Here is a 115,343-nt window from a genome sequence, read left to right as displayed (position 1 = left end):
TCGAGCGGGCGCCGTTCGAGCGCAGGCTCATCGTAGCCGTCCCACGCGTATTCGTGGGCAATCGCGCGCAACACTTCTTGCATGAGACGCTGGCTGCCGACGCAATTGCTCATCAGCACCACCCCATAGCCTTTACCTTTGCGAACCGTGGATATCGCCTGGAATCCCTCGTTCGTGCCCCAGTTACCAAAGTACTGCGCATTCCCGTGCCGCGAAAGGAATGTACCCATCGCGACATCCTCGTCCTGACGGACGGGTGCGACGGACGTCGTCATCCAGGTTGCGATTTCCGCCGGCACGTGCGACGGACGACCGGCCAGGGCGCGCTGAATTTCGAGCCAGAATATCGCAAGATCGCCGGCGGTGGTCCAGAGACCACCGGAGGCCAATTCGGCAAACATGTGCCGCTTGCCAGGGATGACGCGGTCGCGCATATGGCCTGTCGCGTACAGCCCACGGTCCGTGGGGAGTGGCTGCACGTACGTGCTACGCGCCATGCCGAAGGGCTCGAACACGCGCTCCTTCGCGATGCTCGCGTACGAGCGGCCGCCTTCGGCGTCGAGGACCGCTTGCTGCGCAATCGAGACTCCGCCGCCCGAATATCGAAAGCGCGATCCCGGTGCGAGGTCCACGACGACGGGCGGCGAATTGGCGGGTGGACGGCCATCGAGAACTTGCAGCAATGTGGGGACGGCGTCATCGAATGCGTATCCGTTGAACCCGGGGACGGTGGTTCCTGCGGTATGACTCAACAACTGCCGCAAGGTAACCGGCGTGCGGCGCGTCAGTTCGTTGGGCGGGAGCTTCCAGCTTTTGAGCGACGCATTGATGTCCGTATCGAGCGCGAGCTTGCCTGCGCGAACTTCCCCGAGCGCGATGAACGCGGCAATCGACTTGCTGATGGATCCCGACTGCATCGGTGTCGTCTCGGTGAGACGCTCGCCCGAGTTCGCGTCGGCAACGCCGTACGCCTTGGTCCACGCGAGGCGGAAGTCGTCGATCACCGCCACGACGAGGCCAGGCACACGGTGTGCGCGCATCCGCTCCTCGAGGGACCATGGCGCGGTCTCCCGCGCAATCCGCACCGGTGGGAGCAAACCGTGCTCGACGCGCGCGATGCGCTCGGCCACCGTGGGCGCTTCGGGCGTCGCGCCGGTGGTCCTTGAAGCTGGCACGAGCTTCGGCGACGTCCCACACGCGCCTGCGGAAACGAGCGAGACGCATGCCAGGACACGGCGAGCCCACCGGCTTCGGTCGAACATGCCCAACGCTTCGCCGCAGCCTCGGGAAAAATTTCGTTCAGTTCATCTTAACTTCGCCGCCCGCGACGAGGTTCAGCAGCCCCATGGACCGAATGAGTGGCGCCGAAGTCTCCACGGCCTCGCCGCTGATTTTGATTCCGCTAGAGCCTACCGCGAGCACGATCTCCGTGGGCGCGGTCAACGAGGTCTTGCCGCCCTGCATCGAGAGATCGGCCCCCTCGCATTTGATCTGCACCGCCGGATCGGCCGTAATGGCAACCTTGCCATTGTTCTCGATGCGGGCCTTCGTTCCCCCGTGTTTGATCTCCGTCACGGCTTCGACGGCCAGCGTGACGTTGTTTTCTTTCAGGGTGAGGGTGGTGGCTCCCTGCGTCGCGAAGACTTCTTTGTCGCCCTTCAGCGAGATCTTCTCGGTCGCGTGCCCGGTCCAATTCTTCGACTCGAGGGTCGTGTCGCCGGGTTTTGCGTTCGTCGTATGATTTCCGGCGGAGACATCGACGATGCGATTGCCGGTGGTGACCGTCAGGTGCTCGTCGCCCGATTTCACGGCGTGTTCGCGACCGCCGGATACCGTCACATCTTCGCCTTTGTCGACAGTTTCCGACCGGTGCTTCTTGATCTTCGTCGTTTCGTTCGCGCCGACGCTCACCTCGCGCGCCCCGCCCACCGACACGGATTGATGTGCGCCCACCGAGTTACTCTGATTCGCCGCAACGGCGGTGTTGTGGTTGTGGCCCACGGTTTCGCGGAGATCGCGCTGCGCGTGAACGTAAATCTGTTCGCTCCCCGCCGTATTGTCCTGCGTAATCTCGTTGAAGCCGCCGTTTCCCGGGATGCTTTTGGTGCGCCACACGCTTTTGGCCACCTGCCCGGGCAACGCGTAAAGCTGCGCTTGCACCGTATTGTAGACGGCGCCCAAGATCACGGGCCGATCGATGTCATCATCGAGGAATCCCACGACGACCTCGGAGCCGACTTTGTGCGCCTGCCAGAAGCCTTCGCTGGCGTGGGCCGCGGGCGTCATCATGCGCACCCAGCACGAGCTCTTCTCGTCGAACTTCCCCTCGCGGTCCCAGAAGAATTGAACTTTGACGCGGCCATGCTCGTCCACGTACGGGTCACCGTCCTTCGGCCCCACGACCCGTGCAGACTGCAAGCGACTACGCGGTTTGCGCTTACGCTCTGGATGAATCGGAGTCTCCGCCGGCACCGCGGTGAACGCCGTCGGTTCGTGCGTCCCTCGGAAGCCGCCCCCCTGCGTGGCGCGTTCCACACCACCGGCCACGTTCACGCTGGTCAAAAGCCATTTGCGGTTGAATCCGTCCTCGCGGTGCCCCTCGAGCGAAAAGGTGTACCCCGCCGAAAAGCGCAGCGAATGTGCCGTCCCGGAAAGGGCGAAGGCGCTGGCGCGCAATTCCTCGAGGCGCATCTGCGCACGCGTCTTGCCGACGCCATCCTTGTCGACGAACCCTCCCGGATAGTCCCGCACCTCACGCTTGTGCGAATTGGCGGTCGTTTCCGTGCCCGGCGTCTCCATGCGCGCCATCAGCGCCCGATTCGGCTCCAAAAAATTGTAGTCGCGATGCTCGAAACTGCCCGCGCGAATCCTTTGCGTACGCCGGACGCTGCGGACATGCTCCCCATGCACGGCGCCGCCCGTTTCGTTGAAGGACAACTCGAGATCCGGCTCGATTTCCTCGTAACCTTTTGGCTCGTTGGAAAAGACCACCGTGGTCTTGCCGCCATCGTGCTCGAAGAAATAATGCATCCCTTCTTCGCTGGCGAGCCGCGCGATGAAGTCCAAATCGGACTCGTTGAATTGCGTGCAATAATCGCGCTTCGCGGGCACCCCGTGCACGTGCCAGCTGCACTCGATCCCTTCCGGCTCGCAGATCGCTTGGACGATCTCGTGCGCGGCCATATTCTGAAAAATGCGAAACCCACCGCTGTACCGCAGATTGGCCATCCGCGGCTCGACGACCAACATCACGCGCACCTGCGTCTTCCCGACGAACGCCCCGTCAGGGTACACCCCCGTCACGATCCCCCGCACCACGTGCGCCTCTTTGCCGTCATGCTCGATGGTGAACACGGCATCCCGCCCCAGCGCGGCTTCCAAGCGCGCAATGGTTTCCGGCTCGGCATCCGTCCCCACCGTGATGGCGTATCGAAAGAGCGTGGACAGCTCTTCTTTGCCTTGGTACGACGCCACGCGCAGCAGAGAGCTGTCCACGTCGGTGATTTCGAGCTTGAACGCGATGTCCTCGTGAAGGGCACCGAAGAGGGAAGTGGCGTCGGTAGAATCAGGCATTTGGATCGCCCCATTGAATCTTTTCGTCTCGTCCCGCTTCTCGCATTTCGCGAATCGCGATGGTCAAATATTCCCGATCCTCTCGCCGGGCGGCACGAACAATTTGATTCTCAACATCATCCAGTACGGCCTGTTGCACGTCACTATGATGTGAATACAGCGACGCGAGTCCGCTCATAATCCACTTCCATCGCGACCATCGCACCCAAGCGTGCCCGAAGAAACCTTCATGAAGTTCGTTCAGCGAGTCTCGCACGTCTCCCGCTAGGCGACCGATGTCGCGACGCAATGCAAAAACTCCAAATTCTACGATACTCTCACCGCCGCCACGCCGCCACTGATCGTACTGAGAAAGGAAACGCAATGTCGCTATTTCGTTCGAATTCAAATTCTCTGGCCCCAAAATCTCGCCTCTCATCCAATGTCGATCGAGATTACGTCGCATGAGCCAATACGCCGCCGATGCGGAAGGAGTCCAGTTGCAAAGGTCCAGATCATAGTCCTCGCCCCCCTCGGCCTCGAGCACCACAGCTTCGAGAAGGGCGTTGACGTCCGGCAGATGAGAACGGCCTAGTGCGGCCGCAAAAAGGAATGCCGGCGAGCCGTTCATCCAGATAAGTTCGTCGAGATCCGAAATGTCCCTAACTCCTCTTCGCAGCCATGCTGAAAGAGTTTTGCTAGCCGCGGCGTCCCACTTCCCCTGTACCAGTTGCAACAAGACTCGAGCCGGTGCGCTCAGCTGCGACGAGGCCTCAAGCAGTTGATCCCGCTCGCTCTCGTCCCTCCTCCGCCAGGCAACGGACGCAGCAACGGAGATATGAACCAATTCACTCCCCCATCGTGCGGCCCCCGACAACCATTCTGCGCCTCGATCCAGGTCCGCAAGCGCCGCAACACCGGCGGCTAAGACGTAGTCCTCGAATTTCGTCGCAAGCAGTTGAGCGAAAATATGGTCCGCGCGTGCGCGCACACGCTCTTCAACGCTCTGCTCGAGGACGACTTGCGTCGCGCGAGACTCCCACTTCCGATCCAGGTACCATAAGCCCGGAAAACCAACTGCACTGTTCGTGGGGGTCACACGCGCGTCCCCTCGACGATAGGCCGCAGGCTGGAGTAGTTCGAGCAGTCCGCGCAGAAACGGAGCGGCATGCACTACCCCCGTCGCGAGGACATCGATAAGCTCGTCGACCATCTCGGGTGCGCCGTCCTTGAGCGAAGCTCCATCGCTCACGTAGCGGACGGCGGACATGACACCGTGATACGCATCCTCCGGTGTTTCCGCGGTGCATGCCTGTCGCAGCAACTCCGGAACGGCTGCGGCCGAATCAACACTCGAACCGATGTCTTTCCAATCGCGTCGCTCTCCGCTCGTCATGCTCCTCCTCCTCCTCCTCCTCCACCGCCACAACCCTTGCCGCTCGCATGCTCGTCCTCAGGCTTTGGATACACGTGAGGTTTACCGATTGGCATCCCTTTCCCGTTGTGCTGCTCATAGCTGATCGTGATCCCGTACTGCTTTGCGAATTTTTGCAGCCCTTTGTCGCAAAAATCTTCACAAGGTGGAAGTGAACTGAATTTTCCCTGAGGTTTCGACGCCAACCAGAGCGTCCCACCACGCATTTGCTCGGCCTTCCCCGACTGTGCAAGGTGGTCCATGAGCAAATTTTCGCTATCGCCGAGGCGACCAAACCCGGATTTGGCCATGCCATTGTCGCCAGAATTCCTTAAGTTGGGCCAGCGATTCGTCCCTGTAGCGGGGTTGACGACATCTTGTCGCGCGAGACTCCCAGGCGGCGAGTACTGCGCCGTCATGAGGTGTAGACCCAGGGGGTCAATCCATATGAGTGGGTCGGAGGCATATCCGTATGGGCGTGGGCCTCCCGTCAAGGCAATTGGATCTTGTGATATATAGTCGCCGCGTTCAGGATCGTAATAACGAAACCGGTTATAATAGAGTCCCGTTTCTACGTCTTCGTATTGCCCGGGCCAGCGCCAAGGGCAATCGTCAACGACACCTTGCTCGATACGCGCAACACCGTAGATGTCCAACTGCGCCTTCCACGCAAGCTCACCGCCCTCGTCGAACATCTCGCTCGGTGTGCCGACGAAGTCCGTCACGATGCTGTATTTCTTCCCGTCTGGCGCCACCTTGCCAATTGGCTTGAACGTCTCCGGCTCAAAGAGCCAGGTAGTCCTTTCGATGGTTTCCCCGTGTCGTTTCACCTCATGGATCGGGACTTCGCGGTCCCACATCCAATGCATGCTCTGCCCATCGAGTATCTTCGCCACCCGGCGCTGGAGGGCGTCGTACTGAAACGTCACCTTCGTTCCATCGGGCTTCATTACATGGGCCAAGGTGCCGTTGCCGTTCCAGCCATATGTCCACTGCGCACCGTCCGGCTGCGTCTTTCTTTCCAGGTTTCCGTCGAGATCGTACTCGAACCTCGTCCCGTTCGCCTCCAACAGAACGCCGGATCGGCCGTAGTGACGATCTTTCCGTTCACGCGTCTTGAACAAGTTGCCCGTAACATCCGGTGCGCGCCATTGCAGCGAACCATCAGGGAGTGTTGCCGCGACGAGACGGTTTCGAGCGTCGTGATGAAACTTCGTTTCGGCATCACCCTTTCCAGCTGCAACGTGCCGACGAGCGACAAGACGCTCGCTACCGAGCCATGCATATTCCGTTCGCGAGACGAACTCCGATGCACCACCTCGTTGGCGGACGACCTCGTGCGAGAGCGGTAACCCAGAATCGTTTCGAGTCCAAGACGCGCCGGCACCTCCACTCATCCGTCGACCGAGTTCATTGCCAATTGGATCACGGTCAAAAGACACCGCCCACGTACTTCGTGGAGTCCCGTTGTCACCTTTCTCCCACAAAGATACATTCGCGACGCCGCCCATGCGATCTCGTGTCACCCGTTCAGCGAGCCCGAGTGACGTCGTCGTCTCCGTACGGCGACCGGCGCCGTCGCTTTTGCAAGCAACCCAATGTCCGCCGAACCACTCTGCGACAACGCGCCGTGCGGAATCACGCTGGAAGCGCACCGTTCCCGCGGCATTCGTTGCCGTTTCGACAAGCCCTTCTGCGTCGTAGGTGAACGATTCTTCGCTTCCATCCGGATACGTCACGTGCGTTACCTTCCCCTCCCAGTTGCACGTGTACTTCCGCTCCAGTTTACTGGGCATGATATGTGTCGTGACGTGACCGAGCGGGTTGCGGAGGTAGATGTGTGTCCGGCCATCGAATCGGATTTCTTGGGCGACGCGGCCGCATGCATCTCGCTCGAACGTATATAGTTCTCCGGCCTCATTGACGACCTGTACGAGAGTGTCCTCGGATGAATAGCGGTACTCGAGACGGGTCCCACCTTCTTCTCGCCATGCCAACTTGTGGTATCCGCAATAGCCGTAACGTATCGCGCTCGTCGCATCCTGGTAAGAGATGACGTCTCCTCCCGCCGAGTATTCGATGGCGCGAACGGCCCCATCGGGCTCCTGCAGACGAATGAGGCGAGACTCCCAGTCGAACGAGAGACGCCTTACGCGTCCCATCTCGTCGCGCACCTTCTCGAGACGACCCTGGCGATCGTACGAACGTTCTTCGTACGTCCCATCTGGGAAGGATATTTTAGTTATCTCGCCAAACGCATCGCGCTCGTAGGAGAAGACAAGATCGTCGACCGTCACGCGAGAAAGGAACTTGCCAACGTACTCACACAGAAACGTACTCGCGGGCGTTCGTCGCCAAAGCAACCTTCCCCATTGATCATAGGCCCAGGCCCAAACGGAACCAAAAAAGTCGACAGCCTCTACGAGCTGATCGTACCCGTCGTAGCGAAGCGTGAATGATGTTCCGTCGGGCAGCGTGCGTTTCGTCTCATTCCCGCGTCCGTCGTATTCGAATCGAATCGCATTTCCCAGCGCGTCGATTTCCGCCGTCTTCCAGAGGTGCTCGTTGTATTCGAACTTGGACGTGGCGCCGTGAGGGTCGATAACCTCTTCGACGGCGTTGAGCGCGTTCATCTTGTAGGCGGTCACATTCCCCAGCGAATCCTCGACCAGGGTGACCATGCTCTTCTTGTCGTACGTGATCTCGCGGAAAAATAGCCGATCTTGCCCTTTGCCGTCGCTGCCCCACGTGCGGATGCAGTTGGCCATGGCGTCGCGGGCGTCGTATTCGAACCAGAAGGTGACGCCGTCGCGGTCCGTTTCCTGGATGATCAGGTGGTTCTCGTAACGGTAAACCCGCGCGTGGCCCAAAGAGTCGATGGCGCGAACGAGGTCGCCTTCGGCGGAGTACTCGAAGGTGACCTGGTTGTACCAGCCGTCGTCCTGCTCGGCGATGGGGACGGCGATGCGGCGCAATAGGCCGTCGCGATGTTCGAAACGGATCCAGCGGCCTTCGCTGGTGGTGACGGATTCGAGCAGGTGGTCGCTGCCGTACGCGAGATCGACGGTGTGGCCGACGCGATCGCGGATGCGCGTGAGGAGCGATACGTTGTTATTTCCCGGAAGAAGCGAGAATTCGCGCGTTAGGCCGTCCACCGAGCGGACTTCGTAGCGCCCTTCCCCGTGGTAACGCAGGGTGAGTCGGTCGATGGGGTAAAAGACCTCGCCACCGATAGGCAAGTAGCGGCCGGGCAAGTGCCGGCATTGAAATTCGACCTCGCGGCCGTCGCCCATCTTGTAAACGACTTTGCCCCGCTCGAGCCAAATGGCCTCGTGCAAGGTGTGGCTCCACCCGTAACCGAGGGGCGAGGGGCGCTCGGCCCAGGTCGACGAGTAATTGCGCTCGAACGTGATGGGAATCGGCCCGCGCAGCGTGAAATCCACGGCGCTCGTGAGCAGCCGGCCGGTGGCCACGTCCACGGGGTGGCCCGTGAGCCAGCATGCCGCCTTCGATGCGAGATCGCGAAGGCGTTTCGTCGGGAGCAAACTCGCGAGCTGCTGAAACAAGCCTGCCGTCCACTTGTTGCGGAGAAAGAAGGCCTTGGCGGCCGACGCGAGGTCGAGCGCCGGTGGGCCCATGGTCAAAACCGGCAATCCTTTGGGCACGGCCAGCAACACGGAGCTTGGCAAACGCACCGGATCGCTGCAGCTCATGGCCAAATCCGGAAGACGGCTGGCGTTCGATCCCTCGAAGTAGACCGTTTTCGAGCCCGTAATCAAAATAGCATCGCCCGGCGGCATCGCGGGAGGATCCGGATTCGGGGGCGGCGGCTTGATCTTCAGCTTCAGCGGCTTCGGGAGCGGCGTCCACATGAAGCCGGGCGGAATGAGCATGTGCGGCATGGTCAGCTTGTTGGTCGCGTCGTCCCCGGTTTTGGCGCCCTGAAAGATGCCATTGACGACGACCGGGCCCTTGATGGGACCACCGAAGATCGCCGCCATGCCGAGCCCCATGCCCATGCCGAGCAGGAGCCCGCCGGGGCTGAATTCGATCATGCCCACGAAGGGCATGGGAAACGGAGTCGGCACGCCGGCCGGGGGAGGCGCGGGCGGCGCCGGGATCATCTCCATGTGGATGTCCAGCCCGACGACGAGATCCGTTTGCTTACCCGCGAACATCGCTCACCCCCGTCACGTCGCTGCGGGACGCGGGAGCCACGTGGGCGTCGGCCCGCTCGATGGGCACACCGCGCTCGTACGCGTCGGCCTGGTCGAGCAGCGATTGTGCGATGGGAAACGATCCGTGATCGCGGTACACCTTCGCCAAGGACCGAGCAACCAGCGGCGCACTCGAAGCGGCCGCCATCTCCGGCGGATGGATCGCGGCAATTCGCAGCGCGCGCTGCCAAGCCGCCACGGCCGCCGACTCACCGCCGCTCTGAAGTGCCAACTGGCCCGCCATCCGGTATCCCTCGATGGCCAAGGGCGGAATGTTCCCCCGCTCCGCCGCCTCTCCTGCTCGTGCGTAATGATGTGCCGCCTCGGTGAGACGCCCCTCGAGCATGTGCACATTCGCGAGCCCCATCAGCGCCTGGCTCTCCAGATCCGGCAATTGGGCAACGCGGGCGCGCTCAGCCGCGGACTCGAACGCGGTGATGGCACGCGCGCGGGCGCCAGCCTGAAAGATGTAGACCGCAAGCGACACCTCGAGAACGCACGCGATGTTCACCAGGCCGAGCTCGATGCACTGCGTGCACGCTTCGGTCTGAAGGCGAATCGCATCCGGATACCGTTGCTCTTGCATCGCAAAGGCCGCGCCCACGATGCGTTGTTTCAAGACTCGGCCCGCCGCGCCGGCGAGTCCCGCCATTGGCCCCGCCGCCTCGGCGAGAGCCTGCGCCACCTCGGGCGGCAGCTCCGCGTCGCGCGGAGGTTTGCCATGGCGCGGTGGGGCGCATACGTCTTTCGGTCCGGCAAATCCGGATTGCACCTCCGCGGACGCCGCCGCCGGAGCCTGGGCCATCGCGGCGAGTTGCGCCGCGTATTCGCGCCGGCGCGCATCCTTGTCCACGAGGCATGTGGCGGAGAGTCCTGCCTCACCGAGAGGGCGCATCAATGGGTCGGCGAGGGTATGGCCAAGTTCGATGACCACGATGCGAACTTGCGCAAAGGCTTGCACACGGAGCAATTCCAAAAGAGCGACCGCGAAGTCGTTCGGCGCTTCGAGCACGCCCGGGGCGAGCACCAAAACGAGCCCCCCGAGCTCGGGAACCATGGAATGCACGTACAGGCATTGCTGGATCTGCCGTCCGAAGGTGACGATTTCCTGCGCGTCGTAGGTGAGCGGCGGAAGTGGCCCCAACGCATAGCCCTCTTTGGCCATGGCCTCGCGGCGGGCCTCGTGAATCACGCGCATTCGTTCTGCGCGTACCGTCCACCCCGGATCGTCTCGCGTGTGCGCATCCTCAAGAGCGAAAAACGGACTTCGGTTGCGTGCATCGCCCTCGGCCAGCGCAACCTGATGCAGCACGACGGCGCGCTCCTCGCCGCCCGTCGCGATGTGCATCAGGCGAATTTCAGGACACTCCATGAACCACGAGAGGTCCTCCTGCAATGCCATGAACGGTTCGCTCGAGGCTCCCATCGTGTCCTCCTAATTCAACTTCACCAACAGCCCCGTGATCTCGTTCAACGTCATCCCGGTCGACTTGACGGTGGCTGCCAGGGTCGACACGCTCGATGGGCTAATGGTGATTCCGCTCCCGCCCACCGCCAGCTTGATCTCGGCGGGCGCGGTCAATGCCACTTTCCCACCGGCCATGAGGAGCTGCGCACCCGCGCAGGTGACCTCCAATTCGGGCGCCGCCGTGATGGTAACCTTGCCCGCGTTGTCGATGAGGATCGTGGTTCCCCCGTGCGTCACCTTCGTTTCCGCGGCCACCTCCAAGGTCACGTTTCCGCCTTTGAACGTGGCCTTCGTACCGCCCTGTTGGACGAAGATCTCCTGATCCCCGGTCAGGGAAATCTTCTCGGTGGCGTGCGCATTCCAGTTTTTCGTCTCCAAGGTGGTGAGACCGGCCTTCACGTTCGTCGTATGGTTGCCCGCGGTGATATCAACTGTGCGATTCCCCGTGGTGACGGTCAAATGGTCGTCGCCGTCTTTCACCGTATGATCACGATTGCCGGTCACCGTCACGTCTTCGCCGGTGTCGACGGTCTCCTTCCGATGGCCGATGATCTTCGTCGTCTCGTTGGCTCCCACCGTGACTTCGCGCGCGGCGCCCACGGACACGGATTGGTGCGCGCCCACGGAATTGCTCTGATTCGCGGCGACGGCGGTATTGTGATTGTGCCCTACGATTTCTTTGAGATCACGCTGGGCATGAACGAAGATTTGTTCCTTCCCTGCCGAGTTGTCGTGCGTAATCTCGTTGAATCCTTTGTTGCCCGGGATGCTATTGGTGCGCCACACGCTTTTGGCAACCTGGCCCGGCAACGGATACGTCTGCGGCTGCGCGGCGTTGTAGACGGCGCCCAGGATCATGGGCCGGTCGATGTCGTCGTCGATGAACCCGACGACCACCTCCGAGCCGACTTTGTGCGCCTGCCAAAAGCCTTCGTCCGCATGCGCAACGGGCGTCATCATCCGCACCCAGCAGGAGCTCTTTTCGTTGAACTGGCCATCTCGATCCCAAAAGAACTGCACTTTCACCCGGCCATGTTCATCGACGAACGGCTCTCCATCTTTGGGCCCGACGACGCGTGCACTCTGCAAGCGGCTCGGGGGCTTTTCCACGCGTTGCGGATGAATGGGCATCTCCGCAGGGACGGCGATGAAGGATGTGACCCCGATCGATCCGCGCGAGCTCACGGCTTCGCGCAAAGCACCTTGAACCGCGCCGTCGAACTCCACACGGGTCAGGAGCAAAGCCCGATTGAATCCGTCGTCGCGATGCCCCGATACGCTGAACGTGCCCCCCGCCACGAGCCGCGGTGAAAAGGCCGTACCGGTGACGATGGCCGCGTCGGAACGGGCCTCGTCGAGCCGCAGTTCCGCGAGCGATTTGCCCGGGCCGTCTTTGTCGGTGAACCGACCCGGGTAATCCCGCCACTCGCGCCGGTGCGAATTGGCCGTGGTCTCTTGGCCCTTCGTTTCGGCGCGCGCCACCAGGGCCTTGCCGGGCTCGAGAAAGTCGTAATCGCGATGCTCGAATGCTCCGACACGCACCCGCTGCCCGCGCTGGATGTTGCGCACATGCTCGTCGGCGACCGCGCCCTGCGTCTCGTTGAAGGTGATGGAGAGATCCGGTTCGATCTCCGGATATCCCTTTGGCTCGTTGACGAATACGACTTTGGTCTTCTGCTCGTCGTGCTGAAAGAAATAGTGCATCCCTTCTTCGCTGGCGATGCGGGTGATGAACTCGAGATCACTCTCGTCGAGCTGCGTGCAATAGTCGCGTTTTTGCGGCACCGGATGGACGTACCAGAGGCACTCGATCTGCTCCGCCTGACAGAGCTCGCCCACGATTTCGTGCACGGCTTTTTCCTGGAAGATGCGGAATCCGCCGCTGTAGCGCAGGTTTGCCAGCCGAGGCTCGAGGGTGAGGACCACGCGCGCCTGCGATTGGCCGATGAATGCGCCATCCGGGCTCACGTCGGTGACGATCCCGTGGACGCGGCGCACCGGCTTTCCTTCGCGCTCGACGACGAAGGTCGCATCGCGGCCCAGCGCCTCTTCGAGCTTCGACGTGGACTCGGGATCGGTCCCTACGACGACGGTGTATCGAAAGGGAGCCGAGAGCTCTTCGACGGCGCGAAACGAGGCGACGCGGAGCAAAGCTTCGTCGACATCGGTGACAGTGAGCTTGAAGGCAAAGTCCTCGTGGATGGTGCCAAAGATGCTCGCGACGTCACCAAAATTGGCCATGGCACAGCATCACCTGGAGGCCGTTTGGGTGCAAAACTTTAGTGGGCCTCTTGCCCACGCAACCGCCCGGGGAGCCCTGCACCTCATCCCGCAACCGCAGCCTCCTGCGCAACGTCGAGCCCAGAGCTCAGCCGCGCCCTCTACCCCTCGAATCGGGCCCCCTCCGTTACGAGCGCCTCTATCCGCGGCGAATCTCCTCGAGCCTCTTTTTGAAGAGAACCTCCGTCTCGTTGATCCCAACCGAGGCACCGTTGCCGAAGATCTGGCACGCGAAGATCACCTTGCTGAAGTCAAGCGGCCCCAGTCCAAACGCATTATTGAACGGCATCATCAGAATACCTCGATTGTACTTCGGTACGAAGTACCATTCGTGCACGAGGTCCACCAACTCGAGGAGCGTGGCCCCCTGACGTTCGCGCTCCCGTAGTGCTTGAACCAGCTTCTCGTCATCGTCCGCGCTCATCTGAAAATGACCTCCACCTTTTCATAGGCGCCCGGACTTCCGACGGGCGTCCCCACCACTTCGACATGCGTAAACCCGAGCCGGGCCGCCATCGTCCCGGTGAAGGTTTCCCGTGCCGCATTCTCTAGAGAATTCACTGGACCTATCACGCCCTGGGACACGGCGTCCCGACAGCTGCACCTACCTTCCACGGCAAATGAGGCTACAAATATTCATATTCAAAATAGATCTCGCGAATCGGCAAGCCCTCGTGCCGTAGCGCACTCCCTGGAAGATTTTTCCCGAGAAGGTCGGCCCATCGTCCCCTACGCGATCGTACGTGCTCGAAAGGTCGAGACACGATGAGACCGGCCGTCCACGAGGTGGTGAACTCCGTTTCGTGCACCTCGCGATGTATCGCGTTTCGCGTGGGGTCGCGGATGGAGTACGCGAGTGCGCCATGATGGCGCATACACGTGATTCAAATTGCGTCACGCATCGAATTTGACACTGGCGCGCCGAGAATCTCGGAGGGAAGAATGATTTCCCGCTGGACTCGACCGATCGACGTGATAAGCAAATCTGGCTTCCAATAACGTTCGTGACGGTAGATTCAGTACCATAACCTACATTGGTGTGGTGTTCATGATTCGGTAGTGCGGCGCCGGGGGACGACCAGTTCTTTTGCTTGGATCCTCGATATGCGCCGGCTCATGGCATGGCGATCGAGCGCTCTTGTCTTTCGAAACCGTTTCCCGATCAAACGAGGAATCGAATCATGCAAAGACGTCCGATTCACCTTCTCTTTGGATTCTGCTTGTTGTTCCTCACGGCGTGTGTCGTGGGAGGCTGCGCGGCGAGCGATGGTGGCAACGAGGATGACGACCTTGGGGTCACCAGCGACGGCGTTCAGATCGTGCAAAAGGGCGTCGATTACTCCTTTGCACGGCCGTCGCCCTCGCGGCTTCGCGCGGAGGGGTACACCTTTGCGGCTCGCTATTTGAGCTGGCTGCCCAATTCGAAAGTTCTCTCGGGGGGCGAAGCGTCACAACTCCGCAACGCCGGCGTCGATATCGTGCTCGTTTGGGAGTACAGCGCACACGATGCCCTCGACGGCTACAACGGCGGCGTCACCCAGGCGAACGAAGCCATCCGTCAGGCCAACGCGCTCGGCATGCCCGCAGGCCGGCCGATTTACTTCGGTGTCGACTTCGACGCGCGCGAAGATCAGCAAGGTACCATCAACGCCTACTTCGATGGTGTCGCCTCGGTCATCGGTCGACAACGAACCGGCGCGTATGCCGGCTACCACGTCATCCGACGCCTCTTCGACGCGGGCAAAATCGGCTACGGGTGGCAAACCTACGCGTGGTCCGGCGGCAATTGGGATGGGCGCGCGCAACTCCGGCAGGTGCAAAACGGTATTACGGCCGCGGGCAGCGGCGGCTGCTGCGATCTCAATCATGCCGTCGCGAACGACTTCGGGCAGTGGGCGGGATCGGGCGGCGGCAACCCCACGGATCCCCCGCCCGGAGGCCCTCCGCCGAGTGATTGCTCGGTGCACGGCGACGGCAAGCTCTATTGCAAGAACACCCCGGGCGCCGACATGCACTCGGCCGCGAACTACGGAAGCAGCGTCGTGAATCACCTGCGCTCCTCGTACAGCTGGTTCGATTGCTGGGGCACCGGCGAACGCCACACCGGCGGCAACACCACCTGGTACCACACCATGGGTGACGACAATCGCAATTGGGGATGGGTTCCCGGCGTGAACCTCAACACCCCCGATGCCTTCGACGCCAACCCGAGCGCCCACGGCCTCCGCCAGTGCGACGGCGGTGGTTCCCCTCCGCCTTCGTCGGGCAACTGCGACGTGCAAGGTGACGGAAAGCTCTATTGCAAGAACACCGCGGGCGCGGCGATGCACTCGGCCGCCAACTACGGAAGCAGCGTCGTCAACCACGTGCGCACCTCGTACAGCTGGTTCGATTGCTGGGGTACCGGCGAGCGCCACGCCGGAGGCAACACCACCTGGTACCACACCCTCGGTGACGACAACGGCAATTGGGGATGGGTCCCCGGTGTCGACTTGAGCACGCCGGATTCGTTCGACGCCAATCCCAGCGCGCACGGCCTAAAGCAATGCGGTGGCTCGGCCTCCGATTGCTCCGTGCACGACGACGGCAAACTCTATTGCACCAACACCGCCGGGGCCGCGATGCATTCGGCCGCGAATTATTCGAGCAGCGTGGTGAACCACGTGCGCACCGCCTACAGCTGGTTCGATTGCTGGGGCACCGGCGAGCGCCACGCCGGCGGCAACACCACCTGGTACCACACCCTCGGCGACGACAATGGCAATTGGGGATGGGTCCCCGGCGTGGATCTCAAAACCCCCGATGCCTTCGATGCCAACCCGTCGCAACAAGGCCTGCGAAGATGCAATTGATTCGCTAAAGCGCTTTCCAGAAAAGAAACCCCGCGCGAACATCTCGGTCCGCGCGGGGTTTTTCCGTTTTACAGCACCGCGGACACGGCGGAGATCCGCGTCATGCGCACGCCGCTGTTCGAGCCACCGCTCGACGTGCAGCCGCCGTTCGTGTGCACGCCCACGAGGCGACCATTGGCATTCAGGATGCCCGATCCGGAGCTCCCCGGCTCGGTGTCGATATTGCCGTAGGTCATGTAGTTGCCACTGAGGCCCAAACGGGTGCCCGCCTCGATCTGCTTGCGGTCGCCGCTCGGGTGCTGGATGATGGCCAACGTCGCACCGGCCGCCGGGTCGGAGACGAGCGGCGCGGTCGTACCCCAGGTGCTGCCCGGCGTGCCTGCGAGGCGGACGATCGCGTAGTCGACGCTGCCGAGGGCGTCTTCGACGATGGCGGTAATCTGATAATGGCTTTGCGGCAGCGTCGCCGTCCCCGCGGCGTTGTATTCGTAATTGAACGACACGTAGTCGCCCACCGTCGAACTGTCGACGCAGTGGCCCGCGGTGAGGAACAGGTTGGAGGAGATCAGCGTGCCCGTGCAGTACTTCCCGCTGGTGGGCGACGTCTCCATCGCGCCGACCGGCCTTTTGCGGGCGGCCACGAAGGCTTGACTCACGCCGAGCGCCCCGTTGTACGAGTTGACGTACTGCTTGTCATCCACGCCGCAGATGCTCTCGGTCGTCGCGAGCTCGCGGTTCACCACGTAGTGCTCCCGGTCGCGCATCTTGCGCACGAAGTCCGGGTGATCCGCGACCCTGAGGGCCTGCTCCTCCGTACCCGTCGAATCGACATCTTCCAACGTGGAGTCGTCGGCGCCAGCGCAAGCAGCAAGTACGGAGACCGAAGAGGCCAAGAACAGCATTCCAATTTTCATGAGTCCATCCAATCCTTTCGCCGCACGGCGGGCGGAGGTATGCCCTCACTGGGAAAGGATCGGCCCAAACTGCGACTCCCCCCGTGAAGCATGCCCGCGATGCACTCGAGAGCGTGCGTCCGAATTGGTGCGGGCGGGAGTCGTCCATTTGGCTGACTCCTGCGCGCACGCAACAGATCGTGCCACACGGAGGTGCCCTCGACGGGGGATGAGCTCTCGTCAGCGATGCCGAATGGGCACGTACTCCACGCCGTTGCGCAGGAACGAGCTACCGCGCACCGTCAGCGTGGTGGGGTGATCCTCGGCCACCCGCCCGCAATCGGCTTCCTCGATGATGCGGGCCTCCCCCGTCGCCTTGTCGTTCCAGCCGGCAAACAGGATGATATGACCATCGGGAACTTTGTTGAGCGCATCACCCGGTTGAATCTGATCGGGCGCGACGACCTCGCTCACACTCGTATCCTTCGGCGCGAATTCCCAAGTGACACGGCCGGGTGCGGGCAATCCCCACGCATACGAAATGAGCCCGGAGCAGTCGGAGCGGTAGTCGTTCCAATCCACGCGATCGGCGGCACCGGTGCGCGGGCAACTTCCACCGCAGGCCATATCGGGCTTGCCTTTGGCGCTTTGGCAATAGGGCATTTCGGCATCGACCCATTCGCGTGCCCGGGCGACCGCGTCGTTGCTCGTGCCGCCCCCACCACCGCCGCCATTGCCGCCCCCACCGCCATTGCCGTTGCCCCCTCCCGACCCGCCACCACTGCTCCCGCCACCACCGTCGCTGCCGCTACCGCCTTGGGGATTCCCACCGCCGCCCGACGAGTTTCCTCCCCCGCCCGAGCTGCCCGTCCCGCCATCCGATCCCCCGCACGACGTCGTGCACGACTTCACCGCGTCCTCCGTCGACGTGACGGCTTTGCGGGCCTGCTCCGCGCAGGATTGGGCATCGGACGAAATCGATGAATCGCCGCTCGATGCGCAACTGCCCGAGCCGGAGCACGTGAGCAGCAGAAGGCCGTCCTGGCCCATCTTGGCGCACTTGACGACGAGGTCGATGCCATCGCCCACGAGGGCAATGAGGCTCGTTGCACAATCCGTGGTCAGCGACAGGCACGTCCCGGTCACCAGGCCTGCGTCGGTGGGCTCCACCAGCGAGCTCGTTTTCACCAGGCCCTTCCCGCCGCTGTCCCGGGAGTGCGGAGGGTGCGCTTTCGCGTCCCGGTCGAGCATGTCCACGATGCGCCGCGCGTTCGGGTCGTTGGCGAACGAATTCTCGAACATCTGAAAACCGAGGTTCGTCGTCCCGTCCGTCTTGCGCGAGGCGGCCGAATCGACGTAATGGAGGGTCGATTCCGCGCGGCTCTTCATCTTCGCGCGAACGCCCGGCCCCGTGACGGTCGTCGTCACGGTACTTTGCATCGCGTCGGTGGCGCGCGCCTCGCGGCGAAATTCGACGACGGCCGCATTCGAACCGTCGTAACCGCGAATGACCGTCGTCCCCCCGGATTCGGCCCGAACGCCCCAAATGGTCACGCCCAGCGCCGAGCGCGTCTCCTCCGACGCCTCGATCACCAGCGGATCGTTCATGCCTTCCGTCGTGTTCTTGCCGCCGCAGGCCGCAATCCACGTCGCCCCCACTACGAGCCCGCTCAGCAACTTCACGGAATGGCGAATCATGACTTTCTCCTCGCGTTTGGATGTGCAGTCGGGCCTTCAGCAAGGGTTGCACCAACGCGCGAATACCCGTCAAACGCGCCGTTCATTCGCTCGGTTGCCCCGCGAAGCAGGAACCTCCGTTTCCGCCGCGGAAGCAATGCTTCCCCGCGCGTTTCCCTGGGGCGGAATATTACGTATATGCAGCGTATACGCGACACCATCACGGACGGCCCACGCGTTGCAGAGCTCCGGTCCGGAGGTGATTTCATGAGAGCATGGTGGGCGGTCGCGAACGTCGTGGTGTTGTCGCAATGCGTGCTGGCGGGCTGCTCGTCCTCCTCCTCGTCATCCCAGGATGAAGCGACGCCCATGCACCTGCGGGGCGCGTACCGAGCGACCACCGAGGGTACGATTCGCGAGATCACCTTTGGCGACGAGGGGCATTATTCGCTATGGCGAAGCCCGTGCGCGACCTCGACCCGCTGCCGGGAAGGCGGCACGTACGCCTTGAACGACGCGCACACCGAAATCGCGTTTACCAACGAGCGCACGGGCGAGAAGGTCGCCATGCCCTTCCACGCGCTGCGCGTCGGCGGCGGTGGATTGGGCGCCCAAGGCCTCGTCGGCAACGATGGAAAAGGCCTCGTTCAGGATCAAGTGACCCTCGTCTCGTCCTTTCAAGCCGGCCAGCAGGACTTCCAAGCCAACGCGTGCACCGTCGGCGGCGAGATCGCCCAGCGCGCGAACGACAACCTCGGCAAGGGTGCATGCGACACGATCAGCACTGGCGAGCACGCGTTTGGCTCGAGCTGCACGGGCAACGGCGGCAGCCCCGAGGAGTGGTGCGCCGATTTTGCCAAGTGGGTGTGGAACTCCACCGGCAAGATCGACGTCGACGGCCTATCCCCCGCGGCCGGCAGCTTCTACCTCTATGGCAAGAACCACGGGACCCTCAACGACACACCGCACGTGGGCGACGCCGTCGTCTTCAACTCCAACGGCGGCGGGTATGCCGATCACGTGGCCCTGGTCACCGTGGTGAACGACGATGGCACCATCCAGAGCGTCAGCGGCAATTGGAACGGCCCCAACGGCCCGAGCACGTCCCACGTCAAGACCAACATGCCCTCGTATTCCGGCACGGTCGGCAGCACGTCGAGCACGATGGGCGGCTACCGCATCGACGGATTCATCTCCCCGGCGTGCACCACCGGAACTCAGTGAGGAAGAGGGAACGAGGCGCCTTTGCAGGCGTTCTTCGAGCCGCACTTTCCATTGCATTTGCCACCGTCGTGGCCTCCACAGCCGGATTTCTCTCCAGACTCCAGGTTGGCGGGACCATCGCCGTCGCCCGCGATCTTCCCGCTGGCTCGAGCGCTGCCGAGGACGGCGACGCCGGCCAGGATTCCCACAATGGCGGATGCAGCCAATTTCTTTCCGGTGGTCATGATGCGTCTCCTATCTGCGGGATACCTTACTGGACGAACTGCGCAATGCGCGCATCGATGAAATCGATGAATGCGCGGACCTTGGCCGGCGGAAGGTGGCGCGAGGGGTAGAGCGCGTACAATGGAAAGATCTCACCGGGCCAGTCGCCGAGGATCTGGACGAGGGAGCCGTCCTGCAAGAGCGGCTCGATGCCAATCGCCTTGAAGCGCGCAATGCCCACGCCCTGCAAGCAAGCGCCGAGCAAGGTTCCGAATTCGGCCACCATGAGGCGGCTGGTGGCCCGGACGTGAACGACGTCGTCGTTCTTCTGAAAGCGCCACTCGTCGATGGGGCGACCGGTCAGCGAATCGCGCACTTGGATGCAGGCGTGGTGCGCGAGATCCGCGGGGACCTTGGGGCAGCCGTGTTTCTCGAGGTACGCAGGTGACGCCACCGTGACGGTGCGTGTCTCGAGCAGCTTTTTCGCCACCAAGGACGACTCGGGCGGCGTGCCGAAGCGCACGGCGATGTCGAAGCCCTCGCCCACGAGATCGCCCAATTGGTCGCGCGCGATCAGCTCGAGCGATAGCTCCGGGTGCAGCGCGAGAAACGCGGGCAGGTGCGGCGTGAAGAGCAGCCGCGAGAAGAAGGCGTCGACGTTCACGCGCAGGCGGCCACGCACGGCGATCGAAGCCCCGGACGTGACCGTGACCGCATCCTCGATGCCGTTCAGCAGGGGCGCCACCTCGGAATAGAGCTTGCGGCCCTCGTCCGTCAGCGCCACCGCCCGCGTCGTTCGATCGAGAAGCCGCACGCCGACGCGCGCCTCCAACCGCGAGACCGCGCGGCTCACGCCCGAGCGCGAGAGGCCGAGCGCGTCCGCCGCCCGCGCAAAGCTGCCGCCTTGCACGATGGCGGCGAGAACACCGACGTTGGAGATCACGCGCGCGTCGAACGCCATGCCTGCCTCTGTTGATTCTGCATCACCAATGATGTGACGCAATGACACCACCTGCAACAGTGGGCCGCGCCTAGAGATCCCCTCGGAGGCCACGAACATGTACGCAATCACGGGGATCACGGGGAAAGTCGGCGGAAACGTCGCGCGCACCTTGCTGGCGGCTGGCAAGCCCGTCCGCGCCATCGTGCGGGACGCGGGCAAGGGCGAAGAATGGGCTCGGCTCGGTTGTGAGGTGGCGCTGGCCACGGTGGAGGACAGCACCGCGCTGGCGCGTGCCTTGGAAGGGGCGACGGCGGCGTTCATCCTGCCGCCCCCCGCCTTCGATCCGCAGCCCGGCTTTCCCGAGGCGCGGGCACTGGCCCAAAGCTTCGTGCGGGCGCTCACCCTCGCGAAGCCGGCGCGCGCGCTTTACCTGTCGACCATCGGCGCCGATGCCCCGCACGAGAACCTGCTCTCGCAGCACACGCTCATCGAGGCCGCGCTGGGCGGTGCCGCGCTCCCGCTCACCATTCTGCGGCCGGCCTGGTTTCTGGAGAACGCCGCGTGGGACGTGCCGACGGCCCGCGACGCGGGCATGGTGCCAAGCTACCTGCAGCCGCTCGACAAACCGTTCCCCATGGTGGCCATCAAGGACGTGGGGCGCGTCGCCGCGGAGCTCCTTCAGGAAACCTGGACGGGTCAGCGCATCGTCGAGCTCGAAGGTCCCACCCGCGTCTCGCCCAACGATCTCGCCCGCGCTCTGGGGCGCGCGCTCGGAAAGCCCGTCCACGCCACGGCCGTTCCGCCGGCCACCTGGCAGGATCTCTTCCTCGCCCAGGGCATGAAGAACCCCGGGCCACGCGTGCGCATGCTCGAGGGCTTCAACGAAGGCTGGATCGAGTTCCGCGGCGGCGGAAAGGAAGCCCTCAAAGGTCGCATCCCCGTCGACGCCGCCATCGCGGCACTCGTGACAGCGCAGTCTTGACAGTTGACAGTATCAGTGGCAACACTTGGTTCTCGTGGAGGATCGGGAGGGGTTGACCCTGCAGCAGTTGAGCGATGAGTCCTCGCTGACACCGCGGACGATTCGCTATTACATCCAGCAGGGGCTTCTGGCCCCGCCCTCACCGGCGGGGCCGCACACGCGCTACGAGCAAGGGCACCTGGATCGGCTGCGGCTGATTCGGCAGCTCCAGCAACAGCATCTGCCGCTCGCGAACATCCGCAGCCAACTCGCCGCGATGAGCGACGACGAGGTGCGGACCGCGCTGGCGGCGCCAAGCCCCGCTCCCCCTGCGCGCGACGAGGGGGCGGCGCTGGAGTACGTCCAGGCGCTGCTCGGTCGGGAACGGGAGCGCGCCCCCGAATCGGCGGAGGGACGGGGATTTCCGCGTGCGCGCGCGCAGTGGGAGCGGTTGATCCTCGCGGACGACGTGGAGCTGCACCTGCGCAGGCCGCTGTCGCGCGAGATGAATCGAAAGGTTCAACTGTTGCTCGACGAAGCGAAACGGATCTTCGAATGAACAGGGGACGACGATGAACATCGGACTCGATCGAAGGGTGGTGCCCTCGCGCGGCGACGTGCGCTACCTGGCGGTATCGCTGGAGGCCCCGGAGGCGCCCTCGCGCAACGAGCGCCGGGCGGTCAATCTGGCGCTCGTTCTGGATCGCTCCGGCTCGATGGAGGGCAAGAAGCTCGAGCGCGTGCAGGAGGCGGCGCGGCACGTGCTGCGCGTGCTGCGGCCGTCGGACCGCGTCAGCACGGTCGCGTACCACGACGAGGTCAAGGTGCTCACCGCGTCGCAGCCCGCGACCGCCGAAGCGCGCGCACGCGCCGAGGCCGCGCTGGACACCTTGGAGGCGGACGGCAGCACCAACCTGAGTGGCGGATGGCTCACGGGCTGCGAGCAGGTGGCGCTGGGCCTCGAGCCCGCGCACGTCGGCCGATGTTTGCTGCTCACCGACGGCCTCGCCAACCGGGGAATCACCTCCCCCGACGAGCTCGTGCACCATGCCAGCGCGCTGCGCGAGCGGCGTGTCACCACCTCGACGTTCGGCGTGGGCCGCGACTTCGACGAGGTGCTCCTACGGCGGCTGGCCGAAGCGGGCGGCGGCAATTTCTACTTCATCGAGGAGGCAGGGCAGATCCCGCAGTTCGTCCAGGCGGAGGTCGACGAGACGCTCGAGATCACCGCACGCGATGTGTCCGTGCAGGTGCAGGCTCCCCGGGGTGTCCGCGTCGTTTCGCTCAACGACTTCCCCGCGCACCCGGCCGACGGCGGATTCCGCTTCGAGCTGGGATCGCTGGTCTCGCAGCAGCTCCTCGAGCTCGTGTTCGAGCTGCACCTGCCGCCCGGCGACGAGGACATCGCCCTCGCGGTGAGCCTGCGCGACCGCGACGGCGTCATGGCGACCGCCCCCGTGACGCTGGCGATCCAGCGCGCGGGCGACGCAGCTTGCGAAACGGCACCCCGCGACCAGGGTGTGCTGCGGCTCGCGGCACGGCTGCGCGTGGCGCGGGCGTCGCAGGCGGCGCTGGAGCAAAACCGCGCGGGCCGCATGACCGACGCGCGGCAAGGGCTGCTGGCCGAGGCGAAGGCGCTGGAGCTCGGGTCGCCCGGCGACGACGAGGTGCGCGCGCTGGCCGAGCAGCTGCGGCAGAAGGCCGCGCAGTTCGGCGAGCACATGGACGCGTTCTCGCGCAAGCAGTTCTACTACGAGAGCCATCGCTCCCTCAAAGGACGCGCGCTGAGCGGCAAGGCCATGCGCAAAGGTGATTCGCCCGCGCCCGCGGCGACACCGCCGCCGGGACGCGCGATGATCCCCACCGGTGGACTGCTGCTGCTCGTGCCCACCAGCCACGCGGTGGCCCCGGTGGTCGAACGCGCCGCGCGTGGATTGCTCTCCGTGGCCTCCACGTTGGGCGGCATCGCGCTGAGCACGCGGCTGCAGCAAGGCGCCCTGCCCGAGGCACCGGGGCCGCACGCGCTGCTGACGAAGTCCGACGAACGAAGCCTCGTCGCCGGCGCGCAAAGCTTGGCCGCGTCCGTGCGCCTGGTGGTGACCGAGCGCGGCTTCGAGGACCATTGGTTCTCGCATTGGCACGCGGCGGAAGGCGTGGCCATCGTCTCGCTGCACGGCTGGGCGGAGACCGCGGCCGTGGCCCCCGAGGCCTTCATCGCCTACGAGGCGCTGCTCTTCGGCCTCTATGCGCGCTCGGCCCAGTACGATCATCTGGCGCTGCTGCACCGCGAGACCCGCGGCTGCATCTTCGACTTTTGCCAACTGCGCGCGGAAATCGAAGTCAAACTGCAGACGGCCGATCTATGCACCGCCTGCTGCGCGAAGCTTGCCCAGGCCCACATCGACCCGGCCCAGCTTCACCCCTTCTGCGAGGTCATTCGCTCGATGTCGCGGCGGGCGCGCGCGATGCCTTCGAGCCCGGCGAGCATCTGACCGAGCATCGCGTTCACCGGCGTGGGCACACCGTGCCGGCGGCCGAGTTCGACGACGGTGCCGGCGAAGATCTCCACCTCGGTCTTTCGACCCGCCTCCACGTCCTGCAGCATCGACGTTTTCCCGTCGGGGCCCAGCCGCGCGATGAGCGCGAACACGGCCTCGAGGTCCGTCTCGGTGAGGTGAACGCCCTCGTGCGGGGCCACGGCCATCACCTCCAGGGCCGCGAGGCGCGTCAACTCGCGCACCTCGGGCACCGTGGCCAATGCACCAAAGGGCGCACGCAGCACGGCGGAAACCTGGTTGCCGCCGACGTTGAGCATGAACTTCCACCACTGCGCGTGCACGATGTCCTCGGGGATCTCGTACGGGATGGCCGCGCGCTCGAGGAGCGCCCGCACCGCCAGAACGCGCGGATCGGTGCGATCGCCCGAGCGCGCGCCGAACACGAGGCGACCGATGCTCGAGTAGCGCACCACACCGTCCTCGCGCACGGCATCGATGCCGACCACGAAGGCGTTCAGGAGCTTCTCCGCCCCAAAGGCGCGGCCCAGGATTTCCTCGCTGGAGATCCCGTTGAGCAAGGAGACGATGATCGTGCGGTCGCCGACGTAGCCGCGCACGTCGTCGATGGCCTGGGCCAAGTGATGCTGCTTCACCCCGACGAGAAGCAAATCCGCGGGCTCGGCGGTGCCGCCCGGCTCGAGGCAGCGCGGGTGCACGGTGCGGCCATCGACGGTGAGGCCTTCGCGCTCGATGCGCGCCCGGCGTTCGCCGCCGGCCACGATGGCGATGCACGCCGGGTCGAGCGCGAAGAAGCGTTCGGCGTAGGTCGCGCCCAACGCACCGGCACCGCAAAGGACGACCTGCTTCAGCGTGCTCGATTCCACGGCTTCCTCGGTCTCTTCAATCGTGCCGGTGCTTGTGGGCGAGCTCCTCGCTCTTGGCATCCCACTGCGCCGCAGGCACGGTCGCGTAACACGGCTTGCAGAGGTAATCGGCGCGCGTGCCAAAGCGCGCTTGGATGGCGTTCGCCTCGCGTTCCTCGTCGCACAGGGCGCACAGGAATTTCGCGTGGCCTTGCACGGCGCACTCGTCGCAGATGTGGCGGCCTTCGACGTTCACGGCGTAGAGCGTGATGTCGGGCCACCCCGCGCGCCTGGCCTGCTGCTCCGTCGTCATGTGCGGGAAGCCCGCGGAGTAGAGCGGCATGCGATCGGCCGCGGGAATCATGGGCCGGAGACAGCCCGCGCAGCGTTTCACGCGCACGGCCAGCGCGACGTACACGTGGTCGTCATCGATCGGTTCGAGAATTTTTGGAATGAAGTCGTCCACCGGTGCGATCCCTCCCAACGAGGGACCGGATTGTAGCTGAGCGGTGACGCCAGCAAGCGCTTTCCTGCACGCGCTCGGTAGGGTGAGTACATCACGCACAGCGGGGCAATTTGCCTCCATTGAATTTCTGCGCGCTTTCCGATGCTCCGGCCGTTTCAGGGGTTTCGGGCGCGGGCCCGATTCCGGCATGTACCGCCCGCCGTGGGGGACCAACCAATCGCTTTCGAAGGGATGCCACACCCCATGAACTCGCTACGAAACCTTCCCATTATCCTTCGCTACGAAGACGACGGCAGCATCCTCGCGCAGTGCCCGCTCCTTCCGGATTGCCAGTGCCGCTCGACGTCGCGCTTCGATGCCATCCGCAAGATGCAGCAACTCATCAAGCAGGCAGCGCCGACCAAGAAGCAGAAGTACGAGGTCATTCACCTCGCCGTGGCACCATCGTCGGAGTCCGCGGACGGCGCGCGCAAACGGTTGCCCAAGCAACTACGTCCGGAAAGCCCGTTGATCGAGGTGCTCTGAACCGATCCCGCTCGTCCAGTCCGGCGCTGCGGCACGGAATCCGCAAAGTGTCCCCGCATGCTGCACGGCACGTGTGGCACCGAAAGGAGGATTGCGATGACAGCCACCGAAAAAAGCGTCAACCAGCTCAATTCGTTTCTGCGCGGAGAGATCTCCGCGGTGGAGACCTACCGGCAGGCGCTCGAGCACTTGAAGACGACGACCCATCGCCAGGAACTCGTGTCGTGCCAACAGTCGCACGAACAGCGGGCCGCCATACTCGCCGAGTACATTCGGCAACTCGGCGGGACGCCCGCCGACACCTCCGGCGCATGGGGAACCTTCACCAAATTGGTCGAGGGCGGTGCCGCCGCATTGGGCGAAAAGGCCGCAATCAGCGCGCTGGAAGAGGGTGAGGACCACGGCAACCGGGACTACCAGTCCGACCTGGGCAACCTCGACACGACCACGCGTTCGCTGATCGAAACCCGCGTGCTCCCGCTCCAGCGAACCTCGCACGCCACCATGAGCGCCCTGAAGCGGCAGCTCTCGTAACCGGCTCTTTCTCGATCCCGCTCCCGATTCTCTTGAGAGATCGGGAGCGGGAGCGGGGTCCTATTACACTTGCTTCAACATCGTCTGCGCGTCGCTGACCTCGAACTTGCCGCCGGCTTCGACGTTGAGGCTCTTCACGACGCCGTCGACGACGAGCATGGAGAAGCGCTGGCAACGCACGCCCATGCCCTTCGCCGTGAGATCGAGCTCGAGGCCGAGCTTCTTCGTGAAGTCGGCGCTCCCGTCGCCCAGCATGCGGACGCGCGTGCCCACCTTTTGATCGCGACCCCAAGCGCCCATGACGAAGCCGTCGTTGACGCTGACGCACACGATTTCATCGACGCCCTGGGCCTTCAGCGCATCGTACGCCTCGACGTAACCGGGCACGTGCTTGCTCGAGCACGTGGGCGTAAACGCGCCGGGGAGACCAAAAAAGACGACCTTCTTGCCCTTGGTGAGGGCCTCGACCTCCACGGCCTCGGGTGCGGTCGGACAGTGCGTCGCTTCGTCGTAGCCCTTGGATTCATGAAGGGTGGCATTCGGAATTCGCTCGTTCGGCTTGATCATGATCGACCTCGTTTGTCGTGAATGGATTCTTTTTTACGGCGCGCAGCCTAGCATCGATTCGCAGGGCGTTTCGTCCAAGGGCTGATGAGCCCCCGTTCGAAGGTCGCGCTCTCGTTTGCCATCACCGCAGCCGTGGGCGTTGGTGGGTGGGCATTTTGGACGCACTCGCACCGAAACCGCCTCATTCAGCCCGAGGAGCCTCCGCTTCACGTGGAGGACCATTCGGCCGCCGAGCATGTCGCGGATCTTCCCTCCGGTCCGGGCGGCTCGGAGGCGCAGCTCCTGTCGAAGTATGGGCTTGCGATCGGCGAGCGCAGCGCCAAGAGCTTCCATCGCGGATACGCCGATCTGTTTCGCAAGCACCAGCCCGTCTACGTCACCGCAGATGCGATCCTCGAAGGCTGGTCGTCGTCCTACGACGACATTCTCGCCAGCGTCGAGTACCTGGCGCTCATGCCTGCGCTCGAACGTCTGCTGAACGGCCTTCGGAGCGAACTCGCACACGCAACGGGCAACGCCGAGGCACGGAGTGATCTCGACACCTACCTCACCGTGGCCGCCCGCTTGGCCACGGGCAAGCCGCTCCAACCCATCGCAGGCGCAGACGAACACGCCATCGACGCCATCGTGGAGAACGCGAACTACGCGCAGGGCTCAAAGCTCGCCCTGTTCGGCGGCATGGCGTTCGACTTCTCCATGTTGAAACCGCGAGGGCACTACACGCGGTCGACCGAGCTTCAACAGTATTTTCGGGCGATGTCCTGGCTCGGGCGCGTCGAGTTTCGAATGGCCGAAGGCAACAACGTCGACTGGACGGTCAACCGACGCGTGGTTCGCGTGGTGGCCTTGCTGCGCCGTCTCTTCACGCCGGACGCCCAGGTGCAGTGGCGCACGCTCGATTCGACGCAGGAGGCGCTCGTGGGCCCGCCCGATTCCATGTCCCTGCCGGGGTTCGACGCGGGCATGAAGACGCTCGCAGGCCACCTCGAGGACGCGTCCGATCGCGACGTGGTTCGTGCCTTCTTGCCGCACGCCCGGCAGCAAATCAACACGCAGATCGTCGATGCAGGCCACGACATCCTCGCCTTTGTCACGCTCGGGCAACGCTACGTTTACGACTCTCACGTCTTTTCGGCCCTCACCCACGGAAAACTGGTCACGGCGCGGACGATGCCCACGCCACTCGACGTGGGGGCGGCCGTCCTTCATCACCCCGGGGCGCGAACGCTCCTCGAGGACGAGGTCCAGCGCTACGGCGCCGAATACCAGGGTGCGCTCGCGAAGATGACCGCGCAGTCCGATGCACCGAACCCCGCGCTCTGGGAAGGAAGCCTCTACCACCGCTGGCTTCACGCGTTGCGCGAGCTCTCGCCCCAACCCGCACGCGACGCAGGGCTTCCCGCGCCCTTCACCAGCGGTGCGTGGGGGATGCGGCTCTTGAACACGCAGCTGGCGTCGTGGGCCGAACTGCGCCACGCGAACATCTTGTACGCCAAGCAATCCTTCGCCGAAGGTATTTGCGACTACCCCGATGGCTACGTGGATCCCTATCCGGCCTTTTGGGCGGCGCTCGAGGAGCTCGCACGAAGGGGCGGTGCCACGATGGACGCGTTGCTCTTGGCGGCGGACGCTCGGGGGCTGCAGGGGTACTTCCAGCACGCCGCGAGCGTGGCCGGCCGTCTTCGCGCCATGGCCGAAAAGGAGCGCCGCAACGAGCCGCTCGACAAGGATGACATCGATTACCTGAACCACATGGTGTCCATCGACGGCTCCCACGTGGGCTGCCACGGGCCCTACGAGATACCTGGCGGGTGGTACGCGGATCTGTACATGGACAAGAAGCAGATCCTCGACTTCAAACCCGTGATCGCCGACGTGCACACCGCCCCCCAAGACGACGTGGGCAGGGAGGCAGGACGCGTGCTGCACGTCGCCGTGAGCCCGCCGCGCGAGATCGCGATCACGATCCGGCACGACGGCGGGAAGCACACGCGCACGTACCGCGGCTACGTTTCGGCGTACTCCGAACGCATCACGGAGCATTCCTACCGCTACACCGACGAGCTCTGGGCCAGCGAAGGCGCGCCATGGACGCCGCCCGCGTGGCTCGCGCCCATCACGGTGACTACGCCTGGCGCTGCACCTCGATGAGCGTGATCTCGGCCGGTGCGCCCACGCGCATCGGCGGACCCCAGTAGCCGGTGCCGCAGCTCGTGTAGAGGAGCATTTCCCCCACGCGATCGAGCCCGGCGACGAAGCCTTGCTCGAGCTTCACGAAGAAGCCCCAGGGAAAGATCTGCCCGCCGTGGGTGTGGCCCGAGAGCTGGAGGCCCACGCCGGATTTCGCCGCCTCGATGGCCTGTTTCGGCTGGTGCGCGAGCAAGATGAGCTCCCGCGCCGGATCGCGTCCGTCGAGCGCGCGCTCCAAGTCGGCGCCGTGGCCAGGGAATTCGTGCGAGCGCCAGTCGTCGACCCCGGCGAGGTGAAAGCTGGCGTCGCCCTCACCGATGGTCACGTGCTCGTTGCGCAGCACGCGCACGCCGAGGCGCTTCAACTCGGCCAGCCAGGAATCGACGCCCGAGTAGTACTCGTGGTTGCCCGTGACGAAGAAGACGCCGTGCTTCGCGCGTAGCTCGCGCAGGTGCGCCACGTGCTCGCCCAGCTCCTCGACGCTGCCGTCCACCAGATCGCCGGTGATGGCCACCAGGTCGGGCTGAAGCTCGTTCACGCGGGCCACCACCTTCTGCAGCCACTGGCCGTCGATGGTCGGCCCGATGTGCACGTCGGAGAGCTGCACGATGCGGAAGGTGCCCAGCCCCTCGGGGAACTTCTTGAGCCCCACGCGCACGGGCTTCACCACCACGGGCGCCAGCACACTGGCCACTCCGTAGCCGGCCACGCCCACGGCACCGACCGCGATGAGGCCCGAGAGCACCCGGGCCAGAAAATTCCGCCGCTCGGGATCGTCCGGCACCACGCTCGAGGCCTTGAGCAGCGCCAGCCCTACGCGGATCGGCTCGGAGGCCAAGGTCAGGAAGAAGGCGATGATGACCAGGCCCATCCAACTGAACACCACCATCGCGACGACCGTGGCGAACGGACGCGGGAGATTGCGCGCCCCGATGATCCCGAGCGGCGTCAAAATGCCGCCCACGAGAAAGACCCAGCGGCCGATCTGCTGCACGGCCTCGAGCTCGGGCGCGCGCGCCAGCCGCGCGTAGAGGTAATAGTGGAGACCACCGGTCACCGCGAGCATGAGCGCGAGGAACGGCAAAATCGAATACCAGGGTCGCACCGTGCCGATCCTAGGTGAGGCGCGGCGCACGTCCAGGATGGGGCCTCCGCTCTTCACGAAACTTCACAAGCTCATCGTTGCGGGCCGAGCGGGCTGGTACACTGTTTCGGTGCTCCTCACGGCCTTCGGAGCCCTGGCGTTGACGATTTCCCTGGTGGTCGGCCGTCCGCACATCGCCCGCATCGGTCGGCTCGATCCGGCCATCGGGGCCATTCCGGGCGTGCTGCTCATGCTCGCGACCGGCGTGCTGGCGTGGCACGACATCCTGCGCGGGGCCACCCTGCTTTGGCGGCCGCTCCTGACCGTGGCGTCGGTGATGGCCATGACGTCCGTCGCGCACCGCCTGGGCATCCTCGATCGGGTGGCGCGCAGCATCGAAATCCGCACCCGCGGGGCGGTGACGCGGGCCTTCACCACGGTGTACGTCATCGGCGCGCTGACCGCGGCCATCTTCAACAACGACGCCGCCATTCTGCTGCTCACGCCCATCATCATCCCGCTCATCGCGCGGCTTTACCCGCGGCGTCAGTACCTGGTGGTTCCCTTCGGGTTCGCGGTGTTCGTCTCGGCGGGCATCGCGCCGTTGTGCACGTCGAACCCCATGAACCTGGTCGTGGCGGAGCGGGTGGGCCTCGGCTTCAACGCGTACGCGCTGCGCATGCTGCCGGTGGCGGCGGCGGGCTCACTCGTCTCGTATTTGATGCTGCGCGTGGCCTTCCGCAAGGAGCTCGAGGATTCCATCCCGGCGCGCGGTCCGGAGCATGGGTCGCTCGCGCCCATGGAATCGAGCGCCAACGCGGTGCTGATCATTCTCGGGGCGATGCTGCTCTCGTACCCCATTCTTTCGTACTTCGACGGCCCGGTGTGGGTCGCGGCCGCGTGCGGGGCGCTCATCATTTGCATCGTGGGTGTGCGCGATGGGCGGCTGACCGTGGGGCAGGCCTTCGGCTCGGTCGCGTGGGACGTGCTCGCGTTTCTCTTCGTCATCTTCGTGACCGCGCTCGGCCTGGAGAACGTGGGCCTGACCCACGCCATCGCGCAAATCTACGCGAGCGCGGGCGAACACACCGGCGCGCAGATCGGCCTCACCGGCGCCGTTTCCGCCGTGGGGTCGGCCGTGTTGAACAACCATCCGGCGGCGGCGCTCAATGCACTGGCCATCGGCGAGCTGCCCGGCGACAAGACATGGCGCACGCTCGCCGCGTTGGTGGGCGGCGATCTCGGCCCGCGCTTTCTCCCGATGGGATCGCTTGCGGGCCTTCTCTGGATCGAGATGCTGCACCGCCTCGGCGTGGAGATCCGAACGACCGACTTCGTGCGCACCGGCGTGTTGGTCACCGTGCCCACGTTGATCGTGTCGCTCGGACTCCTTTGGCTCGAGGCGTACTTCTTGGGTTAAGGCTTGAACGGTGCCGCGGCCTTTTGGGCGGCGTAGATCAACGCGGGGCGCATTTTCGGCCAGAAGAGGCTCGTCTGGCACGAATACGGCGGGAGGAAGCCGCTGCAGCTGCCAAACGTGTTCGGATCGCCCACCTCGATGGTGAACACCGAGACGCCGAGCTTCTCGTATGCCCAGTCGTCGGTGCTGCCCGAGGCGGCGTAGAGCACTTCGCCCGAGCGACCATACTCGTAGCCCGTGATCGACCCGAGCTGCCGGGCGATGGCGCGCTGCGTGGAGTCGTTCGCCGACGCCACGTTCGAGTAGTACCAAGGGAACATGACGGTGTTCGCGTCGGAGTGAAGCGTCATCAGGAGCCCCTTGGCCGTTTGCGGCGAGGGATCGCCCTGGTTCGGCCCGCGCACCGCCGGGAAGAGCTTGCGCCACAGGCTCTCCGACGACTGCGTCTCCGGCTCCGAATCCGCACGCGGCCCGCGGTACGTCTCACCGCAGACGTTCGTGGTCGTGCTGGCGCCGCCCCAGTGACTGGCGAAATTGCGATTCAAGTCCACGCCATGGTTGGGCACACTGCAGGTGGTGCTGGTCTCGTTCGCGTTGTCCGCGTTCTTGCGCTGCAGGCGCGGATTGTTGCCACCCTGCACAACGACATCCACACCATCCGGATTCGCAATGGGAACGACCCAAAGCTCCTCGGTATCGAGCAGCTGCTTCACGGTGGAGTCGCTGGCGTAATTGTCTACCAAGTAATCGATCCAGCGCCACGACATTTCACCGGTGGTGATCTCGCGCGCGTGAATTTGCGTGTAGAGCAAAAATCGTGGCTTCGTCGAATTGGGGCTTAGCGCACAATCGCCCGAGCCTTGCTTGGTGATGCAAATGGCCTTCAGATCGTAACCGCCGTTGCCCTTGGTCTTTTTCCACGATTGGCCGTACGTCACGACCTTGGCCAAATCGGGGTGGTCGGTGGCCACCTTGTCGAGGTGCGCATAGTGCGCATTGACCGTATGGTAGCCGCCGTAATAGGTCTCAGCGACATCCGCCAGAGTCGTCTCCTCATTGCTGATGCGCAATTGTGGAGGCGTCCACCGCGGCAATACGACTTCTTTGTGCAACGAAATGTCGAATCCCAGTGCGCGCAGCTGCTCGCCCGTCGCATCGTCGCCGAGAACGAACAGGTCATTCCCCTGGCGCCTTTCCAGCAAATCCACGCCGGAACTGGCCAATTCGTCGGCCCGCGCCACCGCATCGTGAACGCGGTATTCGTACATGCGGCCTTTCGAATCCGGCGAATCGGACGCCGTTTGATCATCGGATTCCGCCGAAGCGCTGCAGCCCGCCGAAATTGCCAGAATAACGAGTGCAAATGCACCAATGCCCCATCGTTTCATGATTCGCCTCCCTGTCCAGGAACGTCGGAAAACGAACTATTTCATCGCGGGAGCGATGCATAATTCGGCGGTGGGCACGCCGGGGCAGACTAGATTTTCCAGGCGTCGGATCGCAAGGCGAAAGACCACCTTACAGGGCTGAGAGGCCCCTATGGTGCGACGTGGTACGATGACGCGATCATGGCCGATCTGCGTTTCCCGACAACCACGATGTCCATCGTCTTTGGACTCCAAAGCGAGGATGCCGCGGAGCGGGCGCGCTCGATGGATCGGCTGGCCGCCGCCTATTGGAAGCCGGTCTACAAATACGTGCGCATGCGCTGGCAAAAGCCCCCGCACGAGGCGGAAGAGATCACGCAGGAATTTTTCCTGCGAGTTCTCGCCAAACACACGTTTCAGGGCTACGAGGCGGCGAAGGCGCGCTTTCGGACCTTCGTCCGCGTATGCCTCGATCGGTTCGTGGTGGATGCGGCGCGGCACGATCAGGCAAAAAAGCGTGGCGACGGCGTGGTTCCTCTCTCACTCGATTTCGCCGCGGCCGAGGCGGAGGTCGGAGAGGGCGGCGTGGCCGATCCGGAGCGCTTTTTCGAGGCCGAGTGGGTACGCCATCTCTTCGAGGTGTCGCTCGTGCAATTGCGCACGACGCTCGCCGCCCACGGGCGCGAAGGGCATTTCGTCGCCTTCGAGCGGTATCATGTCGCGGAAACCGGCGCGGAAAAGCCTTCGTATGCCTCGCTCGCCGAGCAGCTGGGCATTTCCGTCCCCGAGCTGACCCACCGCCTTCAATATGCGCGGCGTGAGTTTCGCGCCATCGTGCTTCTGACCTTGCGCGATCTGACGACCGATCCGGAGGAGTTTCGGAGCGAGGCTCGCCTCGTGCTCGGGGTCGACGTGTGATCCGAGAGCCTAAATCGTGGATCGACGACTTTCGCCAGCCTGCGGAGGAGCCCGAGCTGTTCGCGGGTCGGTTTCGCGTGGAGTGCGAAGCCGGCGTGGGTGCCATGGGCATCGTGTACCGCGCCATCGACGGCGAGACCGGCGCGACGGTGGCGCTCAAGATTCTCCGCGAGACCGACGAGACGCGCTTCGAACGGGAGGCGCGTGCGCTCGCAGGGCTGTCGCATCCGGCCATCGTGGGCTACGTGACGCACGGCATCTCGGCCGAGGGCGAGCCCTACCTCGCCATGCGGTGGATCGAGGGCGAAACCCTGGGCCAGCGGCTGGCGCGCGCGCCCCTCGATCTGCGCGAGACTATTGCGCTGGGGCGCCGCATCGCGCAGGCGCTCGAGGCCGCGCACGGTATGGGGCTGATCCACCGCGACGTCAAACCGAGCAACGTGCTCCTCCCCGAGCGGCGCGCGGAGGACGCGCAATTGGCCGACTTCGGCATCGCGCGCTTCGTCGACGCCGAGCGCCGCCCGACCACCGAGCGCGCGGTGGGCACGCCCGGATACATGGCGCCGGAGCAGCTGCGCGGGCACCACGACATCGATGGGCGCGCGGATCTTTTCGCGCTCGGGTGCCTTCTCTTTCGATGCATCACGCAGCGGGAGGCCTTCGAGGGGCCCGACGCGTTCACCATCATCGCGAAGCTCGTGCTCCACGAGCCGCCGCGCCTCCGCACCTTGGCGGAGGTTCCCGCGGCGCTGGATACCCTCGTCGCGCGGCTGCTGAACAAGGACCCCGCGAAGCGGCCGAGCACGGCCCGCGAGGTCGACGCGGAGCTCGAACGCGCGGCGGACGAGGCCCAGCGACCCGGCCTCCAAAGGCGCCAGCGCCTCGGGCGCGCGGCGGTGGCGGGCGTGGCGGGCATCGCGTTGGTGATGGGGCTCGGCACTGCGTGGATGCGTCGGGCGCCGGGCGCCCCCGTGGAAGTGCCGGCACCGGCGGTGCGGGTCACGGATCTTCCTGCCTCGCCCACGTGCCACCCCGCGGCGGTCGCCGCATACCGCGACGGCCTGCAGGCGATCCGCGAGGCCACGTGGGAACGTGCGCACCATGCGTTCGAACGCGCCTTCGAGCGCGATCCCGCGTGCCCAGAGGTCGTCGTTCGCTTGGTGATGACCAGCGAGATCTACGCGCCGATCGGGCAGCAGCGCGAATACCTGCGCCGCGCGCAGGCGCTGCGGGGCGCCCTGCGCGAGCGCGACCGCGCCGTCCTCGACTCGACGGCGGTGTTCATCGCCTCGGAGGTTCCCGATCGGCCTGCCGCCGTGCGCATCCTCGAGGACGCGCTCCAGCGTTTTCCACGCGATGCCGAACTGCTCTCGTTGGCCTCGCACACCCGCGCCGCCGCCGCGACCGACGCGGTCACGCTCGAGACCGATCTGGCACGGGCGCGGGAGGCGACGGATCTGGACCCGCTCTACGCGGATGCGTGGCAACTGCAGGGCCGGATCCTCGCGCAGCTCGGCCGCGTCGAGGATCATTTGTCGGCACTGGATCGGTGCATCCAAGTGGCGCCGGGTGCGGGCGATTGCCGGCGCGACCGCATTCTGATCCTGCGGCGGCGCGGCATGTGCCAAGAGGCCGTCGCGGAATCCCGTCGCTGGATGGCGGGCGATCCGGGCACCGCCATGGCGTACCGCGATCTCGCCGCATCGCTGACCGCCACCGGTGCCCCACGCGAGACGTTGCTGGAGGCGCTTTCCATGCGATGGAAAGCGCAACCGGCGCACGAGGCCGAGACCATGCGCCTGCACGATCTCGTGAAGGTGGCCGTGTGGGCGGGCGACTTCGAGCACGCGTTGCAGCTGGCCGAGCAGCTCGAGAAGCACGTGGCGGGGGCGGCCAATGCGGAGCCGCACGTCCGTGCCGCGTTGATGCAGGTGGAGACGCTGCAGGAGATCGGGCGCGGCGCCGAGGCGGCACGGCTCGCCGAGCGCGTGATGCGCCGAAAGGACGCGTGGACGCACGGGGACATGAACACCGATCGGCACGAGTCCGGCGCGTACTACTACGAGCCCGTGATGCTGGCCGCGCAGCTCGAAGGCGGGCTGCTCACACCGGCCGCGTGGGCCGAGGCCATTCGCGCGTGGGAGAGCACCTCGCGCATGAACCCCTTCGAGCGATGGGCCATCGTCTGGGGAAGCGCGGCGGGCCAGGGCATCGACGCCAAAGCGGCCTCGCATCGTGCGCCGCCCGGCGATCCGTCGCTGTTCGAGCCCTTCGGCGTCGCCGCCACGCACGTGGGCCTGCTGGAAGCCTACGAAGGCCATCTCGCTCTCGAGGCCGGCGACCACGCGCGCGCCGTCACGCTGCTGCAAACGGCCGCCAAGAGCTGCCAGGGACTCGATCAGCCCTTTGCGAACGCGCGCGCCCACCTCTGGCTCGGCCTTGCGAAGGAGCGCACGGGCGATGCACCGGGGGCGTGCGCCGCCTACGCCGTGGTGCTCGATCGATGGGGCGCGGCCAAGCCTCCCTCGATCTCCGCCCGCGAAGCCACCCAACGAAGCCGCGCACTGGGCTGCTCGCGTCCTTGACGAAAAAAAGCGCGGGCGCGACCACAAGGCTCGGGCGTCTTCCGTATGGGTGGGGAGGAGCCACCATGATGCGGATTTTTACGGTACTGGGTGTGTGCCTGCTTGCGTGCGGCGGGGAACCGCGGCGGGTGGTCCTCGACGGCGAACCGGAGCTGGCCTTTCCCAACGTGGTCACCACGGAACACTCCGAGGTGAAGCTGACCTTCAGCCCCGATGGCCAGCGCATGCTCTGGGGAAGCACGGACCGCACCGGCGGCCCCGGCGCATGGGACATTTGGGAAATCGTGCGCACGCAGGGCGAATGGTCGCCCCCGCACCCGGTATCGTTCGATACACCGCAAAACGACTTCGATCCGTCGTTCGCGCCCGATGGCTCCGGCGTTTACTTCTTTTCCAACCGGCCCGGCGGCATCGGCGGGGACGACGTGTACTTCGTGCCCTTTCGCGAGGGCGCGTACGGCGAGGCCCTGAACCTCGGCCCCAACGTCAACTCGACGGGCGACGAGTGGGGCCCGGTCCTTTCACCCGATGGCGAGCGGCTGGTGTTCGCCTCCGATGGCCGAGGCGGAAAGGGAAAGCACGATTTGTTCGTCTCGGTCCGCGGGTCCGTGGCCGAGAACCTGGGCCCTGCCCTCAATTCGGAGCTCGATGACTTCGATGCGGCATTTCTCCACGACGGCCGCACCTTGGTGTTCGCCTCCGAGCGACGCGCGGCTGGCCAAGTCGACCTGCACGTGAGCTCGCCCGTCCGCGGGCGCTACCCCGAGCCCACGTGGCTAGGGAATACCGTCAATTCGACCGAAGCATGGGACTTCGGCGCGGCGGTAAATCCGCACGAGCCGGGGGTGCTGTATTTCAATTCGAACAGACCACCCCACGTGCTCGGCCGCGGAGATATTTACCGGATAAAATATCGGCTCGCGGCAATGGTCGATTGAACATGTCAGATGCCAAATGACCTTATGCGATCCAGCCGCTGGGGACGGACTAAGGCGCCGGCCTCGCCGGGATTGTCTCGCTGCCGCTGCTCGCCTGCAAACGACTCGCGAGTCCGCCACAATCAATCGACTTTTGCGTTCGAGCGATAAGCATCGAGGCTAAAAGCCCCGGGCCCCCGGCATGCGATGTAGAGGAAGGCAAAGCAGTACAGGACCGCCAATTCGCCTTTGTTCACCACCGGAAAAAAGGCGGCGCTGAATTGGAATTTCCAATGGAATTGCAAATACGCCACGGCCATCTGCCCGCTGGCAAGGAACGCCGCCCACGAGCTGAAAAGGCCAAACGCGATCAGCAGCCCGCCGACGAATTCAATCACGCCGCCAATGCCCATTTGCGAAGCAATGGGCAAAGCTTGCGCGCCGAGAATGCCAAAGAGCTTTTGCATGCCGTGAATGGCAAACAGGAGCCCGAAGATGACGCGCATGGCGCCATAGGCACGCTCGGCGTGGGGCGCAAGCAAGCCCGGGATCATGCGGCGCCCCCCGCGAGCTTGCTCTTCAAGATGTCCGTGACCAGCTTCGGGTTGGCGCGGCCGCCCGTGGCCTTGATGGTCAACCCCACCAGCGCACCGAGCACGTTGGCATTGCCCGCCCGGTAGCGCGCCACCGCATCGGCATTCGCCGCCAGCACGGTGTCCACCGCCGATTCGACCTGCGCGCGATCGCCAATCTGCCGCAGGCCGCGCTTTTCGACGATCGCCCGCGGCGATCCCTCGCCATCGAACATGGCGCCGAGCACGTCCTTGGCAAGCTTCGTCGAGAGCGTCCCATCGTCGAGGAGCGACAGCAACTCCGCCACCGCCCCTCCGTCGAACGGCGCCTCCTCGAGCCCGCGCGACCGCATCTCGCCGAGCACGTCGTTCGTGAGCAGCGACAGCACGGCCTTCTCCTTGGCACCGGCCTTCACCGCTGCATCGTAGACGCCCTTCAGCTCCGGTACCGCGTCGATGGTCAGCGCAGCCTGGGGTGCTGCAGGCGGTGCCGCAGCAGCCGGCTTCTTCGCCGCCTTCGGCGCAGGCGCCGCGGCAGGTTTCGCCGTGGCCTTGGCCCACGAATCCTTCAGCGACACGGTCCGATTGAACACCAACGCGCCCGGCTTCGCATCGAGGTCCACGTAGAAGAACCCCAATCGCTCGAACTGGAACCGATCGCCGACCGCGGCCGTCGCCAAGCTCGGTTCCACCTTCGCCGTCACCGTCGTGAGCGACTGCGGGTTCAACTCCGTCTTGAAGTCGGCCCCCGACGCCCCCGGAAACTCCACGGCGAACAGCCGATCGTACAATCGCACCTCGGCATCCACCGCGTGCGCCGCACTGACCCACTGGATCGTGCCGTCGATCTTCTTGCCCTTCGGCGCCGTCCCACCGCGCGTCTCGGGATCGTAGGTGCACACCAGCCCGGTCACCTCCCCCGCGACATCCTTCTGCACCTGGGTGCACGTCACGATGTATCCATGCCGGAGCCGCACCGAACGCCCCGGCGCGAGCCGGTAGAAGTCCTTCGGCGGGTTCTCCATGAAGTCATCGCGGTCGATGTACAACTCGCCCGCGAACGGGATCTTGCGCGACCCTTCCTTGGGCACGTCGTGCGGCCAGTACGGACCGTCGAGCTCCTCCACCTCGCCCGCGGGCCAGTTTTCGATGGTCACCTTCAGCGGCCGCAACACCGCCAGCACGCGCGGCGAGCGCGTGTTCAAGTCCTCGCGCACCGTATGCTCGAGCAAGGCCATGTCGATGGTGCTCAAGTTGCGGGCGACGCCCACGCGCTGGCAGAAATCGCGAATCGCCTCCGGCGTGTAACCGCGGCGGCGCATGCCCGCGAGCGTGGGCATGCGCGGATCGTCCCACCCGCGCACGTGCTTCTCGTTCACCAGCTGGAGCAGCTTGCGCTTGCTCATCACCGTGTAGTTCAGATTGAGCCGCGCAAACTCGGTCTGCTTCGGCACCCAGGGCACCTCGGTGGCCGCCACGACCCAGTCGTACAACTCCCGCGCGCTCTCGAATTCCAAGGTACAAATCGAGTGCGTGATGCGCTCGAGCGAGTCGGACAGACAGTGCGCGAAGTCGTAGAGCGGATAGATGCACCATGCATCGCCCGTGCGGTAATGGTGCGCGTGCTTGATGCGGTAAAGCGGCGGGTCGCGCATCTTCATGTTGGGCGACGTCATGTCGACCTTGCCGCGCAAGGTGCACGAGCCTTCGGGAAACTCGCCTTTGCGCATCCGCCGGAACAGGTCGAGGTTCTCCTGGACGGTGCGGTTGCGGTACGGGCTCTCCTTGCCAGGCTGCCCCACCGTGCCGCGGTACTCGGCCATCTGATCCTCGGAGAGATCGCACACGTAGGCGCGCCCGAGGGTGATGAGCTTCTCGGCCAGCTCGTAGAGCTTCTCGTAATAGTCCGAGGCGTAGAACATGTTCTCGCCCCAGTCGAACCCGAGCCAGCGCACGTCCCGCTGGATGGCCGCCACGTACTCCGGATCTTCCGTCGTGGGGTTCGTGTCATCCATGCGCAGGTGGCACACGCCACCGAAGTCTTGCCCGATGCCGAAGTTCAGGCAGATCGATTTGGCGTGCCCGATGTGCAGGTAGCCGTTCGGCTCCGGCGGAAAGCGGGTGGCCACGCGGCCGCCGTACTTGTTCGCCTGCTGGTCGGCCGCCACCTTCTCGCGAATGAAGTCGGTCGGTTTGGCGGGCGGGGGTGACGGATCTCCGGACATGGGTATCCCTGTACCACAGCACCGGCCACCCGAGCCCGCCGGCTTTTACTCGCCGTCCCCCTCGAATCCGCTGGCGCGGTCCGCGTGGGCTTGCAGCGCGGCTGGGGCGCCACCCAGGATCGGAATGGCCCCGGACGCGGGCGCGCCACCCTCCGCCGGGTTGGCGAGCATGGCCGCGTCAGCCGCGCGGATCTCCGACTCGGCGAACCCCTTGAACGCCGTCAACCGCGACGGGTTGACCAGGGATAGCTCGTAGAGCACCTCGTAGGCGGCGAAGACCTCGGGGTTCTTCTTCAGATCGGCATAGGCCCGGCCCACCGCCGCCGGGTACTGCGCCTTGGCGTCCGCGAGCAGCTCCGCCACCCGCGCACTCGTCTGCGCTTCACACAGCGCCACGCGCTGTTGGCCCTCCTCTTCCACGAAGGCCTTGGCCCGCTCGAGCCGCGCCGCAATCGTGTGAACGACCTGCTGCGACACCTCCGGGAGGAGGCTCACGTTGCGGACGTGGGCCAGATCGATGGCGATGCCCCAGCGCTGCGTCTCCGCCTCCAGCTCGTGCCGCAGCCGCTCGTTGAGCTCGGTGCGGTCGCACAGGATCTCCTTGAACGGGCGGTTGCCGAAGATGGAGATCACCGCATGCGACACCACGTTGTCGAGCGACCGATCCCAATCGGCCACGTCGAAGGTCGCCTTCACCGGATCGACGACGCGAAACTCGAGGAAGATGTCCACCAGCACCGTGGTGCCGCGGGCGTCGCTCACGCGAATGCTGGTGATGTTTCGAAAGTCGCGCCGCAGCGACACCGAAATTGCCTTCACGTGCGGCAGCACGCGATCGAAGACCCAGTGCCAACCCGGGCGGGTGAGCACACCGGCCAATTTGCCGAAGCGGGTGACCAGCACCACCTCTTCGTCCTCCACCTCGACGCGAAGGCCGCGCAGGAGCGCCCCCAGCACCGGAAGCAAACCGAATCCGATGGCCGCACCGACCGCGAGCATCCACGTGTCGTTCATCACGGGCTCCTCAGGAAATAGGACTTGGACTGGGAAAGGACCTCGGCCCGGCGCCGCTGCACGTAAAGCCCGAGCGTCTTGTTCTGACGAAGCTCGTCCAAGTACGTGGCCAACGTCCGGATCTCGCGTTCCGCGGCGAGTGCGCGGGCCTTGGCGATTTCGACACCGCGTTCGGCGGCGAGGATCTGCCGTTCGCAGTCGGCCTCCGCGCTGGCGTACGCCTCGTCGGCCTCGGCGTTGGCGCGCATGACGGCGTTCAGGGCTTCTACGAGTTCGTCGGGCGGGAAGATATCGGTTAGGTCGACGGCGTTGAAGTGCACGCCGTACCGTTCGCCCACGCGCTCGCGGCAGAAGCCTTCGATGCGGCGATTGAGCTCGTGGCGTTCGCGCCGGATGAGCGCGTACGAGCCGGCGTCGTTCTCCCGCTGCATCTTCTCGATGCCCCCCGGACACGAGCTCACCGAAACGCGCGGCATCGAATCGCGCCCCGCCTTTCCGAAGTTGGCCATCTCGTTGCGGAGCAAGCACGTGAACGATTCCGTGATGTGCTCGAGCGGCGCCTTCATGCCAAATAGGAACGCGTGCAGCTGCTCTTTCGCCGGGGCGAAGCGAAGGATGGCGTCGACGCGAAGCACGGTGCCATCCTCCGCCATGGCCATGCGCCCGGCTTCACCGGACAAGTCGAGGTTCTGCTCCATCGTGGCGACGCGGTGGACCTTTTGCCATGGCCACTTGAAGTGCAGGCCGGGCGAGTAAAGTTCGAGCGCTTTGCCGTCGCCGACGACCGCCGCCCCGAAGGTCGTCTTAACGCCGAGGTACCCCTCGTCGATCCGGAAGAACGAGCGCGTCACCATGAGCAACAGGTACGCCGCCACCCCCATCATCAGTCCGTATGCCAGCATAGCCGTCTCCATTCACATCGTTCAAAACCGTCCCTTGGTGCGCGCCGGAGGAAACCACCCGGCCTCGGCCTCGGCGGAGGCATCGACCCGCCGCACGTGCGACACGAGGCGGCGACGCGGTGTTGCCGGCGCGCTTGGACGCCTGCCCTGACGGGCGTAGGCCTCCGCGAGTCCGCGGTTGACCTCGACGACGTCCTCGTTGAAGGCGTGCTGCGCTTCGCTCACCGGTGGGAGCGCGGCTGCTTTTTCCGCGGTGTCGACGATGGTGCCGTGGGGAACGAAGCGCCCCTCGGGGATCTCCACGCCGACGACCACCGCGCCGATGCCGATGAAGCAGTGGGCGCCGACGATGGAGTCGTGCACCACGGCCTTGAACCCGATGAAGGTGTGGTCGCCCACGTAGCACGGCCCGTGGACGAGTGCGTCGTGGGCAATCGAGACACCCTTGCCCACGTACACCGCCCAGTCGTCGCCCTTGACCCGCACGAACTTGTCCTTGAGGGCATGGATGACGACACCGTCCTGGATGTTCGTGTTGGCCCCGATGAAGAAGGGCGCCCCTTCGTCCGCGCGCACCGAGCTGCCCGCGGCAACGTGCACGTGATCCTCCATCACGATGCGGCCGACCACGTTGGCCTGTTGGTGGACGTAGCTGCTCTTGCCACGCCGCACGTGCGCGCGGATGTTCGAAAGCCATTTTTGAAACTCCGGCCCGCGCTCGCTCTCCCGCACGTACGTGAAGGCGGGCTTCGGCGGCCCGACGACCGCGCGCAGGTTCGGATGGTGGCTCGCAGCGCCCTTGCCCGATTCGATGCGTTCCCCTCTGCGGAGGTAGTGATCGAGCCAGGCAACGACCAACCCCGCCACGAGGCCCATCATCAGGTACCCGCTGACGGTTCCGGCCGCCGTGAGGGCAAAGGCAACGACCTGCATCCTTTTGGCGCGGGCCAGGTGAATGAAGGTGCCCACCTCGATGAGGCGCACGCCCACCACGCAGAGCAGCCCGGCCAGCGCGGCCAGCGGAATGCGCGCGATGTATTGGCTCAGATAGAGCACGCACGCGCCGAGCACCAGCGCGTGCACCATCGCGGAAAGACGCGTGCGCGCGCCGCTCTGGACGTTGACCCCCGAGCGCACGATGACGCCGGTGACCGGCATGCCGGACATCATGCCCACGGCGAGGTTGGCCACGCCCTGCCCGAAGAGTTCCAGGTTGGGGTTGTGCGGCGTCTTGGCCTGCGCCATGCGGTCCACCGCGCGCGCCGACAGCAGCGACTCGACCCCGGCGAGCAGCGCCAACGGCGTGGCCTTGCTCAGGAGATCGAGCCATCGGTCTTCTTCGATGGCCGGAAACGAGGGACTCGGGAAAACCGAGGGGATCGCGCCCACGCGCTCGATGTCCCAGGCGTCGTACACGGACACGAAGGTCACCACCGCGATGCCCACGAGCGCCGCGGGGAATCGCTTGAAGCGCGCCGAGGTGGTCACCAGGAACGCCACGAAGAGCCCGGAGACGGCGGCCATCCACGAGACATCGTGGAGCCACTCGGGCCGGTGCATCATCTGGGCGATCTCGACGACCTTGTAGTTGAAGCCCAGGAGCTCGGGGAGCTGCGCGTCGAGCAGCTTGATGCCCACGCCGGTGGTAAACCCCGCCAGCACGGCCTCGGGCACGAACCCGGCGAGCTTGCCCACCCGCAACGCGGAGAGGGAGAGCAGCACGAAGCCCGTGAAGACGGTGGCCATGGCGACCCCCGTGGGGCCGAACTCGGTCGCGAGCCCCAAGACCATCATGCTCAGCGCCGCGGCGGGCCCGGTGACTTGCAAGGTGGCACCGCCGAGGGCACCCGCGATCACACCACCCAGCGAGCCCGCAATGAGTCCTGCGATTGGGGGCAACCCGCTGACGACGGCGAGGGCGAGATTCAGCGGCAGGGCCACGGCCGCCACCGTGATACCGGCGAGCAGATCGGCGCCCAGGGATTTCCCTCGAAGGACGTCTTTCCACGTGGACGCCCAATCCGAAAACATCTTTTTCGTTTCACGCGCAAAGGCGTGATCGTGACCCCCATTACCGCTTTTCGCTGAACGCATACCAACTGCCCCCCTTTGCAGATGGCGAGAATGATCACCGCAGACGTACCCGAGTCCATGCCCTTGCCCGAACGACACAGGGAGGAGCCATCCGTGCATGGACATGGGCACGGAGACGCTTACGGTGAAATCCACGAAACCGTGGCAAAACCGCTATAGGTACTTCTTGGGTATTTCAGGCTCGTGGAGGCGGAGACGACGTTTCGTCCACGGGGTCCTTCACGGGCCGGGCGAAATCAGGTCGGTCCCACACCACCAGACGTCCCCATCGCGCGGTGAGCTCCACGAGCCTCTGCTCGGCCCCCGGCACGGGATCGTCTTCACAGCCTTCTTCTTCGACGCGCTCTTCTTCGAGAACGGCAGGAATGGGCACCGTCCCATCCGAAAGAGCGCCGTCGCCCTCGCCTGGAACGTCGACTCGAGGATCGATATTGCCCAGTAGGACGGCGTCACTTCGTGCGGATAGCGCCGCCGACGTCCAAATCGACCCTGCCATTGCCAACGCCGCCGCCGAACTGGACGCGAAAAACGCGAACGCCAGCAGCGCGCAAAGGTAGGCAAACCAGGCAGGTCGTCGAGAATGGTTCACGGCGATCGCCAATACAATGGCCTGACGGGTAACTTGATTCCACCTTTTTTATCGGATCACGCACAAAAAAGTTTCGCCCCAAACGGGACCTGTCGTTTCCGTCGTCAGAACAGGCGACACACGAAATGAGGGTCAGAGCCCCATCAATTTCGCCACGTAGTAGCGCAACGTCTCGGTGGTGCCGCCGCCGATGCGAAACAAGCGCTGGTCGCGCCACGCACGTGCGATCTCGTATTCTTCGATGTAGCCGGCGCCACCATAAAATTGCAGCGACTGATCAGCGATTTCGCTCAGGACGTCGCCGGTGAAAATCTTGGCCAGCGAGATGGTACGCACCGTATCGAAGCTGACCTGCGTCTTGTTGACGTACTTGTCCTCGTTGTACGCCTCTGCACCTTTGTACGAGAGCGCCCGCGCGGCTTCGAGCTTCGCCGTCAGGTCGACGAACTTGTGCTGCCAGTACTCGCGCTTGATGATCGGTTTGCCGAAGGCCTTGCGGTCGCGCCCGTAGGCGATGGCCGCGTCCATCGTAAGTTGCATTCCTGCCACGGCGCTGGTGCACGCGATGATGCGCTCCGACTGGAAGTTCTGCATCAAGTACATGAAGCCGCTGTTCTCTTCGCCGAGCAGGTAGCGCTTGGGAACACGCATGTCCTCGAAACTGAGCTCCGCGGTGTCGCTGGAGTGATTGCCAATCTTCTTCAACTTCTTCGAAACGGAGTATCCCTTCGTGTTCGTCGGGACCAAAAAGAAGCTGCAGCCGTGGGCGCCTTGATCGGGTGCGGTCTTCACCAGCAACGTGACGAAGTCGGCGCGGGTGCCGTTGGTGATGAAGGTCTTGGCACCGTTGATGATGTAATCGTCGCCGTCTTTCTTGGCCCAGGTCTGGATGCCCGCCACGTCGCTTCCGGCGTTGGGCTCCGTGACGCCGAGCGCGACGATCTTGTCGCCGGCGAGCGCGGGGCGGAGAAACTCGTCGATTTGCTCTTTGGTGCCCAAGTCGGCAATGACGGGCGTCGCCATGTCGCCCTGGACGAGAAGGCCCATGGTGACACCGCCCATGCGGCAGTGGGTGAGCTCCTCGCTCTTGGCCACGGCGAACCAGTAGTCGCCGCCCAAGCCGCCCAGCTCCTCCGGGTAGTGCGCGGCGAAGATCCCGAGCTCGCCCGCGCGCTTGAACACCTCATTGGGAAAGTTCTCCGCCTTTTCCCACTCTTCCGCGTACGGCGCGAGCTCCTTCTGGGCGAATTGACGCACGGTTTTACGGAAGTGCTCGTGTTCTTCGCGGAAAGGACTGGGCATGGCTGGGCTCTCCTGTGTACGCGAAACATTCGTACACGAAACAATTCCGAATGCAAGGCCAGCGGTCGATGATACGACCGTCGCATGGGAACCGTAGCGGTCACGGGGGCGACGGGGTTCATTGGCAGCGCCGTGGTGCGCCATCTGCTCGCGTCGAAGCGCGACGTGCGGGCGATCATCGAGCCGGGGGCGAACACGAAGAACCTCGACGGGTTGAACGTCGAGCGCATCCCCTGCGACGTCACCGACGCGAAGCGCATGCAGAAGGCGCTTTCGGGGTGCGAGTCGCTCTACCACTTGGCGGCCATCTACCGCATCTGGATGGAGGACCCGACGCCCATCTGGCGCGTGAACGTGGAGGGCACCTCGGCCACCCTGCTCGCCGCCAAGAACGCCGGCGTGCGCCGCGTGGTGTACACGAGCTCCATCGCGGCCATTGGGCTGCTCGACGGCGGCGAGGCCGACGAGACGTGCAAGTTCAATGTGTTCGACGGCAACGACTACATCATGACCAAATGGCTCAGCGAGCGCGTGGCGCTGAGTTTCGCCGATGCAGGAATGTCGCTGGTGGTCGTCAATCCCGCCTTTCCCTTCGGCCCACGCGACATCGGCCCCACGCCCACGGGCAAGATCATTCTTTCGATGTTGCGCGGCGAATTCCCTGCAATTCCGCCAGGTGGCATCTGCTCCATCGACGTCGACGATTGCGCCATGGGTCACCTACTCGCCGAAGAAAAAGGCCGCGCCGGAGAACGCTACATCCTCGGAAACGAGAATGTCACCTTGAAGGAGCTCTATGCCTTGGTGGGCAAAGTCGCCGGCGTAAAGCCCCCACGCATCCAAGTGCCCGCGGCCGTCGCCATCAGCGTAGCCCTCGGCATGGAACTCTGGGCCGATCGCATATCGCACAAAGAGCCAAATGCTACCTACCGCGCCGCGCGATATGCCATGAAAAATGCCTTCTTCAATTGCCAAAAAGCAAAAACCGAATTGGGCCTCCCCACCCGCCCCTTGGAAGAAAGCCTCCACCGCGCCATCAACTGGTTCCGCGCCGAAGGCGTCGTCTAGAAGAATGAGAGTTTGAACAGGGAGATCGGGAGATCGGGAGATCAGAAAAATTCAGATCTCCCGATCTCCCGATCTCCCTGTAAAACCTTCTTCTAGCCTCTAACCGAGGCGGGCGAGGCGGCGCATGTCTTCGGCGAGGAAGGTCCATACGGCGGCGACGCGCGGGACGTCGCGGAGGGCGCGGTGGCCGACGAGCCAGAGATCGTCGGTGGGCCATGCTTGGGCCGACGGGGCGAGGGGCTCGGCGTAGGGCACGGCACGCAAGGTGCGCGTGTGCATGTAGGGCAGCGGGATGAGGAGCACGCCAAGGCCCGACTCGGCGGCGACGAGCTGCGAGGTGAATTGGCTCGTGCGCAGCGCGATGCGGGCCTTGGGTGCGTGTTGCGCGAGCCAGCGCGCGGGCGGAAAGCTCGCGAGATCGCGGTCCCAGGCGATCCACGGGGCGTCGTTCCAGGAGGTGAGCCGGCCGAGGCGCTTCACCAGTGCAGGTGCGCCGGCGGCGAGCCACCCGGCGGTGCCGAGCTTGGTGACCACCAGCTCCGCGCCGTGCGGGCGCGTGGAGCGCATCGCGAGATCGGCCTCGTGCCGCGTAAGATCGAGCGGGCGCACCGAAGCGTCGAGCTCGATGTCGATCTTCGGGTGCTTCGCACGCAGCCGCACCAGCGCCGGCGCGACGAAGGCGTCGGCCATGCCGGGTGCGACGCTGAGGCGCACCACGCCCTCGGCCTCGGCCTCGAGATCCGACGCGTCGCGCGTGAGCCGGCCATGCGCCGCCTCCATGGCCTCGGCGGCGGCGAGCACCCTTTCGGCACCGCGCGTGGCGATCAAGCCTTCGCGCGTGCGCTCGAAGAGACGGATGCCCAGCGACGATTCGAGCACGGTGAGGCGCCGGCTCACCGTGCTCGTGTCGAGGTCGAGGCGCCCCGCGGCAGCGCCCAGGCTCTTGTGACGGTACGCCGCGAGAAAGATCCTCACGTCCTCCCAGCGCGGATCCTGCGCCGGCGCGACGTCTTGCTTTTTTGCGACCATGCTTTGCAAGCATGCGCATTGTGTTGCTCCATTGCAAGACACACGGTTGGGGCATGAGCAACCACGTTCATGTCATCCTCGGCGCCGGACAGATTGGCTCGCGCCTGGCCGAAGTCCTTCTCGCGAAAGGCCACCCCGTGCGCCTGGTGCGCCGAGGGCCGGCCGGCACACCGCGCCCGCAGCTCGAGCACGTCTCGGGCGACATCACCGATCTTGCCTTCGCCGAGCACGCAGCACGCGATGCGGCCGTCGTTTACGACTGCATGAACCCGGCCTACCACATGTGGCCGGAACACCTTCTCCCCATCGCGCGCGGAGCCTTGCATGGCGCGCGCACGGCGCGGGCGAAGCTCGTGGCGCTCGATTGCCTCTACATGTACGGCCGCCCCGTCGGCCCGATGCGCGAAGATTCCCCGCTCGCGCCTTGCAGCAAAAAAGGCGCGCTGCGGGTCGAGCTCGCGGAGCTCCGCCTCTCGGCCCACCGCCGCGGCGAAGTGCCCGTGGCCATCGGGCGCGCCAGCGACTTCTTCGGCTCCGACCTACCCTACTCGCTCTGGAGCGACCGCTTCTTCCAGCGCATCTACGCGGGCCGGGCCGCTGAATGCATGGGCGATCCCGACGCACTCCACGCCTACACGTATGCGCCCGACATCGCGCGGGCGCTCGCCACCTTGGGCGAGCGCGACGAGGCCATGGGCCAAGTCTGGCACCTTCCCACCAATGCCCCCGAGACCACGCGGATGCTCGCCCGGCGCCTGGGCCGCGCCCTCGATCTCGACGTCCGCATGATGCGCGTCCCCAAGTGGTTCGTGCGCGCCGCGGGCGTGTTCGACCCCTTCATGCGCGAGATCGTCGAGATGATGTACCAGTGGGAGGTCCCCTTCGTGCTGGACGACTCCCGCTTTCGCCGAACCTTCGGCTACGGCCCCACTCCGATCGAGGAGGCCGTCGTCGAGGTTGCGAGCTGGGCGCTATCGCGTCGCGCGCGCTTTGCCCCGCGCGGGGGCCTTTTTGCGTGACGCTTTCGCACCCGATGCCGCTTTGGGGGCCGGCACGGCCTTGGGCGCCTTGCCGTTCTTCTTCGACGCGCCATTCTTCGCCGGCTTTGCGGCCTTCGCGGCGATCTTCTTGGGCGCCGGCGCCTTCTTCTTCGGCGGCGCCTTCTTCACGGACGCCTTCTTCGGCGCGGGCTTCTTGACGGCGGACTTCTTCGGCGCGCCTTTCTTCGCCACCACCTTCTTCGGCGTCACCTTTTTCGGGGCGGGCTTCTTGGCGGCCTTCTTCTTCGCCGCCTTCCCCTTCTTCTTGGAGGCTGCCTTGGCGATGCGGGCCGGACGGGCGGCGCCGGCGACACCGTTGAGCGGCGGGCGCGTGATGCCTTCGCGCTGGGCTTCACGCGCTTCGAGGGCGATGCGCACCTTGTCGTCGAGCTCACCGAAGTCGAACGGCTTGTCGATGTACGCGTCGGCCCCGTAGAGCGGGCTCGTGAGCTGGTTCAAGTTCTCGCCGATGCCGGTGAGCATCAACACGCCCGTGTGCGCGAGCGCGACTTCTTCGCGGATTTTGCGACAGACCTCCCAGCCGCTCATGCCGGGCATCATCACGTCGAGCACCACCAGATCCGGCAGGTGCTCCTGCGCGAGGGACCAGGCTTGCTCACCATCGGAGGCCTCGATGACCTCGATGGCCGGGTCTTTCATGGTCCGGAGATGACGTGCAACCAACTCGAGCATCGACGGCTCGTCGTCGGCAACGAGGACCAGGGGGTTCTGAACGGGCATGGTCGGCATTTTCGGGCCTGGGCCGTAAAAAGGTCAAGCCTCGTCGCGGAACTTCGTCGGCACCTTGGCGGTCGAGTTCACGAGCTCACGGGAGGCGTGCACGTACTTGACGATGGTGGGCATGTGGCCCTTCGTCAGCTTCAGTTTGAACTGCATCATCGCCTTGATGGGGTCGACCTCACCCTTGATGACTTCTTTCCATCGGGCGTAGGGCGCAACGATGACGAACGACGCCTTTTCGGCCTCTTCGCGCGAAACGAGGCGGCATTCGCGACACTCTCCCCCGTGCACGTCGAGCCACATGCCCTGATCTTCCGGGATGCCCAGGGAAGGATCCGCGGTCACCACCATCGCAACGACGCCATGCGTCCAGTCCTTGCCGGCGGTCTTGTAGGCGGGGTTGGAGTTGATCGCGTCCTTGTAAGCGCGTGTCCAGGCATCAGAAGGGAAGTCGTTGGCCATGAGGGTTCTCAGGCTACACTGAAACCAGAGCTTTCCGCCATGTCCGCCTCCACGCCTCCGCCGCCCCGCACGCCTGCCGACCTCCCCATCACACCGAAGGTCCTCGAGAGGGGTAACAAACGTCTCGATGGCGTGCTCGACTTCGTCGCGTTCACCGCCCGGCCGATGCCGCTGGTCACGCTGCTCGACGAAGCCCCGCGCCGCATCGTGCAGATCCTCGGCTGCGACGTCTGCTCGCTCTACCTCGTCGAGGGTGAAAACAAGCTCGTCATGCGCGGCAACGTCGGCTTCTCGCGCACCGCGCTGGGGCAGATCCGCCTCAACGTCGGCGAGGGCATCACCGGCCAGGCCGTCGAGTACCTCCGCCCGATCATTTCCGCCCGTGCGGAGACGCATGCCTCGTACAAACATTTCCCCGGCCTCGAGGAGGAGCGCTTCCCCGTCTTTCTGGCGGTGCCCATCCTGGGCAAGCAAGGGCCGGTCGGCGCCATCGCCGTGCAGCGCGAGGCCATCCCCTTCTCCGATCCCGACGTCGAGCTCCTCAGCGTGCTCGGCGCGCTCATTTCCGCGGGGATCCGTCACGCGGAGCTGATCGACACGCAGCGCGAACGCAGCACGGTGGCGCGCAAGGCGGGCGGCGGCACGCGCAAGGTCACCTTGCCAGGGCGCCCGCTCGTGCCGGGAAAGGCGCTCGGGGCCATCACCGCACCACGCCGGCCGGCGCAACGGCCCAGCGCCCACGGGGACGAACGCGCCACGACCATCGAGCAGGACGTACGCTTGCTCAAAGTGGCCTTCGACGTCGCGGAGAAGGCCATCTTGGCGCTGAACGAACGCGCCAAGGGCATCTCGGTGGGGAAAGAGGGCGCGTTCCTCTCGACCTACGTGGAGATCCTCGGCGACATGCGCTTCCGGGAGCTCGCGCTCGAGATCACCGAGTCGGGCGTGGGCATCCCCGCCGCGCTGGGACGCGTCGCCCGCGAGGCCACGCGCACCGCAGCCACCATCACGCGCGATCCCTTCATGGAGGAGCGCGCGCGGGACGTCGAGGATCTGTGCGACGCCTTGAGCATGCTCGCCGCCTCGGACAAGCGCGCCGAGCTTCCGTCGAAGGCGGTGCTCGTGGGAGACGGCCTCAGCGTGTTCGACCTGCTCATCTCCGCCCGGGCGCAGCCGTGCGGCATCGCATTGAGCGAGCGCGCCACCAGCCCGCGCACACGCATCCTGCTGGAGCTCTTGGGCGTGCCCGCGATCGTCGACGTGCAGGGACTCTTCCGCTGGTCGTCCGATGGAGACATCGCCCTCATCGACGCCGATCACGGTCTGATGGTCATCAATCCGTCAAAGAGCGAAATCGCCACCATCCGCCACGCGCGAAACCAAGGTGGAACGGGACCGCAGTCGGGACCCGCGGGGGATCGCTGAAGCCCCCAAGGAGTTCCGGTGCTATCGTGTCTCTTTCGGAGTGCTCTCTGTGACCTCCCCGTCGCATCCCGACAGCGAACACCAAAGCCTACCCCCTGCTGAACCAGGCGACGACAGAGACAGCATCACCGAGGTGCGCGGCACGGTTGCGCGCTTCGAGATGTCGTACAGCCTCAGCCCGACGGATCGGCTCACGTTTGGGCCGCCGCTGCGGTTTCGCATTCCCTCGTTCATCTACCTCGCCCTCGCGCTGGTGGCGCTCGCGCTGGTGTTCATCGCGTACGCCTCGCCCTCCAATTCGCGCCTGTACGTGTGGCTCGTCGAGGGCGACAAGAATCGGCCGCTGAGCTCCATCGCCTTTGCGCTCATCCTCGTGGCCAGCGCGGTGGGCACCGTCATCCGCGCCCACATGCGCGGGGTCGTGGTGCGGCGCGATGGGCTCGAGGCTCGGTACCTCATGGCCATGGGCATCCCGCGCATCCGTCAGTGGAGCTGGGCCCAGATCAGCCGGCTCATTTTGGACGAGAAGCACGTGATGCTCGAGCTCTGGGACAACCACTACGAGCGCCTGCCCGAGGTGGCCGCCCCCGCCGAACTGGGAGAGCTGCTCGAGCGCCTCGGCGCCGCGCACGGCATCCAAATCACCCGTCTGTCCGCGAGCAAGCCCGCGCACTGAGCTCGAACGTCGCGTTCAATCGAACGTTGCTCGACGCGCCTTGATGTAGAGCGAGAACATTTCGGCGGTCGCTTTTGCCCAGCGCTCGCTCTCGTGGCGAGAGAGCTTTCGCTCGGTGACCTTCTCCGCGATGCCCGCCGTCGCGGTGCTGATGAAGTCCGCGATGAAGGCGATGTCCGATTCACTCGCATCCGGCAACGCGTGACGGAAGAACGCGATGGCGCGCTCCTGGCCGCGCTCGCGCTCGGCCATCGCCTCCGGCGAATCGCGAAATGGGGCGCCGGCCTCGCTCATCGCTTTGCGCAGATCACCCTCGGCTTCGTCGGCACGAAACACTGCGGAAACAGAAGCCAGCACCCGCTGCTCCATCGTCGCGTTCGGATCGGTGAGGATCTCTTGGACGCGATCCACCGTTTTGCCCCACGAAGTCTGCTGAAGTCGGAAGAAGAGCGACTCCCGATTGGGGAAGTATTGATACAGCGATCCCACACTCACCCCCGCCACTTCGGCGAGGCGGACCATGGTGAACTTCTCGACACCTTCGGTCTGCAAAACGCGAATGGCTGCTTCGAGGATGTCGGCCACCATCTGCTCGGAACGAGCCTGACGCGGCTCCCTACGCGGAGAAATCACGGGCTTTTTGCGGATTGTCACCGATTACCTCGCCCTCGGAATTCGGCGTTGGAAACGCGAATCACCAAGCCAAACTTTGTTCCGTATTCTGCCTCACTAAGCGGCTATGAGCACACGACAATCCGAACTGCTGGCCGCCGAGGCCTGCTCCGCGTTGGAGGAAGCGATCACGGTGCTCGCCGACCTTGTCCTATCGGACGGTGGAGACCCGACAGACGCTTTCGACTCCCCCACCAGCCTTCACGATGCGAGCCATGCCGAACGCATCGAGGCCTTGTTGACCATTGCGGCCGCGCAGCTCGCAAAGGTCACCGGTTCGTGCGAGGGCGCCGTGCTGGACCGTCGTCATGTGATGCGCATGCTCTCCGAAATGGTTGGCACGTTGCTCTTGGCGCGGACGGTTTCGGGCGTGCATCCCGGATTGGCCGACGAGATCATGCAGGCGAACTAGTCGGTTCAAAAGGCGCCCTCGATGCCAATGCTCGGCACCGCGACGGGGCCGACTTCTTGGCGATCGCATTTATCCAACCACGCCGTAGGAATCCGTTGCAAGGACATTCCGGGCCGCGGCGGCGGAGCACTCGGGGACGTGGTGCAGTCGAGGCCGACGGTCTCCTTGTTCAGGGTCACGTTCAAGCCTTCCAGGACGAAGGAGATGCGGCCCGACTTGCCCACCGGCCACGTCTTCTCGAGCCGCAGGTCGATGCGGTAATACGACGGGAGCCGCTCGCCGTTGAACGGGGGAACCGCGAAACCGTAATACTGGTTCGAATACGGCTTGCCTGAATAGAAATAGAAGCGCCCGCCCACGCGCCAGCCTTTTCCGAGATCGTAGGCGCCCATCAGGTTGAGCACGTGCGTTCGGTCGAACTCACCGAGGATCTTCGCCGGCGAGGACGGAAAGAGGGGCCGGCCGCGCCCCGCCGAGGAATTGGGATCCGTATCGCGCGTGGTGCGCGACAGGGTGTACGAGAGCCAGCCGGTGATGCGCTTGGTGAGGGAGCGCTTGATGAGGAGCTCGAACCCGTAAGAGCGGCCGCGAACGCGCCGGCCAACGCACGAGCGGGGCGACGACGGGTCGATGGAGTCTTCGTTGAGATCGCTCCCGCGGATGCAGGTGGCGGTCGCGTCGGTCATGTCGAGAAAGTTGTTCAAGAAGACGCTGCTCACGGCGGTGAAGTCCCACGGCAGCGCAAGCTCGACCCCTTGGCTGGCCTGCACCGACGTTTGCAAGCCGTCGCCCAGCTTGGCGAGGCCCGCCCCCGGAATGGGGACGACGAGGCTCGGGGCCTGGTGCGCAATCCCGAAGGTCGAGACCCAGGTGGCCTTGGGCGTGAGGTTCACGCGCAGGGCAAGCCGCGGATCGACGCCCACCTCGCGCGCGGGCGGCTCGTACAGGGAGGGCGTGTGATCGATGCGCTGCGACGTGAAAAGGTCGGCGCGAAGGCCGGCCACCACCTCGACCCGCGGGGCGATGCGCCAGGTCGCATCCACGTACGCCCCGACGGTGACATCGTTGCGCGGGGCGTAGAGCGTACTGATCGTGTTGCCCGAGGTGTTGCGGTTCCCGCGTTGATCGAGCACGTCGAAGTGCTCGAAGAAGAAATCCGCGCCGAGTCGCAGGCGCAGATCCTCGGTGAGGCGCTTGTCGAGCTCCGTGCGCACGCCGAGTATTTGGCTGGTGACGTCGCCGTCGTCGGCACCCGATTTGTCGGTGCCCAAGGTGACGGCCACCCGCCAGTTGCCCGCGTGCTCGAGGCGGTGGTCGAAACGCAGATCGAGCCGGTGGAAGGTCGTCGCGAAGAGCTGCTCGATGCGCTTTTCGCCGTTGTCGTCCGTCTTTTTGTCGGCCAGGTAGTCGTAGCTGCCGAACCAGAAGGCGCTGACCATGTTGCGGTCGTCGAACCTCCATGCGGCACGCGCCTGGTAGTCCCAATATTGGAGGCGCGTGTCCGGCGCGAAGAGCGGCAGGACGAGGCCCGGGTAGCCGTACCGCCCGCCGGCGAGCACCGTGCCCTTGCCATTGGCGAACGGTGTCTCGACCAGCGCGCCGGCGTCGAGCAGGCGCAGGTTCCAATCGGTGTGAAATTGATCCGCGGGCGGACGTGTGTATCCTGCAAGGATGCCGCCGGCGAAGCGACCGAAAGGTGCCGGGTAGCCGCCGGCGTAGAAGTCGACGCGATCGACCAAGGCGGGATGGATGACGCTGGGCCCCGCCGCCAAGTGGAAGAGGAGCGGGACGCGGACGCCGTCGAGGAAGTAGCCCGTGTTGCCGGGGGGTGCACCGCGCACGAAGAAAAAGGGCAGTCCGCTGAAGACGGGGGTGACCCCGGGCAGGGCCTCCATCATGCGGAAGGCGTCGCCGAAGGCACCGGGCATCTGCCGGACCTCGCCACCGCCGACGGTGATTTTCTGCGCCTCCGCGCGCGCGCCCCGCACCTCGACGTCCTGCATCGGCTGCGCGGGCGCGGCACGAGGAGGCGGCGTGGTTGCGATGGGCGCGGGAGCCGGTGGGGGCTCGGGGGCCGGCGCGGGCGGATGAAATTCGATGCGCGTGCGGATGCGGGCCGCCACGTCGACATCGCCGCGCCGGGCGGGGGTAAAGCGCCACGCCATGGCCGCCTGCCGCGCCGCGCTCGCAAACGGCTCCGCGCCCTCGATGGTCTTGGCCTCCTCCACCGAGCCCGACGCGCCGATGCGGAGCTCCAAGATGACGACCGTGTCACCTTGGGCGCCCTCGGGGTACGGCACCGTCTCGGGGCTGAGGATCTTCGGCGGCGTAAGCGCAGGTGGGTCCGAAGCGCTCGACTGCGCCGCCGCGTACGACGTCCATGAAATGATCAGCGCCAGCGCGATCCATAGGGTGCGCGCGGCGTTGGAGAGCGTCGAAGATGACAAGCGGCAACCGTGGTACGAGAAGCGGAATGACCCCTGTGCGGAGCCTATCCGTTGCGAGCCTCTTGAGCATCGCTCTTTTGCCTACGGCGCTCTTGGGCTGCCACGAACGCGCCACCCCGCCAGCTCCCCCACCGCGTGCCACGGAGGCCGTCATGGATCGGGCTCCGTCGCCGCCAGAGAGTGCCGCCGCGCCCGCGTTCGCTCCGGAAAAGGTGAGCGGCGAAGGCCGCGCGATGGGAACGCACTTGGCCTACGCCGCGTACACCACGCCAAAGGTCGACGCGGAGACCACACGCCGCGCCTTCGAGGCGGCGACGAAGGAGATCCAGCGGCTCGAGGCGCTCATGACCACGTGGCGACCCGACAGCGATCTCTCCCGCGTGAACGCCGCCGCTGGAAAGAAGGGCGAAAACGCGGTGCAGGTCGACGCGGAGACGTTCGCCGTCGTCCAAGAGGCCGTGCACACCAGCGAGATTTCGGAGGGCACGTTCGACATCACCTTCGAGAGCCTGCACGGGCTGTGGAAATTCGACGAAGATCTGGATCCGCACCCGCCGTCGGACGCCGCCATTCGTGCGAAGTTGCCGCTCGTCAATTACCGGCACATTCACCTCGACGAGCGCGCGCGCACGATTGCCCTCGATACGAAGGGCGTGCGCATAAGCCTCGGCGGCATCGCCAAGGGCTATGCGGTGGACCGTGCCGCCAAGGTGCTCGAGGACGCGGGGCTGACATCGTTCTATGTACAAGCGGGCGGAGATCTCTATGCCCGCGGATTGAAGCCCGATGGGAGCGAGTGGTCCGCGGGCGTGCGCGATCCGCGCGGCGTGGCGGGATCGTACTTCGCGTTGCTGCCGCTGAGCGACCACGCCTTCAGCACCGCGGGCGACTACGAGCGCGCGTACTTGATTGGGAACAAGCGCTTCCACCACATCATCGATCCGCGGACGGGCCGCCCGGCGACGGCGTGCCGCAGCGTGACCATCTGGGCCAAGACGGCGTTCTTGGCGGATTCGATCGACGACGCCGTCTTCATTTTGGGGCCCGAGAAGGGCATGAAGCTCGTCGAATCTCTGGATGGCGTGGGCGCCGTCATCATCGACGCGAAGAACAATTTGTGGATCTCGAAGCGCCTCGAGGGAAAGCTGAAGATCACCAAGCCGCCGACGGACGGGCCGTAGCGCGGATCTATCGGGAGTCCAGCAGCAGGAACAATCCGCGTCGGCTGGGCACCTCGAGATGGACCGGCGCGCCCGGGGTCGGGGACGAGGTCGCCGTGAGCCGGCCACTGTCCGGATCGAAGGTGCGCACGGCGCGGTAGCCGACCCCCACGCGCAGGTCTTCGGCCAGCGTCGCGTCGGAGTCGTTGAAGACGAACAGGAGCTCCGCGTTGCGGAGCGATCGGTGCTCGAGGAAGGCGCTCACCTGTCCATCGACGGCTTCGGCGATCGGGACGACGTCGGCGGTGCGCACCGTCGTACCGACTTGGGCGGACGTGGCGGTACGGGCATGCGCACGAATGCGCTCGGAGAGACCACGAACCTCCGCATCGCGGCTGTCGGCCGACGCGAGACCGAAGGCGCGGCTCGGCAGGTTGCCTTGCGTGATCACCGGAATGCCGGCTTCGGCGATGCGCACCACGGCGCGCAGGACCTCGGGCGACGCAGCCGGCAAGTCATCGAGGACGAGCGCACGAAACTCCGCGCGTCCGATTTGGAAGCGATCCTTTTTGACCACGGCGCCCGCGAGGCCGTTCGGGCTCACGCGATCGTAGACGTAGCCGGCCTTTCGCAGCGAGAGGCTGGCGTCGGATTCCGGCGCGAATAATTTGTTCGGGGCGCTCGCGATGCGCTCTTCCTGATCGGCGTGAAGCCACGCCACGTCCGGCCGGTGCTGGCCGAGCGACAATGCGTATTGCGTTCGCGCGAAAGTGCGATTCAACTGCGCGAGCTCCGGCCAATTGGGGTGCGTCGCGTCGAAACGGCAGCACGCCACGAAACCTTGTCCCTGGAAGGGGTACCACGTTGTCCCGGGGCCGGTTTCGAGCGGATAAGGATGCCCGTGCTCGATGATGCGATTCACGCCGGCCGAATGCATGCGCCCCGCGAGCAAACGGAGATCGTCCGGCTTCAGCGCGTACGCATCGGGAACGATGGCCGGGAAGGCCTCGGCCGTGACCACCGCGCGGCCGGAGGTGCTGGCCGCCGACGATGCCAACTTGAGGAAGTTGTACGAGCCGCCCGAGAACAGGCCCTCCGTTTCCGGGATATCGACGGAGCTGTAGCCATCGAGGTAGTCGACCCACCCGCCGTGCGCCTGTTCGCGAAATGCGATTCCATGCGCTTTTGCCCAAGATTGAATCGGTTCAATATGCTCTTTGACGAAGGCCTCACTGCGCGCGCGCTCGTAATCCTCCCGAACGCGCGACTCGGGACCCGCCGATGCGAAGCGGGGCAGCATGGGGCCCGGCGAAAAGATCTTCCGCCCCTCGCACTCGCCGCCGGCCCGAAACATCAGTGGGTAAAACGGCGTGGGATCGTATCCAGCGGAGCGGCGGAAGTTCGCGGCGAAGTCCTCACCCCAAGGCAGATCGGCCAGAAGCTCGAGGCTGTCCTCGAACACGGCCTGCGGCCGGCCGCCGCCGAGCGACGCCACCATCGGGTCGGCGTAAGCGGACAGGAACTGGGCAATGCCCGTGTGGCCGAGGTGATCGGCGACGTAGCCCTTTCCACTGGGGTAAGCGCCTCCGGTCGCGTATTGACCGACGATGCGCTCATAGACGCCGAATACGGTCCAGCAACCATTGGGGACTTTGAACCGAACCTGGCCATCGTGCACGCCGGCGGTGAGATCACGGAAGGCGTCGAGTACGGGAATGTTCGCACCGTTCGTGCCTTGAACCCTCGCCGCGGTCACGGCGATGAGCTTTTCCGGCAGCGGCGACGGATCTTCTTTGAGAAACTCGACGGGGAAATCGTGCTGCGGTTTGGCCGGCGCGGGGATGGGGCCGTCGTAATCGAGAGGTCCGCAGAGGGTGGACGCCGAGGGGCTCAAGGTCAGCTCGCGCAATCGGTGTTCGGGCGCGATGAACGGACCGCCGATCGGCCAGGCGCTCCCCAATGTCATGTCGAACGCGAGCCCCTTCGCGCGGGCGGCGATCGAGGCGTCGTTCACGTGCGACCAAAATGCCGGTCTGCCGACGGAGAGGATCTCCGGGTGGCTCTCGAGAAAGGCTGCGTCGAAATTCGCGGAGAAAGGCTGCACTTCGACCCCGCCGTAGCCGGCCTCGTAAAGCGCATCGATGTCATGCTGGAGTTGCTCGGTCTCGACGGCGCCGCCGGGCCACCACCAACGGACATAGGGATGAAAGCGTCGGGGCGGGTTCGTGAACGTCGCGCTGTCGAAGGAAGAAAGGTCGATGCTCGCTCCGTCGGTGTTCGTGTCGTCGTGGTTGGAAGACGACGACGAGGAGCACGCGGCCGCGACGACTCCAGAGGTCACGAGAAGCGCCGTGAGGGAAACGCGATCGAGCATGGTGGGCTCCGAATGTAAGCGGAAGAAAGGAAGTCGTTTCGACAACGTCAGCGGGGCCGTCAACGTGCAAGTTGAAACGATTCACACGCTTCCTACTTTATGGTTTCGGACCCTGGATTTGTCGAGCCAATTGATGATTTCTTCGACATGTCATCGCGTGGCGCGAACCGCCGGAAAAAGCGCGCCAGCGAACTCGTTTGCTCGAATGGCGATTGCCGATCACCGAAGGCGCACGAGCAAGCGCGCGGCCTCTTCGAGCTCGCGCGCCGAGCGCACCTCCAGCACCTGCGTGCACTCCGGCTCGTAGCGCCCCATGGCGCTGTCGCCCATCGACCAAGCCCCACGCGGCTCGGGCGAGAGCCAGATGAGGGCGCGTGCGCGCTGGCGGATGCGACCGAGGACCTCGGGCGCGGCCTCGTGAAAATTGGTGCGGCCGTCGCCGAGGATCACGACCGTCGTGCGGCGATCCACGTCATGCAGGTAGCGGGCTTCGAAGGTGCGCAGCGCGCGGCCGTAATTCGAGTTCGACGCCAATGAGACCACCTGGCCGCTGTACGCGCGCGCCAGCGCCACATCGATGGACTCGCGCTGAAAGAGCTCGGTCGTCTCGGCGAGATCGCTCACGAAGACGAAGCTGCGCGTGCGCTCGAAGAGATCGTGCGTCGTGGCGACGAACTCCAGCATGAAGCAAGCGGCCGCACGCACCGAGTCGCTCACGTCGCAGAGAAGGACCAGGCGGGGCTTGTCGCGGCGCCGCTTCTTGCGCACCGGCTCGAAGGGCACCCCGCCCGTCCTCAGGGCGCGGCGCAAGGTGCGATGCGGGTCGATGCGCCCGCGGCGCGCGTGGCGCCGTTTGAGGCGCTCACCGCCGCGAAGCCGATCGGCGAAACGCCGGACCGCGCGGCGCACCTCGTCGACTTCCTCGGGCGAGAGCCGCAGGAACGGTGTGCCGGCGAGCGAGGAGGCGGGCCGCTGCTCCTGCTCCGCGCGCTGGGCGACCACGCTGCGCACGTGGGTCCGCACCTCGTCGGCCGTGCGATCGAGCTCCGCCTTGAGGGCGTCGGCGAGGAGATCGCCGCGTTCGCCGAAGGCATCGCGCAGACGCGCACGCAGCGCACCGAGGGCCGTGCGCGCGCGCGGAACCCCGAGGCTCTGTTCGATGCGGTAGGCGAAAAAGCCGGCCTGGAGGGGGTTGTGCAACGCATCGAGGGAGCGCTTCACGCTGGTCAATTGGAGGAGGCGATCGAGTTCCGCCCCGCCATCGAGCAGGGAACGCAGGGGGTGCTCGCCGCCGCTGGAGGCTGCGAGGGCCTCGAGCTGCGTGCGCAGTTCGTCCAATTCGTTCTCGGCGAACCCCGCGGCGGCAAGGCGCTGCCAGATGTCGCCGCGCGGGGTGTGGCCGCCGAAAAAGAAGGCGTCGAACGTGCGCTCGAAGCGGGGCCGCTCCGTCGCGCGGTCCACGATGACGGCGGCCAGCGCATCGCGCAGGGTCTCGGCGGAGGAGAGCCCGACGGCCTTGGCGGCACGCGCGCAGTCGATGGCTTGCGCCGTCGAGATCACGAAGCCGGCGCGGCGAAGCGACCAGAGAAGCTCGTCCAGGAGGCGCGTGATCGCGCGAGCGTCGGGCATGGGGAGGGTCGCTCGGGAGGTCGCTCAGGATTCGGCGAGGAGCGTGCGCACGAGCGCGTCGATCTGCGCTTCGTGCGACGGATCGTAGCCGATGACCACGTCGCGCACGACGCCGCGCTTGTCGATGACGAACAGGGTCGGCAGGGCCGAAATGCTGTATGCGCGGTGCGTGGTCGCCGTCTCGTCGACGGCGATGCCGAACTTCATGTTGGCTTTCTCGGCGAAGGCGGCAGCTTCATCGCGACCATCGGTGGTCATCCCGATGACGCTCAAGCCTTGCGCCCCGTAGCGCGCCTGCCAGGCGGAGAGCGTCGGGGTCATGGCGCGGCATGCCCCGCACCACGTCGCCCAAAAATCGAGCAGCACGACCCGGCCACGGAGCGAGGTGAGGTCCCGGTGCACCCCTTTGACGGCGTCCACCTTCGTCCAGGCGGGCGCCGGCCGGCCGACGAACTCCAGGCGATTCTGCTCGTCGCGCGAAGGACGCGGGACGAGGGAGACGTTGAGCGTCGATTCGACACCGTCGCGAAGCACGGTCACGCGAAGCACGTCGCCCGATGCATGGCCGGCCACGACACGCTGCACCTCTTCGGGCGACGCCACCTTCGCGCCGTCGATGCGCACCAAGAGGTCGCCATCGTGGACGCCGGCTTTCTGAGCTGGGGAGCCGCCCACCACCTTGGTCACGCGCACCCCCACCGCATCGCGGGGCGTGTCCATGCCGATGCCGAGCCATCCTTTGCGGGCCGATTGCGCGAGAACGTCGCCGCTGTTGCCCAGGGTCCACGCAAGAGCCAGCGCCGCGAGCGCGACGCGAAGACGATGCACCATCGAGTGAAGGTTAGCCCGAATCGAGCGATCCCGCAGCGGAGCCCACAAAACATCGTGGCGCGACCCCGGCCCCCGACGAATCGAAGCCCGAACTCGCGCCACGCGGATTTTCTGAGTCGGAAGGTAGAGGAAGCTCGAAGACGAAAGAGCGAAGCTAAGAAGAAGCGAGCCGAAGCATAAGAGCAGCTTGTTGTCGCGGCGATACCTCAGAGCCCGCCAATTCGGCCAAGACGAGCGAGAGATCGCGGGTGGCCAAAGAAACTCGGAGAAGGGGGGGTGCGGGTTTCCTGCGCACGGCGCGGGAAGGAAAACGGAAGGCCAAAAGCTACAGAGTAGGAGAAGGAAAGGAATCCAAGCTTCAAGGACCTATACGTAGAAAAACGCGACGAAACTTACGAAGAGTTGCGCGCAACGAGGACCTGAAGGAGCAAGGGATCCTGCCCGAGCTTCCCCGTCGTAGCCCAACGCCGGGGAACGTTGCGTGCGGCTCCCCGTACAGCAGCGGACATGCCAGCGTCCCTTCTTTCCGGTGGAATTTGCGCCGCCACGGCCTTTTCCTCGCAGGACCAGGCAACTGGGGGATCCACCCCATCCACGGACCGTGCTCTAGGAGAATGACATCCCAGTCAGGGTCCAACCGAGAGGTCTGCAAAATTTTCAGAGTCGCATCCAAAGCAAGGGCGGCAGGAACCGTGTGGCGTGCCGAAATGCACGGTATGAAGTGGCGAGTGCGCGTGAAACGCGTGTGCAAGTGCGTACGCGCCGAAGCACGGGTGAAGGATGCTGTCGAGGAACGGGCTTCTTTCGCGGGCCCGGCGACGAAACGCCCACCCTTGTGTCGTTTCCATTGACAGCGTTGCCCACGCGAGTATCTTCCCGGCCTCACAAGGGCGCCCGTAGCTCAGCTGGATAGAGCACTGGTCTACGGAACCAGTTGTCGGAAGTTCGAATCTTCCCGGGCGCGCTGAACAGTAGCAAAAGCGAACAGATGAGACCCAGGGTTCCAGACCCTGGGTTTTTTACTTTTGTGCAGAAAAATAGGCCCGTTTGGCGATCGGAGCGTGCTGCACAAAGCGTGAGAAACGGTTGCATACTGCACGCGATCGGCGCCCCAAAGCTTGCTGAGGCGGCTTCTGCGGGCGCAGACACTCGCAGCACGGGACAAGCGGTTCCAGAGCTTGGACAACTGGTCCCGGAGGTGGCGTCTTGCTTTGTTTTGCTGTCGGACAACCTGGTTCCGGAGGTCGGACAACTCGTTCCACAGGCCCGGACAAGGCGTTCCAGAGGGGTCGGACAAGGCGTTCCGGAGCCGTATGGAACCGTTTGTCGCGTCAGCGTTGTCGTCGCTGAAAATGTCATCGGCGAAGGCGTCCGCCGTGGAGTGAGCGTCGCGATGGGCGCGGCCGCGGAGGCGCGGCCGCGGAGGCGAGGACGGGATGTTGTCCGCGGACGGAAACTGCGCTTCCGTTTGTTGCCGCCACCGCTAACGGCGTCGAAGAAGCGTCGGGGCGGCACTCCGCGCCGCTCGCAGAAGGAACCGGCCCCGACGGGAACGCAGCAACGGCAAGCGGCGCTCCGGGCCCCTCGGGCGGCAAAGCGCGGAGTCAATGGTCAATCGTGTTGCCCGGTTCGTTCGCGGCCGCGAGCGCCCAGTAGTAACCGAATGGATCCATGAGATGCGCGTAGGTAGCGTCGTCACTTTGGTGTCGCAGATGCGCACCCGCCGCGACGGCGCGGTCGACCCATTCGGAGACACTGTCCACGACCCACTCGATGACGGGGGTCACCGACGACATCGGCACGAGTCGCTCATGGACCGCCAAAGGCAGCGCGGGTTGTTCGATTGCGACTAGGCGGTAGTGGATCGAGTCGTCACACTCGTCTCCGACCGAGAACCCTGAGTCGTCAGTAACCCGAACCGAAAACGCACGCTCATAGAAGCGTAACGCTCCCGCGACGTCGGGAACCCGCAGGACGTAAACGCTCTTTGGTGCCACATTGTCGAGAATAGAAGACCTTCATCGGCATCGCAAACTCGCTCCTACTGGCCTGCTCCGCCTCTGCGGCGTGACCCACCTTGTGGCCGGCGTGTCTTGTTATCAGATACGTGTGCGCCTTCCCAGCTCAAGTTGGATGAGTCTTCGTTGACATGGGGTCTATGGCGTTCCAATGCAGCTTGGACAATTCGGGCTCTGTAAACCATGCCTTTACCGCGCATTCGTCTAGCTCCATAGGAGGATGGCGGTGAAACGCGACAATTCGTGCACGCGTGCTGCCGCACGCGGGGAACCGGCCTTCGGATACGTGGTACTCGCGCTTAGGATCGTGCATCGCCAAGCGTCTCGCAAATATTTTCCATCGGTCCTGCCCACGTGATGTGCCCGTTCTTTCCGTGAACCTCCAGAATCGACGTGCCCGATGCAATGTAGCCTCCCAAGCCGAGGCTCGGTGTCGTGGTGGTCCTGCCGCTGGGGGTCACGGCAAAAGCAAATGGCCCTTGCGTAACCCATGTTTCGGTATGGTCGGGGTGGTAGAAGAGCCAGGCGTGGCCGTCGACGTGCCGCACGACGGATCGCCCCGTGCTCTCGTTGAAGTAGCGAAAAACGATGGCGCCGACGACCTCCCGTATCGTCACGTTGCCGGCGGCATCGGTTGCGAGTGTTCGCGCCATTTCTTGGTCGTCGAGAAGCTCTCCGACGAGTCGGAACGTGCACGCCCGGCCGGGCTCGAGCACGAAGCTATTCGCTCCTTTGTAGGGCTCCCAAGGGCCAATGGTGTTCGCCTCGCGTGCATTCGAAGCCGCATGTGCTGTTCCCGCGACCGGCGCGGCGGCGAGTGCCATCCCCACCACGTACCAATGCCTTGCCATGATGAACCTCTCGTTGATGAAGGAATGAACGTGTTCTCTTAACGTCGTTTGCTACGGTATTGGGTGATGCTCATTTTGTAATGCCTGCGAAATGCTCGATGAAAGTAAGATAGGTCGTCGAATCCCGATTGCGACGCGACATCGGCCACGGGCATGCGAGGATTCAGCCAGGCAAGGTACGCGGCATGAACGATACGCAATTTGAGGCGATACTGAATCGGCGTGGTCCCGAACCTGCGCGCGAAGCTTCGTAAAAACGTGGTCGGGTGCATACCCGCAGCGTCGGCGATGTGCCGGAGATAAAGCGGATTGCGAAAGTGCCGCTCGAGCTCCTCGCGGGCCACGAGCAGGCGGTCCGGCGCTCTGCGCTCGCCGTAGTGGGCAATGTAACCTTCGAGTCCGTCCCGAGCTTGCGCTGCCAGCGAAGCGCGCGTTTCGATGGGCGCGTGCACGAGCTCGCGCGCAAGCGCCGTGAGCTGGGCATCCCGCAGGTCGCGCCGGCGGGCGAGGCCGATCCGCGCAATACGTTCGCCGTGGACGATGGCATCGGGGTGCAGGATGAATCCCATTTGCAATCCCGCTTTGCGAGGGGCGGGCATTTCGTGAATCGTATACAGCTCACCGTGATCGAGCGTGCGAATCTCGCCAGGGCCGTAGATGCGGCGCGCGCTGTAGAGGCTTTCTTGCTGTCCATGTCCTTCGATCTGAACCTCGATTTCGAGCCCCAGGGCGAACTTTCCGCGAACCGTGGCGATGGGGCAGCGGTATCGATGGAGGAAGCCCAGGAGCCCGTCGCCGAGTGCGAACATATCGACGATGCGCGACGAAGATTGCGGCTCCACGTTTGCAGGCTACCAGTACCTCCACGACCACAGGTATCGCCATTTGCGCGGCGTCGCGCCATCCGAAAGACGCTACCGTCAATTTCGTCCATGTCTGGCGAGTGAGGTGAGGCGCGATTCGGCCCAATGTGGCGTCGTTTCGACGCCTGCAACCTTCGGATACTCGAAAGATAGGCCGATGTGACGAGAGCGCATTTCTAGAATCGGGAAATTTGCCGAGCGCGCCCGCTCCATCAGAATGCTGCACCGCGCCCGCATCTGGCCCTCGCTTTCGCCGCCTCTGCCCTCCTCCCCGGCGGCGCCGCAGCGCAGGCCTTACCGCCCCCGCTGCGAATCCCCAGCGAACGGCGTGTAGCAACTACCTGCCGCCGCCCGGCCCGCCCGCCGGATCCATGACGGATGGCTAAGGTCTACCGAGACATGGGCTGGGTCTTATGGCTCTCCCCGCCCGGCCTCGTGCGCGATGCTGTGTGTCTGCTGTTCCTCCGAGGATCATAGGCGGCCTTCCCGTTACCAACCGGTCGCGGTCACCCATGCTTTGGTTCGCCCGACTTCGTCATAGACCGCAAGCTCCTCGCCATCGTAGTGAAGTCGTCTCAGCTCGTACGTGAACACGTCGAAGTTCCCGTCTGTCAGCAAGCGCTCGATTCGTCGTCCGTCGGGCAATTGAATTGAGTATTGCCGTGGCACGGCGGCCCCGGCTCGTGACCTTATGAACGCCGTGTGAAACTCTTGCAGGGCACGATGCACATCTCCAAGACGTCGAGGATCGCGGCCAAGCAGCTCGAGGCGCAGCTCGTCGAGCGTCGAGACCGCGCCCGCCGCTCGATTCACGCATCCGGCCAGCGCGCCGATCGCGTCTTGACGCCCTTCCTGGGTCTGAAGCCATTCAATGAATGCATCCGCCCTGTGTGGCGCCGGAGCCGGGAGCAAGGCTTCCTCGAGGGTACCCACAACTCGGCTCAGTCGTTCCGCGACTTGCTTCGCCTCCTTTTCGTCTTGGGCGGTTCCTCGAAGACGATTTTTCGGTAGCCAAAACGGCCATCAAGGATGGTGGTGCGTTCGTGCTGTTCGACAAGGCCGGAAAGAAGCTCACCAGCGTACTGACGAGGGCACCGAAAAGCAAAGGGTAGCCGCGTCGGGTGGCGGGCGTCGCGCTACGTCTCCGGGTGTGCTCGTCCGTAGACGCCGCAGGCGGCGCACGACCAGGTGAGCACCAGGTTCGCCCCCATCTTCATTTGCATGCCCGTGACGGGGGCCGCGCCGGTGATGGCGAACTTCTCCTGGACGCGCACGCCTTTCGCGCCGCAGGCGGGACATGGTTGGTCGATGGTGAATGACTTCAAACCTGGATCGCTCATGGGCTCTTCTCCTCACAAGGGGGAATGCGTGTCCCGTACCAGGCCCTCGGAGCCGCCCGGCGCGGGCCACGTCGTCGTGGCTGCGTTTCAGCGCGCGCTCCGGGCGGCTTTGACCGGGGTTGCGCGATACATGAGCACCCCGTTCTCGGTTACCTGCCCGAGCTTCTTGATCGTGAACGTCTGCTCGGGCTTCCCGAAGGACTCGGCCACGACCGTGGCGCCAATCGCGAGCTCCGTCGCGGCAGCGATGTACCAACCTTCGCAGTAGCGACTCGCGTTGAGAATCTCCACCCCCTCGGTGGTCATCGCCGTCGTGCGGTAAAGACGCAATCCGTCCAGGTTGACGTCGTGGAGGTCCTCCTCGACTCGGAAAAGCCGCTCCGATAGGCCGGAGCACTTGCCCCTCACCACGCGACCGATTGCCAGCTCTTCGTCGGCGCATACGCACCACCCTTTGTAGTGGCGGATCGCTTTGAAAACCTTCGTCGCTTTCGCGTTCATGCCTGATTAGAAATGCAATCGTTGGTCCAAGTCATCATCGGCGGGCTGCGCCCCGCACGAGCGAAATTTCGCGGACCCTTTGCCGGAGCACCAAGGCGCCGGGCCTGCGATCCCCGCATTCGGGCACGGCCGTCGAGCGCCCCCCGCCGGGTGGCCCCGGGAGGTTATCCCTCCCGGGGCTCCCACTGATCCGGACATGCCCAACTAAGGCATCCGGCTCGTCAGGTCACAGATTCGCTGCTCGTAGGGAGAAATGGGCGCGCAATGCGCGGTGCCGGGAGTGGACATCGCTCCAGGAGCCGCTGCATGCGATCCCAGGACATGCGCGCCTTATGCGAACGGCGATTCAGCCACCGCTGCCAGGCACGTCGCACCTCTTGGAGAAAACGACTGAGTGCCGCGAAATTGCCAATAATACCGAAGTACTGGTAATGTCCGCGCAGTTTTCTTGCGAGGGCCTGCTGCTGTTCGCGGACATCGTCGTGGAGGTGCTCCCTGCACCAGTCCACGACCCGCTTGAGAGATCGGCGAAAGCGGTCCGAAGCTGTTCGGCGTTTAATGATCCAGTTTGCCTTGCGTGACAGCGCCCAGTGATGGGTGAAACCAAGCAAGTCGAATGTCGGTGCCTTTGGGCCTTGTCCTCCACCACTCGGTGGAGGCTTCGGCGGACGCCGAAAATCGAACAACCGGGTCTTTTCCGGATGCAGGGTCAGGCCATATTTGCCGAATCGCTTCGGCAGTGTGTCCATCACCTTGCGCGCATCCGTTTCATTCGCGAACAGAAGCACAGCATCGTCCGCATAGCGGACGAGATGCGCCTCGCCCGAGAGGTGCGGTTTGACGATTTTCTCAAACCACACATCGAGCACTTCGTGGAGGAAGATATTCGCCAATATTGGCGAAACCACACCACCCTGTGGGCTTCCCGATTCCGGGTACATGACGCTCCCATCCTCGAGTACGCCCGCATTGAGCCACTTGCCGATCAACCGCAGAAGCACTCCGTCGAGCACCCGCTGGCGCAGAATCGCTCGGAGGTGTCCGTGGTCCAAGTTATCGAAAAATTTGCAAACATCGATCTCGAGAACCCACGCGCCGTGCATCTTCATCGCCAGACTCCACGTCGCTTCCAGCGCTTGATGCGCCGAGCGATCGGGCCGGAATCCGTAGGAGCAGTCGAGAAAATCTTGCTCGTAAACGGCTTCCAGCACCATCGCGACCGCGCGCTGCAGGACCTTGTCCTCGAGAGTTGGAATGCCGATCGGTCTTGTTTCCGATCCGCTTCCCTTCGGGATGTGGACCCGCCGCACGGGCGGCGCTCGGTACGTGCCAGACTTCGCGCGTTCGAGAAGCGACTGGAGGTTCTCTTCCGGATTCGCTTCATATTCGTTCGCGGTCATTCTGTCCACGCCCGGGGCGCCATCCTTGCGGGTACGCCGGTATGCTTCGCGGAGCCAGTCAATGTCGATGTGATGGGCGAGCGTGGTGAACGCCATGCCGGGCGCTTCACGCGCCAGTTTCGCTATCCGTTCGAGTTTCGTTGAGATGCCTTTAGAGCCCGATGTCTCCATTATCTTTCCTTCCAACGGTTCCGTGACCCGGTGCCCGCCTTTCCTCTGCGGGGTCCCCTTGGGAAGGGTTCCCCCGCTTCACAGGTCGTATCGAGCACTCCGACTTCCTGCCGCCCATCGCGCGTCACTTCGTTGCCTTCGTTCGGCGCTACCGCCGCAATTCAACGGTCGGAGACGGCAGGATCTCCCAAGGTTCCTGGTGAACCCTTGCATGCATGCCCCGCTCTCGGACCCCGGTGGAACCTACCCCGCCAGGCCTTCGGGCATGCCCGACTTTTCGGCGTCTCGGTATTGCCTTCCACAGAATCAAAGGTGTCGGCTTCCACAACTCATTCCTTTCGGGGCTCAATCACGCGGCCTGCATGCTCGCTGTCTACGCTTCGCAGCCACGGTTACCCGTACGCATCCTTACGGCCACGCAAGACTCGCTCCCGGATGGCGGCCCTGCCTTTCCGGACGGGACTTTCACCCGCTGGGTTCAAAAGAAGGTTTCCGCTTATTTCATCTGCTTTCCCCTTCTCCAGGCTTTGCCTGGCGCAATGATTCAGACATCATAGCAGGACCTTCGAACGACTCGCGATATCGGTAAATGACCCTGATTCAGATGTCCGACCCTGAATTATGGCGCTCGCGGGATGTCCGCGCATTGTAGTAATGTGATGTTGGACCGGAACTCGCATTATCCGATGGCCATGAACGCACGGAAAGCCACCAAGTCGACCCTCCAGACGATCCTCGAAGGGTCGCCGGATTTGCAGCTTCGCTGCACTCGCACAAAAACGAGAGCGCAAATACCATTGGCTTCACCTGGGGATTTGGACCGAAGAAGAGAGCGCGCGGAACATTGCCGCGGACGCCTATGAGATCGCCGCCCTCGTGCAATTCGGGATGGCGCGGAGCCAAGAGTTTACGTTTCGCGGTCTGGGGAACAACGACAGCGCGGTTGACTTCACGGCGGACTTGCAGAGCGGCGATGCGGCGGAAAAGACGTGGGTAAATGCTTCTCTCAATTCGGTGTTGGCCTCGAGCACTACGGTCGAAGACGTCCTCGCGCAGCCCCATTCGCTCGCCGCGACCTTGCTTCGCAAGAGTTGGACGCCCGCCTTCGGGGAAGAATGCACGGTCGACTTCGTACCGGGCAAAGAGCTCAATTGGGACCGCATCGACCCCGCGTTGGAAGTCACCGTTCCCGAGGGGACGCCGGCTCATAAGCGAACGGCGCTGGTCTTCGCGACCGCGATGAAGGTCCAGCGCGCGATGCTGGCGGGCCAACGGTGCATGGTCCACACGAGCATCACGGCGGAGCGCGCGTTCGTCACGATCCAGCTGGTCACGAACGAGTCGCCCGAGGCGACGGACGCCGACGAAGTGGCGCGGGTGATGAGCGTGCTCCAGCAGGTGGCCTCCGGACGGTAGAGCATCGCCCCTGACGCTCCTTCGCGTTTGCCGCTCGTCGATGCGGGGTCACGCCGTCAAGTGGGGCTTCTGAGACCCGCCGTCCCCGTGGCACGATGCCTCACGCGAAGAACGCGGTTGCGCGGTACGCTTTGGGCTCCACCGGGAAGGGAGGCATATCATGGCCGATTCAAAGCTCGTTGACGATCTCCAAACAGAGACTGGAAAGACACGCGAGGAATGCGAGGCAGCTCTCAACGCAGCGAATGGTGACTACAATACGGCTAAGGCGTCGCTGAACCTCTATAAGCCCTCGGGTGTGGACGTGGACGCCGGCGGAGATGTTTACATCGCAGACACGAATAATCACCGGGTGCGCCGAGCACCTTCTTGATGACTACGTGGGTGTAACGATCCGCTTTGGAGGAGGGACGCTATTCGCGCACACTCGCGAATTCGCGTCCCCCCTTTTCGCCTCGGCAAACCGAACGGCAGACTGATCGGAATAGTTTTCGAAATAGTTTCGGGCCCCCCTGATCGGTTCCGCGATCGGTTTCCGCGCTGATCTGGCTGAAAACGCGGGGATTCATAACCGATCACCGATCGGTTTCCGCGCCCGCCGGGGGTGAAACGGCGCGATCTCGCGCGCATGCTGCCCCGCCGGTGTCCCCTGGCGCCGCGTCCTTTGGCCTCTTGCCAATGACGTGAACGGCGACGGACGGCGGCGAACAGCGGGAAGCGAAGCGGGACTCGGCGGGCGCCGTGGGCGCGATTCGAATGGCCGCTTCTCCGCAGAAGCGGCCATTGGCCGCGCGACCGAGGGAGCAATCCCCGAGGCTTTTGAAGCGTTTTCGGGCGCGCGGCGTGGAGCCCAATGGCCGCTTTCCGCGCCTGGCACTCGCACGCGCCCGTTGGCGACGGCCGCCATGCCGCCCACGTGCCCGTCTTGCCTACATGGTAATGCGGTAGGGGGGAGGGTCGTTTTTTAGGTGCGCAAATGTGCGCTAAAAAACGTTACCTGGTGCCCATTCCGATCGGCCCAATTTCCAAAAACCGATCACCCCTCGGTTGGACAAATATCCGAACGCCAAAAGCGCCCTGAAAAAACCGATCAAAAACCTCCACAATATTTTCGATCGACAAGTGGCGCCGGGCTAGCCGGAGGCGGACTCGACGATCTCTTCAATCTCGTCGACGGAGGGGTGCGTGTACCAGACCGACGAGCGGATGTCGGCGTGGCGCGCGATGACTTGCACGACGCGGAGGTCGCGCCGTACACGGTAGACCGCGGTGCACGCGTTGTGGCGCGTCACGTGGAACGGGTAATGCGTATCGATGCCTGCGCGCCGCTGCCAAACGGCATTCAGGTTCCGCACCTGGCGGGTCGAAATTCGTTTTCGAAGTCGGCTCAGGAATATCGGACTATCAGGCGAGAGCGGTTGGCCAGCACGCCTTTTAAGCTCGTAGAGCCTCTCCAGCTTCGCGCGTACGTCCCTCGAAAGGAATACCTCTTGGACCGGCGGGTTCCGCGCGGCGGTCCGCTTGTAGACGCGCAGGACGACGCGGCTCTTCGCCTTGCCGTCAGGGGTGAACACGTCGCCAACGTCGAGCGAGACAATTTCCTTTTGCCTGAGGCCGGGCCCGAAGTCCAAGACAAAAATGCAGTGATCTCGCCACCCCGCCGCGTGCGATCCGGTCGCGTGAAGAATCCGTTTTTGGTCACGCGCGGGCATCGTGCGCGGCGCGCGAATCGACTGGAAGTACTGGCTCACGGAACCCTCCGAGGCGTGGACGTGGGCCATGAACGCTCGGACTGCGCCGCCATCGCAAGTCGATTCGGCGCCAGTTCCGGTGGCGTTGGGCACCGCGCGTGACCCTCGGCATTGTCAAAAAAGAGCGAAGAAGATCTCGCCGCCTGGCTTGGAACAGAGACCGGCTTCATTTCGGGTATATGCAGTTACGATGGCGAACCAATCAGGCTCGAGGCCTATCAAACTGCCTTTCTGAACAACCGGTCACGATACCGGTGGATCACCAAGGCGCGCCAAATTGGCTTTTCCTTCGTCATGGCGCTCGAGTCTTTGGCGAGGTGTCATCTGCGCGATGGCTATTCGTCGGTGTTCGTGTCCTACGCCCTCAGCGACGCCACCGAGAAGGTCCTCGTCGCACGGCAGGTCTACGAGGAATTACCATTAGCGTACCAGAAAAAGCTTATTACCGACTCCAAGACGGAGCTGGCATTCGAAAGTAACCGCGCGCATGGCCGCGTTTCCCGCATCATTTCCGTCCCCAGCAAAGCCCCGCGAGGAAAGCAGGGTTGCGTGTACCTGGACGAGTTGGCCCATTATCAAAATGACAGGGAGGTCTATCGCGGCAGCACGGCGTTGATCTTGAGATCGAACGGCCAGCTTACCGGCTGCAGCACGCCGCTGGGGCGAAGGGGCATTTTTTGGGAAATTGCCCAGCAAGAGTTACGGGGCTATCCGCACCACGTGCGGCAGCTTGTACCCTGGTGGCTCTGCACTTCGTTCTGCGTCGACGTTCGGACGGCGGCCCGCGAGGCGCCGCACATGCCGACGGCCGAGCGCGTCGAGCGCTTTGGTCGTCCGTCGATCATCGAGCAATTCGAGAGCTTACCCCTCGAAGATTTTCAGCAGGAATTTGAAGCCCTCTTTATCGATGAAACGTATTCCTACTATCCTTATGAATTGATTTTGCCGTGCATGTCCGACGACATCGTCGTGTACGAGGACCCGACCGACGTCCCCGCCCCAGTTGGACGGCTCGTGGCCGGATTCGACGTCGGAAGGCGCCACGACAGGTCCGAGCTTGCGGTATTTGAAGAGGTTGAAGGACGCTACACCGCTCGGATGATGCGAACGTTCGCCAACGTCCCGTTCAAGGAGCAGGAGGCGGAGATGCGACGCGTCCTGAAGGTGCTGCCCATCGCGCGCATGTCGATCGACAGGAACGGCATCGGCATGCATCTCGCCGAAAATCTCGAGCGGGAGTTTCCGCAGGTGGTCCCGGAGAACTCGACCAATGAGAACAAGGAACGCTGGGCGATCGATCTGAAAATCTTGATGCAGCGGCGGGACGTCGCCATGCCCCGAGAGCGAGTGCTCATCGCGCAAATCCACCAGATCCAAAAGAGGATCCTCCCCTCGGGCAAGGTGAGCTTCGACGCCGAACGGAACGCAAACGGCCACGCCGACAAATTCTGGGCTGTGGCGCTCGCATGCCAGAAGGAGAGGACATCGACTCGCTCCTCTGGATCGACGAACGTTGGCGTGCGGATCATCGGATAGCAAGTCGCGCATTGCGAGTGCTGGCCAAGGGAGTTGCAGCTTCGTGCTCTGGCGCGCCACGCCATTCGCCACCGCCGCATGCCCGGTCGTCCCGCGGCATCGAACGGCGTGAACACCCCGCTCGAGCACACCTACGAGGTAGCCATCGTGCATGTGCGGCGAGAATGCGGGCAAGCTCGCGCCGGAGGACGGCAGGGCAGCGTCATGGCGACGAATCGACATGTTAAGATGTGCGGCGCTGCTCGGGTTCAGCCTTCGTCCGCCATTCAAGTCATCGTGGCGGTAGGCAGTCTGCGGCCGACATAGCACCATGATGTCATTTAGAGGCGCCGTGAATGAGAACGACGGAGGGGAGCCATTGCTCAACATGGACGTGCTTACCTATTTATCAGGGAAGCTTCGGGACTCCATGGGGGCGCTCGGCGGAAGCTATGACTCCGTGTGATCACCAACGGTGCGCTCTTGACGGGGCCGTGCGCCTCTCGACTCAGCGGCTCTGGCGTGACGCGCGCACAAGTAACGCTGGACGGCCCCCGGGAGATCCACGATGCGCGGCGCTTCTACCGGGGCGGACAGCCTAGCTTCGAACGCATTCTCTCAAACCTTCAGATAGCGCGGGACATCCTACCATTGATCATTCGAATCAATGTGGATTCCGAGAATCGCGTCCACATTCCCGAGCTCGTGCGCGTTCTGCGAGAATCGGGAATCTTTGATGGCAAGTGCAAGGCCGTCATCTACGCTTCCCCGGTCGTGCCCTACACGGAGCAGGCACGCATGCTCTGGCGTCCCATCGAACAAACGGAGCTGCCGAGCCTCGGACAGGGGATTGAAACGAGTCTGGAAGCCGTAGGATTGACAGACCGGAGTAGGCCTACCCACTCTCTCCTCGACGGAAACCGCGGCGGTTGCAATGCCATGCAACACCATTCGTTCGTCATCGGGCCGAAGGGGCACCTGTTCAAGTGCGAGCTCGGCATTCACGACCAACGAGAAGCGGTCGGCCATGTCTTGACAACCGCCGCGGAGGAGCCTGCAGCACGGAGGCGCTTGCCGCTTCTGAAGCCCGGCGTCAAGGCACTTGATTGGGACGCGTACAACCCATATGACAACGAAAGCTGTTCGAGCTGTCAGTTCGTCCCGATCTGCAAGAGCGGTTGTCCCAAAAAGGTCATGGAAGGAGCCGAGGATTTCATGAAAGCAACTTGCGACTACTGGGATATCAACTTTTCAGAACTTCTTCACCAGGCGCTGTCGGAAGCGAGCCGCTGATGCGTATCGGGTGCATGGCGGTCCTCGCGCTGCTCCTGACGACCTGCGGGCCCGCGTCTCCCTCGTGGAGTCAGGCGCCACGGACGACGGCCGCAAAAAGCCCGGTCCCGCCGGATCCTACGCTTGATGAGATCGACCAAATCGTGCGCCAGCGCTTTTACTCCGAGGCCACACTTGAAAAGGTCCAATGGGGCAAGTCCGTCGCGAATGCCCGGCAAAAGCTGACGAACACGCGTTCGCTTGCCGACCACGGCACCGTCTTTGAGGAGTTGCTCGCCAGTCTGCACACATCGCACACCGAGTACGTCCCGCGAACGGACCCGAAATATTGGGAGCTTGCGTCCATCTTCGAGGAGTTGTTCGCAGCCTCCCCCAATCAATGCCCGAACAAGGAAAAGACGCTGCCGCCAATTCCGGTGACCTGGCAGGACATCGGCGTGGTTTGGAAACGCGCAGGCGCACAGTGGTTCGTCGGTGGTGTTCTCGACGGCGGGCCGGCACAGAAAGCAGGCCTTCTCTCGGGAGACGAGGTTCTGCAAGCGGATGGCAAACCGTTCCATCCGGTGAAGAGCTTCGAAGGTCGCCAGGACAAGTCCGTGGAGCTGACGTTTCGGCGCCGGAAGAGCGAGGCACCCGCTAGGCTCACCGTCGTTCCACGGACATCGAAGCCCCACGGGTCCTTCCAAGAGGCCCTCGCCAAGAGTGCACGCATCCTCGACGCGAACGGCGAGCGCATCGCATACATTCGTATCTGGTCCTGGACGGGCGATGCGATGCACCAGGAGCTGAAACGCGCTATCAAAAAGCTCAACGAGCAAAAGCCAACGGGCTATATTTTGGATATCCGGGACGGTTGGGGAGGCGCGGCACCCGACTACGTCGATATCTTCCAAAAAGAGGCCCCCGTTCTGGTCTCCAAAAATCGAGCCGGTGACGAGTTCCGGATCGACTCAAAAATTCGCGTACCGGCAGCAGTCCTCATCAATCCCGGAAGCCGCAGCGGAAAAGAGACCATCGCATACGCGATCAAGAAGCACGCACTCGCGACGCTCGTGGGAGAACCGACGGCTGGCGCCATGCTGCCAGGAAGCCCATTCTGCCTCCAGAACGGCGATCTCCTCTACGTGGCAACGTCCACCAACACGGTGGATGGAGAAACCCTCGAAGGGAGAGGTGTCCCTCCCGACGTGGCGATCCCTTTCGACATTCGGTACGCCGCCGGGCGCGATCCGCAGCTCGATGCGGCCGTCCATGTGCTGGCCTCGCGCTCCGGCGTTAAGGCCCGATAGAGAGCCGAGGACTGAGAACATACCTGAAATCGGCGCCACTGCTGGCGGCCTTAGAAAGGAAGCGGGCTGCGAGCGAATGGGGGCCGCTTCAGGCGCCCGGGGGATGTCGCGTAAGCTGCGATCCGTCACCCCGTCACGTTCCATGCCGCGGTGCCCGCCGCCGACCACCGCGGCTGCGCAACGCCCCGAGCCTCCCTACCACAGCCCGCGCTATCCTCCCGTCCATGTCCACGTGGCTCCGCTTTCATCGCGTGCGCACAGGCTCCTTCCGGGACGGGCGCGATAAGCTCCTCGTCGATTTCACGGACGACACCAACCAGCCCGCGGGCGACTGGTGCCCGCGATGGTTCGACGTCGAGAAAATCGTGCTCGCCGCCGTCGAGGTCGAGCAAACCAACGACGGCGATTACGTCGAAATGCTCCGAAAGGTCGAAGATCGGCTCGCGCGCCGTCTGCCCAAGCTCGCCGTCGCCCGGCATCGCGCCCTGATGCATGCCTACAATCCGCCGCACATCGAGGCGGAGATCCTCGACAAAGATCGGCCCGGGTGGGGCCCGCGGATCCGGCTGCGCCTCACGTGTCCCGTCCCGCAGCAGATCCTCGATCTCATCATCGAGAACGGCGCGCTCGTTCACCTCATCGTCCGCGAGGATCGCCTCACGGATGTTCGCGCCCAGGTGAGTGGTGACGAAGTCTCCCTCGCGGCGATCGCGGCCGAGAATGTCTTCTTCGCAAATGGTCAGCTCTTTTCTCGGAAACCCTTCTGATGCCCACCGACGATCTGCGCGACTAACGACTAACCTGCCGCGTTCCGGGCCGCGAACAACCCCCGCCGCCACGGATTGGCTCATGAACGCACGGCGCTTCGCGAGCACTTTGCCCATCTCCTCGACCAAAAACCGTACGGACTCGCCGTGGCCCGTCCCCACCGGCAGTCACGGCGTGGTAGGCGCCCGATGGTTCGGGAAATTAGGGCGTAACGTCGGTCCCGTGGGCTGCTCGGATGGATGCTGCGACGATCTCCTCGGTGCCATCGTCGAAAGTCCGCGGATCGATCGTCCCGTTTCCTCCCCCCACCCCCCGAAGAAGAAGCGCTCCCTCTCTCGCTCACGAGGCGCGAACCCGTCGATGCCCGAGGAGAGCTAGGATACGCGCGCCTTCTTTCGGACGAATGCACAGAAATTCCGTGTTACGACGCTGCGGTCGTCACGGCGTGTTGCGAGCGCGAGGCGCGCGATGGGCGCATCCCCGGTGATCGGTAGAAAGACGACCCCAGGGACGTTCGTATTCGCCACCTCCGCGGGGACGAGGGACACCCCGAGCTCCACGGCGACCAAGTTGGCGATGGATGTGATCTGGGGCGCGATCTGGGCCACGGTGGGGTCGAAGCCCGCGCGGCGGCATCCGTCGATCACTTCGTCGTAGAGCCCAGGGCCCAAGGTGCGCGAGCACAAGACAAACGGCTCACCCTGAAGCTCGGCCAGCTCCACGGCGCTGTTCTGCGCCAGCGTGTGGGCGGAGGGCACGACGACCACCATCGGCCCTTCGTCGAGGATGGTGACGGCGAAACCGAGCGGCGGTTCTTTCCCCGGACGAATGAAGACGGCGTCGAGCCTCTGACGGCCGAGCTGGTCGAGGAGCTGCGGGCTGTTCATCTCCTCGAGCGTGAGCTCGACGTTCGGGTAGGCGCGACGAAAGGCGCGCAGGGATTTCGGTACGATTGGATTGAAAGATGCTGAGCTGGTGTACCCGATCCGAAGCTGCCCGACCTCACCCCGACCGCCCTTCTGCGCAAGCTTGACGGCCTGCTCGACCTTGTCGAACACCGTCGGTACGGCAGAGAGGAACGCGACGCCGGCCTCCGTCAGCTCCGCGCCCTTGGGCACGCGGCGAAAGAGAGGAACGCCGATCTCCTTCTCCAGATCGTGAATCTGGCTGCTGAGCGGCGGTTGCGCGATGCCGAGTTTCTCCGCCGCGCGCCTGAAGTTCAGCTCCTCGGCGACCGCCATGAAATACCTCAGATGTCTCAGTTCCACCCGTGCCTCTCCGATACGTAAAAGGTATCACGAATAACTTGTAATATATTGGATGTTTTGAAGGCTGTGAAACAGATTGCACCGGGAGAAAAGAGGGACCCTTCGGCTGCAAGGCCGTACCGCGGAATGCTGGGGCTCTCTCTCCGGCGAAAGGAAATCGCGATGCGCGCGAAATTCATCCATCTCCCTTCGTCGATACAACGCTGCGAGAGCGTGCGTGTCCGAGCGTCGGGCATCGGCAGCTCTAAGTTCTTCGAGCTCTGCAATTCAAGAAGGAAGCACCATGATCAAAGTATACAATCCCGCCGACGGCTCGGTGGTCGGAGAAGCCCCGGAAATGACCCTCGACGAGGTCAAGGCTGCTATCGATCGGACGTGCCAAGCGTTTCCCGGGTGGTCCCGCATGCTCGCGAAGGATCGCGGTGATTTGCTTCGCCGTTGGTTCGAACTCGTGCGCGCAGACAAGCAAAGTTTCGCCGAGATGATCGTGAAGGAGAACGGGAAGTGCTTGTCGGAGGCGATGGGCGAGACTGACTACGGGCTCGGCTTCGTCGAGTGGTATGCCGAGGAAGCGAAGCGCGTCTACGGCGACACGATACCCACCCACGCCGCGAACTCCGCCGTCCTCGTGATGAAGGAGCCGGTAGGGCCGACGGCCGCGATTACGCCATGGAATTTCCCGTTCATGATGATCGTCCGCAAGATCTCGATGGCGCTGGCCGCGGGCTGCACGATGATCCTCAAACCGTCGGAGCTCACCCCCCTGACGGCGTACAAGCTTCTCGACTACGCCCGGAGGGCCGGAATTCCCGAAGGCGTCTTCGAGATGGTCACCGGTGTGCCCAGCGAGATCGGTGCGCTCTTCACCGGCGATGATCGCATTCGGAAGATCACGTTCACGGGATCGACCGCCGTCGGCAAGCATCTCGCCGAGGCGAGCGGCCGCGGGCTGAAGAAGATGACCTTGGAGCTGGGCGGAAATGCTCCCTTCATGGTGTTCGACGACGCCCACTTCGAGGACGCCGTGGCGGGCGTCGTCGCCGCGAAGCTGCGCAACTCGGGCCAGGTGTGCATCTCGCCGAATCGCATCTATGTGCAGGACGCGATCTATGAGCGTTTCGCAGCCGCGGTCGCGGAGCGGGTCGCGAAGATCCGCGTCGACCAGGGGCTTCAGGGGGAGTTCGTGGTCGGACCGCTGATCAATGCCGCAAGCCTCGGCAAGGTCGCGGAGCTCGTCGAGGACGCGAAGCGCAAGGGCGCCAAGATCGTGCTGGGCGGGAAAGTCCACGCGAAGGGAGGGCTATTCTATGAGCCCACGATCCTGACGGACGTGGAGGACGGCATGATGGTGGCGCAGACCGAGATCTTCGGCCCGATCTTCCCGCTCTACCGCTTCCACACGGAGGAGGAGGTGGTGAAGCGCGCCAACGATACGGAGTATGGGCTGGTCGCTTACGCCTATACGCGCGACGTCGGTCGGGCCTTCCGTCTGTCCCGGAACATCGAGGCCGGCATGGTGATCTTGAACTCGGGCTCTGTCGGCACGGCGTCGGTGCCGTTCGGCGGTGTCAAGCACTCGGGCTACGGTCGCGAGGGCAGCTATTATGGCATCGAGGAGTATGTCGAAGTCAAATACGTCCTCATGGCGGGCCTCGACAGGTGACGCCGTGCGAGGTTCACTCCTTGGGTCCCCCGCGTGTCAGTTTTGAAAGTCGCGCAGCGGTGCGCCCATCGTTGAGCGCGCCCTTCGACCGCCTCGGGCGCGTCGCCCAACTCGGGCTCGAGGTTGATTAAGGCAACGAAACCCAGGGTTCTACGACCCTGGGTTCTTCGTTATTTGGCCCAAAATTAGGCTCGGTCGGCGATTCGGGGCGGTGCTGCACGGAACCCGGAGTAAATGCAGTGGCGGTCGGGAGAGAACTGCTAAGCAGTTGAGCACTTCGGAAACGTGCTGCGCCCGGCAACTTCATCGCCCGATCGACTGTGAGGCCCCACCCAAATGTGGTCTGGTCTCGCTCAAGCCTGGTGTGGCACCAGCTGGTCGGTGAGGTCACCGAGCGTCACCCGGCTGAGAATCTTGCCGATCGGCAGCAGCACTCCGTGCGAGCGTTGCACCTCCTTGCGGAGCTGAGCCGCCATCAGGGAGTCGAGTCCCTGGCTGGTCAGGTCCCGGTCCGGATCGAGCTGGTCGGCGCCGACCCGCAGGATGGCGGCGACCTCGGCCAGGAACAGCTTTCCCCGGTCTGCCGGGGGGGCCGCCGCTGCGGCCTCTGGTTCGGGCCGCGCCGTTCCCTTCCCGGCGGCGGGTGACTTCCGCGGCTGGGGCGCGGGCCGGACTTGCGCGACCCTGACGGGAGCGGGGGTGACCGGGGGCGGGGCGGCCTGGGGCGCGGGCGCGTCGTCGACGACGTCCCGGAGGAACGGGGATGCGGCCGCGATCGGGTAAGCGGCCCGCCATTGTGCCCAGTCCACCGGCATGACCACCGTGTCTCCGGCGCCCGTGGCCAGCAGGTGATCCAGCACTGCGAACCCTGCCGTGGGCGTGAAACCGGCCATGCCTCGGGGGACCAGGTTTCGGCCGAGCTCGGCGCCCGCTCTCGCGGCCATGCCCCGCTCGGTCCAGAAGCCCCAGTTCACCGAGAGTGCTCGCCGACCCCGGCCGCGACGGCCGCGCGCGATCGCGTCGAGGCCCGCGTTGGCGGCCGCGCCCGCCGCGACCTGGGGCGAGGCCAGCAAAGCGTTCCCCGACGAGAACAAGACGAAGTGGTCGAGATCGTCGTCGAAGAGCCGGTCCAGGACGCGGGCGCCCTCCAGTTTCGGCCTCAGCACGGCTTCCAGGTCTCGCAAAGTGGTGTCGCCGATCGGCTTGTATAGGAAGACTCCGGCGGTGTGGAAGGCGCCGCGGATCGGTGGACGGCCGTCTGCGCGGCGGTTGTCGAGCAGCCGTCGCATCGACCGCTCGTCCGACGCGTCCACCGGGGCGTACTGCACCTCGGCGTCCTGGTCGCGCAGGTCCGCCAGCAGGGCCGCGAGGTCACTGCCGTCCGGCCCGGGCAGCGAGCGGCCGGTGAGCACCAGGTGGCGGGCGCCGCGGGCGACCAGCCAGCGGGCCAGCTCGGAGCCGAGGCCACCGCCGCCGCCGGTCACGAGATAAGTGGCGTCCGGCCGCATCGAGACCGGCTCGGGTGCCGGTGGGGCCGTGGGGGCCCGCAGGTCGATGAGCACCTTGCCGGTGTGCCGGGCGGCGGCCAGGTCGTCGAACGCCGACTCGACGGCGTCGAGCGGGTAGACCTCGGCGGGCAGCGGTGCGAGTTCGCGGGCCGCGATCAGGCGCAACAGGCGTGCGAGCAGCACCCCGGCTCGCCCAGGGTGCTCTCGGCAGAGGGCGGCGATGTCGACGACCTGGAAGGAACTGTTGCGCGGCAAGGTACCCAGCCCGGCTGCCGGATCCTGTTTGGACAGTTCCACATAGCGCCCGTACGGGGCGAGCAGGCTCAGGTTCTGCTCGACAGCGGCCCCGGTCAACGAGTTGAGGATGACGTCCATCCCCGACCCCAAGGTCGCCTCCAGCAGCGGACCGGCGAAGTCGCCTCGGGAGTCGGCGACGTGGTTGATGCCCATCGTCCGCAGGAGGGCTCGTTGCTTCCCGCTGCCGGCGGTGGCGAAAATCTCGGCGCCCCGCCACCGGGCCACCTGGATGGCGGCGAGCCCCACGCCGCCGGTGGCCGAGTGGATGAGGACTCTCTCGCCTTCGCGGAGTGCGGCCAGTTCCATGAGGCCGTACCAGGCGGTCAGGTAGGAGATCGGTACGGTGGCGGCCTCTTCGAGACCGAGACCGTCCGGGATCCGATGGGTCAGCCGCCGATCGGCGAAGACCCGCGTGGCGAGGCCGGGATGGGCGACGGCGACCACCCGATCGCCCACCTCCAGCCCACGTACCCCGGTGCCGGTCGCCGTCACGACTCCGGAGGTTTCCCACCCCAGTTGGCCGTCGGCCTGGAGCACGTCATGGAAGCCGACTCCGCCGTACGCCGCGGCGATCTGCACCTCACCGGCGGCCGGGGGCCGTGCCTCGACCACCGTGCGTGTCGGGCCCGCACCCGCCGCCACGACCTCGGTGACGTTGTCGACGCCCGGTGCCGCAGAGCTGCGTCGCAGCCGTAGGACGTACCGGGCGTCCGACCGCAGCGCGATCTGGTCCTCGGCCGCGTCGGCGGCCGCGATCTCCTGCGCCAGCGCTTCCGTCTGCGACGTCCCCTGGGCCGGGTCCAAGTCGATGAGGGTGTGCGGGATGTCGGACAGCTCGCTCGCCGCCGTACGCCCGAAGCCCCACACGGCGTACTGGTCCGCGTTCGGCACCCCGTCGGTGTCCATTGTGGTCACGGCACCGCGGGTGACGAGCACGAGCCGCGGCAGCGGGCCCTCCCACCGCGCGAGGGACAGCGCCCGGTCCACCAGCAGCGCGCTGGCGAGCCCCAGCGGCACCACGCCCACCGGTTGTGCCTGCCGCAGGCCCCACAGGTGCACCACGGCGGTGATGCCTTCGGGGTGATCGCGGCCCACCTCGGACAAAAGCCGGGCGTAGTCGTCGAGCCGCGACGGGTCGATGCGGTACGCCCCCTCGCCGGTGCGCTCGTACTTCTCCCCAGGCCGGACGGCGATCCGTGTGCCGTGCGCGGGTGCGAGGCGCGGTCCGAATTCCCCGTCCTCGAACACCAACCAGGTACCGGTAGCTGCCTGTGGCACCGGGGCAGGGGCGGCAGGTGTCCACCGCGGCTCGTAGAGCCAGTCGGTCAGCGGGCCCGGCTGTGTCCGGCGCAGGAGCCAGCGGATCCTCAGGCCGCGGAACTCGGCCAGCAGCGTGCCCCGCTCGTCGCGGATGGCGAGGTCGCCGCTGAATGACTCGGCCGTCACGTCGCGCTGCACCACGTGGCTGTACAACGTCCCGGTTAGCGGCCCGTGGCGGCGGAACGCCTCGACCGAGCCCAGGATGAAGGCGTGTTCCTCGCCGGGGACCGCCGAATCGGGCAGCGTGGCCGCGAGCACCTGCCCGCAGGCGTCGAGGACCGCCGGATGGACGTGGTGCCGCTCGTACTCGGCGAGGCCGGGCGGGACGACGACCTCGGCCAGCGCCTCGTCGTCGCCGCGCCACACCTGCCCGATGCCCTGGAAGACGCCGTGCCAGTCGTTGCCGCGGGCCGCGAACCGGCGGTAGAACTCCAAGCCGCTGAGGTACTCGGGGACCCGCGCGGTGATCTGGTGTGGTGTCTCCCCGGGGAGGTCAAGGAGAGGTGCGTCCGCTTCCTCGACCCGGCCGTGGGCGTGCCGGGTCCAGTCGGCGCCGTCGGCGGTGGCGACGTCGAAGACCCACCGCCCGCCGGTCGGCCGCAGTGTCACCCGCAGCAGCGGCGGGGCCGCGGCGGTGAAGAAGAGTGCCTTGTCGTAGCGGACATCCCTGACGAGGACGTCGGCTGCGGTGACCTCGGCGGCGGCCACGGCGGCCAGTTCCAGATACGCCGTGCCCGGCAGGATGACCTGGCCCTGCACCTGGTGATCCAAAAGGTAGGCGTTCCGGTCCAGGTCGATGACGCCTTCCCAGCGGTGCGTGCCGTCGTCGAGGACGGTGTGCGCGCCGAGCAGCGGGTGTTCGCCGGGGACCTCCGGTTCGGCGGCCTGCTCGAACCAGAACTCTGCGCGCTGCCACGGATAGGCCGGCAGCCCCACGTAAGCGGCCGGCTCGTCGAACAGCGCGCCGTGGTGCAGCGGATATCCGGCCTGGTAGAGCTGCCCGGCGGAGGTCAGCAGCGCGGTCAGGTCGTCGGTGTCGCGCAGCAGGGACGGCACCACCTGGTCACCAACGCGTTCCAGCGGCAGGCACTCCTTCACCGCCGAGGTGAGGACCGGGTGCGGGCTCATCTCGATGACGACCGCCGACCCGGTCTCGGCGGTCTCGACGTCGACGGCCGCGTGGAACCGGACCTCGTCGCGGAGGTTGCGCACCCAGTAGCCAGCGTCCAGTTCCTCGCCGGTCAGCAGGTCCCCGGTCACCGTCGAGCGTAGCGGCAGCTCGCCCTTGCGGGGCCGGATCGGCTCAAGGGCGGCGCGCAGCGCGTCCAGCAGGGAGTCGACCTGACTGCTATGCGAGGCCACGTCCACCTTCACGACCCTGGCGAAGACCTCCTGCTCGGCCAGATCGGCCAGCACTTTCTCCACCGCGGGCGCGTGCCCCGAAATGATGGCGCGCCGTGGGGCGTTGCTCGCCGCGACGTCGACGTCCGGCACGTCGGCGAGTCTCCGCCGCAGCTCGTCGGCGGGCAAGTCGACGGCGGCCATGGACCCGGCGCCGGCGATCTCCTTGAGCAGCGCGCTGCGGCGGCAGATCACCGCGGCGCCGTCGGCCAGGGTGAGCGCGCCGGCGACGCAGGCCGCCGCCACCTCGCCCATGCTGTGCCCGATCACGACGTCGGGCGTGACGCCCCACGCCCGCCAAAGCGCGGCCAGCCCGACCTCCATCGCCCAGAGCAGCGGTTGCACGACGTCGATCGGCCAGTCCGCCGGGTCGTCGGTGGCCAGGCGGTCGAGCACCGACCACCCACGCTCGGCGCGGACGTGCCGGTCACACTGCTCGACCGTTTCCCGGAAGACCGCGGAGGTCCGCAGGAGGCGGCGCCCCATTCCGGCCCACTGAGAGCCCTGGCCGGGGAACACGAAGACGGTCTTCCACGCGGCACCGGCGTTGGCGGCGACGACCGGCCGTCCCTTGCGAAGCTGCCGGACGACCTGGTCATGATCCAGGGCGAGAACGGTCATCCGGTGTCGGTGATGGGTGCTGCGGGTCAGCGCGCTGAAACTGACGTCGCGCAGAGTGTGCCGGCGGCCTTCCCCGTCCGGTCCGAGGAAGTCCGCGTAGGCGCCGGCGAGTTCCGCCAGCGCGGCGGGCGTATGCGCCGACAGCGCGAGCAGGTACGGCCGGTGATCGGCGGGCGGCGGTACGACCGTGGGACGGTGCTCGCCGAGCACGACGTGGGCGTTGGTGCCGGAAATGCCGAACGAGCTGACGGCGGCGTACCGGAGAGTGCCGTCGCGGCCCCAGTCGCGGGTGGCCTGCGGGATCTCCAGCGCCATGCGGTCCCAGTCCACCGCGTCGGTCAGCCGGCCGCTGTGCAGGCTGGGCGGGGCCACAGCCCGTGCGACGCACAGCGCCGCCTTGATGACGGCCGCGATGCCGGCGGCCGCTTCGGTGTGGCCGATGTTCGTCTTCACCGAGCCGACCAGCAGGGGGTCCGCTGCGGTACGACCCGCTCCGGTGCCGTACACCGCGTCCAGGCCGCGCAGTTCGATCGGGTCGCCGGTGGGTGTGCCGGTGCCGTGCGCCTCCACGTAGCCGACGACGCGTGGGTCGACGCCGCCGCGAGCACAGGTGTGCCGCATCATCTCGATCTGGGCGGTCTCCGACGGGGTCATCAGGTAGCCGCTGCTGCGGCCCTCGTTCTGGACCGCCGAGCCGTAGATGACCGCGTGTATCCGGTCCCCGTCCGCTTCGGCCCGCGCCAGCGGCTTGAGGACGACGACACCGACGCCGTCACTGCGGACGAAGCCGTCGGCGCCGGCGGCGGCGAACTTGCAAAGCCCGTCCGCCGACAGCATGTCCGCCTGCGAGAACGTGATGCTCTCCTCCGGGGTGAGCACCAGGTTGACGCCCGCGGCCAGTGCGAGGGTCGCCTCCCCGCTGCGCAGCGCGGCACACGCCTGGTGCACGGCGACCAGCGACGACGAGCAGGCGGTGTCGACGGAGGTGCTGGGCCCGCGCAGGTCGAAGAAGAACGACAGGCGGCCGGACAGGACGCTGCGGGAGGTGCCGATGTTGGCGTAGATGTCCAGCGCCCCGGCAGCTCGCAGCAGGTCCCAGTACTCGGCCGTGCGCTGCCCGACGACGACCGCGGTCGGGCTTCCGGCCAGCTGCTCCAACGTCAGTCCCGCGTCCCGCACGGCCGCGGCGGCGGTCTGGAGGAGTAGCCGCTGCTGCGGGTCCATGTGGCTGGCCTCGCGGCCGGAGATGCCGAAATAGCGGGCGTCGAAGCCACGGATGTCGGACAGAAAGCCGCCGCGGCGACTGATGGTCCGTCCTGGCGTGCGCGGACGGGGATCGTGGAAGGTGTCGATGGGAAACCGGTCGGCGGGCACGTCGGTGGTGGCGTCCACCCCGTCGAGCTGCATTTTCCAGAACGCCGCGACACCGTCCGCGCCGGGGAACTCGCACGCCATCCCGACGATCGCGATCGGTTCCTGCCGCTGCGTCATCGCGAGCCTCCCTGTGCCCAGTGAGGCAGTTCGGTGATGGTGAGGATCACGGCCATGGCCGACCAGCCCGGAGCGCCGCCGAAGAGCAGGACGTGGTCGCCCGCGTCGAGCTGCCCGGTGCCCAGCAGATGGTCGAGGGCGATGACCTGGTCGCTGGACGAGGCGTGGCCGATCCCGCAGCCGAACTCCCACTGCGACCGGGAGACGTCCAGGCCCAGCGGGTCCATCATGCAGTTCCGGGTGGTCGCCTCGTCGCCGTTGGGCACGAGGACCCAGCGCAGGTCGCTGACCTCGATGCCGGCCTCGGCCACGGCGGCGAGTGCTGTTTCCGAGCAGGCTTTCGCGAGGCCGTCGGCGATGCTCATCCCGCCGACCTCCCGCACACGCTCGTTGAACTGCTGGGCGCGTTCCACGATGTCGATCCGCCTGCCCGCCGATCCGGTCGGCGGGAACAGCGGCTCGTCGCCGCGCGCCATCGCCTCGAACTCCGGATAGACCCGGGAGACGATCGCGTCTACGCGGGCGAAACCGGCGGCCCGGCTGACCACGACGGAGCTGGCCGCGTCCGCGGCGATCACGCCCATCGGGCCGCTGTCCCACCGGTTGAGCAACGGCGAGTTGAAGTTGTCCGCCGTGCTCAGCAGGATGTCCGGACGGTTCTCCGGCTGGTACGGCAGCAGACCCCTTGCCAGCTCCAGAGCGCTGAGCATGCTGTTGCACCCGTTACGGATCTCGGTGCCGCCTGCGCCGATGATGCCCAGCTCCCGCATGAGGTACGCGGACGGCGACCACATCTCGGGACCCTGGTAGAAGGTCGAGCCGTGCAGCACCGTCCCGATCGCCGCGGCACCGCCAGGGGAGCGGCCGAGTGCCATTCGCGCGGCCCGTACGGCCATCTCCGGTGGAGACTCCGGCCCGGCGATCCTGACCCCGCGCAGCTTGCTTTCGGCGTGGACCGTGGCGTCGTACAGGCCCGCGGCGACCGCCTCGGACGCGGGATAGGCGGGGGGCAGCCAGCACCCGAGACCGGATAGGAAAACGTTCGCCGGCCTCATGCGGGCACCTGGCCGGGACTCCGGGGCGCTCGCCGTCGTCGTCCACTCAGAACAGGCATTTGGACTCCTGGGAGACGCGAAGATTGCCCAGCTTGGAATGCCAGAGGTGGGTCGGATCGGCCTCGACGGCCGCGAGGAACTCGCGCATCGCGATCAGCGCGGGCGGTTCCTCGTCGTCGTAGACATCTCCCTGCAACAGCTTCAGCACGCCCACGCGATAACGGGGGTCCTGCACGAACGCGGTGAAGAGGATGTTGAGCCGGTAGTAGATGGAAATGAACTCGTACCAGTTCGACACGCCGCGCCGGAGCCTACGGACGTAGGTGTCGAACCGGTGGGCGCGGAAGTCGCCGGCCGCCGCCGCGGCGATGATGTCGACGCAGGCGAGGCGGGCGCTGTTCATCGCGACCGACACACCGCTGGAGAAGATCGGGTCGACGAACCGGGCGGCGTCCCCGACCAGGAGCATCGAGTCGTCGGCGACCTTGCGCATCCCATAGCTGTAGTCGCCCTCCGATTTGAACGGACGCAGCCGCTCGGTCTGTTTGAGCGCGTCGCGCAGCTGGGGCCGACTCGCCACGGAGTTCCAGAAGAACTGTTCGAGGTCGTCCTTTGCTTCCTTGAAACGGGACTTCTGCGTGACGACACCGACCGAGGTGATGGTGTCCGTGATCGGGATCTGCCACACCCAGGTGTCGTGCAGCGGGAGGAAGTGGATGAAGATGAAGTCGGCCTGATGATCGCTGCTGGTCAGCGCTGTCCGGTCGAGACCCTCGAACCAGCTGTGCACGGCGTACTGGTTGAACTCCGGGTCGGGCACCTTCACCTTGAGCTGACGGCCGAGCAGTGTCGAACGGCCGCTGGCGTCCACCACCATGCGGGCGCGCACCGGCGTACGGGTGGGCCCCATGCCGACGTCGAGGACCGGGCGGTCCCGGTCGGAGAAGTCGACCTGGTGCACCCGGACACCGGAGAACACCTTCGCGCCGAGGCTCTCGGCGTGCTTGAGCAGGATCAGGTCGAACTTGCCGCGGTCGACGTGAAAGGTGTAGTCGCGGTCGACGCCGAGTTGCTCGCGCTCGTTGAACAACACGTCGGCGGTGCCGAACCCGTGTTCGTGCACGCGAAATCCCAGCGGGTCGATCCCGTCGCCGTTCGCCGCCGTCCAGGCCGCGCCGTACTTGCGCGGAAACCCGGCCGCCTCGATCTTGTCCATGGCCCCGATTTCGAGCAAAACCGGTGTGGTCGCCGGCACCAGCGACTCTCCGACGTGCTCCCGGGGGAACATCTCACTCTCGAACACGGCCACGGACAGTCCGGCCTTGGCCAGGTAGGACGCGGTGGTCGAGCCGGCCGGTCCGCCGCCGATCACCACGACGTCGAAGTCGAAGTCCCGATCGGTCGTCGCTGGGGTGCTGCTCATCGCGCGGGCTCCTTCCCAAGCTCGATCGCGCGGGTCAAGGCGGTGGTGCGCAGGCTGGCGACGAGATCCGTGATGCGGTCGATGTTGTGGAAGTTCTTTCCCGTCATCGCCAGGGGCGGTATCCGCACCCCCAGGTCGTCCCGGAGCCAGGCGATGAGCCGCGCCGTACGCAGTGAATCGAGGATCCCCGCTTCGAGCAGCGGCGTCGTGGCGGTCAGCTCCCCGCGTTCGGTGGCATTGGCCAGCTCGTCGCGGACGAAAGCCAGGATCCGGTCGTGTAGCTCGATGTTGTCGGACTCGGTGTTCTCGGACATGATTGCTCGCCTTTGGGGGTCGGTGGGTCAGTCGTCGTGCCGGGGCGGCGGGTTCTGGGCGATCGCCCACTCGGTGGGCAGCTCGACGGGTGCTCCGTCGCCACCGAGCTGGGTGGTCTGCAAGGTGTTCTCACCCGAGGCCACGACGTGTAACCCGCCGCGGGTCAGCAGCGCGTCGAGCTGCCTTTCCTCTCCGAGCAGGGCGGGTGTGCCGAAGCCGAAGTGGCGGCGCAGCCGCTCGAACTTCTCCGGTTTGGGTCCGTCCCCCTCGAACAGCGATTGCACCACCCAGCGGGTCCGGTCGGTGAGCTCGTGCGCGACGAGGTGGCCACCTCGGCCCAGCAGCTCACGGATGCCTTGCAGCGCCTGGACTCTGGCGTCCGGCGGAAGCTGGTGCAGCACGCCGCGGACGTAGACGTTCGTCTCCCCCAGCTCCGCCTTCAAGGCGGCGACCTCGCGGAGGTCGAGCAGGTCGATTCGCCGGTACTCGACGTTCCCGGCGGTGGTGTCGCGCCGGGCCAAGGTCAACGCCTGTTCGGCGATGTCGACACCGACGACCCTGGCGAACGACTCGGCCAACCGCGCCGTCTGCCGTCCACTGCCGCAACCGAAGTCGATCATCGGCAGGGAGGAGTCGAGGTAGGGCCGGCTGTACTGCAGGTGGATCGCGGCCGCTGTCGCCGATGGGGAGTCCCACAGCGCGGGTTCGCCCTCTCGCGCGAGTTCACCCCAGTACGCTTCCCAGCTGCGCGCCAGTTCGGTCACTGTGCCCCTCCGTTGGATACGGCGGCCGCCAGCTCGCGGGCCAGGCGGGCCCGGTCGACCTTGCCGTTGGCGTTCAAGGGAATCTCGTCAACGAGGTGCAGGGAGTCGATGAGCATGTAGCGCGGCAGCCGCTCGGCGCAGTGCTGGCGCAGTGCGGCCAGTCCGGGCTGGCTTCCGGTCCTTGGCCGTACCACGGCGTGCAGCCGGGCTTCGGGGCCCACCCCGGTCGCCAGCACCACAGCCCGTTCGACATCCGCACGCAGCGACAACGCGGCCTCTATTTCGCCGGCTTCCATTCGGTGGCCGCGAATCTTGAGCTGGTCGTCGCGCCGCCCCAGATAGTGCAGTACGCCCTCGGCGTCGCGCTGGCCGAGATCGCCAGTGCGGTACGGCCCGCGGTACGGCCCGCGGCCCCAGTAGCCGAGCATCACGGTGGGGCCGGTCACGACGATCTCCCCGTCGTTGTCGAGTTCTACCGTGTCACCGCAGGCGGCGTGGCCGATGGGCAACGGGCTGGTGCGCGTCAGGTCGGCCTCGGTCACTTCGTACGAGGTGCAGACGTTGGTCTCGGTCGGTCCGTACCAATTGAACATTCGTACCGACGGCCAGGCCGAGCGAAGCCGTTGCACCGCGGCCAAAGGGAATGGTTCGCCCGCGAAGACGCACACCCGCATGGCGCCGTGGTCCCGGTCGAGCAGACAACCGGTGTCAATCATCTGGAGCAGTACGGAAGGGACCGAGTACCACACGGTGATCGCGCGCTCGCGCACGAAGTCGACGAGCAGCGGGGCGACCTGCGCGAGGGTTTCCGGGATCAGGTGGACACTGGCACCGGCCAGGAACGCGGCGTAGAGGTCGAACACGGACAGGTCGAAATTGAAGGACGCGTGGTTGGCCAGCCGGTCCTCGCGCACCACCCCGGCGGTGAGCGCGGCCCACTCGACGAACGCCACGGCGTTGCGGTCGGACAGAACGACACCCTTGGGCGTGCCGGTGGAACCGGAGGTGTAGAGGATGTACACGGGGTCGTCGGGAGCGATGGGCGCGGCTGGAGGCGCCGTGTCGCCACGAAACCCACGCAGTTCGGCCGGAGTGACAGAGTCGATCCCCAAGTCGATCGGCCGATCGGTGACCAACAGGACCGGGCCACAGTCCTCGACGATGCGGGTCACGCGTTCGCGGGGATTCGAGGGCGCGACGGGAACGTAGACCGCGCCGATCCGCAGTACCGCCTGCATGACCACGACGAGGTCCGCGGTTTTCTCGGCCCACAACACCACACGGTCACCTGGACGGACACCACGCGCGTGCAGCGCCGCGGCGGACATGGCGGCGCCGGCGTCGAGTTCGGCGTAGGTCAGTTCCGCGTCGAGGTCGGCCACGGCCAGCGTGTCCGGGTGGCGGCGGGTGGCGGCGGGCACGAGGTCACGGAGGTTCACAGGCCCAGCTCCCGTGCCACGATCCGGCGCTGAATGTCTGACGTGCCGGAGAAAATCGTGGCGGGCATGCTGTCCCGCAGTACGAGTTCCACCAGCTCGTCGCGCAGATAGCCGGCGCCACCGAGCAGGTTCACCGCGTCCAGCGCCGAGGCCACGGTGCCCTCGGAGATCGACAGCTTCGCCATCGCCGCCCACCCGGCCTCGGGTAACCCCTCGTCGAGGGCCTCGCAGGCCCGCCGCAGCAACAGCCGGCCACTCTCCAAACGCATTTTCATACCGACGATCCGGTCAGCGACCGCCTGGAACTGGCCGATCGGCTGACCGAACTGACGCCGCTGCCGGGCGTGGCCCACGCAGCGGTCGAGCAGCCGCTGCTGGAGGCCGACGTACAGCGCGAACAGGCAGCCGCGCTCCCACGACATCGAATGGCCGAACACCGCGGCCCCCGCGCCGGCGGGACCCAGGGTCCGCTCGTCCGGTACGAAACATCGCTCCAGGCGCAGCGGCCCCGCGGGGCAGGACCGCAGGCCCGCCTTGTCATGCGCTGGGCCGGGGTACACCCCGTCGTCGGCACGTTCGACCAGAAACGCGGTGATGCCGAGGTGCCTGGCCGCCGGATCGGTCGTCGCGTAAACCAGATAGACATCGGCTACCGGGCCGTTGCTTACCCAGGTCTTCGTCCCGTCCAGCAGGTGACCGCCCTCGACGCGGGTGGCCGTCGTGGCGAGCCGGGACGTGTCGGAACCGGCGTCGGCCTCGGTCATCGCGTTACCGGCGATCGCCTCACCGGCACACATCGCGGCGAGCCACCGCTCGTGGACCGCTGTGGACCGGAACTCGGCCAGCGGCATCGCGCAGGCGAAAAGCTGTGCCGCCGCGCCGAACAGCATGCCGGTGTCGTGACAAACCTCGCCGGCGACCTCGAACATCGCGGCCGTGTCCACCGCGCTCAGGCCACCTCCGCCCAACTCCGCCGGGACCGAGGCACCCAGCAGGCCAAGCCGGCCGAGAAGCGCCCAGTCCTCCCGGGTGTAGCCAGGCCGGTCCGAGGTGACGGTGACGGGAAAGGCGGCTCGCAGCTTCTCCCGCAGATCCCGCGCCGGCGCCGGGGAGAAACGCGCAGTCGTCGTCACGCGGCGTCCTCCGTCCACTTCGGAGTCCGCAGGATCTCGAAGACCGCGCAGGCGATGTTCAATCCCGGGCCGACGCCGAGCATCAGGAAATGGTCGCCCTCGGTCAGTTCACCCCGCGCGAGCAAGTGTTCCAGCCCCACGATCTGGTCACTGGCGCCGATGTGTCCCACGGTCCTGCCCTGCTCCCACGTCGACCGGGACAACGGCAGCCCCAGCGGGATCATCGCGCGGCCCTCGACCCGTTCACGCGATCCGTTGACGTAGCCGACACGGGTGACGTCGGCCAGTTCGATCCCCGACTCCTCGAGGGTCCGGGAGACGATCTCGTCCTGGGCGGCGACCAGCCGCAACGGCCCGTCGTCGCCAACTGGGCGGGCGTCGAGCCAGTTCTGTTTACTGTCGCTGAAGTTCAACGGCCTGGCCAACGTCGATCCAGGTGGGAACAGCGGCGCCGAGTCGCGGTGCATCGTCTCGTACTCGGGCAACGTGACGGCGTTGATCGCGCACAGGCGCGCGAAGCCCTCGTCACGGGTCAACACCATCGCGGACCCGGCGTCACCCATGACGAAATGCGGGCTGAATCGCCACCGGTCCAGCAGGGGTGAGTTGAAGTTGTCCCCTGAGGTCAACAGCGCGAGGGTGTGTGCCGGACTTGCCATGAGGTGGGCGGCGCCGAGCTCCAGCGCGCTAAACATCCCCATGCAACCCTGCCGTACCTCGGCCGCCGTCGCCTTGGAGGCACCGATTCCACGTTGGACGTAGTACTGCGGGCACCATCCGTGCGGACCCTGGTGCCACACGCTCACGTACAGCACCAAGGTCAACTCGTGCCCGGCCCGGCCGGCGCGATCGAGGGCGGTCCGGGTGGCCCGCAGGGCGAGCTCCGGTGCCGGCACGTCGCCCGCGTCGGTCACGCTTTGAATGCCGTAGCGCTGTGCCGCCTGCGCGTCGATGAGTTCGTCCCGCACTGCCTGGCCGATATCGACGACCGGGGGCAGGAAGCTGCCCAGGCCAGCGAGAGAAACGCCATCCACTTTCACGATGAGCTACCTCCAGCTGATGGGTATCATCATAGTCAAACCGCATTTAGTCAAACCGCATTCGACTCGCCACCAACTGAAATACTTCAGGGTGACACCGGTCGCCGATTGGCGGCTCTTGATCAATCGTACCGCGACTGCGGCTTACGTCGGGGAGGCTGATATGTCACACGACTAGTCGTTCGAGGGCGGTAAGCGCACGTACGATCCCTCTCTCAACCGCCATCTTGCCGGATTTGCCTCAGCGTACCAATTGAACGCACATGCGCAGTGTGCTCTTTGCCATCTCGTCAAACAGTCCACCCAAACGTTCGAGCGGTGCACCGACATTCGAGTAATGGAAACGATGTGTTGCAAGTTCGCCAGCTGTCGAGACTCCATCCCGCCCACTCTTCCCAAATTCGCGCCCCCGTTTTGATTGAACCCCGTCACGAAGAGCGGAGCTGTCCACGCACCTCGGACGGACGATAGCGGCCATCGTAACTTTTCAAGTACGGAAGTCAGCTCGGCAGGAGTAAACGGTCCCCGTTCGCTCGCTCAATCTTCGCGACGTGAGTAACCGCGAATCCGCCAACACTCTTGAGAGACAGGTGCGTTGGCGCCGAGCCCGTCAAAGGCACCGTCGTCCAACTCCTCGATCGCCAAGGTCCAACAGGCGAATCTTTGGTTTATCGTCGAGGCTTAGACTCTCGACCGGGGTTGAGAACGTAATTGCGATGTGGAACGAAGGTCTCGGTAGCCAACGAAATTCCACGTAACCCGCGCCTTTAGTCGTGGGAACGTTGACGACTTCAAGGTCACCTTCAAACACGCGAATTGGGAATGCTGCGGCCCAAGGACAACGGGTTGCGTCAATCTAATTGGCGAGCAAGTTCTGCTTGCTCGCGCGCCATCTAGCGCGGAGGAGCCAAAATCGAGTTAGATCCTCGGTCGTGGTGATCAGGCTACCCGCAGCACGCCCATGCTTCGCTACGCACCTCAACACGTCCAGGAACGTCAGCGACGGGTTCTCGACATCGAGCCTCGTGACTGCCTTGACCGCTTTCCTCACCGCCGTGAGCGGCGTCTCAGAGTCTGCGCCCGTTGCCAGTGCCTCGCGGCGCATGAGAGGAGAGTGCCTACGAAGATGATCCATCACGGCAAAGCTGTTCCCTCGCGAGGACGCGGCCACGAGGGGAGCCACCCATCGAGGCGCAATCTCATTTGGACGCGACCGGCGGTCGCGTAGAAATAGGCATTGTGAAGATCAACGCCAACAAGACAATCGCTGGTGCCGGGCTGTAATCCGCTCCAAAGAAGTGTCGATCGAGACGCTTCGGGCGGCGGGCATGCACCTTGTCGATAGCCTCGAAGGGCGAAAGCTCGTGGTCGCGTTGAGCGCGTATTCACTCGACGAGATGGGCAACGGGGCCGGGGTTGGCGCGGGGTTAATGCGCACGGTTCGCGATGCCGCACGCCTCGACGACCTTCGGCCCACGTCAGACGCCTCGACGAGGGACTTTCCTCGAGGCAGAGGGACATGACGCTTCCGGCAACGTTGGCGTGTCGGTACGAGTCGCTCGCCCCTTACCGTTCAGCACCTGTGTCGGGCTCCACGCATCGCGGAGGAAGTTCACGAACGCCTTGACCGCCGGGGCGGCGCCGTGCTGTCTCGGATAGTAGAGAAACCAACCCGGATGAGGGGCACACCACCGCTCGAGTAAGGCCATTAGCCGCCCCTGTTCGATGAAGGTCTGCACGCGATAATCGGCCCAAAAGGCGATCCCGACCCCTTGAAGTGCTGCGGTCAGTGCCAAATCCTTGTGTGAAGTGATGAGTGGCCCCTGCACCGCCACCGAAAACCACTGCCCGTTTTTGAAGAACTCCCATTTGTAGAGGGCCTCGGTTCCGGGCTGGCGCCAATTAATGCAAAGGTGGTTACGGAGATCGGCGGGAGATTTCGGTGCACCATGACTCCGGACATACTCGGGAGAAGCGACAACCAACGTGCGGAATGGCTTCCCGAGACGGACGGCTACCATGTCGCGATCAATCGATTCGCCCAGACGCATTCCCACGTCGAGTCCCTCTCTCACGATGTCGAGCGAGACTTCGTTCACCGAGATGTCGAGCACGACAGCGGGATAGCGCGCGTTGAACTCGCCCAAAAGCGGCTCGACGAAGGTTTGGACCGCAAGTCGAGGCGCATGCAAGCGCACTGTCCCGGCTGCCTCGTGACGCCGATCGAGAACGTCCGAGACGGCGGCGTCCATTTCGATCATGGCGGCGCGAAAGCGCGCGTAGAGGCGAGCACCGGCTTCTGTCGGCGCGACACTGCGCGTAGTGCGAGCGAGAAGCTGCACGCCGAGGCGCGTCTCCAGCGAGCGAATCGTCTGGCTCAAACTGGAGGGCGCGATGCTGAGAGATTCCGCCGCGCGCACGAAGCTTTGACGATCAACCACGGCGACGAACGCTCGCAATTCTGCAAATTCGGACCCACGCATTATACCCTCTTAGCCTCATAGACCGTTCGAGTTATACACGATAGTCCGAGCAGTTCATCGAGCCTAACGTTGCCAGCACCAACAACAAAGAAGGTGCGATGATGACGATTTCCTCTCCGAAGAACTTCTTGATCACGGGTGCTGGTTCGGGTCTCGGACAGGCCCTCAGCAGAGCCGCGCTCGCGAGCGGACATCGCGTCTTCGGAACGGTCCGCGATAGCGTCGCGCGCTCCGCGTTCGAGGCGCTTGCGCCTGGGCGAGCCGTTGCCCCGATACTCGACATCACACACGAGAAGGACATCGAGAAGGTCGTAGCCGAGCTCGAGAAAGACTTCGGTTCGATCGACGTGCTCGTGAACAACGCGGGCTATGGTCATGAGGGCATCATCGAAGAGTCTGACATCGACGAGTTACGACGCCAATTCGAGGTGAACGTATTCGGCACAATCTCCGTCACCAAGAGTGTGCTGCCCTTCATGCGGCGGCGTCGGAAAGGACGGATCATTACCATCACATCGATGGGCGGACTCGTTGCTTTTCCCGGCGTTGGCTATTACTGCGCGAGCAAGTTCGCGCTCGAAGGGTTCTCGGAAACACTGCGACAAGAGGTCGCCGCGTTCGGCATCGCCGTGACGGCAGTGGAGCCGGGCTCGTTCCGCACGGACTGGGCGGGCCGCTCGATGAGGCGCTCGGCTCGGAGCATCTCGGACTACGACACACTTTTCGAGCCATTGCGACACCGCAGGCAGGAGCACCACGGTCGACAGCCGGGCGACCCCGCGAAAGCTGCCGCCGCGATCCTCAAGCTCGTCGATAGCGCGGCGCCACCGGCGCACCTCATCTTGGGCCCGGACGCGCTCTCGCACGTACAGAAGAAGCTGGACGAGTTGCGCCGGGAAATGGCGGATTGGGAATCGACAACGACGTCGACAAACGTCGACTGAGCCTCCTGATGGGCCAACGATTATACGGCGAGTGGAGGCTGGCGAACGGCTCGAGACGAATGTCGGCAGCGTTGAGCAGGCGCCTCCAATAGACGTCGAACAGCGTCTACGGCATTGGGCAGTATTGAAAGCTGTCCAACGCGCGTCAGCAACGAAAGCAAGCGCACCTTCAACGCGCGGAACGGCGAAGGCGAAGACGGCGGGCCATAGGTCGCAGCGCGGAACAGCGTGCTGGGCCTCTCAGATTAGACGTGCTGAGATTCTCTCTCTCGGCAGTAAGCAGGCGCTACAAATACTCACCTGGGGCGCCCGTGCTCGGGGACCACCGTCGCCGACGGTAGTAAGAGACTGGGCAACGCCACCGAGATTTGGCGCGCCGAGCTCAAGGACTCGCAATGCCCCGTTTTCACCGAGAAAAGCCAGGTCCGACAAGAGGTTCCAGACAGCTCCGGAACGATTTGTCCGGGGCTCTGGAACGCCTTGTCCGGGCTCTGGAACGCCTTGTCGGAGCCAAAACAAAGAAAATCACGGCAGAATTATTGCTCTTTCCACTGCTGAGATAGGCGCTAGTCGGTAGCAGAAGAGAACGAAGTAGACCCAGGGTTTCAGACCCTGGTTTTTTTGCTTTTGTGCGAAAAATAGGCCCGTTTGGCTGTGGGGGCGGCACAAAGCGTGAGAAACGGTTGCAGACTGCACGTGATCGGGCCTCGCAGCCTTGCTGAGGTAGCTTCTGCTGGCGCAGACACTCGCAGCGGGACAAGTGGGGTGTTGAACGTGGTGCCAAGGACGAGTCGGGCCAGCATGCTCCGCTTCGCGAGCGAAGCCGGGATGGACGAGAGTTGCCCGAATTCGATCGCCCAGCAGAAGCCGAGCGCAATAGCTCCCCCCGTCCATTTACGGACCGCGAGCCCGACGAAAAGCACGAGGAATGCCGCTGCAATGGCGGCAAGGCGCGACGGACCAGAACACGGCATTGGTACGATCGCTCTACCGGTACATCCTGTCGATTCGCTGCTCGGGCGACTCGGAATCCAACAGGAGCAAGGCGACGTAGAAGGCCCACTCTGCCGGCTTCATGACGAGGTAAACTGCGTCGGCCATCCAGCGGGCTCGGATGTAGCGGCTGACCGGAAGTCCGAGCCGGTCGTACACGGCGCGCGAGAATCGGCCAAAGCGCGGCCATCGCGTGTGGAGCAGGTCCTCGAAGGCATTGGCTATCGCGAGCTGCCGATTCACCAGGATGACGCGCCCGCGCCGGATCCCGAATCGTTCTGGGCGAACGATGCGCGCGTGGCCTTGCGCGGCGACGCTGCACAGGTAGTGGCATTCACCTTCGGCTGGCTGGATCGGAATTTGGGAGAACGTGTGGCCGCATGTCGCCGTGAAGGCCTTCGCCGCTGCCGTCCACTCTAAGAAGAGCAGCGCCATCGCGAGGGAGTAGATGCCAATCAACAGCGGAGAAGCGGCGAGCACCTTGAGCAACAGGTGTGGATGCGCGCGCGCTCCGAGTTCCGCGACGATGGGAAGCCCGTCTCCCGATAGGTGGGCACGACGAATTTGCCCGCGACCACCAGTCGTTCTCCTCCTCGCCTTCGAAGGCGTTGGACGAGCTCCGCGCCATACAGTGCAATGGTCAACAGCGGCGTTGCGGCCGGCACCGCCGGCGGGGCGAGACCAAGGGCAAGGGTCGTGACGCCAAATTGCACCGCGATGAGTGCATGCAGCGCGATGCCCACGAGGAGCGCGGCGGCAACGAGGACCTCGGTTAGCGGAGGAAGCGCGCCGGGATGCTTCCGCGAGATCCTGTACGCCAGCGCGGTTGCCACATGGAGCGCGATAAGCCCAAAGACATAGGGCGCGGCAAGGAATTGAAACTCGTTGGATAGCCCACCGCAAGGGTCTGCCTGGCAGGAGTCGGGCATCACGAAGTTGAGCGCGAGTCCCCACGCCACGAGTACGATAAGAACGAGGAATTCAAGAGCGGGCCGCAGGAACTTCCCGTCGGTCCTAATTCCGATGACCATCACGCCGATAAAGACGAACGCGCCGACAAGCCAGGCCACGAAGAAGGCGATTTCCGAAAAACCGCTCATCGCGAGGATGGTCAGCCACCACGCCACGCCACAGCAGATGGCGGCGACGGGGACCGCGAGCAGCACCTGCAGCAATTTTCCCCAGCCCCATTGCTTCGATGCCGGCTTCAAAATGTACATCCGGTCATCTTCTCGCTCGTCAGGATCCATCTCTTTGGTAACGCCCGACGTTGGCACCCTCGTTCGGACCGGTGGCAGATGACGGCCCCGCGATGGGCCCAGGCTGAGGCGAGCTGCCCGGGACTTCGCATCGGGAAGCCGTGGACGCCGCCCGTTCAGCCCGGTCGTCGCGGGAGGCTAAGGGCACGAGTACGAGCTGGGTATGGGCGGGGTCTTGACGAGCAAAAGGGCATGATTATCCCTTGGTTCGTGATAGCAAACCTGCTGGCGGCGCGGTCGCTTGGTGCCCTCATCTAGGGTGTCCTCGCGGCGGATGACGTCCTGCGAATCCGCGTCGCCCATTGATGGAGGCATCCATGCGCACTCGGAACTATCAATCGCTCGAAGACCCGTTCGTACTCGATGAGTGCACGGAGAACGACCTCGTGGATCCGCTCGCGGGCCTCCCCGAGATCAAAAACTACATCGCACTCGATCGCCCATCCGATGAAGAGCGGGGTGTGCGGTCGGTGCTCGAGCGTCCCGACGCGCTTGCGCGACTGTGGCGCCGTTTGCGAGCCGCGTAGACGATCGTCCACTCGGCAACACCTACCGGATTATGCCAACCCACGAGAGGAGGAATTCATGTTCAATCATTTCGGATTTACTTCTGACCCGTTTTCGATATTCGATGATTTGCGGCGCCGCATGGATGGCCTCTGGCAGGACTTCGAGTTCGACCGCGGCGCGCCCGCTTGGCGCACAACGTCGCTCGCCGCCGCTACTTGGCCGCACGTGAATTTGTACGACGCAGGCACGCAGTTCGTGGTCCATGCCGACGTACCCGGGCTCCGCGAGAACGACCTTCAGGTCCACATCGGTGGCGGTGGCAACACGTTGTCGATCGGCGGCGCTCGTCAATCCGCCACACCGGAAGGGTACTCGGTGCATCGGCAAGAACGCGGAGCTGTCGAATTCTCGCGCAGCTTTTCGCTCCCGTGCAAAGTCGACGCGGAACGCATCACCGCATCGGTAAAGGACGGGGTACTGACCATCGAGCTGCCCAAGGCGCCCGAAGCGCAACCTCGACAGATAGCGGTCCGTGCCCAGTGAGTGTGACACTGGGAAACATCTATTGAAGGAAGGAGGAGTTTACATGAACACGAATCAGAGTCTTAGCCGACAAGGCACGCACGTCCCGGAACGCATCCAATCGCGCGCAACGGTGGCCCCGTCGGTCGACGTCTACGAAAATCGCGATGAGGTATTGCTCCTTACCGATCTCCCAGGCGCCGTGAAGGACAGCATCAACGTCCACCTCGATAAAGGGCAGCTCACGATTGAAGCGCGGCGCACGGAATTGCAGCCGTCGGGAACGCTCGTAGCCGGCGAGTATCAGCCGCGCGACTACCACCGAGCTTTCGCGATACCCCAGGGGATCGATGGAGCGAGGATCTCAGCCCAGTTTGCTGACGGCGTTCTCCGCATTCAGTTACCCAAGTCGGAAGCTCTCAAACCCCGTCGCGTCGAAGTGAAGGCTGGGTAACACGCCTTGCTGCCCGAGTGCCATTGCAACGCACCCACGCGGATGCAGGCGCTGCGCACCATAGGCCGCGTCCTTCGGCAAATGAACGAAAAGAAGAAGCCCGATGCATTCGCGGCGGCGCATCGACGCCGGCGACCGGTCTTAACTCGCTCTAGATCAGAACTTAATAGCTTTTTCAGCAGCCGATTCACTATCAAGGAGGCGTTTCCATGTTGACCAGATGGGATGCCGTCTCGACGCTGGATCACCTGTTCGACGACGTCATGGGATCCATGCTCGGTACGGCGACGAGTACACGCACGTTCGACCCTTCCATCGACGTGCGCACAAGTGAGAATGACGTCGTCTTCGTCTGCGATGTCCCCGGCGTGAAGCAGGAGGATCTCGACGTGACGCTGGAAAACCACGTCCTGACCATCAAGGGGATCCGAAGGTTCGAGAGCAAGGAGGGCGAGCAAGCGATCCTTGGCCGCGCGTACGGGGCCTTCAGCCGCGCTTTCTCTCTGGCGGATCACCTCGACGACGCGAACCTCTCGGCGCAGCTCGTGGATGGTGTGCTCACCATCCGTATCCCGAAACAGGCGAAGGCCAGGCCGCGCAAGATTCAGATTGGCAACGGCAAAGACTCCAAGCAGCTCACGGAGTGACCACGTGGACAAGAAGAACAACTCGCACAACGAAAAGCGTAACGACCGGAGCGAAGTGGTCCGACCATCGCTCGAATACCTTCGCCAGCGATCGCTGCACCGGATCTGGTGGAACTCCGCCCGCATCGCCCTGCGACGTGGGCATGGTGGGGAACCCCTTCATCAGCCAAACGGCCTTGGCGCCATCGGCAAGCGTGTCTGAGCCCTGGTTCCCCTGCGTTCGTAGCAGCAACACAACATAAAATTCGCGCAGATCGCGCACACGGGGGCGGCACCATCTGGTGTCGCCCCTTTCCTTTTGCGCGCGCGAGCTTCGAGCGCACAAGGGAGGCTTGGTCAGCCGAGACGACGTGCGCCGCTTTCTCGCGTCCGCGTGACGTTAGTCGAGCCACTGTTCGGGGCATTTCACGCAGTCGCATGAGCCGGGGACGAAAAAACATGGTTCGTGCCCGTCAGGGAAGATGGTGAGTCGCCGCGATGTACACGACCTTCGATGCCGTCGTTCGCATTGACGGTGAGTTCGTGGTCGTCCGTGCGTCGGGCGCGTTTGGAACAACGGGGGCATCAAATGCGGCCCGTCGATACCAATGCGTTACGTTACCCGGTCCCGCGTGGCGCGCTTCCATGGCTTATCCACCACGAGCCCGTACGCGCCGCTACCTCCGTTCACGCGCAAGATCACGGCCTCGTCGGCGCGCGTCCTCACGGCTACACTGGGCACATGCCGCAGACTCTGAAGTGTCCCCAAGCGGTCGCCCGGCACTTCGAAGAGCGTCGGTGAAGGCCCCTCAGTTTCCACCGCCGCTGCGATTCAACCCCGCTGACTACCCGGGCGCCGAGCGGAGCGAATCCACCCTTGGAGCCGTCGGCGCGGGCGTAGCCGGAGGGCTTCTCGAAATCATGTTCGAAGCCATGGTCGACGCGATCGTCGATTGATCCGCGATGCGGACGGGCGATGGGCGGGGGCGCGTCCATCCGGTGTGGCCAAAGACGCCCCCCTCCACCGAGCGGCGGCGACTCCGCTGATAATCCCTCTCAGCTTGCCGGATTGTGTGCCATGACGATCCAAGCCGCGCCGTCGATCATCACCGAACGCTCGCCGGGGAGGCCCGCGAAGGCGCCACGAACCGCGGACGCGGCGCGGGCGCGGATGTCGTCGGGCTGATCAGCGAGCACACGCGACAGCGGGCCGACCTCGAGCGTCATCTTCACCGCGTCCTCGATCCCAGCGTCCCGCGTCCCACCCGCGCCGAACGGGACGGAAGCATCAAAGGGCGCGATAGCGATATCGGTGAAGCCGGCTGCTGCCAGGATGCGCTCCACCCCTCAAACCAGCATCGACTGCTGGGCGAAGATACCCGCCATCGCGCCGTGCGCTGATGCCAGGGTGACCGATGGCGGCATAATAGGGTTTGCGAGGTCGCCGGCAGCGTAGACGCCGGGCATGCTGGTTTCGCGGCGCTCGTCGACCTTAAGAATGATCCCGAGGGGAGTGTCGACCGTGGCGAGGCCCAGTGATTCATGCAGGATTGCGGACGGCTTGTTGCGCGGATGCGCAAACAGGATATCGACCGCGACATTGGTGCCGGCATCGAGCTTGACCGTGGTGTTATGGCCCCCGTGATGGGCGATCTCGATGATTGGGCCATCGACAATGGGTGTCTTGCGGCGCGCCAGATCGGCGCGGATCTCGGGCGGAATGTCATGACCATCGGCGAAGACCGTCAACCTGTCGGTCCAATCGTGGAACAGCCTGACCTGATTGTGCGAGTGCCGGCCGGACCAGACGAGGCCCCAATGCTGGCCGGCGACCTCAAAGCCGTCGCAATAGGGACACGGCACGATGGATTTGCCCCAGCCTTCCGCAAATCCCGGAACGTTAGGCATCTGGTCGGTGACGCCATAGCTCAGGATCAGCCGACGCGCCCTGAGGTTTTCCCCCTCACCAGTGAGAACTGAGAAATCGTCGATGGTGCCGGAGATGCTGTCGGCCCGGGCATTGACCAGCTTGACCGTGGGATAACGCGCAAGCTGCTGGCGCGCCTCGGCCAGGATTTCCAGCGGTGGCTTGTGATCGTGACCGAGCAAGCCATGCGAGTGACCGGCGAAGCGGTTGCGCGGCAAGCCGGTATCGAGAACGGTGACCTTGCGGCGGGCACGGCCGAGCTGCAGGGCGGCGGCGAGGCCGGCAAAGCTTCCGCCGATGATGATGACGTCATTCATGGTAATGGGCTCCGTGTTGTGGATGGAGGGGGTGGTCTCGGCCGCGTCAGCGGGCATTCGCGCGCACCTCGGCCAGCGCCGGGACGTCCGCGTTGGCGTCGCGCCATTGATCGGTCTGCTTGCTGGGCCCTCTGCCAGCTTCTTCTTCTTCCTTGGACTTCGGCTTGATGCGGAACCAGATGGCGTACATCGCCGGAAGGAAGACCAGCGTGAGGATCGTTCCGGCGAAGGTGCCGCCGATCAACGTGTACGCCAGGGTTCCCCAGAACACGGAGTGTGTCAGCGGGATGAAGGCGAGGATGGCTGCGAGCGCGGTCAGGACGACGGGCCGCGCACGCTGAACCGTCGCTTCGACGACGGCATCGAACGGAGCGAGCCCCTCCTTCAGGTTGTGGTCGATCTGTCCGAGTAGGATGAGCGTGTTGCGCATCAGGATGCCTGAGAGCGCAATGAGCCCGACGAGCGCGTTGATACCGAACGGCTGTCGGAAGATCAGCAGCGTCGGCACCACGCCGATGAGACCGAGCGGCGCCGTCAAGAACACCATCGCCATCGCAGACATCGAGCGAACCTGAAGGATGATGATGAGCAGCGTCAACGCGAGCATGATCGGGAGGAGAGGCAGGATGGCGTTGCTCGCCTTACGGGATTCTTCGGTGATGCCCGCCTCTTCGATCCGGTATCCCTCGGGGAGCCGACCGATGATCGGACCGAGCTCCTTCAGAACCGCAGCCGAAACGTCCGGGGGCTGCAGCCCTTCGCCGATGTCACCGCGCAGCGTGATGGTCGGTGTGCGATCCCGACGACGAATGATCGGGTCCTCCATGCGGAGCTCCACGGTCCCCACCTGCGAGAGAGGTACGCGCTGACCGGCCGATCCGACGAGGGTGAAGTCCGCGATTCGCGCGGGATCGAGACGCGTTTCTCCGGCCGAACGAGCGACGACCTGGACCGATCGAATGTCCTCGCGGACGTCTGCGATGGGAACACCCCTGAGGAGAAACTGGAGTTGCAGCGAAACGGCGCTCGACGTCAGTCCGACGGCCTGCAGGCGATCTTGCTGGAGCGAGAAATGGAGCGTCGGAGTGCGGTCGCCCCAGTCGACGTTCACGGTACGCATCATCGGGTTCGCCTGCAGGACCTTGCGGGCATCGGCGGCGATCTCGCGCAGCTTGTTCGGGTCCGGGCCCATGACTCGATACGCGATGGGGAACGGCGTATTGGGGCCGAAGACGAGCTGCGAGACGCGAACGCGAGCTTCGGGAGCAATGCCGTCGGCGACGACGCGACGGAGACGCAACTTGAGCGCCTCGCGCTCCTCCTCGCTCCCGGTCAGGATGACGATCTTCGCGAACGACGGATCGGGCAGCTCGGGCGACAGCGGGAGGAAGAAGCGGGGCGCGCCTTGACCGATATAGGAGGTGAAGATCTTCGCCTCTGACTGCTTCGCGAGCCAGTCCTCGACCTTCTTCGTCGCCCCGCTCGTTTCCTCGATCGAGGTCCCGTACGGCATTTGGATGTCGACGAGCACCTCCGGACGGTCCGAGGTCGGGAAGAACTGCTTGCGCACTGCACCCATGCCGGCGAGGGCAACCACGAAGAAAGCGACGACGGCAACCGCCACGAGGAACTTGTGCCCTATGACGCGGGCGAGCAGGCGCCGGAACCGGTTGTACGTTCGCGTGTCGTAGATGGCGTGATGCCCTCCCTCGATCTTCTTGATCTCGGGCAATAGTTTGACGCCGAGGTACGGCGTGAAGACGACGGCGACGATCCAGGATGCGATCAGCGCAATGCCGACGATCCAGAACATGTTGCTCGTGTACTCACCGGCCGTCGATCGCGCGAAACCGTTCGGCATGAAGCCGACTGCGGTCACCAACGTTCCGGACAGCATCGGAGCCGCGGTGTGACTCCACGCATAGGCCGAAGCGTCGATGCGACTGTAGCCCTCCTCCATCTTCACGATCATCATCTCGATGGCGATGATCGCGTCATCGACGAGCAGGCCCAGCGCGAGGATGAGCGAGCCGAGCGTGATCCGGTCGAAGTTCTTGCCGGTAAAGCTCATGACGACGAACACGCTCGCGAGCGTGAGGGGGACGGCGGCGGCAACGACGATGCCCACGCGCCACCCCATGCTGATGAAGCAGACGAGCATGACCACGGCGAGGGCCACGAGGAACTTCACCATGAACTCGCCCACGGCCGAGCGGATGTTCACCGCCTGATCGGTGACCTTTGAGAGGGTGATGCCGACGGGGAAACCCGCGTTGATGGCCGCGACCTCTTTGTCGAGCGCGGTCCCGAGATCGAGTCCGTTCGCGCCTTCGCGCATGATGATGTCGAGGAGCAGAGCCGGCTCGCCGTCGTTGCGAATGAGGAACGTCGCGGGATCTTCGTATCCGCGCTCGACACTCGCCACGTCCGAGAGCTTGACGGTTCGTCCCCGCGCCACGATCGGCGTGTCGCGGATCTTTTGAAGCTCGTCGAACGCTCCGTCGAGGCGGATGAAGACCTCGGGTCCGCGCGTGTCGATCGAGCCCGCCGGCGTCACGAGGTTTTGGGTCACGAGCGCGGAGAAGATGTCCTGCGGAGAGAGACCGAGTGTTGCGAGGCGATCGTGGGAGAAGGCGACGAAGATGCGCTCGCCCTGTTCGCCGAGGATGTTGACCTTCTTGACCCCAGCGACGTGGAGCAGACGCTGGCGGAGCGATTCGGCCTCGCGCACGAGAGCTCGCTGCGACTCGCCTTTCGCCTTCAGAGCGTAGAGCGCGAACGTCACGTCGGAGTACTCGTCGTTGATGATCGGGCCGATCGTGCCCGCCGGGAGACGGAGCGCCTCGTCGCCCATCTTCTTGCGCGCTTGGTAGAACTCCTCCGGAACCTCCGACGGTGGCATGTCGTCACGGAGCTGCACGACCGTGAGGGCCAGGCCGGGACGCGCAAACGTCTCCGAGCGGTCGTACCAGCGGAGCTCCTGGAGGCGCTTCTCCAGCCGTTCCGCGACTTGATCCTGCATCTCCTGCGCGGTCGCGCCCGGCCACGCAGTGACCACGGTCATCGCCTTCACGGTGAATGCGGGATCCTCGGCGCGTCCCAGCTTGAAGAACGCGATGAGTCCCCCAATGGCGATGAGGAGGATGGCGAAGAGGGTGACGGAGCGCTCACGAACGGCGAGCGCGGAGAGATTGAAGCTGCTCATGGCTTCCCCGCCGCGCCCAGTCGGACTTCCTGCCCCTCGTGCAGCACGTGCGCGCCGAGCGAGACGACTCGATCGCCCGGCTTCAGACCTTCGCTCACGCTGACAGTGTCGTCGTCGATGCGATTCACCTTCACCGAGCGCCACGTCACGCGCCCTGTCACGTGACCGGGTTGATCGACGACGGTCCACACACCAGGTCCGCCGCCGGAGTCGAACAGAGCGCCGACCGGGACGCGCAGATCCGCCGCCGCCCCGTCACCAGGCACGTGGACGGTGATGGTCGTGCCCAGCGCTGCATCCGCGAGCGGCCCTTCCAAGACGTACCTCGCTTGAAAGGTCCTCGTCAGCGGATCCGCCGCGCTCGACAGCTCTCGAAGGCGCGTCGGAACGACCACGCCCGCGCGGCCGTAGAGCGCGGCCTGCGCCGGCGATCCCAGCGCCGGCCGCAACGTCTCCGGCAGTTGAATGACTGCTTCGCGTGGTCCGTGCTGTGCGAGCCTCACGACGGTCTGACCGGGCGCGACGACCTGGCCTGGCTCGGCCAGCGTCTCGACGATCACGCCGTCCGCGTCCGCCACGAGGAGTGCGTATGCACTCGCGTTCTGGGCGGCCTTCGCTTGAGCCTCGGCCGCCTTCAACTGGGCACGCGCCGCCTCTGCGTTCGCCTTCATGCGTTCGTAGGCTGCAACCGGTACTGCGCCATCCGCAGCGAGGTTCCGGTCACGCGTCTCGTCGTCCGTGGCCTGGCGTGCGCGCGCCGCGGCGGCGACGACGGACTCCTGTTGGGCATTCGACGCGAGCCTCAGGTCGACGTCGTCGAGTCGCATGAGCGGCTGTCCTCGATGCACCTGCTGTCCCGAGCTGACGAGCCGCGCGAGAACCTTCCCAGAGACGCGAAAGCTCAGATCGCTCTGCACGCGCGCAGCCACCGTTCCAGTGAACGACCGCGCGAGGGACGACGCGTTGTTTTCGACGACGGCAGTCCGCGCCAGCGGCGGCTCGACTCGGGGGTCGCTGCTCGGCGGATGGTGGCAGCCTGACGCGAGCACGGACAGACTGGTAGCGGCGAGGATGTGAAAAATGGCAAATTTGGTTCTTGCCGAGAACATGGTTGCACCTACAGCGATGCAGACCGGAACCCCCTTCGCGCCGTGCACACCGCTCTTCATTTGCTTGCTCCGAGTTCCGCAGGAGAATGCCGCCGGCCCGCCTCGAGGATGATTCGGGCGACATCGTCGGGTTTTTCGAGGGACGCGCCCGAACAACGAGGTTCTCGTCGTGGGGCAACCACTACGTTGATACCAACCTTTACCGCCAAGAAAAACGCGTGAGGAACGGGCATCGCTATCCCGCCCTGACCGGAAGCAGTCTCTTCGACGCTTTCCAGAGCTGCCGGTTGATGAAGTCAGGTGCGATGCGGCGCATCAACGCGAGGAGTTTGGCCTGCCCCGGTCGAACTTCGAGCGCTCCCTTCTTGAGCGACGCAAAGGATTGCTTCACCAATTCGTCCGTCGTCAGCAAAGTGAAGCCGTCGCCGTTCGCAAGGTCTGTCGACAATTCGGTCTTCACCACAGGCGGCATGAGCTCGATCACCTCGACGCCCGTTCCTTCCAATTGGAACCGGAGCGACTGCGTATAGGAGTGAACCGCCGCCTTGGTGGCGCAGTAGACCGGCGCAGACGGCAGCGGCACGAAAGCGAGGGCGGAGGATACGTTGATGACGGTGCCCTCGTTAGCGGCAAGGATGTCGATGAACGCGGAGGTGGTGCGGATCACGCCGCCCACGTTGACGTTCATCTCCGTCATCAATCCGTCGAGGTCAGCCGCCGGAGCCTTGAGGTTTTTGTGGAGCATGATGCCCGCGTTGTTCATCAGAACGTCGAGCTTTGGATATTCAGCCTTCATGCGCCGTGCGAGCGCGGCGATCTGCGCCGGATCTGCGACGTCGCTTTGAATGGTCTGGAGCTTCGGATGGTTTCGCTTTAGGTCATCGAGAGCCGACTGGCGGCGACCCGTCACGATGACCTCGTTTCCGAGTTCAAGAAACTTGAGGGCGAAAGCCAGGCCGATACCCGCAGAGCCTCCAGTGATCAGGATAGTGCGACCTGTGAGTTTCATAGGAATTCCTTTCGTGAATCACGTGGGATGTTCACCGCTAGCCTCCACGCTTGCGTCCGCAGCCGGACAACGAGGTTCTCGTGATGCGGTAACCAATAGGTTGATATCAACCATCACTGCCGAAAGAGACGCGAGAGGAACGGGCCGCATTGGGATGCCGGTCAGACGAGACGCCCGAGATGTGCGCGGAGAGCCTCGGCGTCCTCCGCCGAGAGCATCTTCTTCAGACGCTCTTGTTGCACCCGCCAGAGCGGCATTGCCTTGTTGAGCAGCGCCTCCCCGGCCGGCGTCAGTACGGCCTCCCGCGCACGCGCATCGTCCCCGGCGACGTCTACGCGAACCAGCTTTCTTCGCTGGAGCGGCTTCAGGGCTGCGGTAACCGTCGTGCGATCCATCACGAGCGTCTCGGCGACCTTCTGGATCCGGAGGGGCCCGAGCTCCGCAAGCAGCGCCAACATCGAGAATTGCCCATTGTTCAGCGCCAGCGGCGCGAGCGCCTCGTCGTACTGGCGCGACACGGCCCTCGCCGCCCGTCGGAGCGCGAAGCTAAAGCATTCGCCGGGCCCGAGCGGGAAGCGTGACGCTTTCATGCACCCCATTATGGTTGATATCAACCTAAAGTCAAGAGGCTGCGCGTCGGCGACGACGAGGAAGGGCCTTCGCGGCTTGCTCGCGGACGTCGCCGCCGAAGCGGACGGATGGCCGATGAGCACCTCACCTCCGCGGCGACCGCGCCGGTAGCCTGCGCTTCGCGCTGATCCGAGAGCGTTTTCCACGCCAACGCGTTACCGATGCCACGGAGCGACTTCGCGATCACGCGCGCGGCCTCGTCGTCCGCACCGCCTCTCAGCCTGCACACTTCGGCGGTCTCCAGCTCGCGGTCGGTCATCGAACGTCCAACCCGCGAGCGGAAATGCGCGTCGACGGCTTTCAGGAACGGGTCCGGATCCGAGGGCGCGACTCCTTGGCTCGCGAAGAGAAGCGCCGTCGCATGTCCGACGTCCCCGCGCCGCTCTTTCAATGGGCGGTACGCCGCGTCACGGGTATCCTGCAACGCGGCTTACCCGAACGGCTCGAGTCGAAGACGAGACGAGTCATGGGCTCTCGTGAACATCCGCAGCCATGGCTACGCTCGATAAGCCGTTTCAGAGATTCGATGGAACCGAAGAGAGCCCAAAGTAGGCATGGTCGGTCTCGCCGTTCTGATAGAGGCGATAGGCAAACGATGGGTGCACATCGGCGCACGCAAGGAACAAGCGTCCGTCCACCGTGTCCGGTTCAACCTCGTTCGCGGCAAGATAGAACGGGTCTCGATGCACAAGCCCCCAGATCGCCACCTCGTTGCCGAGGCACTCCTCGTAACCAGCGTAACGAGCCTGGAATTCGAGCCAGGCGTCGCATGGCTCGAGTCCGTCTCGGTGCAACGCATCCACTAGCGATCACTACACATCCCAGCCGGTGGCCCGCGCAATGCTCTCGCCACGCATGATACCGTCGATGACGGATCGTCTCGAAAACACTTTGCTCACGACTGACGCAAAAAATTCCATATCGAAAGGAGCTGCTGGGAGCTGCGCCTCCCATTCGTCGTCGCTCATGGCTTCTCCGCGTATGAAGCGCATGCGGGCTTCCGTCACGCAGAGCTGAACAATGTTTCTTACGACGGGATCGTCGATGCTCGCGAGAACACGTTTCGCTCCCTCTTCGTTCGGGGGGAGTATTACATCCGATCGACTCATTAGAGCCTCCGTAGCAGGTTGAAGTTTACTTCGAGCAGGCCGTATTTTAGGCGGACAAATGCCACCTCATCACTCAACTGGCCTCGAAACATGTTGCCCGCAGGATCGAAGACGAGGGCCTCCCCACCTTCGCCTGCAAAAACCGTCGCGTTGCTAGCAGAAGCCACCTTCGCCGACCACTGGCCGTTCGTCGCTTTCGTGATCTGCCTGGCAAATTGCCTAAATGCACTCACCCGTTCGCCGCCTGGCAGGCGCCTTAGATGGCCGAGAGCTTCTCCGAGCATCGAGCACGTCACCAATGCTGGCAGGCGCGCGTGTGGAGGCCGTGCCCTCGGCCTTTCGCTGCAGGGCATCCCGCCGGTCCTCCTCTCCGCACGCCGCACATTTGCGCTGGAGGGCCTCCGCGCTCGTCGCGGCCGTCTCAGTTGGCACACCCATCACCGCTTCGGCCACGCGATCGGCTTCGCGCTCGAGCGGATCATCTACGGCACCAACGGTGAGCTTCGCTTGCATCGCGGGGCCCTCGGCGGCTGCGCGCGAGCGGAAGCGCGTTGGAGACCTTACTGCGTGCAGGGCATGAGGACGCGGCCCCTCGGGGCCATGAGCGGGAATGTTGGAGAAGTCGCGCTGGAAGCGTACCTCGGGGAACGGTGGCATCTCCTCTAACGCCACCGAGCTTCGTTGCTGCACGGATTTGGGCGAGGAAAGCTTGGTGTTCGTAGCTGCCTGAGGTTTCTGCGCGAACACGCGGCTGCCGCTCATGATGGGGGACAGTAACACTGGCACCGTGCCGCGGCCACACGATCGCCAGACGAAGGCGCAATTCAAGAATCGAATGCGTCGGCACCTGTATGCACTTCGCGTGCTCATGCAACAGATGTTGCATCTGCAACGTCGTTCGTATTCGCTCGAGAATTAGGGGAGCTTCCAATTCCTTCAACCGCCACCCTCATTCCATTTGGGGAGAGCTGGAGCCCATGGAACGATTAATGAGATGCGGGGCGCTATTTGCTATATATCGCGCTTGACACCTATGGGTGCGCAATCACCATGAGCGTTGGCGCACGCTTCATCGCGCATTCGAGCGCCTGCTTCTGTGTCTCGGGGTCGAGCGAAGCGAAGCTCTCGTCGAGGATCACGAGTTCGGCCCCCTGAAGGAGCGCACGTGCCAGGTACACCCGGCTCCGTTCACCGTGGGAAAGCCGCCACCCTGTCTCTCCGACTCGCTGCATCAGGCCCCCTGGCATACGGTCCAGTAGGGGGCCGAGTCCGAGTTCCCGGCAAATCGTTGCGGCTTCGCGAAGGTCTTCCTCTCGCGAGGGCCAGCGGCGGCCTATGAGCACATTGAATGCGAAGGTGTCGGAGAGTATGCAGGGCTTGGAAAGACGCTGAATCGACTCCTCGCCCGCCATGCTTTCGCTGCAGGAAGACTTCACGAGAACGGCGAGGCGATGGCGTGGCCCGCATGCGAGCGACTGGTCTCGAACGCGATTGTCACGAATCCAGTTCCCCCGAACCTCTCCGACGGTGTGGCCTGGGCCGAGTTCCACGAGGAGCTTCGACTTCGCATTGGTCTCGCCCGTTCACGGTCTGCTCTCGTCCATCGCTACGCAGCACGGTGTGAGACCTTCGATGCGGAGCGGCTTCGGGAAGCGTGCGACGGAGACTGAACATCGGGCAATGAGATGATGCGCAAAAGGCGGACGAGGGCGTTCGGCCGAAGGATTGTTCACTGAGCCGAACAGTCTTGTACGGCGAAAGCTGTAGTCTTCTGAGACTAGCCGGTGCACTCTCCGTTGTCGCAGCGGTTGGGCCAATGGCCCAAGATATTCACTTATCGGGCCGACATCCGACGTCGACATTCCTCGAGCGGGCTCGGAAGCACCTTCCAATAAGAACTAAACACTACCCACCGCGAATGCCGCACATCAGACGGCGTTCGCACGCTCACTGCCGAACATAAGTCGGTGGCAACGAGCAAAACCATGGAAAGAGGCCTCATGAAAATCCGCACTCGCGCCACGTCCGCGTTCGGCGCCCTCGCCGCCCTCGCGATCATCGTCCCCATCAGCGCAACATCTTCCGCGACCGACTGGAGGAGGACCACCGAAGCGCATGGCACCCTCGCCGGCAGGGACGTCAGTCTGAGCGTCGAGCACATTGGCACCAACTTCGAGGTCGATGTCCTCTTGTTGGATCCCAGGGTCAACGACTACGACGATCTCACGGTCGATGTTCATGCTCCTGGCAGGCCGGACGAGCACCTCGAGGCCCAGCTTGCAAAGCGCTTCAACCACGAAATCTACGGTATGAGAACGAGCACCACCTACGTCGACGTCGGCATGGACGAGAGGCGCGCCGTCTCCGTCGACTTGACTTGGACCAAGGGCGGAATGCTCGTTGGTCGGACGACCGTAACGGCAGACGCCATCTGATCTCCTGAATCCCACGTCACGAGCTGAGGCCCCTCCGGACGGGCAGCTCATTCCATCCACGCGCCTCAGCTCTCCGACGCGCTGTGGGTTCGGGCAACCCACGCAGCAACGTGCTCGATGAAGACGCGCGCCTTTGCAGGTATGTTCCGCTTGTCCGGATAGAGAACCCATATGGCGAGCGGCGGTCTCGCAAACTCCGACAGCACCGGGCGGAGTCTTCGAGCATCGATGTGTTCCGCTACGAGAGGACGCGGAAGCATGGCAAGGCCACTGCCGAGAATGGCGGCCTCGCGAAGGGCCAGGATATCGTTGCACTGGAAAGGGCCACGAACCGGAACGACGACGTCCTTTCCGTTTACACGGAAGGCCCATCGGTTCGTCGAAGGCAAGAAATCGAGACACGAGTGGCTCGAAAGATCGCCTGGCCCGCGTGGCTCGCCATGTTTTTCCAGGTAGCTCGGCGCAGCGCAGACCACCATCGCAACGTCTCCTATCTTTCGACCGCCGTACGCCGAATCGGCGAGGTGATTCGAGACGCGGATGGCCACGTCGATGCGGTGCTCGAGCAGGTCCAGCTGCTGGTCCGTGAGAATGAGGCCAACGGTAATGTCTGGAAATCGGGTGTAGAACGCAGCAAGCGCCGGAACCACCTCGCTGACTCCGAAACCTGTCGGCACCGTCACGCGCAACTGCCCGCAAGGGATACGGCCGACGCGATCGATGAGCGTTGCCGCGCTATCCGCATCGAGCGTCATGTTCATGCAGGCTTCGTAGAGCTGTTGTCCTTCATGGGTTACCGATAGCCGCCGCGTGGTTCGATGAAACAGGCGTGCCGCGCACCGGTCCTCGAGTGTGGCAATGCGCTGGCTCACGGTCGCCTTCGTCACCCCGAGTGCCGCCGCGGCGGCCGTGAACGACTTCTTTTCCACCACGCGCGAGAACACGCTGAACAGCACGATGTCATCGAGTGTCGCCACCATGATTCGTCCAATCAGTTTAGCATTCTTACATAGCGAAATCTCTATTTTCCCGGACCGTATCGCGCAGGCCATACAGCGACACCGTCCACACGGGAGTGACACGCCAAGGCCGCAATTCCGCTGCCGCCCGACGATGGGTTCCCGTTTGAGCCGAAGCGGCGCGCCACTCGTCGGCGATACCGTCGGTGGTGGTGGTCGTGACATGATGGGTGTCGTGATTTGCCAGCGTCGATTTCGTATCAAAGGAATGAGAGTCACGCCGTGTCGGTATGCGGTGAATGCATTTACGCACGACGTGAAAATGGCTATTGAGCCTGATTTTACTCGGTTGCCTATTTGGCGTATGGCAACTACGCCGTAGCTCGGGCGGCGCGGAGAAGGAAGACGTCCCGGAGCCCACCTCCGCGCCGAGCGAGGCCATGGTGCCTGCCGAGCCGGACGAGTCTCCCCCTACCCGCGCAACGATCGCGGGCCGCGTCACCGATGCGAGCGGCGCGCCGGTCGCGGAAGCCACCGTGTGCATCTCCGGGTGGTCACCCACGTTGGTTTCGGCGGACATGCGCGAGCCTCGATGCACGGTGACGGGCACCGGCGGTGCGTATCGTCTGGCCGAACTACCGCCCGCGACCTACCA

96 protein-coding genes and 1 tRNA gene (2 of these 97 running past the window's edge) are annotated in these 115,343 nt (G+C 64.8%); 35 read left to right on the top strand and 62 right to left on the bottom strand.

All coding sequences use genetic code 11. The features are described from left to right. The 7 genes from LVJ94_49555 to LVJ94_49525 all read right to left on the bottom strand — a co-directional run. Positions 1 to 1,262, bottom strand: the 5' portion of a protein-coding gene (locus LVJ94_49555) for a beta-lactamase family protein (GenBank protein WXB04927.1). It extends 625 nt beyond the left edge of the window; only the first 1,262 of its 1,887 coding nucleotides appear in the window; its start codon is at positions 1,260 to 1,262; the stop codon falls past the left edge of the window. 37 nt (positions 1,263 to 1,299) lie between these two features. Then, a complete protein-coding gene (vgrG, locus tag LVJ94_49550) occupies positions 1,300 to 3,573 on the bottom strand; it encodes a type VI secretion system tip protein VgrG (protein WXB04926.1) in 2,274 nt (757 codons plus the stop codon). Continuing rightward, positions 3,566 to 4,948 carry a hypothetical protein gene (locus tag LVJ94_49545; protein WXB04925.1) on the bottom strand — a complete coding sequence of 461 codons (1,383 nt, stop codon included), beginning with the start codon at positions 4,946 to 4,948 and terminating at the stop codon, positions 3,566 to 3,568. The genes vgrG (LVJ94_49550) and LVJ94_49545 overlap by 8 nt, the downstream gene beginning before the upstream one ends. Next, entirely contained in the window at positions 4,945 to 9,144 is a 4,200-nt protein-coding gene (locus LVJ94_49540) for a DUF6531 domain-containing protein (protein ID WXB04924.1), read from the bottom strand. Before LVJ94_49540 ends, LVJ94_49545 begins: the two co-directional genes overlap by 4 nt. Further along, positions 9,131 to 10,609, bottom strand: coding sequence for a hypothetical protein (locus tag LVJ94_49535; protein ID WXB04923.1), 1,479 nt, complete (start codon positions 10,607 to 10,609; stop codon positions 9,131 to 9,133). Before LVJ94_49535 ends, LVJ94_49540 begins: the two co-directional genes overlap by 14 nt. 9 nt (positions 10,610 to 10,618) lie before the next feature. Beyond that, positions 10,619 to 12,892 carry a type VI secretion system tip protein VgrG gene (gene vgrG / locus LVJ94_49530; protein ID WXB04922.1) on the bottom strand — a complete coding sequence of 758 codons (2,274 nt, stop codon included), beginning with the start codon at positions 12,890 to 12,892 and terminating at the stop codon, positions 10,619 to 10,621. Positions 12,893 to 13,070: 178 nt separating this feature from the next. Continuing rightward, positions 13,071 to 13,355 carry a hypothetical protein gene (locus tag LVJ94_49525; protein ID WXB04921.1) on the bottom strand — a complete coding sequence of 95 codons (285 nt, stop codon included), beginning with the start codon at positions 13,353 to 13,355 and terminating at the stop codon, positions 13,071 to 13,073. A gap of 757 nt (positions 13,356 to 14,112) precedes the next feature. On the opposite strand from LVJ94_49525, the gene LVJ94_49520 reads away from it, so the two are divergent. Then, on the top strand, positions 14,113 to 15,783 hold the full coding sequence (locus LVJ94_49520) for a DUF1906 domain-containing protein (protein ID WXB04920.1): 1,671 nt from the start codon (positions 14,113 to 14,115) through the stop codon (positions 15,781 to 15,783). 68 nt (positions 15,784 to 15,851) lie between these two features. Here LVJ94_49520 and LVJ94_49515 read toward each other — a convergent pair whose 3' ends face one another. Next, positions 15,852 to 16,697, bottom strand: a complete 846-nt coding sequence (locus LVJ94_49515; GenBank protein ID WXB04919.1) for a trypsin-like peptidase domain-containing protein — start codon at positions 16,695 to 16,697, stop codon at positions 15,852 to 15,854. Positions 16,698 to 16,916: 219 nt separating this feature from the next. Next, entirely contained in the window at positions 16,917 to 18,374 is a 1,458-nt protein-coding gene (locus LVJ94_49510) for a hypothetical protein (GenBank protein WXB04918.1), read from the bottom strand. Between the two features lie 246 nt (positions 18,375 to 18,620). Between LVJ94_49510 and LVJ94_49505 the strand changes: the two genes are divergently transcribed. After that, positions 18,621 to 19,577 carry a CHAP domain-containing protein gene (locus tag LVJ94_49505; GenBank protein WXB04917.1) on the top strand — a complete coding sequence of 319 codons (957 nt, stop codon included), beginning with the start codon at positions 18,621 to 18,623 and terminating at the stop codon, positions 19,575 to 19,577. Here the strand turns inward: LVJ94_49505 and LVJ94_49500 are convergent. Then, positions 19,571 to 19,801: a hypothetical protein gene (locus LVJ94_49500; GenBank protein WXB04916.1), complete on the bottom strand. Its 231-nt coding sequence runs from the start codon at positions 19,799 to 19,801 to the stop codon at positions 19,571 to 19,573. The two genes, LVJ94_49505 and LVJ94_49500, sit on opposite strands and share 7 nt — an antisense overlap. 26 nt (positions 19,802 to 19,827) lie before the next feature. Then, on the bottom strand, positions 19,828 to 20,742 hold the full coding sequence (locus LVJ94_49495) for a LysR family transcriptional regulator (GenBank protein WXB04915.1): 915 nt from the start codon (positions 20,740 to 20,742) through the stop codon (positions 19,828 to 19,830). Positions 20,743 to 20,839: 97 nt separating this feature from the next. Here LVJ94_49495 and LVJ94_49490 point away from each other — a divergent pair, with 97 nt between their 5' ends. From LVJ94_49490 to LVJ94_49480, 3 genes are read left to right on the top strand one after another with little or no spacing between them, the layout of a single operon-like run. Further along, the gene (locus tag LVJ94_49490) at positions 20,840 to 21,706 is read left to right on the top strand and encodes an NAD(P)H-binding protein (protein WXB04914.1); all 867 of its coding nucleotides are present in this window, start codon (positions 20,840 to 20,842) and stop codon (positions 21,704 to 21,706) included. Between the two features lie 34 nt (positions 21,707 to 21,740). After that, positions 21,741 to 22,244, top strand: coding sequence for a MerR family transcriptional regulator (locus tag LVJ94_49485; protein WXB04913.1), 504 nt, complete (start codon positions 21,741 to 21,743; stop codon positions 22,242 to 22,244). Positions 22,245 to 22,257: 13 nt separating this feature from the next. Then, positions 22,258 to 24,177, top strand: coding sequence for a VWA domain-containing protein (locus tag LVJ94_49480; protein ID WXB04912.1), 1,920 nt, complete (start codon positions 22,258 to 22,260; stop codon positions 24,175 to 24,177). On the opposite strand, the gene LVJ94_49475 is transcribed toward LVJ94_49480, so the two are convergent. Beyond that, positions 24,102 to 25,067, bottom strand: a complete 966-nt coding sequence (locus LVJ94_49475) for a ketopantoate reductase family protein (protein ID WXB04911.1) — start codon at positions 25,065 to 25,067, stop codon at positions 24,102 to 24,104. The genes LVJ94_49480 and LVJ94_49475 overlap by 76 nt on opposite strands. A 16-nt stretch (positions 25,068 to 25,083) precedes the next feature. Then, positions 25,084 to 25,512 carry a hypothetical protein gene (locus LVJ94_49470; GenBank protein ID WXB04910.1) on the bottom strand — a complete coding sequence of 143 codons (429 nt, stop codon included), beginning with the start codon at positions 25,510 to 25,512 and terminating at the stop codon, positions 25,084 to 25,086. Between the two features lie 243 nt (positions 25,513 to 25,755). On the opposite strand from LVJ94_49470, the gene LVJ94_49465 reads away from it, so the two are divergent. Further along, on the top strand, positions 25,756 to 26,037 hold the full coding sequence (locus tag LVJ94_49465; GenBank protein WXB04909.1) for a hypothetical protein: 282 nt from the start codon (positions 25,756 to 25,758) through the stop codon (positions 26,035 to 26,037). A gap of 96 nt (positions 26,038 to 26,133) precedes the next feature. Further along, positions 26,134 to 26,571 (top strand): PA2169 family four-helix-bundle protein, encoded by a 438-nt coding sequence (locus LVJ94_49460; protein ID WXB04908.1) that lies wholly within the window; start codon positions 26,134 to 26,136, stop codon positions 26,569 to 26,571. A gap of 63 nt (positions 26,572 to 26,634) precedes the next feature. Here the strand turns inward: LVJ94_49460 and LVJ94_49455 are convergent, their stop codons facing one another. Then, positions 26,635 to 27,138: a peroxiredoxin gene (locus tag LVJ94_49455; protein ID WXB04907.1), complete on the bottom strand. Its 504-nt coding sequence runs from the start codon at positions 27,136 to 27,138 to the stop codon at positions 26,635 to 26,637. A gap of 84 nt (positions 27,139 to 27,222) precedes the next feature. Here LVJ94_49455 and LVJ94_49450 point away from each other — a divergent pair, with 84 nt between their 5' ends. Further along, the gene (locus LVJ94_49450) at positions 27,223 to 29,289 is read left to right on the top strand and encodes a DUF3160 domain-containing protein (GenBank protein ID WXB04906.1); all 2,067 of its coding nucleotides are present in this window, start codon (positions 27,223 to 27,225) and stop codon (positions 29,287 to 29,289) included. Here the strand turns inward: LVJ94_49450 and LVJ94_49445 are convergent. After that, complete coding sequence (locus tag LVJ94_49445; GenBank protein WXB04905.1) at positions 29,264 to 30,433, bottom strand: metallophosphoesterase; 1,170 nt, start codon at positions 30,431 to 30,433, stop codon at positions 29,264 to 29,266. The genes LVJ94_49450 and LVJ94_49445 overlap by 26 nt on opposite strands. Position 30,434: 1 nt before the next feature. Between LVJ94_49445 and LVJ94_49440 the strand changes: the two genes are divergently transcribed. Then, positions 30,435 to 31,832 carry a hypothetical protein gene (locus tag LVJ94_49440; GenBank protein WXB04904.1) on the top strand — a complete coding sequence of 466 codons (1,398 nt, stop codon included), beginning with the start codon at positions 30,435 to 30,437 and terminating at the stop codon, positions 31,830 to 31,832. On the opposite strand, the gene LVJ94_49435 is transcribed toward LVJ94_49440, so the two are convergent. Further along, the gene (locus tag LVJ94_49435; protein ID WXB04903.1) at positions 31,829 to 33,220 is read right to left on the bottom strand and encodes a hypothetical protein; all 1,392 of its coding nucleotides are present in this window, start codon (positions 33,218 to 33,220) and stop codon (positions 31,829 to 31,831) included. The genes LVJ94_49440 and LVJ94_49435 overlap by 4 nt on opposite strands. Before the next feature lie 180 nt (positions 33,221 to 33,400). Between LVJ94_49435 and LVJ94_49430 the strand changes: the two genes are divergently transcribed. The 3 genes from LVJ94_49430 to LVJ94_49420 all read left to right on the top strand — a co-directional run bounded on the left by LVJ94_49430 (position 33,401) and on the right by LVJ94_49420 (position 37,640). Beyond that, positions 33,401 to 34,117 carry a hypothetical protein gene (locus tag LVJ94_49430; protein ID WXB04902.1) on the top strand — a complete coding sequence of 239 codons (717 nt, stop codon included), beginning with the start codon at positions 33,401 to 33,403 and terminating at the stop codon, positions 34,115 to 34,117. After that, positions 34,114 to 36,702: a protein kinase gene (locus LVJ94_49425; protein WXB04901.1), complete on the top strand. Its 2,589-nt coding sequence runs from the start codon at positions 34,114 to 34,116 to the stop codon at positions 36,700 to 36,702. Before LVJ94_49430 ends, LVJ94_49425 begins: the two co-directional genes overlap by 4 nt. 65 nt (positions 36,703 to 36,767) lie before the next feature. Further along, positions 36,768 to 37,640, top strand: coding sequence for a hypothetical protein (locus LVJ94_49420; protein ID WXB04900.1), 873 nt, complete (start codon positions 36,768 to 36,770; stop codon positions 37,638 to 37,640). A 122-nt stretch (positions 37,641 to 37,762) separates the two neighbouring features. Here the strand turns inward: LVJ94_49420 and LVJ94_49415 are convergent, their stop codons facing one another. From LVJ94_49415 to LVJ94_49385, 7 genes are all read right to left on the bottom strand, one after another. After that, the gene (locus LVJ94_49415) at positions 37,763 to 38,173 is read right to left on the bottom strand and encodes a DoxX family protein (protein ID WXB04899.1); all 411 of its coding nucleotides are present in this window, start codon (positions 38,171 to 38,173) and stop codon (positions 37,763 to 37,765) included. Next, complete coding sequence (locus LVJ94_49410; protein ID WXB04898.1) at positions 38,170 to 40,416, bottom strand: glutamine--tRNA ligase/YqeY domain fusion protein; 2,247 nt, start codon at positions 40,414 to 40,416, stop codon at positions 38,170 to 38,172. Before LVJ94_49410 ends, LVJ94_49415 begins: the two co-directional genes overlap by 4 nt. Before the next feature lie 45 nt (positions 40,417 to 40,461). Next, positions 40,462 to 41,430 carry an SPFH/Band 7/PHB domain protein gene (locus LVJ94_49405; GenBank protein ID WXB04897.1) on the bottom strand — a complete coding sequence of 323 codons (969 nt, stop codon included), beginning with the start codon at positions 41,428 to 41,430 and terminating at the stop codon, positions 40,462 to 40,464. Further along, positions 41,430 to 42,332 (bottom strand): SPFH/Band 7/PHB domain protein, encoded by a 903-nt coding sequence (locus tag LVJ94_49400; protein WXB04896.1) that lies wholly within the window; start codon positions 42,330 to 42,332, stop codon positions 41,430 to 41,432. The genes LVJ94_49405 and LVJ94_49400 overlap by 1 nt, the downstream gene beginning before the upstream one ends. Positions 42,333 to 42,353: 21 nt before the next feature. Further along, positions 42,354 to 44,363, bottom strand: coding sequence for a hypothetical protein (locus tag LVJ94_49395; protein ID WXB04895.1), 2,010 nt, complete (start codon positions 44,361 to 44,363; stop codon positions 42,354 to 42,356). Between the two features lie 238 nt (positions 44,364 to 44,601). Further along, a complete protein-coding gene (locus LVJ94_49390; protein WXB04894.1) occupies positions 44,602 to 45,015 on the bottom strand; it encodes a hypothetical protein in 414 nt (137 codons plus the stop codon). A 132-nt stretch (positions 45,016 to 45,147) separates the two neighbouring features. Continuing rightward, complete coding sequence (locus tag LVJ94_49385; protein ID WXB04893.1) at positions 45,148 to 46,317, bottom strand: acyl-CoA dehydrogenase family protein; 1,170 nt, start codon at positions 46,315 to 46,317, stop codon at positions 45,148 to 45,150. Between the two features lie 84 nt (positions 46,318 to 46,401). Here LVJ94_49385 and LVJ94_49380 point away from each other — a divergent pair, with 84 nt between their 5' ends. Then, positions 46,402 to 47,385 carry an SDR family oxidoreductase gene (locus tag LVJ94_49380; protein WXB04892.1) on the top strand — a complete coding sequence of 328 codons (984 nt, stop codon included), beginning with the start codon at positions 46,402 to 46,404 and terminating at the stop codon, positions 47,383 to 47,385. Positions 47,386 to 47,484: 99 nt separating this feature from the next. Here LVJ94_49380 and LVJ94_49375 read toward each other — a convergent pair whose 3' ends face one another. After that, the gene (locus LVJ94_49375; protein ID WXB04891.1) at positions 47,485 to 48,414 is read right to left on the bottom strand and encodes a LysR family transcriptional regulator; all 930 of its coding nucleotides are present in this window, start codon (positions 48,412 to 48,414) and stop codon (positions 47,485 to 47,487) included. Between the two features lie 53 nt (positions 48,415 to 48,467). Between LVJ94_49375 and LVJ94_49370 the strand changes: the two genes are divergently transcribed. After that, positions 48,468 to 49,433 (top strand): NAD-dependent epimerase/dehydratase family protein, encoded by a 966-nt coding sequence (locus tag LVJ94_49370; GenBank protein ID WXB04890.1) that lies wholly within the window; start codon positions 48,468 to 48,470, stop codon positions 49,431 to 49,433. Here the strand turns inward: LVJ94_49370 and LVJ94_49365 are convergent. Next, complete coding sequence (locus LVJ94_49365; protein ID WXB04889.1) at positions 49,386 to 50,195, bottom strand: response regulator; 810 nt, start codon at positions 50,193 to 50,195, stop codon at positions 49,386 to 49,388. The two genes, LVJ94_49370 and LVJ94_49365, sit on opposite strands and share 48 nt — an antisense overlap. Positions 50,196 to 50,228: 33 nt before the next feature. After that, entirely contained in the window at positions 50,229 to 50,657 is a 429-nt protein-coding gene (locus tag LVJ94_49360; protein ID WXB04888.1) for an SCP2 sterol-binding domain-containing protein, read from the bottom strand. Positions 50,658 to 50,696: 39 nt separating this feature from the next. On the opposite strand from LVJ94_49360, the gene LVJ94_49355 reads away from it, so the two are divergent. Then, the gene (locus LVJ94_49355) at positions 50,697 to 52,082 is read left to right on the top strand and encodes a GAF domain-containing protein (GenBank protein WXB04887.1); all 1,386 of its coding nucleotides are present in this window, start codon (positions 50,697 to 50,699) and stop codon (positions 52,080 to 52,082) included. Positions 52,083 to 52,131: 49 nt separating this feature from the next. Then, positions 52,132 to 52,758, top strand: a complete 627-nt coding sequence (locus LVJ94_49350; GenBank protein WXB04886.1) for a hypothetical protein — start codon at positions 52,132 to 52,134, stop codon at positions 52,756 to 52,758. 15 nt (positions 52,759 to 52,773) lie between these two features. Here LVJ94_49350 and LVJ94_49345 read toward each other — a convergent pair whose 3' ends face one another. After that, complete coding sequence (locus LVJ94_49345) at positions 52,774 to 53,412, bottom strand: TetR family transcriptional regulator (GenBank protein ID WXB04885.1); 639 nt, start codon at positions 53,410 to 53,412, stop codon at positions 52,774 to 52,776. Between the two features lie 85 nt (positions 53,413 to 53,497). Between LVJ94_49345 and LVJ94_49340 the strand changes: the two genes are divergently transcribed. Continuing rightward, entirely contained in the window at positions 53,498 to 53,842 is a 345-nt protein-coding gene (locus LVJ94_49340; GenBank protein ID WXB04884.1) for a hypothetical protein, read from the top strand. Between the two features lie 5 nt (positions 53,843 to 53,847). Here the strand turns inward: LVJ94_49340 and LVJ94_49335 are convergent, their stop codons facing one another. Continuing rightward, positions 53,848 to 56,289, bottom strand: coding sequence for a TonB family protein (locus LVJ94_49335; GenBank protein ID WXB04883.1), 2,442 nt, complete (start codon positions 56,287 to 56,289; stop codon positions 53,848 to 53,850). Positions 56,290 to 56,315: 26 nt separating this feature from the next. On the opposite strand from LVJ94_49335, the gene LVJ94_49330 reads away from it, so the two are divergent. After that, positions 56,316 to 57,470: an FAD:protein FMN transferase gene (locus LVJ94_49330; protein WXB04882.1), complete on the top strand. Its 1,155-nt coding sequence runs from the start codon at positions 56,316 to 56,318 to the stop codon at positions 57,468 to 57,470. A 7-nt stretch (positions 57,471 to 57,477) separates the two neighbouring features. Here LVJ94_49330 and LVJ94_49325 read toward each other — a convergent pair whose 3' ends face one another. The 3 genes from LVJ94_49325 to LVJ94_49315 form a co-directional block, all read right to left on the bottom strand. Beyond that, positions 57,478 to 59,823 (bottom strand): hypothetical protein, encoded by a 2,346-nt coding sequence (locus tag LVJ94_49325; GenBank protein ID WXB04881.1) that lies wholly within the window; start codon positions 59,821 to 59,823, stop codon positions 57,478 to 57,480. A gap of 219 nt (positions 59,824 to 60,042) precedes the next feature. Beyond that, entirely contained in the window at positions 60,043 to 61,452 is a 1,410-nt protein-coding gene (locus tag LVJ94_49320) for a VWA domain-containing protein (protein ID WXB04880.1), read from the bottom strand. A gap of 24 nt (positions 61,453 to 61,476) precedes the next feature. After that, entirely contained in the window at positions 61,477 to 62,283 is an 807-nt protein-coding gene (locus tag LVJ94_49315; GenBank protein ID WXB04879.1) for a redoxin domain-containing protein, read from the bottom strand. Between the two features lie 890 nt (positions 62,284 to 63,173). Here LVJ94_49315 and LVJ94_49310 point away from each other — a divergent pair. Then, a tRNA-Arg gene (locus LVJ94_49310) sits at positions 63,174 to 63,247 on the top strand. 640 nt (positions 63,248 to 63,887) lie between these two features. On the opposite strand, the gene LVJ94_49305 is transcribed toward LVJ94_49310, so the two are convergent. From LVJ94_49305 to ltrA, 7 genes are all read right to left on the bottom strand, one after another. Next, entirely contained in the window at positions 63,888 to 64,280 is a 393-nt protein-coding gene (locus LVJ94_49305; protein WXB04878.1) for a hypothetical protein, read from the bottom strand. A 320-nt stretch (positions 64,281 to 64,600) separates the two neighbouring features. Then, positions 64,601 to 65,152, bottom strand: coding sequence for a hypothetical protein (locus LVJ94_49300; GenBank protein WXB04877.1), 552 nt, complete (start codon positions 65,150 to 65,152; stop codon positions 64,601 to 64,603). Positions 65,153 to 65,190: 38 nt separating this feature from the next. Continuing rightward, the gene (locus tag LVJ94_49295) at positions 65,191 to 65,994 is read right to left on the bottom strand and encodes an AraC family transcriptional regulator (GenBank protein ID WXB04876.1); all 804 of its coding nucleotides are present in this window, start codon (positions 65,992 to 65,994) and stop codon (positions 65,191 to 65,193) included. A gap of 510 nt (positions 65,995 to 66,504) precedes the next feature. Then, on the bottom strand, positions 66,505 to 66,948 hold the full coding sequence (locus LVJ94_49290; protein ID WXB04875.1) for a hypothetical protein: 444 nt from the start codon (positions 66,946 to 66,948) through the stop codon (positions 66,505 to 66,507). Positions 66,949 to 67,151: 203 nt separating this feature from the next. Further along, positions 67,152 to 67,355, bottom strand: coding sequence for a hypothetical protein (locus tag LVJ94_49285; protein ID WXB04874.1), 204 nt, complete (start codon positions 67,353 to 67,355; stop codon positions 67,152 to 67,154). 87 nt (positions 67,356 to 67,442) lie between these two features. Continuing rightward, the gene (locus LVJ94_49280) at positions 67,443 to 67,856 is read right to left on the bottom strand and encodes a hypothetical protein (GenBank protein WXB04873.1); all 414 of its coding nucleotides are present in this window, start codon (positions 67,854 to 67,856) and stop codon (positions 67,443 to 67,445) included. Positions 67,857 to 68,077: 221 nt separating this feature from the next. Continuing rightward, on the bottom strand, positions 68,078 to 69,427 hold the full coding sequence (gene ltrA, locus LVJ94_49275) for a group II intron reverse transcriptase/maturase (protein WXB04872.1): 1,350 nt from the start codon (positions 69,425 to 69,427) through the stop codon (positions 68,078 to 68,080). An 888-nt stretch (positions 69,428 to 70,315) separates the two neighbouring features. Here ltrA and LVJ94_49270 point away from each other — a divergent pair. After that, positions 70,316 to 70,843 (top strand): hypothetical protein, encoded by a 528-nt coding sequence (locus LVJ94_49270; protein WXB04871.1) that lies wholly within the window; start codon positions 70,316 to 70,318, stop codon positions 70,841 to 70,843. Positions 70,844 to 71,003: 160 nt separating this feature from the next. Then, the gene (locus LVJ94_49265) at positions 71,004 to 71,216 is read left to right on the top strand and encodes a hypothetical protein (protein WXB04870.1); all 213 of its coding nucleotides are present in this window, start codon (positions 71,004 to 71,006) and stop codon (positions 71,214 to 71,216) included. A gap of 760 nt (positions 71,217 to 71,976) precedes the next feature. On the opposite strand, the gene LVJ94_49260 is transcribed toward LVJ94_49265, so the two are convergent. After that, on the bottom strand, positions 71,977 to 72,555 hold the full coding sequence (locus LVJ94_49260) for a site-specific integrase (protein WXB10822.1): 579 nt from the start codon (positions 72,553 to 72,555) through the stop codon (positions 71,977 to 71,979). Positions 72,556 to 72,705: 150 nt separating this feature from the next. On the opposite strand from LVJ94_49260, the gene LVJ94_49255 reads away from it, so the two are divergent. The 4 genes from LVJ94_49255 to LVJ94_49240 all read left to right on the top strand — a co-directional run bounded on the left by LVJ94_49255 (position 72,706) and on the right by LVJ94_49240 (position 77,458). Further along, positions 72,706 to 74,130: a hypothetical protein gene (locus LVJ94_49255; protein ID WXB04869.1), complete on the top strand. Its 1,425-nt coding sequence runs from the start codon at positions 72,706 to 72,708 to the stop codon at positions 74,128 to 74,130. Positions 74,131 to 74,631: 501 nt separating this feature from the next. Continuing rightward, positions 74,632 to 75,402 carry an SPASM domain-containing protein gene (locus tag LVJ94_49250; GenBank protein WXB04868.1) on the top strand — a complete coding sequence of 257 codons (771 nt, stop codon included), beginning with the start codon at positions 74,632 to 74,634 and terminating at the stop codon, positions 75,400 to 75,402. Continuing rightward, positions 75,402 to 76,691: a S41 family peptidase gene (locus tag LVJ94_49245; protein WXB04867.1), complete on the top strand. Its 1,290-nt coding sequence runs from the start codon at positions 75,402 to 75,404 to the stop codon at positions 76,689 to 76,691. Before LVJ94_49250 ends, LVJ94_49245 begins: the two co-directional genes overlap by 1 nt. Before the next feature lie 224 nt (positions 76,692 to 76,915). Further along, positions 76,916 to 77,458: a hypothetical protein gene (locus tag LVJ94_49240; protein WXB04866.1), complete on the top strand. Its 543-nt coding sequence runs from the start codon at positions 76,916 to 76,918 to the stop codon at positions 77,456 to 77,458. A 375-nt stretch (positions 77,459 to 77,833) separates the two neighbouring features. Here the strand turns inward: LVJ94_49240 and LVJ94_49235 are convergent, their stop codons facing one another. Next, positions 77,834 to 78,727, bottom strand: a complete 894-nt coding sequence (locus LVJ94_49235) for a LysR family transcriptional regulator (protein ID WXB04865.1) — start codon at positions 78,725 to 78,727, stop codon at positions 77,834 to 77,836. 283 nt (positions 78,728 to 79,010) lie between these two features. On the opposite strand from LVJ94_49235, the gene LVJ94_49230 reads away from it, so the two are divergent. Then, complete coding sequence (locus LVJ94_49230) at positions 79,011 to 80,390, top strand: NAD-dependent succinate-semialdehyde dehydrogenase (GenBank protein ID WXB04864.1); 1,380 nt, start codon at positions 79,011 to 79,013, stop codon at positions 80,388 to 80,390. 353 nt (positions 80,391 to 80,743) lie between these two features. Here LVJ94_49230 and LVJ94_49225 read toward each other — a convergent pair whose 3' ends face one another. The 9 genes from LVJ94_49225 to LVJ94_49185 all read right to left on the bottom strand — a co-directional run bounded on the left by LVJ94_49225 (position 80,744) and on the right by LVJ94_49185 (position 96,680). After that, positions 80,744 to 87,028 (bottom strand): type I polyketide synthase, encoded by a 6,285-nt coding sequence (locus LVJ94_49225; GenBank protein ID WXB04863.1) that lies wholly within the window; start codon positions 87,026 to 87,028, stop codon positions 80,744 to 80,746. Then, a complete protein-coding gene (locus tag LVJ94_49220; protein WXB04862.1) occupies positions 87,025 to 88,083 on the bottom strand; it encodes a ketoacyl-ACP synthase III family protein in 1,059 nt (352 codons plus the stop codon). The genes LVJ94_49225 and LVJ94_49220 overlap by 4 nt, the downstream gene beginning before the upstream one ends. Before the next feature lie 46 nt (positions 88,084 to 88,129). Next, positions 88,130 to 89,506 (bottom strand): FAD-dependent oxidoreductase, encoded by a 1,377-nt coding sequence (locus tag LVJ94_49215; protein WXB04861.1) that lies wholly within the window; start codon positions 89,504 to 89,506, stop codon positions 88,130 to 88,132. Then, entirely contained in the window at positions 89,503 to 89,820 is a 318-nt protein-coding gene (locus LVJ94_49210; GenBank protein WXB04860.1) for an acyl carrier protein, read from the bottom strand. Before LVJ94_49210 ends, LVJ94_49215 begins: the two co-directional genes overlap by 4 nt. 27 nt (positions 89,821 to 89,847) lie before the next feature. Continuing rightward, positions 89,848 to 90,585, bottom strand: a complete 738-nt coding sequence (locus LVJ94_49205; GenBank protein WXB04859.1) for a class I SAM-dependent methyltransferase — start codon at positions 90,583 to 90,585, stop codon at positions 89,848 to 89,850. Continuing rightward, positions 90,582 to 92,024 (bottom strand): AMP-binding protein, encoded by a 1,443-nt coding sequence (locus tag LVJ94_49200; protein WXB04858.1) that lies wholly within the window; start codon positions 92,022 to 92,024, stop codon positions 90,582 to 90,584. Before LVJ94_49200 ends, LVJ94_49205 begins: the two co-directional genes overlap by 4 nt. Beyond that, positions 92,021 to 93,157 carry an acyl-CoA dehydrogenase family protein gene (locus LVJ94_49195; GenBank protein ID WXB04857.1) on the bottom strand — a complete coding sequence of 379 codons (1,137 nt, stop codon included), beginning with the start codon at positions 93,155 to 93,157 and terminating at the stop codon, positions 92,021 to 92,023. The genes LVJ94_49200 and LVJ94_49195 overlap by 4 nt, the downstream gene beginning before the upstream one ends. Next, positions 93,154 to 94,197, bottom strand: a complete 1,044-nt coding sequence (locus tag LVJ94_49190; GenBank protein WXB04856.1) for a ketoacyl-ACP synthase III family protein — start codon at positions 94,195 to 94,197, stop codon at positions 93,154 to 93,156. The genes LVJ94_49195 and LVJ94_49190 overlap by 4 nt, the downstream gene beginning before the upstream one ends. A 1,478-nt stretch (positions 94,198 to 95,675) precedes the next feature. After that, positions 95,676 to 96,680: a LysR substrate-binding domain-containing protein gene (locus tag LVJ94_49185; protein ID WXB04855.1), complete on the bottom strand. Its 1,005-nt coding sequence runs from the start codon at positions 96,678 to 96,680 to the stop codon at positions 95,676 to 95,678. A gap of 98 nt (positions 96,681 to 96,778) precedes the next feature. Here LVJ94_49185 and LVJ94_49180 point away from each other — a divergent pair, with 98 nt between their 5' ends. Beyond that, positions 96,779 to 97,624 carry an oxidoreductase gene (locus tag LVJ94_49180; GenBank protein ID WXB04854.1) on the top strand — a complete coding sequence of 282 codons (846 nt, stop codon included), beginning with the start codon at positions 96,779 to 96,781 and terminating at the stop codon, positions 97,622 to 97,624. Positions 97,625 to 98,611: 987 nt separating this feature from the next. Here LVJ94_49180 and LVJ94_49175 read toward each other — a convergent pair. Next, on the bottom strand, positions 98,612 to 99,097 hold the full coding sequence (locus LVJ94_49175) for a hypothetical protein (protein WXB04853.1): 486 nt from the start codon (positions 99,095 to 99,097) through the stop codon (positions 98,612 to 98,614). Beyond that, the gene (locus LVJ94_49170) at positions 99,073 to 99,837 is read right to left on the bottom strand and encodes a hypothetical protein (GenBank protein ID WXB04852.1); all 765 of its coding nucleotides are present in this window, start codon (positions 99,835 to 99,837) and stop codon (positions 99,073 to 99,075) included. Before LVJ94_49170 ends, LVJ94_49175 begins: the two co-directional genes overlap by 25 nt. A 356-nt stretch (positions 99,838 to 100,193) precedes the next feature. Here LVJ94_49170 and LVJ94_49165 point away from each other — a divergent pair, with 356 nt between their 5' ends. The 6 genes from LVJ94_49165 to LVJ94_49140 all read left to right on the top strand — a co-directional run bounded on the left by LVJ94_49165 (position 100,194) and on the right by LVJ94_49140 (position 102,945). Beyond that, positions 100,194 to 100,403 (top strand): hypothetical protein, encoded by a 210-nt coding sequence (locus LVJ94_49165; protein WXB04851.1) that lies wholly within the window; start codon positions 100,194 to 100,196, stop codon positions 100,401 to 100,403. Positions 100,404 to 100,461: 58 nt separating this feature from the next. Beyond that, positions 100,462 to 100,929 (top strand): Hsp20/alpha crystallin family protein, encoded by a 468-nt coding sequence (locus LVJ94_49160; GenBank protein WXB04850.1) that lies wholly within the window; start codon positions 100,462 to 100,464, stop codon positions 100,927 to 100,929. A gap of 43 nt (positions 100,930 to 100,972) precedes the next feature. Beyond that, positions 100,973 to 101,362, top strand: coding sequence for an Hsp20/alpha crystallin family protein (locus LVJ94_49155; protein ID WXB04849.1), 390 nt, complete (start codon positions 100,973 to 100,975; stop codon positions 101,360 to 101,362). A 209-nt stretch (positions 101,363 to 101,571) separates the two neighbouring features. Beyond that, positions 101,572 to 102,009, top strand: coding sequence for an Hsp20/alpha crystallin family protein (locus LVJ94_49150; GenBank protein ID WXB04848.1), 438 nt, complete (start codon positions 101,572 to 101,574; stop codon positions 102,007 to 102,009). 4 nt (positions 102,010 to 102,013) lie between these two features. Beyond that, entirely contained in the window at positions 102,014 to 102,211 is a 198-nt protein-coding gene (locus LVJ94_49145) for a hypothetical protein (GenBank protein WXB04847.1), read from the top strand. Between the two features lie 575 nt (positions 102,212 to 102,786). Beyond that, positions 102,787 to 102,945, top strand: a complete 159-nt coding sequence (locus LVJ94_49140; protein WXB04846.1) for a hypothetical protein — start codon at positions 102,787 to 102,789, stop codon at positions 102,943 to 102,945. A 99-nt stretch (positions 102,946 to 103,044) separates the two neighbouring features. On the opposite strand, the gene LVJ94_49135 is transcribed toward LVJ94_49140, so the two are convergent. The 10 genes from LVJ94_49135 to LVJ94_49090 form a co-directional block, all read right to left on the bottom strand. Next, complete coding sequence (locus LVJ94_49135; protein ID WXB04845.1) at positions 103,045 to 103,332, bottom strand: hypothetical protein; 288 nt, start codon at positions 103,330 to 103,332, stop codon at positions 103,045 to 103,047. Positions 103,333 to 103,335: 3 nt separating this feature from the next. Next, complete coding sequence (locus LVJ94_49130) at positions 103,336 to 104,232, bottom strand: NAD(P)/FAD-dependent oxidoreductase (GenBank protein WXB04844.1); 897 nt, start codon at positions 104,230 to 104,232, stop codon at positions 103,336 to 103,338. A 46-nt stretch (positions 104,233 to 104,278) separates the two neighbouring features. Then, positions 104,279 to 107,437, bottom strand: coding sequence for an efflux RND transporter permease subunit (locus LVJ94_49125; protein ID WXB04843.1), 3,159 nt, complete (start codon positions 107,435 to 107,437; stop codon positions 104,279 to 104,281). Further along, positions 107,434 to 108,546 carry an efflux RND transporter periplasmic adaptor subunit gene (locus LVJ94_49120; protein ID WXB04842.1) on the bottom strand — a complete coding sequence of 371 codons (1,113 nt, stop codon included), beginning with the start codon at positions 108,544 to 108,546 and terminating at the stop codon, positions 107,434 to 107,436. Before LVJ94_49120 ends, LVJ94_49125 begins: the two co-directional genes overlap by 4 nt. A 235-nt stretch (positions 108,547 to 108,781) precedes the next feature. Beyond that, a complete protein-coding gene (locus LVJ94_49115; protein WXB04841.1) occupies positions 108,782 to 109,555 on the bottom strand; it encodes an SDR family NAD(P)-dependent oxidoreductase in 774 nt (257 codons plus the stop codon). Positions 109,556 to 109,716: 161 nt separating this feature from the next. Then, positions 109,717 to 110,145 carry a MarR family winged helix-turn-helix transcriptional regulator gene (locus LVJ94_49110; protein WXB04840.1) on the bottom strand — a complete coding sequence of 143 codons (429 nt, stop codon included), beginning with the start codon at positions 110,143 to 110,145 and terminating at the stop codon, positions 109,717 to 109,719. Between the two features lie 20 nt (positions 110,146 to 110,165). Continuing rightward, complete coding sequence (locus LVJ94_49105; GenBank protein WXB04839.1) at positions 110,166 to 110,609, bottom strand: hypothetical protein; 444 nt, start codon at positions 110,607 to 110,609, stop codon at positions 110,166 to 110,168. 388 nt (positions 110,610 to 110,997) lie between these two features. Further along, positions 110,998 to 111,294 (bottom strand): hypothetical protein, encoded by a 297-nt coding sequence (locus LVJ94_49100; protein ID WXB04838.1) that lies wholly within the window; start codon positions 111,292 to 111,294, stop codon positions 110,998 to 111,000. After that, complete coding sequence (locus tag LVJ94_49095; GenBank protein WXB04837.1) at positions 111,294 to 111,578, bottom strand: hypothetical protein; 285 nt, start codon at positions 111,576 to 111,578, stop codon at positions 111,294 to 111,296. Before LVJ94_49095 ends, LVJ94_49100 begins: the two co-directional genes overlap by 1 nt. A 747-nt stretch (positions 111,579 to 112,325) precedes the next feature. After that, entirely contained in the window at positions 112,326 to 112,706 is a 381-nt protein-coding gene (locus tag LVJ94_49090; GenBank protein WXB10821.1) for an ATP-binding cassette domain-containing protein, read from the bottom strand. A 588-nt stretch (positions 112,707 to 113,294) separates the two neighbouring features. Here LVJ94_49090 and LVJ94_49085 point away from each other — a divergent pair. Beyond that, on the top strand, positions 113,295 to 113,729 hold the full coding sequence (locus LVJ94_49085; GenBank protein ID WXB04836.1) for a hypothetical protein: 435 nt from the start codon (positions 113,295 to 113,297) through the stop codon (positions 113,727 to 113,729). A 65-nt stretch (positions 113,730 to 113,794) separates the two neighbouring features. Here the strand turns inward: LVJ94_49085 and LVJ94_49080 are convergent, their stop codons facing one another. Continuing rightward, a complete protein-coding gene (locus LVJ94_49080; protein WXB04835.1) occupies positions 113,795 to 114,709 on the bottom strand; it encodes a LysR family transcriptional regulator in 915 nt (304 codons plus the stop codon). A gap of 308 nt (positions 114,710 to 115,017) precedes the next feature. On the opposite strand from LVJ94_49080, the gene LVJ94_49075 reads away from it, so the two are divergent. Next, positions 115,018 to 115,343 carry the 5' portion of a carboxypeptidase-like regulatory domain-containing protein gene (locus tag LVJ94_49075; GenBank protein WXB04834.1) on the top strand. Its footprint extends 25 nt past the window's final position, so 326 of the gene's 351 nt are visible here — the first part of the coding sequence; it begins with the start codon at positions 115,018 to 115,020; the stop codon falls past the right edge of the window.

It is taken from the genome of Sorangiineae bacterium MSr11367, assembly GCA_037157805.1.
GTDB lineage: Bacteria > Myxococcota_A > Polyangia > Polyangiales > Polyangiaceae > Pendulispora > Pendulispora rubella.
The sequence above is the reverse complement of the archived record's forward strand: the minus strand, read 5'-3'. Positions and strand labels throughout refer to the sequence as shown.

Bases quoted from the DNA above. Each gene is read 5' to 3' on its own strand.
- vgrG (WXB04926.1), bottom strand. From the start codon at position 3,573: ATGCCTGATTCTACCGACGCCACTTCCCTCTTCGGTGCCCTTCACGAG.
- LVJ94_49545 (WXB04925.1), bottom strand. From the start codon at position 4,948: ATGACGAGCGGAGAGCGACGCGATTGGAAAGACATCGGTTCGAGTGTT.
- LVJ94_49540 (WXB04924.1), bottom strand. From the start codon at position 9,144: ATGTTCGCGGGTAAGCAAACGGATCTCGTCGTCGGGCTGGACATCCAC.
- LVJ94_49535 (WXB04923.1), bottom strand. From the start codon at position 10,609: ATGGGAGCCTCGAGCGAACCGTTCATGGCATTGCAGGAGGACCTCTCG.
- vgrG (WXB04922.1), bottom strand. From the start codon at position 12,892: ATGGCCAATTTTGGTGACGTCGCGAGCATCTTTGGCACCATCCACGAG.
- LVJ94_49525 (WXB04921.1), bottom strand. From the start codon at position 13,355: ATGAGCGCGGACGATGACGAGAAGCTGGTTCAAGCACTACGGGAGCGC.
- LVJ94_49520 (WXB04920.1), top strand. From the start codon at position 14,113: ATGCAAAGACGTCCGATTCACCTTCTCTTTGGATTCTGCTTGTTGTTC.
- LVJ94_49515 (WXB04919.1), bottom strand. From the start codon at position 16,697: ATGAAAATTGGAATGCTGTTCTTGGCCTCTTCGGTCTCCGTACTTGCT.
- LVJ94_49510 (WXB04918.1), bottom strand. From the start codon at position 18,374: ATGATTCGCCATTCCGTGAAGTTGCTGAGCGGGCTCGTAGTGGGGGCG.
- LVJ94_49505 (WXB04917.1), top strand. From the start codon at position 18,621: ATGAGAGCATGGTGGGCGGTCGCGAACGTCGTGGTGTTGTCGCAATGC.
- LVJ94_49500 (WXB04916.1), bottom strand. From the start codon at position 19,801: ATGACCACCGGAAAGAAATTGGCTGCATCCGCCATTGTGGGAATCCTG.
- LVJ94_49495 (WXB04915.1), bottom strand. From the start codon at position 20,742: ATGGCGTTCGACGCGCGCGTGATCTCCAACGTCGGTGTTCTCGCCGCC.
- LVJ94_49490 (WXB04914.1), top strand. From the start codon at position 20,840: ATGTACGCAATCACGGGGATCACGGGGAAAGTCGGCGGAAACGTCGCG.
- LVJ94_49480 (WXB04912.1), top strand. From the start codon at position 22,258: ATGAACATCGGACTCGATCGAAGGGTGGTGCCCTCGCGCGGCGACGTG.
- LVJ94_49465 (WXB04909.1), top strand. From the start codon at position 25,756: ATGAACTCGCTACGAAACCTTCCCATTATCCTTCGCTACGAAGACGAC.
- LVJ94_49460 (WXB04908.1), top strand. From the start codon at position 26,134: ATGACAGCCACCGAAAAAAGCGTCAACCAGCTCAATTCGTTTCTGCGC.
- LVJ94_49455 (WXB04907.1), bottom strand. From the start codon at position 27,138: ATGATCAAGCCGAACGAGCGAATTCCGAATGCCACCCTTCATGAATCC.
- LVJ94_49450 (WXB04906.1), top strand. From the start codon at position 27,223: ATGAGCCCCCGTTCGAAGGTCGCGCTCTCGTTTGCCATCACCGCAGCC.
- LVJ94_49435 (WXB04903.1), bottom strand. From the start codon at position 33,220: ATGAAACGATGGGGCATTGGTGCATTTGCACTCGTTATTCTGGCAATT.
- LVJ94_49430 (WXB04902.1), top strand. From the start codon at position 33,401: ATGGCCGATCTGCGTTTCCCGACAACCACGATGTCCATCGTCTTTGGA.
- LVJ94_49420 (WXB04900.1), top strand. From the start codon at position 36,768: ATGATGCGGATTTTTACGGTACTGGGTGTGTGCCTGCTTGCGTGCGGC.
- LVJ94_49415 (WXB04899.1), bottom strand. From the start codon at position 38,173: ATGATCCCGGGCTTGCTTGCGCCCCACGCCGAGCGTGCCTATGGCGCC.
- LVJ94_49410 (WXB04898.1), bottom strand. From the start codon at position 40,416: ATGTCCGGAGATCCGTCACCCCCGCCCGCCAAACCGACCGACTTCATT.
- LVJ94_49405 (WXB04897.1), bottom strand. From the start codon at position 41,430: ATGAACGACACGTGGATGCTCGCGGTCGGTGCGGCCATCGGATTCGGT.
- LVJ94_49400 (WXB04896.1), bottom strand. From the start codon at position 42,332: ATGCTGGCATACGGACTGATGATGGGGGTGGCGGCGTACCTGTTGCTC.
- LVJ94_49395 (WXB04895.1), bottom strand. From the start codon at position 44,363: ATGTTTTCGGATTGGGCGTCCACGTGGAAAGACGTCCTTCGAGGGAAA.
- LVJ94_49385 (WXB04893.1), bottom strand. From the start codon at position 46,317: ATGCCCAGTCCTTTCCGCGAAGAACACGAGCACTTCCGTAAAACCGTG.
- LVJ94_49380 (WXB04892.1), top strand. From the start codon at position 46,402: ATGGGAACCGTAGCGGTCACGGGGGCGACGGGGTTCATTGGCAGCGCC.
- LVJ94_49375 (WXB04891.1), bottom strand. From the start codon at position 48,414: ATGGTCGCAAAAAAGCAAGACGTCGCGCCGGCGCAGGATCCGCGCTGG.
- LVJ94_49370 (WXB04890.1), top strand. From the start codon at position 48,468: ATGAGCAACCACGTTCATGTCATCCTCGGCGCCGGACAGATTGGCTCG.
- LVJ94_49365 (WXB04889.1), bottom strand. From the start codon at position 50,195: ATGCCCGTTCAGAACCCCCTGGTCCTCGTTGCCGACGACGAGCCGTCG.
- LVJ94_49360 (WXB04888.1), bottom strand. From the start codon at position 50,657: ATGGCCAACGACTTCCCTTCTGATGCCTGGACACGCGCTTACAAGGAC.
- LVJ94_49355 (WXB04887.1), top strand. From the start codon at position 50,697: ATGTCCGCCTCCACGCCTCCGCCGCCCCGCACGCCTGCCGACCTCCCC.
- LVJ94_49340 (WXB04884.1), top strand. From the start codon at position 53,498: ATGAGCACACGACAATCCGAACTGCTGGCCGCCGAGGCCTGCTCCGCG.
- LVJ94_49330 (WXB04882.1), top strand. From the start codon at position 56,316: ATGACCCCTGTGCGGAGCCTATCCGTTGCGAGCCTCTTGAGCATCGCT.
- LVJ94_49325 (WXB04881.1), bottom strand. From the start codon at position 59,823: ATGCTCGATCGCGTTTCCCTCACGGCGCTTCTCGTGACCTCTGGAGTC.
- LVJ94_49320 (WXB04880.1), bottom strand. From the start codon at position 61,452: ATGCCCGACGCTCGCGCGATCACGCGCCTCCTGGACGAGCTTCTCTGG.
- LVJ94_49315 (WXB04879.1), bottom strand. From the start codon at position 62,283: ATGGTGCATCGTCTTCGCGTCGCGCTCGCGGCGCTGGCTCTTGCGTGG.
- LVJ94_49300 (WXB04877.1), bottom strand. From the start codon at position 65,152: ATGGCAAGGCATTGGTACGTGGTGGGGATGGCACTCGCCGCCGCGCCG.
- LVJ94_49285 (WXB04874.1), bottom strand. From the start codon at position 67,355: ATGAGCGATCCAGGTTTGAAGTCATTCACCATCGACCAACCATGTCCC.
- LVJ94_49280 (WXB04873.1), bottom strand. From the start codon at position 67,856: ATGAACGCGAAAGCGACGAAGGTTTTCAAAGCGATCCGCCACTACAAA.
- ltrA (WXB04872.1), bottom strand. From the start codon at position 69,427: ATGGAGACATCGGGCTCTAAAGGCATCTCAACGAAACTCGAACGGATA.
- LVJ94_49270 (WXB04871.1), top strand. From the start codon at position 70,316: ATGGCGCGGAGCCAAGAGTTTACGTTTCGCGGTCTGGGGAACAACGAC.
- LVJ94_49265 (WXB04870.1), top strand. From the start codon at position 71,004: ATGGCCGATTCAAAGCTCGTTGACGATCTCCAAACAGAGACTGGAAAG.
- LVJ94_49260 (WXB10822.1), bottom strand. From the start codon at position 72,555: ATGCCCGCGCGTGACCAAAAACGGATTCTTCACGCGACCGGATCGCAC.
- LVJ94_49245 (WXB04867.1), top strand. From the start codon at position 75,402: ATGCGTATCGGGTGCATGGCGGTCCTCGCGCTGCTCCTGACGACCTGC.
- LVJ94_49240 (WXB04866.1), top strand. From the start codon at position 76,916: ATGTCCACGTGGCTCCGCTTTCATCGCGTGCGCACAGGCTCCTTCCGG.
- LVJ94_49230 (WXB04864.1), top strand. From the start codon at position 79,011: ATGATCAAAGTATACAATCCCGCCGACGGCTCGGTGGTCGGAGAAGCC.
- LVJ94_49225 (WXB04863.1), bottom strand. From the start codon at position 87,028: ATGACGCAGCGGCAGGAACCGATCGCGATCGTCGGGATGGCGTGCGAG.
- LVJ94_49220 (WXB04862.1), bottom strand. From the start codon at position 88,083: ATGAGGCCGGCGAACGTTTTCCTATCCGGTCTCGGGTGCTGGCTGCCC.
- LVJ94_49215 (WXB04861.1), bottom strand. From the start codon at position 89,506: ATGAGCAGCACCCCAGCGACGACCGATCGGGACTTCGACTTCGACGTC.
- LVJ94_49210 (WXB04860.1), bottom strand. From the start codon at position 89,820: ATGTCCGAGAACACCGAGTCCGACAACATCGAGCTACACGACCGGATC.
- LVJ94_49185 (WXB04855.1), bottom strand. From the start codon at position 96,680: ATGCGTGGGTCCGAATTTGCAGAATTGCGAGCGTTCGTCGCCGTGGTT.
- LVJ94_49180 (WXB04854.1), top strand. From the start codon at position 96,779: ATGATGACGATTTCCTCTCCGAAGAACTTCTTGATCACGGGTGCTGGT.
- LVJ94_49170 (WXB04852.1), bottom strand. From the start codon at position 99,837: ATGTACATTTTGAAGCCGGCATCGAAGCAATGGGGCTGGGGAAAATTG.
- LVJ94_49165 (WXB04851.1), top strand. From the start codon at position 100,194: ATGCGCACTCGGAACTATCAATCGCTCGAAGACCCGTTCGTACTCGAT.
- LVJ94_49160 (WXB04850.1), top strand. From the start codon at position 100,462: ATGTTCAATCATTTCGGATTTACTTCTGACCCGTTTTCGATATTCGAT.
- LVJ94_49155 (WXB04849.1), top strand. From the start codon at position 100,973: ATGAACACGAATCAGAGTCTTAGCCGACAAGGCACGCACGTCCCGGAA.
- LVJ94_49150 (WXB04848.1), top strand. From the start codon at position 101,572: ATGTTGACCAGATGGGATGCCGTCTCGACGCTGGATCACCTGTTCGAC.
- LVJ94_49130 (WXB04844.1), bottom strand. From the start codon at position 104,232: ATGAATGACGTCATCATCATCGGCGGAAGCTTTGCCGGCCTCGCCGCC.
- LVJ94_49125 (WXB04843.1), bottom strand. From the start codon at position 107,437: ATGAGCAGCTTCAATCTCTCCGCGCTCGCCGTTCGTGAGCGCTCCGTC.
- LVJ94_49120 (WXB04842.1), bottom strand. From the start codon at position 108,546: ATGTTCTCGGCAAGAACCAAATTTGCCATTTTTCACATCCTCGCCGCT.
- LVJ94_49115 (WXB04841.1), bottom strand. From the start codon at position 109,555: ATGAAACTCACAGGTCGCACTATCCTGATCACTGGAGGCTCTGCGGGT.
- LVJ94_49110 (WXB04840.1), bottom strand. From the start codon at position 110,145: ATGAAAGCGTCACGCTTCCCGCTCGGGCCCGGCGAATGCTTTAGCTTC.
- LVJ94_49100 (WXB04838.1), bottom strand. From the start codon at position 111,294: ATGAGTCGATCGGATGTAATACTCCCCCCGAACGAAGAGGGAGCGAAA.
- LVJ94_49095 (WXB04837.1), bottom strand. From the start codon at position 111,578: ATGCTCGGAGAAGCTCTCGGCCATCTAAGGCGCCTGCCAGGCGGCGAA.
- LVJ94_49090 (WXB10821.1), bottom strand. From the start codon at position 112,706: ATGGCGGGCGAGGAGTCGATTCAGCGTCTTTCCAAGCCCTGCATACTC.
- LVJ94_49085 (WXB04836.1), top strand. From the start codon at position 113,295: ATGAAAATCCGCACTCGCGCCACGTCCGCGTTCGGCGCCCTCGCCGCC.
- LVJ94_49080 (WXB04835.1), bottom strand. From the start codon at position 114,709: ATGGTGGCGACACTCGATGACATCGTGCTGTTCAGCGTGTTCTCGCGC.